The 106,032-nt window shown below is 61.0% G+C and carries 113 protein-coding genes, 1 tRNA gene and 2 pseudogenes; 44 read left to right on the top strand and 72 right to left on the bottom strand.

Annotated features, from left to right (window positions below; genetic code table 11):
• Positions 1 to 1,033: 1,033 nt before the first annotated feature.
• The 5 genes from EOA13_RS18020 to EOA13_RS18000 form a co-directional block, all read right to left on the bottom strand.
• Positions 1,034 to 1,516: a hypothetical protein gene (locus tag EOA13_RS18020; protein WP_164780139.1), complete on the bottom strand. Its 483-nt coding sequence runs from the start codon at positions 1,514 to 1,516 to the stop codon at positions 1,034 to 1,036.
• A 4-nt stretch (positions 1,517 to 1,520) separates the two neighbouring features.
• Positions 1,521 to 1,814 carry an AlpA family transcriptional regulator gene (locus EOA13_RS18015; protein WP_127294580.1) on the bottom strand — a complete coding sequence of 98 codons (294 nt, stop codon included), beginning with the start codon at positions 1,812 to 1,814 and terminating at the stop codon, positions 1,521 to 1,523.
• 1,294 nt (positions 1,815 to 3,108) lie between these two features.
• Complete coding sequence (locus tag EOA13_RS18010) at positions 3,109 to 4,431, bottom strand: integrase (RefSeq protein WP_127294578.1); 1,323 nt, start codon at positions 4,429 to 4,431, stop codon at positions 3,109 to 3,111.
• A gap of 106 nt (positions 4,432 to 4,537) precedes the next feature.
• A tRNA-Ser gene (locus tag EOA13_RS18005) sits at positions 4,538 to 4,627 on the bottom strand.
• Positions 4,628 to 5,108: 481 nt separating this feature from the next.
• On the bottom strand, positions 5,109 to 5,444 hold the full coding sequence (locus EOA13_RS18000; RefSeq protein ID WP_127294576.1) for a hypothetical protein: 336 nt from the start codon (positions 5,442 to 5,444) through the stop codon (positions 5,109 to 5,111).
• A 379-nt stretch (positions 5,445 to 5,823) separates the two neighbouring features.
• Here EOA13_RS18000 and EOA13_RS17995 point away from each other — a divergent pair, with 379 nt between their 5' ends.
• The 7 genes from EOA13_RS17995 to EOA13_RS17965 all read left to right on the top strand — a co-directional run bounded on the left by EOA13_RS17995 (position 5,824) and on the right by EOA13_RS17965 (position 13,447).
• A complete protein-coding gene (locus EOA13_RS17995; protein WP_127294574.1) occupies positions 5,824 to 7,056 on the top strand; it encodes a septal ring lytic transglycosylase RlpA family protein in 1,233 nt (410 codons plus the stop codon).
• A gap of 103 nt (positions 7,057 to 7,159) precedes the next feature.
• Complete coding sequence (locus EOA13_RS17990) at positions 7,160 to 8,323, top strand: D-alanyl-D-alanine carboxypeptidase family protein (RefSeq protein WP_206535291.1); 1,164 nt, start codon at positions 7,160 to 7,162, stop codon at positions 8,321 to 8,323.
• A gap of 140 nt (positions 8,324 to 8,463) precedes the next feature.
• Complete coding sequence (tmk, locus tag EOA13_RS17985; protein WP_164780138.1) at positions 8,464 to 9,138, top strand: dTMP kinase; 675 nt, start codon at positions 8,464 to 8,466, stop codon at positions 9,136 to 9,138.
• On the top strand, positions 9,135 to 10,190 hold the full coding sequence (locus EOA13_RS17980; protein WP_127294569.1) for a DNA polymerase III subunit delta': 1,056 nt from the start codon (positions 9,135 to 9,137) through the stop codon (positions 10,188 to 10,190). Before tmk ends, EOA13_RS17980 begins: the two co-directional genes overlap by 4 nt.
• A 90-nt stretch (positions 10,191 to 10,280) precedes the next feature.
• Positions 10,281 to 11,831 carry a methionine--tRNA ligase gene (gene metG, locus EOA13_RS17975; protein WP_127294567.1) on the top strand — a complete coding sequence of 517 codons (1,551 nt, stop codon included), beginning with the start codon at positions 10,281 to 10,283 and terminating at the stop codon, positions 11,829 to 11,831.
• Complete coding sequence (locus EOA13_RS17970; RefSeq protein WP_127294565.1) at positions 11,831 to 12,625, top strand: TatD family hydrolase; 795 nt, start codon at positions 11,831 to 11,833, stop codon at positions 12,623 to 12,625. Before metG ends, EOA13_RS17970 begins: the two co-directional genes overlap by 1 nt.
• Before the next feature lie 3 nt (positions 12,626 to 12,628).
• The gene (locus EOA13_RS17965) at positions 12,629 to 13,447 is read left to right on the top strand and encodes an MBL fold metallo-hydrolase (RefSeq protein WP_127294563.1); all 819 of its coding nucleotides are present in this window, start codon (positions 12,629 to 12,631) and stop codon (positions 13,445 to 13,447) included.
• 13 nt (positions 13,448 to 13,460) lie between these two features.
• On the opposite strand, the gene EOA13_RS17960 is transcribed toward EOA13_RS17965, so the two are convergent.
• Positions 13,461 to 14,222, bottom strand: coding sequence for a GNAT family N-acetyltransferase (locus EOA13_RS17960; protein ID WP_127294561.1), 762 nt, complete (start codon positions 14,220 to 14,222; stop codon positions 13,461 to 13,463).
• A 195-nt stretch (positions 14,223 to 14,417) separates the two neighbouring features.
• Between EOA13_RS17960 and EOA13_RS17955 the strand changes: the two genes are divergently transcribed.
• Positions 14,418 to 15,113, top strand: a complete 696-nt coding sequence (locus EOA13_RS17955; protein ID WP_127294559.1) for an RNA methyltransferase — start codon at positions 14,418 to 14,420, stop codon at positions 15,111 to 15,113.
• A gap of 69 nt (positions 15,114 to 15,182) precedes the next feature.
• Here EOA13_RS17955 and EOA13_RS17950 read toward each other — a convergent pair whose 3' ends face one another.
• Positions 15,183 to 15,665 carry a RidA family protein gene (locus EOA13_RS17950; protein ID WP_164780136.1) on the bottom strand — a complete coding sequence of 161 codons (483 nt, stop codon included), beginning with the start codon at positions 15,663 to 15,665 and terminating at the stop codon, positions 15,183 to 15,185.
• 189 nt (positions 15,666 to 15,854) lie between these two features.
• Here EOA13_RS17950 and EOA13_RS17945 point away from each other — a divergent pair, with 189 nt between their 5' ends.
• From EOA13_RS17945 to EOA13_RS17935, 3 genes are all read left to right on the top strand, one after another.
• The gene (locus EOA13_RS17945) at positions 15,855 to 16,541 is read left to right on the top strand and encodes a TetR/AcrR family transcriptional regulator C-terminal domain-containing protein (RefSeq protein ID WP_023811958.1); all 687 of its coding nucleotides are present in this window, start codon (positions 15,855 to 15,857) and stop codon (positions 16,539 to 16,541) included.
• Positions 16,542 to 16,848: 307 nt separating this feature from the next.
• Complete coding sequence (locus tag EOA13_RS17940) at positions 16,849 to 17,820, top strand: SDR family oxidoreductase (protein ID WP_127294557.1); 972 nt, start codon at positions 16,849 to 16,851, stop codon at positions 17,818 to 17,820.
• Positions 17,821 to 17,860: 40 nt separating this feature from the next.
• Entirely contained in the window at positions 17,861 to 18,010 is a 150-nt protein-coding gene (locus tag EOA13_RS17935) for a hypothetical protein (RefSeq protein WP_127294555.1), read from the top strand.
• 59 nt (positions 18,011 to 18,069) lie between these two features.
• Here the strand turns inward: EOA13_RS17935 and EOA13_RS17930 are convergent, their stop codons facing one another.
• Entirely contained in the window at positions 18,070 to 18,576 is a 507-nt protein-coding gene (locus EOA13_RS17930; RefSeq protein ID WP_023811961.1) for a ferritin-like domain-containing protein, read from the bottom strand.
• 230 nt (positions 18,577 to 18,806) lie between these two features.
• Between EOA13_RS17930 and EOA13_RS17925 the strand changes: the two genes are divergently transcribed.
• Positions 18,807 to 20,516: an HAD-IIB family hydrolase gene (locus tag EOA13_RS17925; RefSeq protein ID WP_023811962.1), complete on the top strand. Its 1,710-nt coding sequence runs from the start codon at positions 18,807 to 18,809 to the stop codon at positions 20,514 to 20,516.
• A 48-nt stretch (positions 20,517 to 20,564) separates the two neighbouring features.
• Here EOA13_RS17925 and EOA13_RS17920 read toward each other — a convergent pair whose 3' ends face one another.
• The 4 genes from EOA13_RS17920 to EOA13_RS17905 are packed head-to-tail and all read right to left on the bottom strand — an operon-like array spanning position 20,565 to position 24,974.
• A complete protein-coding gene (locus EOA13_RS17920; RefSeq protein WP_127294553.1) occupies positions 20,565 to 21,026 on the bottom strand; it encodes a RidA family protein in 462 nt (153 codons plus the stop codon).
• Between the two features lie 23 nt (positions 21,027 to 21,049).
• Complete coding sequence (locus EOA13_RS17915; RefSeq protein ID WP_127294551.1) at positions 21,050 to 23,329, bottom strand: xanthine dehydrogenase family protein molybdopterin-binding subunit; 2,280 nt, start codon at positions 23,327 to 23,329, stop codon at positions 21,050 to 21,052.
• A gap of 3 nt (positions 23,330 to 23,332) precedes the next feature.
• On the bottom strand, positions 23,333 to 24,355 hold the full coding sequence (locus EOA13_RS17910; protein WP_127294549.1) for a xanthine dehydrogenase family protein subunit M: 1,023 nt from the start codon (positions 24,353 to 24,355) through the stop codon (positions 23,333 to 23,335).
• 1 nt (position 24,356) lies between these two features.
• Complete coding sequence (locus EOA13_RS17905) at positions 24,357 to 24,974, bottom strand: (2Fe-2S)-binding protein (RefSeq protein ID WP_127294547.1); 618 nt, start codon at positions 24,972 to 24,974, stop codon at positions 24,357 to 24,359.
• Between the two features lie 164 nt (positions 24,975 to 25,138).
• Between EOA13_RS17905 and EOA13_RS17900 the strand changes: the two genes are divergently transcribed.
• The 3 genes from EOA13_RS17900 (at position 25,139) to EOA13_RS17890 (ending at position 26,276) form a co-directional block, all read left to right on the top strand.
• Positions 25,139 to 25,309 carry a hypothetical protein gene (locus tag EOA13_RS17900; protein ID WP_127294545.1) on the top strand — a complete coding sequence of 57 codons (171 nt, stop codon included), beginning with the start codon at positions 25,139 to 25,141 and terminating at the stop codon, positions 25,307 to 25,309.
• Positions 25,310 to 25,474: 165 nt separating this feature from the next.
• Entirely contained in the window at positions 25,475 to 25,792 is a 318-nt protein-coding gene (locus EOA13_RS17895; protein ID WP_127294543.1) for a plasmid stabilization protein, read from the top strand.
• Positions 25,793 to 25,832: 40 nt separating this feature from the next.
• The gene (locus EOA13_RS17890; protein ID WP_127294596.1) at positions 25,833 to 26,276 is read left to right on the top strand and encodes a PPC domain-containing DNA-binding protein; all 444 of its coding nucleotides are present in this window, start codon (positions 25,833 to 25,835) and stop codon (positions 26,274 to 26,276) included.
• A 22-nt stretch (positions 26,277 to 26,298) separates the two neighbouring features.
• Here EOA13_RS17890 and EOA13_RS17885 read toward each other — a convergent pair whose 3' ends face one another.
• Positions 26,299 to 27,573, bottom strand: coding sequence for a DUF763 domain-containing protein (locus EOA13_RS17885; RefSeq protein WP_127294541.1), 1,275 nt, complete (start codon positions 27,571 to 27,573; stop codon positions 26,299 to 26,301).
• Positions 27,574 to 27,674: 101 nt separating this feature from the next.
• A complete protein-coding gene (locus EOA13_RS17880) occupies positions 27,675 to 28,283 on the bottom strand; it encodes a cysteine hydrolase (protein ID WP_127294539.1) in 609 nt (202 codons plus the stop codon).
• Between the two features lie 202 nt (positions 28,284 to 28,485).
• On the opposite strand from EOA13_RS17880, the gene EOA13_RS17875 reads away from it, so the two are divergent.
• Positions 28,486 to 28,881, top strand: coding sequence for a GFA family protein (locus EOA13_RS17875; RefSeq protein ID WP_127294594.1), 396 nt, complete (start codon positions 28,486 to 28,488; stop codon positions 28,879 to 28,881).
• 24 nt (positions 28,882 to 28,905) lie between these two features.
• Positions 28,906 to 29,337 carry an HD domain-containing protein gene (locus tag EOA13_RS17870; RefSeq protein ID WP_127294537.1) on the top strand — a complete coding sequence of 144 codons (432 nt, stop codon included), beginning with the start codon at positions 28,906 to 28,908 and terminating at the stop codon, positions 29,335 to 29,337.
• Positions 29,338 to 29,366: 29 nt separating this feature from the next.
• Here the strand turns inward: EOA13_RS17870 and EOA13_RS17865 are convergent, their stop codons facing one another.
• The 4 genes from EOA13_RS17865 to EOA13_RS17850 all read right to left on the bottom strand — a co-directional run bounded on the left by EOA13_RS17865 (position 29,367) and on the right by EOA13_RS17850 (position 31,263).
• A complete protein-coding gene (locus EOA13_RS17865) occupies positions 29,367 to 29,777 on the bottom strand; it encodes a DUF427 domain-containing protein (protein WP_127294535.1) in 411 nt (136 codons plus the stop codon).
• Positions 29,778 to 29,901: 124 nt separating this feature from the next.
• Positions 29,902 to 30,798 (bottom strand): alpha/beta hydrolase, encoded by an 897-nt coding sequence (locus EOA13_RS17860; protein ID WP_127294533.1) that lies wholly within the window; start codon positions 30,796 to 30,798, stop codon positions 29,902 to 29,904.
• The gene (locus EOA13_RS17855) at positions 30,795 to 30,980 is read right to left on the bottom strand and encodes a hypothetical protein (protein WP_127294531.1); all 186 of its coding nucleotides are present in this window, start codon (positions 30,978 to 30,980) and stop codon (positions 30,795 to 30,797) included. Before EOA13_RS17855 ends, EOA13_RS17860 begins: the two co-directional genes overlap by 4 nt.
• 88 nt (positions 30,981 to 31,068) lie before the next feature.
• Positions 31,069 to 31,263 carry a DUF2934 domain-containing protein gene (locus EOA13_RS17850; protein WP_127294529.1) on the bottom strand — a complete coding sequence of 65 codons (195 nt, stop codon included), beginning with the start codon at positions 31,261 to 31,263 and terminating at the stop codon, positions 31,069 to 31,071.
• 320 nt (positions 31,264 to 31,583) lie between these two features.
• On the opposite strand from EOA13_RS17850, the gene EOA13_RS17845 reads away from it, so the two are divergent.
• The gene (locus EOA13_RS17845) at positions 31,584 to 31,841 is read left to right on the top strand and encodes a hypothetical protein (protein ID WP_127294527.1); all 258 of its coding nucleotides are present in this window, start codon (positions 31,584 to 31,586) and stop codon (positions 31,839 to 31,841) included.
• 10 nt (positions 31,842 to 31,851) lie between these two features.
• Here EOA13_RS17845 and EOA13_RS17840 read toward each other — a convergent pair whose 3' ends face one another.
• Both EOA13_RS17840 and EOA13_RS17835 read right to left on the bottom strand, forming a co-directional pair.
• The gene (locus tag EOA13_RS17840; RefSeq protein WP_023811979.1) at positions 31,852 to 32,088 is read right to left on the bottom strand and encodes a hypothetical protein; all 237 of its coding nucleotides are present in this window, start codon (positions 32,086 to 32,088) and stop codon (positions 31,852 to 31,854) included.
• 94 nt (positions 32,089 to 32,182) lie between these two features.
• Complete coding sequence (locus EOA13_RS17835; protein ID WP_245490414.1) at positions 32,183 to 32,596, bottom strand: hypothetical protein; 414 nt, start codon at positions 32,594 to 32,596, stop codon at positions 32,183 to 32,185.
• Positions 32,597 to 32,829: 233 nt separating this feature from the next.
• On the opposite strand from EOA13_RS17835, the gene EOA13_RS17830 reads away from it, so the two are divergent.
• Positions 32,830 to 33,609, top strand: a complete 780-nt coding sequence (locus EOA13_RS17830) for a DUF1236 domain-containing protein (protein ID WP_127294523.1) — start codon at positions 32,830 to 32,832, stop codon at positions 33,607 to 33,609.
• A gap of 127 nt (positions 33,610 to 33,736) precedes the next feature.
• Here the strand turns inward: EOA13_RS17830 and EOA13_RS17825 are convergent, their stop codons facing one another.
• Positions 33,737 to 33,901: a DUF3309 family protein gene (locus EOA13_RS17825; protein WP_127294521.1), complete on the bottom strand. Its 165-nt coding sequence runs from the start codon at positions 33,899 to 33,901 to the stop codon at positions 33,737 to 33,739.
• 144 nt (positions 33,902 to 34,045) lie between these two features.
• Positions 34,046 to 34,663, bottom strand: a complete 618-nt coding sequence (locus EOA13_RS17820) for an NAD(P)H-dependent oxidoreductase (protein ID WP_127294519.1) — start codon at positions 34,661 to 34,663, stop codon at positions 34,046 to 34,048.
• Positions 34,664 to 35,033: 370 nt separating this feature from the next.
• Between EOA13_RS17820 and EOA13_RS17815 the strand changes: the two genes are divergently transcribed.
• Positions 35,034 to 35,825 carry an alpha/beta hydrolase gene (locus EOA13_RS17815; protein ID WP_245490413.1) on the top strand — a complete coding sequence of 264 codons (792 nt, stop codon included), beginning with the start codon at positions 35,034 to 35,036 and terminating at the stop codon, positions 35,823 to 35,825.
• A gap of 28 nt (positions 35,826 to 35,853) precedes the next feature.
• On the opposite strand, the gene EOA13_RS17810 is transcribed toward EOA13_RS17815, so the two are convergent.
• The 4 genes from EOA13_RS17810 to EOA13_RS17795 form a co-directional block, all read right to left on the bottom strand.
• The gene (locus EOA13_RS17810) at positions 35,854 to 37,194 is read right to left on the bottom strand and encodes a sorbosone dehydrogenase family protein (RefSeq protein ID WP_127294515.1); all 1,341 of its coding nucleotides are present in this window, start codon (positions 37,192 to 37,194) and stop codon (positions 35,854 to 35,856) included.
• Positions 37,191 to 37,637, bottom strand: a complete 447-nt coding sequence (locus EOA13_RS17805; protein WP_245490412.1) for a DUF2231 domain-containing protein — start codon at positions 37,635 to 37,637, stop codon at positions 37,191 to 37,193. The genes EOA13_RS17810 and EOA13_RS17805 overlap by 4 nt, the downstream gene beginning before the upstream one ends.
• Before the next feature lie 118 nt (positions 37,638 to 37,755).
• Entirely contained in the window at positions 37,756 to 38,373 is a 618-nt protein-coding gene (locus EOA13_RS17800; protein WP_127294513.1) for an alpha-ketoglutarate-dependent dioxygenase AlkB, read from the bottom strand.
• 388 nt (positions 38,374 to 38,761) lie between these two features.
• On the bottom strand, positions 38,762 to 39,511 hold the full coding sequence (locus tag EOA13_RS17795; protein WP_127294511.1) for a Crp/Fnr family transcriptional regulator: 750 nt from the start codon (positions 39,509 to 39,511) through the stop codon (positions 38,762 to 38,764).
• 571 nt (positions 39,512 to 40,082) lie between these two features.
• On the opposite strand from EOA13_RS17795, the gene EOA13_RS17785 reads away from it, so the two are divergent.
• The 4 genes from EOA13_RS17785 to EOA13_RS17770 all read left to right on the top strand — a co-directional run bounded on the left by EOA13_RS17785 (position 40,083) and on the right by EOA13_RS17770 (position 41,503).
• Positions 40,083 to 40,382 carry a PRC-barrel domain-containing protein gene (locus EOA13_RS17785; RefSeq protein ID WP_013531539.1) on the top strand — a complete coding sequence of 100 codons (300 nt, stop codon included), beginning with the start codon at positions 40,083 to 40,085 and terminating at the stop codon, positions 40,380 to 40,382.
• 80 nt (positions 40,383 to 40,462) lie between these two features.
• Entirely contained in the window at positions 40,463 to 40,897 is a 435-nt protein-coding gene (locus EOA13_RS17780; RefSeq protein WP_127294509.1) for a GFA family protein, read from the top strand.
• Positions 40,898 to 40,977: 80 nt separating this feature from the next.
• The gene (locus tag EOA13_RS17775) at positions 40,978 to 41,178 is read left to right on the top strand and encodes a KTSC domain-containing protein (RefSeq protein WP_023811991.1); all 201 of its coding nucleotides are present in this window, start codon (positions 40,978 to 40,980) and stop codon (positions 41,176 to 41,178) included.
• Positions 41,179 to 41,338: 160 nt separating this feature from the next.
• Positions 41,339 to 41,503, top strand: coding sequence for a hypothetical protein (locus EOA13_RS17770; RefSeq protein WP_023811992.1), 165 nt, complete (start codon positions 41,339 to 41,341; stop codon positions 41,501 to 41,503).
• Between the two features lie 62 nt (positions 41,504 to 41,565).
• Here the strand turns inward: EOA13_RS17770 and EOA13_RS17765 are convergent, their stop codons facing one another.
• From EOA13_RS17765 to EOA13_RS17750, 4 genes are all read right to left on the bottom strand, one after another.
• Positions 41,566 to 41,778 carry a hypothetical protein gene (locus EOA13_RS17765; RefSeq protein WP_164780134.1) on the bottom strand — a complete coding sequence of 71 codons (213 nt, stop codon included), beginning with the start codon at positions 41,776 to 41,778 and terminating at the stop codon, positions 41,566 to 41,568.
• A gap of 91 nt (positions 41,779 to 41,869) precedes the next feature.
• On the bottom strand, positions 41,870 to 42,109 hold the full coding sequence (locus tag EOA13_RS17760) for a hypothetical protein (protein WP_127294505.1): 240 nt from the start codon (positions 42,107 to 42,109) through the stop codon (positions 41,870 to 41,872).
• 206 nt (positions 42,110 to 42,315) lie between these two features.
• Positions 42,316 to 43,494 (bottom strand): acetate/propionate family kinase, encoded by a 1,179-nt coding sequence (locus tag EOA13_RS17755; RefSeq protein ID WP_127294503.1) that lies wholly within the window; start codon positions 43,492 to 43,494, stop codon positions 42,316 to 42,318.
• Positions 43,491 to 45,902, bottom strand: coding sequence for a phosphoketolase family protein (locus EOA13_RS17750; RefSeq protein WP_127294501.1), 2,412 nt, complete (start codon positions 45,900 to 45,902; stop codon positions 43,491 to 43,493). The genes EOA13_RS17755 and EOA13_RS17750 overlap by 4 nt, the downstream gene beginning before the upstream one ends.
• A gap of 261 nt (positions 45,903 to 46,163) precedes the next feature.
• Here EOA13_RS17750 and EOA13_RS17745 point away from each other — a divergent pair, with 261 nt between their 5' ends.
• From EOA13_RS17745 to EOA13_RS17730, 4 genes are all read left to right on the top strand, one after another.
• Entirely contained in the window at positions 46,164 to 48,155 is a 1,992-nt protein-coding gene (locus tag EOA13_RS17745; RefSeq protein WP_127294499.1) for a protein-L-isoaspartate(D-aspartate) O-methyltransferase, read from the top strand.
• Positions 48,156 to 48,257: 102 nt separating this feature from the next.
• On the top strand, positions 48,258 to 48,464 hold the full coding sequence (locus EOA13_RS17740; protein WP_127294497.1) for a hypothetical protein: 207 nt from the start codon (positions 48,258 to 48,260) through the stop codon (positions 48,462 to 48,464).
• Positions 48,465 to 48,510: 46 nt separating this feature from the next.
• Positions 48,511 to 48,981, top strand: a complete 471-nt coding sequence (locus tag EOA13_RS17735) for a YbhB/YbcL family Raf kinase inhibitor-like protein (RefSeq protein ID WP_127294495.1) — start codon at positions 48,511 to 48,513, stop codon at positions 48,979 to 48,981.
• A gap of 83 nt (positions 48,982 to 49,064) precedes the next feature.
• Positions 49,065 to 49,223, top strand: coding sequence for a hypothetical protein (locus EOA13_RS17730; protein WP_127294493.1), 159 nt, complete (start codon positions 49,065 to 49,067; stop codon positions 49,221 to 49,223).
• A gap of 110 nt (positions 49,224 to 49,333) precedes the next feature.
• Here EOA13_RS17730 and EOA13_RS17725 read toward each other — a convergent pair whose 3' ends face one another.
• The gene (locus tag EOA13_RS17725; protein WP_127294491.1) at positions 49,334 to 49,762 is read right to left on the bottom strand and encodes a hypothetical protein; all 429 of its coding nucleotides are present in this window, start codon (positions 49,760 to 49,762) and stop codon (positions 49,334 to 49,336) included.
• A gap of 190 nt (positions 49,763 to 49,952) precedes the next feature.
• On the opposite strand from EOA13_RS17725, the pseudogene EOA13_RS17720 reads away from it, so the two are divergent.
• Positions 49,953 to 51,854 (top strand): annotated as a pseudogene (locus EOA13_RS17720) (DUF4396 domain-containing protein).
• 54 nt (positions 51,855 to 51,908) lie between these two features.
• Here EOA13_RS17720 and EOA13_RS17715 read toward each other — a convergent pair.
• Together EOA13_RS17715 and EOA13_RS17710 are read right to left on the bottom strand one after the other, a co-directional pair.
• Positions 51,909 to 52,067 (bottom strand): hypothetical protein, encoded by a 159-nt coding sequence (locus EOA13_RS17715; protein WP_023812002.1) that lies wholly within the window; start codon positions 52,065 to 52,067, stop codon positions 51,909 to 51,911.
• 150 nt (positions 52,068 to 52,217) lie between these two features.
• On the bottom strand, positions 52,218 to 52,445 hold the full coding sequence (locus tag EOA13_RS17710) for a hypothetical protein (protein ID WP_127294489.1): 228 nt from the start codon (positions 52,443 to 52,445) through the stop codon (positions 52,218 to 52,220).
• Between the two features lie 252 nt (positions 52,446 to 52,697).
• Here EOA13_RS17710 and EOA13_RS17705 point away from each other — a divergent pair, with 252 nt between their 5' ends.
• The 3 genes and pseudogenes from EOA13_RS17705 (at position 52,698) to EOA13_RS17690 (ending at position 54,930) form a co-directional block, all read left to right on the top strand.
• On the top strand, positions 52,698 to 53,093 hold the full coding sequence (locus EOA13_RS17705) for a hypothetical protein (protein ID WP_127294487.1): 396 nt from the start codon (positions 52,698 to 52,700) through the stop codon (positions 53,091 to 53,093).
• A 59-nt stretch (positions 53,094 to 53,152) separates the two neighbouring features.
• Positions 53,153 to 54,342, top strand: a pseudogene (locus tag EOA13_RS17700) (NADH-quinone oxidoreductase subunit D).
• Between the two features lie 402 nt (positions 54,343 to 54,744).
• Positions 54,745 to 54,930, top strand: coding sequence for a hypothetical protein (locus tag EOA13_RS17690; protein ID WP_023812005.1), 186 nt, complete (start codon positions 54,745 to 54,747; stop codon positions 54,928 to 54,930).
• A 39-nt stretch (positions 54,931 to 54,969) separates the two neighbouring features.
• On the opposite strand, the gene EOA13_RS17685 is transcribed toward EOA13_RS17690, so the two are convergent.
• Both EOA13_RS17685 and EOA13_RS17680 read right to left on the bottom strand, forming a co-directional pair.
• Positions 54,970 to 55,719, bottom strand: coding sequence for a metallophosphoesterase (locus EOA13_RS17685; protein WP_127294483.1), 750 nt, complete (start codon positions 55,717 to 55,719; stop codon positions 54,970 to 54,972).
• Positions 55,712 to 56,521, bottom strand: coding sequence for a nucleotidyltransferase family protein (locus EOA13_RS17680; protein WP_023812007.1), 810 nt, complete (start codon positions 56,519 to 56,521; stop codon positions 55,712 to 55,714). The genes EOA13_RS17685 and EOA13_RS17680 overlap by 8 nt, the downstream gene beginning before the upstream one ends.
• Before the next feature lie 362 nt (positions 56,522 to 56,883).
• On the opposite strand from EOA13_RS17680, the gene EOA13_RS17675 reads away from it, so the two are divergent.
• Positions 56,884 to 57,795, top strand: coding sequence for an agmatinase (locus tag EOA13_RS17675; protein ID WP_127294481.1), 912 nt, complete (start codon positions 56,884 to 56,886; stop codon positions 57,793 to 57,795).
• A 2-nt stretch (positions 57,796 to 57,797) separates the two neighbouring features.
• Here EOA13_RS17675 and EOA13_RS17670 read toward each other — a convergent pair whose 3' ends face one another.
• The 9 genes from EOA13_RS17670 to EOA13_RS17630 all read right to left on the bottom strand — a co-directional run bounded on the left by EOA13_RS17670 (position 57,798) and on the right by EOA13_RS17630 (position 65,667).
• Positions 57,798 to 58,454, bottom strand: coding sequence for a DUF1629 domain-containing protein (locus tag EOA13_RS17670; RefSeq protein ID WP_127294479.1), 657 nt, complete (start codon positions 58,452 to 58,454; stop codon positions 57,798 to 57,800).
• A 64-nt stretch (positions 58,455 to 58,518) separates the two neighbouring features.
• A complete protein-coding gene (locus EOA13_RS17665; RefSeq protein WP_127294477.1) occupies positions 58,519 to 59,181 on the bottom strand; it encodes a glutathione S-transferase family protein in 663 nt (220 codons plus the stop codon).
• A gap of 40 nt (positions 59,182 to 59,221) precedes the next feature.
• Positions 59,222 to 60,094, bottom strand: a complete 873-nt coding sequence (locus EOA13_RS17660; protein WP_127294475.1) for an aldose 1-epimerase family protein — start codon at positions 60,092 to 60,094, stop codon at positions 59,222 to 59,224.
• A gap of 175 nt (positions 60,095 to 60,269) precedes the next feature.
• Positions 60,270 to 60,986 carry a Bax inhibitor-1/YccA family protein gene (locus EOA13_RS17655; RefSeq protein WP_023812012.1) on the bottom strand — a complete coding sequence of 239 codons (717 nt, stop codon included), beginning with the start codon at positions 60,984 to 60,986 and terminating at the stop codon, positions 60,270 to 60,272.
• 23 nt (positions 60,987 to 61,009) lie between these two features.
• Positions 61,010 to 61,801, bottom strand: a complete 792-nt coding sequence (locus EOA13_RS17650; RefSeq protein WP_127294473.1) for an anti-sigma factor — start codon at positions 61,799 to 61,801, stop codon at positions 61,010 to 61,012.
• Entirely contained in the window at positions 61,798 to 62,313 is a 516-nt protein-coding gene (locus EOA13_RS17645; RefSeq protein WP_236383399.1) for a sigma-70 family RNA polymerase sigma factor, read from the bottom strand. Before EOA13_RS17645 ends, EOA13_RS17650 begins: the two co-directional genes overlap by 4 nt.
• Before the next feature lie 216 nt (positions 62,314 to 62,529).
• Positions 62,530 to 63,063, bottom strand: coding sequence for a response regulator transcription factor (locus tag EOA13_RS17640; protein ID WP_127294471.1), 534 nt, complete (start codon positions 63,061 to 63,063; stop codon positions 62,530 to 62,532).
• Positions 63,053 to 64,375: an ATP-binding protein gene (locus tag EOA13_RS17635; protein ID WP_127294469.1), complete on the bottom strand. Its 1,323-nt coding sequence runs from the start codon at positions 64,373 to 64,375 to the stop codon at positions 63,053 to 63,055. The genes EOA13_RS17640 and EOA13_RS17635 overlap by 11 nt, the downstream gene beginning before the upstream one ends.
• Complete coding sequence (locus EOA13_RS17630) at positions 64,372 to 65,667, bottom strand: MFS transporter (protein ID WP_164780145.1); 1,296 nt, start codon at positions 65,665 to 65,667, stop codon at positions 64,372 to 64,374. The genes EOA13_RS17635 and EOA13_RS17630 overlap by 4 nt, the downstream gene beginning before the upstream one ends.
• A gap of 184 nt (positions 65,668 to 65,851) precedes the next feature.
• Here EOA13_RS17630 and cyoA point away from each other — a divergent pair, with 184 nt between their 5' ends.
• From cyoA to mazG, 7 genes are all read left to right on the top strand, one after another.
• On the top strand, positions 65,852 to 67,021 hold the full coding sequence (gene cyoA / locus EOA13_RS17625) for a ubiquinol oxidase subunit II (protein ID WP_127294465.1): 1,170 nt from the start codon (positions 65,852 to 65,854) through the stop codon (positions 67,019 to 67,021).
• Positions 67,022 to 67,036: 15 nt separating this feature from the next.
• On the top strand, positions 67,037 to 69,049 hold the full coding sequence (gene cyoB / locus EOA13_RS17620; protein ID WP_127294463.1) for a cytochrome o ubiquinol oxidase subunit I: 2,013 nt from the start codon (positions 67,037 to 67,039) through the stop codon (positions 69,047 to 69,049).
• A 5-nt stretch (positions 69,050 to 69,054) separates the two neighbouring features.
• Complete coding sequence (gene cyoC / locus EOA13_RS17615; protein WP_127294461.1) at positions 69,055 to 69,681, top strand: cytochrome o ubiquinol oxidase subunit III; 627 nt, start codon at positions 69,055 to 69,057, stop codon at positions 69,679 to 69,681.
• Positions 69,678 to 70,058, top strand: a complete 381-nt coding sequence (gene cyoD / locus EOA13_RS17610; RefSeq protein WP_127294459.1) for a cytochrome o ubiquinol oxidase subunit IV — start codon at positions 69,678 to 69,680, stop codon at positions 70,056 to 70,058. The genes cyoC and cyoD overlap by 4 nt, the downstream gene beginning before the upstream one ends.
• Positions 70,059 to 70,154: 96 nt before the next feature.
• Positions 70,155 to 70,856 carry an SURF1 family protein gene (locus EOA13_RS17605; protein ID WP_127294588.1) on the top strand — a complete coding sequence of 234 codons (702 nt, stop codon included), beginning with the start codon at positions 70,155 to 70,157 and terminating at the stop codon, positions 70,854 to 70,856.
• A 141-nt stretch (positions 70,857 to 70,997) separates the two neighbouring features.
• The gene (locus tag EOA13_RS17600; RefSeq protein WP_127294457.1) at positions 70,998 to 72,182 is read left to right on the top strand and encodes an amino acid aminotransferase; all 1,185 of its coding nucleotides are present in this window, start codon (positions 70,998 to 71,000) and stop codon (positions 72,180 to 72,182) included.
• A gap of 137 nt (positions 72,183 to 72,319) precedes the next feature.
• Positions 72,320 to 73,144 (top strand): nucleoside triphosphate pyrophosphohydrolase, encoded by an 825-nt coding sequence (gene mazG / locus EOA13_RS17595; protein WP_127294455.1) that lies wholly within the window; start codon positions 72,320 to 72,322, stop codon positions 73,142 to 73,144.
• Positions 73,145 to 73,150: 6 nt separating this feature from the next.
• Here the strand turns inward: mazG and hflX are convergent, their stop codons facing one another.
• The 8 genes from hflX to dusB form a co-directional block, all read right to left on the bottom strand.
• Complete coding sequence (gene hflX / locus EOA13_RS17590) at positions 73,151 to 74,542, bottom strand: GTPase HflX (protein ID WP_127294453.1); 1,392 nt, start codon at positions 74,540 to 74,542, stop codon at positions 73,151 to 73,153.
• A complete protein-coding gene (hfq, locus tag EOA13_RS17585) occupies positions 74,543 to 74,788 on the bottom strand; it encodes an RNA chaperone Hfq (protein WP_006202172.1) in 246 nt (81 codons plus the stop codon). It lies immediately after the preceding gene.
• Positions 74,789 to 74,933: 145 nt separating this feature from the next.
• Positions 74,934 to 75,797 (bottom strand): D-amino-acid transaminase, encoded by an 864-nt coding sequence (locus EOA13_RS17580; RefSeq protein WP_127294451.1) that lies wholly within the window; start codon positions 75,795 to 75,797, stop codon positions 74,934 to 74,936.
• A 98-nt stretch (positions 75,798 to 75,895) separates the two neighbouring features.
• Positions 75,896 to 77,257: a sigma-54 dependent transcriptional regulator gene (locus EOA13_RS17575; protein ID WP_023812026.1), complete on the bottom strand. Its 1,362-nt coding sequence runs from the start codon at positions 77,255 to 77,257 to the stop codon at positions 75,896 to 75,898.
• Positions 77,247 to 79,532: a PAS domain-containing sensor histidine kinase gene (locus EOA13_RS17570; protein WP_164780132.1), complete on the bottom strand. Its 2,286-nt coding sequence runs from the start codon at positions 79,530 to 79,532 to the stop codon at positions 77,247 to 77,249. Before EOA13_RS17570 ends, EOA13_RS17575 begins: the two co-directional genes overlap by 11 nt.
• 129 nt (positions 79,533 to 79,661) lie before the next feature.
• Positions 79,662 to 81,122, bottom strand: coding sequence for a nitrogen regulation protein NR(I) (gene ntrC, locus EOA13_RS17565; protein ID WP_127294447.1), 1,461 nt, complete (start codon positions 81,120 to 81,122; stop codon positions 79,662 to 79,664).
• Positions 81,119 to 82,261 (bottom strand): nitrogen regulation protein NR(II), encoded by a 1,143-nt coding sequence (locus EOA13_RS17560; RefSeq protein ID WP_023812029.1) that lies wholly within the window; start codon positions 82,259 to 82,261, stop codon positions 81,119 to 81,121. The genes ntrC and EOA13_RS17560 overlap by 4 nt, the downstream gene beginning before the upstream one ends.
• Positions 82,258 to 83,286, bottom strand: a complete 1,029-nt coding sequence (dusB, locus tag EOA13_RS17555) for a tRNA dihydrouridine synthase DusB (RefSeq protein ID WP_127294586.1) — start codon at positions 83,284 to 83,286, stop codon at positions 82,258 to 82,260. Before dusB ends, EOA13_RS17560 begins: the two co-directional genes overlap by 4 nt.
• A gap of 262 nt (positions 83,287 to 83,548) precedes the next feature.
• On the opposite strand from dusB, the gene EOA13_RS17550 reads away from it, so the two are divergent.
• Positions 83,549 to 84,778 carry a bifunctional 2-C-methyl-D-erythritol 4-phosphate cytidylyltransferase/2-C-methyl-D-erythritol 2,4-cyclodiphosphate synthase gene (locus tag EOA13_RS17550; RefSeq protein ID WP_127294445.1) on the top strand — a complete coding sequence of 410 codons (1,230 nt, stop codon included), beginning with the start codon at positions 83,549 to 83,551 and terminating at the stop codon, positions 84,776 to 84,778.
• Positions 84,775 to 85,257, top strand: coding sequence for a CinA family protein (locus tag EOA13_RS17545; protein ID WP_127294443.1), 483 nt, complete (start codon positions 84,775 to 84,777; stop codon positions 85,255 to 85,257). Before EOA13_RS17550 ends, EOA13_RS17545 begins: the two co-directional genes overlap by 4 nt.
• A gap of 45 nt (positions 85,258 to 85,302) precedes the next feature.
• Here the strand turns inward: EOA13_RS17545 and plsY are convergent, their stop codons facing one another.
• The 18 genes from plsY to EOA13_RS39395 form a co-directional block, all read right to left on the bottom strand.
• The gene (gene plsY / locus EOA13_RS17540) at positions 85,303 to 85,977 is read right to left on the bottom strand and encodes a glycerol-3-phosphate 1-O-acyltransferase PlsY (RefSeq protein WP_127294441.1); all 675 of its coding nucleotides are present in this window, start codon (positions 85,975 to 85,977) and stop codon (positions 85,303 to 85,305) included.
• 10 nt (positions 85,978 to 85,987) lie between these two features.
• On the bottom strand, positions 85,988 to 86,443 hold the full coding sequence (locus tag EOA13_RS17535) for a type II toxin-antitoxin system RatA family toxin (protein WP_127294439.1): 456 nt from the start codon (positions 86,441 to 86,443) through the stop codon (positions 85,988 to 85,990).
• 12 nt (positions 86,444 to 86,455) lie between these two features.
• Positions 86,456 to 87,421, bottom strand: coding sequence for a lipoyl synthase (lipA, locus tag EOA13_RS17530; protein WP_127294437.1), 966 nt, complete (start codon positions 87,419 to 87,421; stop codon positions 86,456 to 86,458).
• Between the two features lie 137 nt (positions 87,422 to 87,558).
• Positions 87,559 to 87,816, bottom strand: a complete 258-nt coding sequence (locus tag EOA13_RS17525; RefSeq protein ID WP_023812036.1) for a GlsB/YeaQ/YmgE family stress response membrane protein — start codon at positions 87,814 to 87,816, stop codon at positions 87,559 to 87,561.
• An 89-nt stretch (positions 87,817 to 87,905) separates the two neighbouring features.
• Positions 87,906 to 89,351, bottom strand: a complete 1,446-nt coding sequence (gene lpdA, locus EOA13_RS17520) for a dihydrolipoyl dehydrogenase (RefSeq protein WP_127294435.1) — start codon at positions 89,349 to 89,351, stop codon at positions 87,906 to 87,908.
• 12 nt (positions 89,352 to 89,363) lie between these two features.
• Positions 89,364 to 89,999, bottom strand: a complete 636-nt coding sequence (locus EOA13_RS17515) for an SGNH/GDSL hydrolase family protein (RefSeq protein WP_127294433.1) — start codon at positions 89,997 to 89,999, stop codon at positions 89,364 to 89,366.
• Positions 89,996 to 90,412: a hypothetical protein gene (locus EOA13_RS17510; protein WP_127294431.1), complete on the bottom strand. Its 417-nt coding sequence runs from the start codon at positions 90,410 to 90,412 to the stop codon at positions 89,996 to 89,998. Before EOA13_RS17510 ends, EOA13_RS17515 begins: the two co-directional genes overlap by 4 nt.
• A gap of 13 nt (positions 90,413 to 90,425) precedes the next feature.
• Positions 90,426 to 91,826 (bottom strand): pyruvate dehydrogenase complex dihydrolipoamide acetyltransferase, encoded by a 1,401-nt coding sequence (locus EOA13_RS17505; protein ID WP_127294429.1) that lies wholly within the window; start codon positions 91,824 to 91,826, stop codon positions 90,426 to 90,428.
• A gap of 18 nt (positions 91,827 to 91,844) precedes the next feature.
• Positions 91,845 to 93,245 (bottom strand): pyruvate dehydrogenase complex E1 component subunit beta, encoded by a 1,401-nt coding sequence (locus EOA13_RS17500; protein WP_127294427.1) that lies wholly within the window; start codon positions 93,243 to 93,245, stop codon positions 91,845 to 91,847.
• 15 nt (positions 93,246 to 93,260) lie between these two features.
• Positions 93,261 to 94,298, bottom strand: coding sequence for a pyruvate dehydrogenase (acetyl-transferring) E1 component subunit alpha (pdhA, locus tag EOA13_RS17495; protein ID WP_127294425.1), 1,038 nt, complete (start codon positions 94,296 to 94,298; stop codon positions 93,261 to 93,263).
• Between the two features lie 194 nt (positions 94,299 to 94,492).
• A complete protein-coding gene (locus EOA13_RS17490; protein ID WP_127294423.1) occupies positions 94,493 to 94,816 on the bottom strand; it encodes a septum formation initiator family protein in 324 nt (107 codons plus the stop codon).
• A gap of 275 nt (positions 94,817 to 95,091) precedes the next feature.
• A complete protein-coding gene (eno, locus tag EOA13_RS17485) occupies positions 95,092 to 96,366 on the bottom strand; it encodes a phosphopyruvate hydratase (protein ID WP_127294421.1) in 1,275 nt (424 codons plus the stop codon).
• Positions 96,367 to 96,741: 375 nt separating this feature from the next.
• Positions 96,742 to 97,107, bottom strand: a complete 366-nt coding sequence (locus EOA13_RS17475; protein ID WP_127294419.1) for a PRC-barrel domain-containing protein — start codon at positions 97,105 to 97,107, stop codon at positions 96,742 to 96,744.
• 86 nt (positions 97,108 to 97,193) lie between these two features.
• The gene (locus EOA13_RS17470; RefSeq protein WP_127294417.1) at positions 97,194 to 97,397 is read right to left on the bottom strand and encodes a dodecin family protein; all 204 of its coding nucleotides are present in this window, start codon (positions 97,395 to 97,397) and stop codon (positions 97,194 to 97,196) included.
• A gap of 96 nt (positions 97,398 to 97,493) precedes the next feature.
• A complete protein-coding gene (kdsA, locus tag EOA13_RS17465; protein ID WP_127294415.1) occupies positions 97,494 to 98,354 on the bottom strand; it encodes a 3-deoxy-8-phosphooctulonate synthase in 861 nt (286 codons plus the stop codon).
• A complete protein-coding gene (locus tag EOA13_RS17460) occupies positions 98,351 to 99,241 on the bottom strand; it encodes a VOC family protein (RefSeq protein WP_127294413.1) in 891 nt (296 codons plus the stop codon). The genes kdsA and EOA13_RS17460 overlap by 4 nt, the downstream gene beginning before the upstream one ends.
• Positions 99,242 to 99,354: 113 nt before the next feature.
• Positions 99,355 to 99,645: a Dabb family protein gene (locus tag EOA13_RS17455; RefSeq protein WP_023812050.1), complete on the bottom strand. Its 291-nt coding sequence runs from the start codon at positions 99,643 to 99,645 to the stop codon at positions 99,355 to 99,357.
• 91 nt (positions 99,646 to 99,736) lie between these two features.
• On the bottom strand, positions 99,737 to 99,871 hold the full coding sequence (locus tag EOA13_RS39395; RefSeq protein WP_023812051.1) for a hypothetical protein: 135 nt from the start codon (positions 99,869 to 99,871) through the stop codon (positions 99,737 to 99,739).
• A 331-nt stretch (positions 99,872 to 100,202) separates the two neighbouring features.
• Here EOA13_RS39395 and EOA13_RS17450 point away from each other — a divergent pair, with 331 nt between their 5' ends.
• Entirely contained in the window at positions 100,203 to 101,459 is a 1,257-nt protein-coding gene (locus EOA13_RS17450; protein ID WP_127294584.1) for a cyclopropane-fatty-acyl-phospholipid synthase family protein, read from the top strand.
• 84 nt (positions 101,460 to 101,543) lie between these two features.
• Here EOA13_RS17450 and EOA13_RS17445 read toward each other — a convergent pair whose 3' ends face one another.
• Positions 101,544 to 103,523 (bottom strand): bifunctional 2',3'-cyclic-nucleotide 2'-phosphodiesterase/3'-nucleotidase, encoded by a 1,980-nt coding sequence (locus EOA13_RS17445; protein ID WP_127294411.1) that lies wholly within the window; start codon positions 103,521 to 103,523, stop codon positions 101,544 to 101,546.
• Positions 103,524 to 103,670: 147 nt separating this feature from the next.
• Positions 103,671 to 104,936 (bottom strand): NAD(P)/FAD-dependent oxidoreductase, encoded by a 1,266-nt coding sequence (locus EOA13_RS17440; RefSeq protein ID WP_127294409.1) that lies wholly within the window; start codon positions 104,934 to 104,936, stop codon positions 103,671 to 103,673.
• A 163-nt stretch (positions 104,937 to 105,099) separates the two neighbouring features.
• Here EOA13_RS17440 and EOA13_RS17435 point away from each other — a divergent pair, with 163 nt between their 5' ends.
• Positions 105,100 to 105,753 (top strand): 5-formyltetrahydrofolate cyclo-ligase, encoded by a 654-nt coding sequence (locus EOA13_RS17435; protein ID WP_127294407.1) that lies wholly within the window; start codon positions 105,100 to 105,102, stop codon positions 105,751 to 105,753.
• The last annotated feature ends 279 nt before the right edge of the window (positions 105,754 to 106,032 follow it).

Here is a 106,032-nt window from a genome sequence, read left to right as displayed (position 1 = left end):
CCGTATTGCTCTTCTCGGCGCCGAGCAGTTCGAGCAGGCGGCAACCGATCCCAACTTCATGGAAATTTCCGCAAGACCGCTGGATGACCAATTCATCTCGCTTGACGCCTACGCCGTCGCGCGAGTCGACCTCGATCGGCCGTCTTCGACCTAGCCCGATTCGCTTAGTTGGCCAAAACCCCAACAAAGATGAGGGTGATAGTTCTATGAGGCCCTAAGGCCTCGCTTGGGATCCCTCTCGCTTTGACCCCCAACCCCATCGTTGGTCAATTCAAAGGCATAGCGCGCGAAAGCAGCAGATGATTGAGTTTCGACCTGGTCTGCCGTGCAAAACGTCCGTGAGCCTGGTTTGCTCTGGCTGCGCCGGGCAAGCCTCACGCGCCTCAATGCCCCCTGGCCACTACGTGCGCTTCAGCATGTGCCTGGAAACCCGTTCACCGAAACGATTTTCAGGTCAACAAAAGACAACATAATCGTAACACCCCATGGAGTGGCACCGTTTGCATCTTGATTCATTCAAGCGGATTGTTGACCCATTCAAACCCGTCCCAATATGTCCGTTGAGGAGTCAAGTCATTCGTTGAGCGCCGACGATTGCCAAGCCAATTTGCTAGGAATCAGCCGCAGCTCTCCACCTCTCCCAACGATACCGCTGCGCTTCGGCTATCCTATCCTTTCCTCCTTGGGATGTGGGGCCTGTACTCAGCCCACCATGAAACCGACATCTGAGCTTTCCAGGCACAGCTGCGTTTCTGCATTCCGTCCCCCTCCTAGTTTTAGCTTCGCATGTCTCGGTGTAGTCTTGGGCCAACTGGTTCTGTCCTCTATGTTCGATCCTTCGCTCCAACGCGGAACAGGGTAGCTTCGCCGCTCGCGGCAAACATTTTTCAAAATGGTTTAGGTAAGATTTTTTGTTTCGTTGGATTTCCGTCTTGTATGGTCTCTATCTCTGTCTCTGTGTCGATAGGGTATCGATGGGGTATGGATAAGGTATCGATAGGGTAGGGCAGCGACAGGGTATCGATAGGATGGCTCACTGAGAGCGTTTCAAAGACCCAGCATTTCGGACGATTGCGGTATTATGAATACCCGATTTGAATGGGAGTACCTCTGATTCATCTTTTAGCTTTACTGGGCAAAGCCGCTCAAGCTCGGATAGCGCCGCTCCACGAACTCGCTTGCTTACAATCTTGTCGATTTGCATTATCACGCCAAGCCGATGTTTTTCACCCATCGGCGGGTTATCTTTGAACCAGTCGATAATGAAATATTCTTCAGTCTTTGGATCGTAGATGACAAAACGATCTTCGATAAGGACAGTTCGAGCCAATGACAGCTGTTTTTCATTTAGGCGGCTCTCTGCAATGGCATGAGCATCGGGGAGCTGACAGCAGCCCCCACTGGTCTGGTACGGAGACGTAAGCAGGTAAACGTAAAAATGGTGGCTCTCCAGAGCCAGGTTCCTCATGCGACGCGCGAGCCATATCTGAGGGACTAATTTTGAGAATTTTCGCATCAGCTTAGCCCTTCTTCTTGCTGGAAATCAGTAGATTTTTGGGAGCTCCGGTTTTCTGAGGGTTAGCTCCGCGGAGTTGCTGGGCATGCGTTTGGGCTGCGCTTGCACGGATGGCGTCACGTTGAGCCGTCTTTGCGTTGAGCCATGTCTCGAATTCGCTTTCGATCCATCCGATGGCGCGCTCGCCAATCTGGACAGGCGCTGGAAAGTCCCCCGTCGATACCATCTCGTAGATGGAGCTACGCCCCAGTCCCGATCGGAAAACCAGTTCCTTTAGTCTCACTATGCGTACGGTCATTCCTTTCTCTCCGGCGTTTAATGCGAACAGCCGGAAGCTAGCGGACGATCTCTGTAGAAAAGGTAGCAGGTTAACACTGAATTAATTGGCTCACAGAGCCTATAACCATTTGTTTTTGCAGTACATTATCGATTTTTTTGCGGTAGCCATTTCCGTCGCGATGAACAATCAAGTGAGAATTCGGTCGGCGGTTCTTGGCTGATTGCCTAGGAAATTCGCTGATTCGAATGAGTGATTCGGCGGATGATCTGGACTTACCAAACGTCATTTCTGCCGCAGTTGCAGCAGGCCAAGGGACTGAGACAAGCTAACGCGACGCAGGGCCTTCTAAGCTCGACTGGGCCCTCAAGGCACTGTGAACGGTTCACAGTTCCCGCGTCGGGCCGACGCCATAGAAAGGGCTCGCTGGATGGGCGCTCGAAAGCCGCTATGATTGGAGCTATCAATCCTCCAACGTTTTTGGATTGAGGGGACAGGTCTGTAGAGGAACGTCCAGAATTCCCAGGAGCACTCTGATGCCCGATCGATGCAACGCTGTTACGAGAGCTGATTGAGATGCAATGGTCGATTGCCCCAGGACGATCTCAAGTGTCGGGCACTGAGTCGAATGGGGAGTCATATGCAACCAGAGCATCTTGCCAGGTAGGCAAAGATGCAGGCTTCACGGTGGCAAAAGCACGGGCCGCTTCGATCCCGTCCAGCGTCGTAGAAATCTTAGCCGAGGCTCGGCATCGGTGAGAAACAGCGCCTGCAGGCGGTGGAACGCCTCGTGGTAGGCCGCATTGGGCCGGCCGCTGTCCAGCGCGGTACGATTGCGTCTCTAGGCGTGTAGTAGCCGCCGGCGGTGTCCGTCCGGTCGCTCCAAACTCAGGCGCGTCTGCTCGGTGTCACCGTCGACGGCACCCCAGCCGCATAGGCCGATTTCGCTGCCTTGGGGCGTAGACCCTCGAAGGCTTTTCGCGCGAAGTCGCCCGTCTCTTTCGACTGTTGCCGAAGCAAGTCGAGCTCAGAGGGCGTCAGCATCACGGAAGTCGAGGATGTACTCAGCTTCGGAGCGGATGAGGGCCGAAGGCTGGAGATTGAGTTCTTCCCTAACGACATCGCCATACCTCCTTCGGCCTCTCGGATTTGTTCTCGGCTCACGGCCATTAATCGGAGAGCACCGCATATACAAGCGTGACTGTACCCCTGAGAGCGCATACGTGCCGTTGTTCGAGCATCTGGAGCGCGCCGTCGAGCTCAAGCGCGCCACGATGATAACGCGGCGGTCCTCACCGCAATGATGCGCGGGAGGTCAAAGATGCGCCGGCGGTTTGAACGCGATCTTCTTCAGCCAGAACTGCTTTTGCTCGAGCGTCGGGCCAGAACCGTATTTTGGCCGATGCCATTTGTGGCCCATCAGCATGGCCACGACCTTTTCGGGCGCCTCCACGGACGTCAGCCGATCCTCGTATGTGTGCCGCAGGCTGTAGAGAGAGTGGTCATCAGTCGGCAGGAGATTCGCATTGTCAAGAAACTTGTTGACCAAGGCAGAGAGCGAGTCGGCCTTGTCGAGATAGCGCGGAAACCCTTTGGGGTGGAGCTTCATTACGGCGAGCGCGCAACCCACGAGCGGAATGTCGCGCAGGGAGTGGTCTGTCTTCAACACGCGTCCATCGGGCCTCACCTGCACATGTGGCACCGCGTGATCTAGCAAGATGCGGTGCGGCAGAAGGTTCGCCGCCTCCGAAAAACGCATGCCGGTGTCCGCTATCAGCAGCACAAGGTGACGGGCCTCCTCGTTGAGTTCCGCCAGCGCGCGGTCGGCAAGGATCTTGTCTTGGACGAAAGCCGCTTCGAAAGCCGCTCGTTGGACCGCGACCTGTCCCGATAGCCGCAATTTCTTGAACACCGGCAGCAAATTCAGCTGATGTGCCATGTCGACAGTGGTCAGCATCTTCGACACGTGGCCGATGTCCTTGTTTGCGGTGCCGATGTCGAGACTTTCCACGCGTATGCGTTTCTGCCACCACTCGCGAAATTGTATGGCGTGGCTCCGGGTGAGGGCGGCTATGTTCATGTCGCCCACAACCTCGATAAGGTTGCCAACGGCGCGCTTTTTCGGATTGCGCCACTTTCGGAGCTGGTTCGGGGACATGGCATTGAGGCTTTGGGCCTCGATCTTCTCGAATTCTGCAACCAGCCCCGTGAGGCGGATCGCCGGCCGCTCCTCACCACCCAGGGCGGCCGCCACCTCCCGCTCGTCCTCAATGACGTTCCTGTCGAGGAGCAGTCTAATGCGGTCGACAATATCATCGCGCGCGCCTTCAGCGAGCTCGGCATTCGTCTGATAGACCAGCCTCAGGGCTTTCGCCCGCTGCTGGGCCGCCTCGAAACGCAAGCGAGCTTCGCCAGATTGACCGTCGCGAAGCCCTCCCCAATACGCATCGAGCTCGACGTGGAGGCGCTGCACTACTTCCTTGGCACGAATGCCACGGGGATCGTTTACGATCGGAATGTCGGTGCTGATGCGGACCAGGACGCGGCGATCGAGCTCGGCGAATTCCTTCGGAACACGGCGAACGAGGTACCAGGTGCCGTCGCGCTTATGCGCCTTTGGCGGATCTTTCCGCGCCATTCCATCCCCTGGCGTTACACAGATTGTTACACTAAGGGGCATGTTGCGCGAGCAAGGTCAATAGGAGGTTCAAAATGCTAAAAAGGTGGGTTGCAGGGGCGCCAGTTGGCGGAGGAAGTGGGATTCGAACCCACGGTGAGCTTGCACCCACGCCGGTTTTCAAGACCGGTGCCTTAAACCGCTCGGCCATTCCTCCATGGTGATTCTTCAACCACTTGGGCGGCGCGGGGCCAACTCGTTTGGCCTGTTGGCACCGGATTGGTACCGAAGGCGTTCCCGGCTGGTTCGCGCTTCATTCCTGTAGAGCGGCATTGAGGGCTGCGTCAACCACCGCTGCGTCGCTTCCTGCCGTCCTGGCAGGCTCTGAGCTTGTCGAAATCGAACACCGGGACTATCGCGATCCCAATGATGCATAAAGAAGGAGCCCGCCGATTGGCGATGCACAGGGCGCGCGAACACGAGAAGCCTGACGCCCTGGAGTGCTTCCATGCAGGAGCCCAAGGGTGCGATCCGGCTATCGACCAGAACCATCCTTGCAACCGGGCGGGGCGGGTTAATCCTTACAGGTCAACCTCTTGGGACAGCTGCGGCATTTCCCCAAAAAATTCAGTTCGCCAAGGGAACAGCTGCTCGTGAGGAAGGCCGAAGCTGCAAATCGGCTCCGGCCTGCGTGTTCCTCAGTCTTTGCAGCTTTCGTCCGCCTTTGCCGCTGCGGCCTTATCACCATGCTGCTGCGCCTCAATGTCCTGCTGCGAGGTCGCAAGATTTTTGTCGCCGCCGCCTTCGGCGCCCGCCAATGGCATTGTGGCGCCGTCCTTGGCGGCTGGCTTGCCCGTGCTGTCCGATGCCTTCGGGGTCTCTAAAGGCGCGTGAGTTCCATCTTTCGAAATACCGGCGGTCTGCTCGGCATCCGTCCCGGCGTTGGAAGCCGACTTGTCCGGGCATGCGGCGATCGCAGACCCGGCGGAAAGTGACATTGCGATCGCGATTGTCAATGAAGCCATTTTCATCATGCTCGTCCTTCTGTTCGAGTGCCCTGCGGATGAAACTAGCGGCGCATTTCTTTGTTCCGGACTGTCGGTCCGCTGCCCGACAAAGCCTGTCAACCGGCAGGTATGGGCCGGCAGGAGCGAAGCCAGGCTCTCTGTGGCAGAGGGCATCACATCTCTCGCGTGGAAGCGCGAAAATCGTTACTTTTCAGAGGGCTCTCGCGGTGGAGACGCCACAAACTTGCCCGGTTACGGCCACAATCGGTTAATACCGTGATAAGCAATTCCTGCGCACAAAGGATCGGGGTTCAAAGGCGTCGCTGGTATTGGTCGGGTGAGTGTTTCGGCTTCTTCGACGGTTGGACACGACGTCTAAGTCAAGACTGAAGGGGACATCAGGAAAATGCAGGCTGTGACGCAACCGCGTCTTCGTCGCGCTGCTACAGTCGCGTTGTTCGCCATGTCGGCCGCCGTGCTGGCGGCTTGTGCCTCGCAGCCCGAGCCGAAAGCGATGGTCCACAAGAAGACCCGCTCCAAGGAATATTTCGCCGAATCTGAATATGGCGTGAAGGCAAGCCCGCGTGTGATCTCCCAGAATGGGCGCATCCAACGTGGCGGCGGCAGGGATCAGCTCGGCAAACCCTATCAGGTCCGCGGCAAGTGGTATTACCCCCGGGAAGACAAGCGCTACGCCAAGGTCGGCCTGGCCTCCTGGTACGGCGATGCCTTCCATGGCCGGCTTACCGCCAATGGCGAAGTCTACGACATGACCCACCTGACGGCGGCGCACCCGACCATGCCGCTGCCGAGCTATGCCCGCGTCACCAATCTCAAGACCGGCAGTTCGGTCATCGTTCGCGTCAACGATCGCGGCCCATATCACGAAGGCCGCATCATCGATGTCTCGGAGCGCGCTGCCCAGATGCTTGACTATGCCAACACCGGCACCGCTCAGGTGAAGGTCGAATATGTCGGCCGCGCGCCGCTTGACGGCGATGACGACCAATATCTGATGGCTTCCTACCATCCCGGCAACAGAGTGCCCGACCCGTCGGACGGACTGCCGACCGGCGTCATGGTCGCCATGAACGGGCCGTCGCCAAGCCTGCCTGCGGGCAGCGCCGCCGTTCCGTTTCCGGGCCAGTTGACCGATTCCGGTTCTGTCCAGCCGGTCATGTCGGCGCAGACGCCGGCCTACGGCGATCCGGCGCTGCCCGATTTCGGTCCGATCGTGCCGGAGCGCCCGCAGATCAATCTGCCGCCGCAATCGCCGTTTGCCGTGGCCTCGCTGTCCTATGCCGACGAGCGGGTCGAACGCGCCTCAAATGCCTTCGCCGCGATGGGTGGCGACGGCATGTCGCCGGCCGACGTGCTCCAATCGTGGAAGCGGCAGCCGCCACCGGCCGGTCTGTCCACCGATTATGTCGCGGCTGGTTCGTTCGAGGATGCCGGAGAAGCCAAGCGTATTGCCGCTCAGCTTGCCGCCTTCGGCAAGATCGAGATCCAGCGTTCGGAACTCGACGGCGAGGATTGGTATTCGGTCAATCTCTATCCCGATGGCCACCGCAATCTGGATGACTTGCTGCAAGCAGCATGGGCGCATGGCGCGCCCGATGCACTGGCTGTGCGCAACTGAGCGCAAGCCTGCTCGGATTTCCGCAGCGCGGTTGATCCGCCGTGCAAAAAGCCCGATGCTTTTCGCGGGCTTGCCGGCGGTGCCGGCCAATGGGTCGAACATCATGCAATTTCGCTTGCTCCCGCTCGCCGGGCTTCTGGTTTTTGGCCTGCTGCTGTTTTTCCAGGCTCCGGCCGGTGCGCAGCTGTTCGAGACCAAGGCCGCACAGGCCTTCATGATCGACGCCGAGACCGGGACGGTGCTGTTTTCCAAGGATGCCGACAAGCCGATACCGCCGGCCTCGATGGCCAAGCTGATGACCATGGAAGTGGTTTTCAACGCCATCAAGTCCGGTCGCCTGAAGCTCGACGATACGTTCGTTGTCAGCGAAAACGCCTGGCGCAAGGGTGGCGCGCCTTCGGGAACATCGACGATGTTCGCCAAGCTCAAGTCGTCGATCCGGCTCGAAGACCTGATTCAGGGCGTGACCGTGCAGGCGGCCAATGACGGCTGCATCGTCATCGCCGAAGGCATGTCGGGATCCGAGGACAATTTTGCCGCGCAGATGACCGAACGGGCCCGCCAGATCGGCCTCAAGACGTCGACTTTCGTCAATTCGACCGGCCTGCCGGCGGATGGCCAGCAGACGACCGTGCGCGAACTGGCGCAGCTCGCCCTGCACCTGTGGCGCGATTATCCTGATTTCTATCGCTATTACAGCCAGAAGGATTTCACCTGGAACAAGATCTCACAGAGGAACCGCAATCCGCTGCTGGCGATGGACATCGGCGCCGACGGCCTGGCGGTCGGTGCGAGCGAGGCAGCCGGTTTCGGCATCGTCGGTTCGCTCAGCCACAATGGTACCCGCGTGATCGCGGCGATGAGCGGGCTGGCCTCGGACAAGGAGCGCGCCGAGGAAGCGCGAAAGCTGCTCGACTGGGGTGTCCGCTCGTTCGAGAAGACTGAAATTTTCGCCAAGGACGAGGTGGTTGGAGAAGCCCAGGTTTTCGGCGGAGCGAAATCCGGGGTGACGCTGAAGGCCAAGGGTCCGATCGACATCTTCCTGCCGATCACCAACCGCGACAAGCTGACGGCCAGGATCGTCTACAACGGCCCGGTTGCTGCACCGGTGGAGGAGGGGCAGCCGGTGGGTGCGCTGCGCGTCTGGATCGGCGATACGCTCAGCCAGGAGACACCGCTTTTCGCCGCCGAATCGATCGGCGTCGGCACGCTGCCGCAGCGCGCGCTCGACGCCGTCAAGGAACTGGCGGTCGGCTGGCTGCGCTAATGCATGTCGCTCAAAATGGCCCCGGTTTTGGGGAAACGACATGCATAAAAGCAAAAAATCGACGGCATGGACGTTTCGTCGAACGCGGACTATCTAGAGCGCTATAATCCCATTCATACATGGACAAGAAGGCCTCTCGGTTGGCACGCGGATTTTTCATCACCTTCGAAGGCGGCGAAGGAGCAGGCAAGTCGACGCAGATCGAGCGGCTGGCCAGGAAGATGCGCGCCAAGAAATACGATGTCCTCCTTACCCGTGAACCGGGCGGCTCGCCGGGCGCCGAAGCGGTCAGGCATGTGCTGCTTTCGGGCGCCGCCGAACCGTTCGGGCCGAAGATGGAAGCGCTGCTTTTCGCCGCCGCACGTTCCGACCATGTCGAGCAGGTCATCCGGCCGGCGGTCGAGCGTGGCTCCGTAGTGCTTTGCGACCGCTTCCTGGATTCCTCACGGGTCTATCAGGGTGTCACCGGTGGCATCGATCCGGCGTTCATGGATGCGCTGGAGCAGGTTGCCATCAACGGCATGATGCCGGACATGACGCTGATCTTCGACATCGATCCGGCCGAAGGCCTGAGGCGCGCAACGCTGCGGCGCGGTGCCGACGCAGACGCCGACCGCTTCGAAAAAGAGACGCTGGCGATCCATCAGGCGCGCCGCGAGGCGTTCCTGGCGATCGCCGCGGCCGAGCCGGAACGCTGTATCGTCATCGACGCGGCCGCCGATCCGGATGCGGTCGAGAATGTCGTCACCGCCACCGTGTTCGCGGCGCTGGAGGCAAGAACGCCGTCGCGCAACAGGCAGGCGACGCCGGCATGATCTTCGAACGCATCGCACCCGAACAGCACGACACGCTGGACGGCGTGCCGGAGCCCGCCGAAACGCCCCTTCTGGTCGGGCACGGCCAGGCTGCAGGCGTGCTCACCGCTGCCTATCGGGCGGGCAAGCTGCCTCATGCGCTGATCTTCTCCGGACCGGTCGGCATCGGCAAGGCGACGCTCGCCTTCCATCTTGCGCATCATCTGTTGAAGCACCCCGATTTTGCGCAGGCGCCGGAAAGCCTTGCGGCTCCCGATCCGGCTTCGTCGCTGTTTCGCCAGATCGCCACCGGGGCGCATCCTTCCGTGCTGCATCTGACCCGGCCGCTGAACGACAAGACCAAGAGCTTCAAGACTGTCGTCACCGTCGATGAGATCCGCAAGGTCAGCCGCTTCCTGTCGCTGACCTCGCATGACGGCAGCTACCGGGTCGTCATCGTCGACCCAGCCGACGACATGAACGCCAATGCCGCCAATGCGTTGCTGAAAAACCTTGAAGAGCCGCCGGCACGGACGCTGTTCATCCTGATTGTCCACGCGCCGGGCAGCCTGCTGCCGACGATCCGGTCGCGCTGTCAGGTGGTGCGATTGAACCCGCTCGACGCCGACGACCTGATGACGGTGCTGGAAACGACCGAGCCGGCGCCGCCTGACGATCCGACGGCGCGCGCGGCACTGGTCGAGCGGGCAGGGGGCAGCGCCCGCAACGCCATCCTGCTGACGCAGTATGGCGGGCTGGAGATCGCCTCCACGCTGGACGCTCTGGTCACGGGAAGAAAGAGCGAAGTCGGCGGCGCGTTTCGCCTCGCCGAAGCCGTGGCCGGCCGCGATCAGGCGATCCAGTTCGATATCTTCAACCGCCGGGCGCTGGACCTGTTGTCGGACGCGGCAAGCCAGGCGGCACTGGCGGGCGATCTCGCACGAGCCAAAACGCTGTCGGACACTTGGCATGAGGCGCTGGACGCTATATCTGAGACCGATACTTACAATCTCGACAAGAAGCAGCACGCCTTGATCATGATCGATCGCCTGAATTCTGCAATGCGAATGTGACTGGGTTTCCTGGATCGGGATGGCAAATGCCGCCTCGATACGATATCCACCGCCACGCCTTTCCATTCAGACATTCATGACGGTTCCTTCATGTCACGCGACAAATTCTACATCACCACCCCGATCTTTTATCCGAACGGCAAGCCGCATATCGGCCACGCCTATACGGTCATTGCAACTGACGCCCTGGCACGCTTCCAGCGCCTGGACGGCAAGGACGTCTTCTTCCTGACCGGCACCGACGAACATGGCCTGAAGATGCAGCAAACGGCCGAGAAGGAAGGCATAACGCCGCTGGCGCTGGCCGACCGCAATTCGGCGATTTTCCGCGCGATGACCGAGGCGATGGGCGGCTCGAACGACGACTACATCCGCACGACGGAACCGCGCCACTACGAATCCTGTCAGGCGATCTGGAAGGCGATGGCCGCCAATGGCGACATCTATCTCGACCGCTATAGCGGTTGGTATTCGGTGCGCCAGGAAGCCTATTTCGACGAGAGCGAGACGACGCTCGGCGAGGATGGCGTGCGCCGCGAGCCGCTCGGCTCGCCCGTCGAATGGAACGAGGAAGAAAGCTATTTCTTCCGGCTTTCCGCCTATCAGGACAAATTGCTGGCGCTTTATGAGAGCCAGCCCGACTTTATCGGTCCCACCGAGCGCCGCAACGAGGTGCTCAGCTTCGTCAAGTCCGGGCTGAAGGATCTGTCGATCTCCCGCACCACCTTCAAATGGGGCGTGCCGGTGCCCGGCGACGACAAACATGTGATGTATGTCTGGGTCGACGCGTTGACCAACTACATCACCGCCGCCGGCTATCCCGACACAAAGGCCGAGCAATGGCGCTATTGGCCGGCCACGCACATCATCGGCAAGGACATTGTCCGCTTCCATGCGGTCTATTGGCCGGCATTTCTGATGTCGGCGGGCATTGAGTTGCCGAGCCGCGTTTTCGCGCATGGCTTCCTGTTCAACCGCGGCGAAAAGATGTCGAAATCGGTTGGCAACGTCGTCGATCCGTTCGCGATGGTCGAGCACTACGGCCTCGACCAGGTGCGCTACTTCTTCCTGCGCGAGGTGCCCTTCGGCAACGACGGCAGCTACAGCCATGACGCGATCGTCAACCGCACCAATGCCGATCTCGCCAATGGCCTCGGCAACCTTGCGCAGCGCTCGCTGTCGATGATCGCCAAGAACTGCGGCGGCGTGGTGCCGAAGCGCGGCGAGCTGACGGATGCAGACAGAGCAATCCTGGATCAGGCCGTCGCCGCTCTCGACATCGCGCGCAAGGCGATGGCCGAGCAGGGCATCCATCTGGCGCTGGCGGCGATCTTCGGCGTGGTGGCGGAAGCCGATCGCTACTTCGCCGGCGAGGCACCATGGGCGCTGAAGAAGACCAATCCGGAACGAATGGAAACGGTGCTGTGGACGACCGCCGAAGTCGTGCGCCGGGTGGCGGTGCTGTGTCAGCCCTTCACTCCGGGATCAGCCGCGAAACTGCTCGACCTGTTGGCGGTGCCGGCGGACAGCCGCGATTTCGTGCATGTCCACGCGGACCATGCGCTGGTGCCGGGCACCGCGTTACCCGTGCCGGAAGGGGTTTTTCCACGTTACGTCGAACAGCCGGACGCGAACGTCTGATGCTCGTCGACAGCCACTGCCATCTGGATTTTCCAGATTTCGCCGAGGAGCGGGCTTCTATTGTCGCCCGCGCCAAGGCGGCCGGTATAGGCCACATGGTGACGATCTCGACTCGCGTGAAGAGATTTCAACAAATCCTTGAAATCGCCGATACTTTCGATGAAGTATACTGTTCGGTCGGCACCCATCCGCACAATGCCGCGGAAGAGCTGGACGTAACATCTGCCGATCTCGTGCAGCTGGCTGCCCACCCGAAAGTGGTGGCGATCGGCGAGGCCGGTCTCGACTATTTCTACGACAAGGCGCCACGCGATGCGCAGGCACAAGGCTTTCGCAATCACATCGCCGCCGCACGCGAAACGGGGCTGCCGCTGGTCATCCATTCGCGCGATGCCGATGCAGATATGGCTGACATTCTTGAGGCCGAAACAGGGAAGGGCGCCTTCCCCTTCATCCTGCATTGCTTTTCCTCCGGACGCCGGCTTGCCGAAATTGGCGTCGCGCTCGGCGGCTACGTGTCGTTCTCGGGCATCCTGACCTTCAAGAATTCAGCTGAGTTGCGCGCCATTGCCGCCGATGTCCCGCATGACCGGCTGCTGGTCGAAACCGATGCGCCCTATCTGGCGCCCGTGCCGTTTCGCGGCAAACGCAACGAGCCGGCCTATGTCGCGCACACGGCCAAGGTGCTGGCCGAGACGGTCGGCGTCAGCGAGGCCGAAATCGCTGATCTGACGACGGACAATTTCTTCCGGCTGTTCGGCAAGATGCCGCGGCCTGTAGAGCAAAGTGCCTGAACGATGACTGACCGGCTGCGCCTCACCATTCTCGGCTGCGGCTCGTCCCCAGGTACGCCGCGCATCACCGGCGACTGGGGCAATTGCGACCCCGACAACCCCAAGAACCGGCGCACGCGTACCGCCGCACTCGTCGAGCGGATAGCGGCGAACGGCAGCCGCACGACTGTGGTCATCGACACAGGGCCGGATTTTCGGCAGCAGATGCTGCTGGCCGGCGTTAAACGTGTCGATGCGGTCGTCTATACCCACCCGCATGCCGACCACATCCATGGCATCGACGATCTGCGCGGTTTCGTTCTCGATCAGCGCCAGCTGATCGACGTCCATGCCGACAGGGCGACGATGCTTCGGCTGCGGGAAGCGTTCGGATACTGTTTCGAGACGCCGCAAGGCAGTTCCTATCCGCCGATCGTCAGGCCGCATCTCATCGACCACACCAGGCCGGTGGTCATCGAAGGAGAGGGGGGTACCCTCACCCTCGAGCCGCTGCCGCAGATCCACGGCGACATCGTATCGCTCGGTTTCCGCATCGGCGGGCTCGCCTATTGCCCCGACATCAGCGACTTTCCGGAGCCCACCTCCGAACGGCTTCGCGACCTCGACGTGCTGATCATCGACGCGCTGCAATACCGAACGCATCCAAGTCACCTGTCCCTTGGCGAAGCGCTTGAATGGATCGAGCGGCTGGCGCCAAGACACGCCGTGCTGACGCATATGCATGTACCGCTCGACTACGCCACGGTGATGGCCGAGACACCCGCCAACGTCGAGCCGGCCTATGATGGGATGGCGATTGAAATCCCTTACAAATCAGCGTGATGCGAATAGACTTTCATACAGGCTTTCGGTTCATTGGTGCGAATATCAGCACCGTTCCGATCCGTTCGTAGCCCATCCGGGGATAAAGCAAAGCCCCGGCGTGGGTTGCAGCCAGCACCGAGCACCTCGACCCGCGCGCCCGATCGTCGTGCAACATTTTCGACATCAAAGCCTGGCCAATGCCGCGACGCCGGTGCGAAGGCTCGACATACATGCTCGAACACCACGTGGCTTCCACGGCATCCAAGCTGCGCACGCGCCCAACGATATCGGCGCCATCGACTGCCACATACTGGCGGAACGGGGCGCTGTCGCCGAGCAAATGATCCGGGATCGGCTGCCTGCGGATGATCTTTCCCAACTGCGCCGCCCGTTCGGCTGTCTGCACGCGTTCGATCGAAGCAACCGCCGGCGGGCTGGGAATCCGGCGCAATCGGTGGACGAAAAAGCCTTCGGTCCGAAGCAGCCGGTAGCCGAGAGCTTTGTAGGAGGTTCGTGTCGGCCCGTCCGGATCCTCGTTCGCGATCATAACGGAAATGGCAAAGCCCGGCCGTGCATGCTGCCGCACGATGGCATCGGCCTCTTGAGCGGCAACGTCATGGACGACCCATTCTTCGCCGCGGTAGTCACGAGGATTCTTGCGCTCGGCATCGCGCATCAGCCACAAGCGTCCAATGCGGCTGGCCTCGTAAGGAAAGGTGCGGCTTCTGTCGGCGCTGAAGCCATGCACGAACACTTCGATCGCCGCTTCGATCTCGCTGTTTGCCATCTTCATCTCGACAGCCTAGCGTTGGCCATCCGCTCAAGGCAATACGGCACAATCGGCTCAAGCCTATGAGAATCATCGGTGGTTTACAGTTCTTGGCCCGTGCGTTGGTTCCATAATCTATCTTATGCGACTTTCTGATGTCGCGGCGATGGAGTCGCCACGGGCCTTGGATTCAGATACGCCTCTGGTAAGAACTCTCTCATGGAAACCCTTGAGGCTCAGAAACCCAGAGCATCGGTTCGCAGGCGTGCGGCTGCGGTCAAATCGTTTCGCTGCGAGAACTTGGTAGCCGTTGTCGAAGATCCGAATGATATCAGGAACATCGGAACGGTAATTCGAAACGCAAATGCTCTGGGCGTCGAAAAAGTCTATATCGTTGATCCACGCAAAGCACTTCCCGATGACTGGCAGCAAATGCGGCAGCGGAAATCGCTTTCGGAAACGTCTGTATCAGCCGTCAAATGGACGTTTGTAAAACGGTTCGACAGCACTGCCGCCTGCCTCAACCATCTGGAAAAGCATGGCTTTATGTCCGTCGTCACCTCACCGCACATAAAGGGAAAAACCAGCGTTTTCCTGCATGAGGGTGATTATACCCAGCACACTAAACTTGCTGTCTGGTTTGGCAATGAGAAACGGGGCATCACCCCCCTCGCGGTCGAGCGCAGCGAGATGTGCGTAGCAATCCCAATGTTCGGGATGATCGAGAGCCTGAACCTCGGGACCAGTTCGGGTATCGTTCTCTACGAAATCACGAAACAGCGACGTGAGTATCAGAGCAAATTCCGCCGCGGAAGATGGAAGGGAAAACGCGCTAAGCCACTACCTACTGTAATGAGTCTTGAAATTGACGGCTTTGCTTCGAGCGAAACCGAACAAGCTGACGAGCCAAAATGAATTGGTGGTTCCAACGCGCGGCTGTCGGCGGCGTCCTCGACCTCATGTCAGTTGGGGCGATCAGGCTCCCTATTCCAGTATAACGGTGGCTTCCACCTCGAAAAGCATGGGGTCGATGGCAAGCTTGGGAACGGGAACCAGTGTCTGCGCCGGCAACGCCTCGCCGAACATGTCCTTGACGTTCCTGGTCAACACCTCGAGCTTGGACATGTCGTGGTCGACCACGAAGACCGTGAGCTTCGCCACCTGATCCGGCCTGGCGCCGATGCCCTCAAGCGCAGCATGCAAATTTGCGTAGGCCTGCTTAACCTGGACGGCGAAATCGGGTGACAAGGCTCCTGTGCTGTCTTGGCCGCCCTGCCCGGAAATGTAGGCAATCCGAGCTCCGCGCGGTGCGATCACGGCGGTGCTGTAGCCATTCGGCGACGGGTCGTAGAGCGTCTGTGGATTGATGATGGTCAGCTTGAACTCGTTCGCCGGCGACGCAGTGGGAACTGCAATGGTCATGATGATTAGCCCTCCGATAAGCAGATGCTTGATTGCGCGTGACATGATTTCTCCTGGCTCTGCTGACTGCGAATAACGCACTCGCCGCCGGCATGAACTTTAAACCAGATCGCTCATACGATGAATCGTGCGATGTACGAGTCATCGTATGGTACATCGTACTAGTCAAGCGATCGGCGTCGACATTCCTGACGGTGCCTGCCAAAATCGACGTTCGGCCAGCAAGGAAGACAGATGGCAGCCAAACCCCGCAGTGCCAGCAAACGATCGCAACGGACAAAGCTTCAACCCATCCAGGAGGCGAGCAGCGAGCCGCCGCTGTCTCGAGAGCGTATCGTGGCGATCGCCGTGGAACTGCTGGACGCCCAGGGCATAGACGGATTGACAATGCGTCGGCTGGCCGATCGCCTCGGCTCGGGTGTGATGAGCCTGTATTGGCACGTTGACAACAAGGAGGATGTCTTTGATCTAGCACTCGATTCGGTGCTCGAACATCGCGGATCGCCTGAAACAGGTGAGTCTCCGGACTGGCGCGGAGACGTCGTTCATATGCTCGAAGACTGGCGCGCCAGAATGTTGCGCCATCCTTGGTCGGCATCGCTGTTGCCGCGCCGGGCGCTCGGCCCGAACATTCTCAGCCGCCTGGAAATGTTGAGCAAGACCTTGTCCAGAGCCGGTGTTGCCGACGCGAATCTGAACGCCGCGATATGGTCGCTCTGGAATTATGTGATGGGCGCCACCCTCACCCGGGCAAGCTTCGACCTCTCGGAAGAAGACAGGGCAGCCGCACAGCAGCGTCTTACACACCTCAGCGAACACTACCCGACAATCGAACGCTCTCGTCTGCTGTTGGACAACGATTGGGATGGCGCCTTCCGAAAAGGCCTCGACTTCCTGCTCGATGGGCTGTCGCCAAGATAGAATTCCGGCGGCTACGCCCGGAGTAGACCGGATGGCGCTGCTTTGCCAGTTTGACGCAATAGCTTCCCAATCCACATCATCACGTTTGGCTCGCCGCCAAGGCGGCGCAGGCAGCGGGCAAGCCCCGGTGCTCGATCCCATCACGGCGGTGGCTGGCGCGGCTGCATTGCAGCTGAATTGGTGCAGCTGGCGATGTCGTCGTTACGCGTTGCCAAACGCTGGCCGGAATCCTCTCGGCAAGTCGATCTTTTGCGCAAACCTTTTTGCCTGACATGCGTTGTTTCCTCTCCAAGCCAAGGAGACGATCATGCAGATGAAGTCAGAAATAGCCGGTGAAGCGGCCAAGCAGCGCCATATCCAACGTGGCGTCGATGCCAAAGACAAATCGAAAGGCGGTGGGAAGCAGCAAGGCGCCATGCAGGCTGGCGCCCGTGAATATCCCGAGCCCCCCTTCCCCGAGCAACATCAGCCCAAACCGGGGCACGAATGGGCGCTAGAGCCGGAGCCGCTGTACGATGCGCCGTACTATCTCGGATCGAAAAAACTCGACCAAAAGGTAGCACTCATCACGGGCGGCGATTCCGGCATCGGCCGCTCGGTGGCGGTGTTGTTCGCCCGCGAGGGCGCCGACGTCGCGATCGTCTATCTGGCCGAGGACAAGGATGCTGAAGAGACCAAATCAGCGGTGGAAAAGGAGGGACGACGCTGCATCCTGGTCAAGGCCGATGTCAGCGAACGCAGCCACTGCCACAAGGCGGTCATGGAGACCGTTGAAAAATTCGGTCGCATCGACGTGCTGGTCAACAACGCTGCGTTCCAGATCCATTCCAGCGATTTCGGCGAGCTGACCGAAGAACATTTTGACACGACGCTGAAGACAAATCTTTACGGCTATTTTCATATGGCGCAGGAAGCGGTGCCGCACATGAAGCCCGGTTCGGCGATCATCAACACCGGTTCGGTAACCGGTATCGACGGTTCAAAACAACTGGTCGACTATTCGATGACCAAGGGCGGCATCCACGCCTTCACGCGGGCCCTGTCGGGCAATCTCATCGGCAAGGGCATAAGGGTGAATGCGGTCGCACCGGGTCCGGTGTGGACGCCGCTCAATCCGTCGGACAAGGAAGCCGACGACGTCTCGAAATTCGGCGCGGAAACGCCAATGAAACGACCCGCGCAACCGGAAGAACTCGCGCCGGCCTATGTGTTCCTCGCTTCGCCGCATTGCTCGAGCTACATCACCGGCGAAATCTTGCCGGTCGTCGGAGGGTACTGAAGATGGCCGGAATGAAATCCATGAGCAAGGAGTAGGATGGATGGGCCGTCTGCTTTTCATGGTGGCGCTCGCTTGTGTAGCGTACCGCATCTACACGGAAACTGCAGGATCTGCTCGGCATGTGCCGCAGGATGACGATGAAGCGCTGCGCAAGCAATCAACGGCCTTGGGCGTCGACCCGTCTCGCTGACGGAGTGGAAACCTGCCAGCAATCCGGCCGGCCGAGTACCAGCCGGCCGGATTGCAGCCTTATTCGGCTGCCTGCAGGTTGATCTTGCTTTCCGCCATTTCGGTGAGCTTGCGATCGGTCGCCTGTTCTTCCCTCAGGTTCTTGGCCAGCACATTGGCGCAGTCGGTGCGGCCGAGTTGCTTGGCCCAGGCGATGAGCGTCCCGTAGCGGGTCATCTCATAGTGTTCGACGGCCTGCGCCGAAGCAATCAGCGCCGCGTCGAGAACTTCCTTGTCATCGACGTCACCGCTCACATCGTCGGCCTCCTCGAGAATACCGTCGATTGCCGGACAGTTGACCTCCTTGGCCTTGACGCCATGCAACTCAAACACCTGTTCGACGCGCTCGATATGGCCTCTCGTCTGGTCGAGGTGTTTTTCAAATCCGGCTTTCAATTGCGGGTCGGTTGCCTTGTCGATCATCTTCGGCAGCGCCTTCTCGATCTGCTTTTCGGCGTAATAGATGTCGCGCAGCGTGTGCACGAAGAGATCGTCGAGTGTCTTGATGTCCTTCGAAAAGAAGCCCATGGCCTTACCTTTCATTGCACTTGGTGGATTTCGGCGACGGGTTTGCACGCCGCCAGCAAAGACCGGGACGGTTCCCGGCTTGTCTGGTCAACGTACCGGCACCGAAGGAGTTCCTGATTTCCGAGGGCGAACCATCCCCTTCTCCAGACCTACGATCCGGTCGGCGGGGAGCCTTTGTCTCGATCACACGTTCTAGCCGCAGGGCAACCGGAACGAGAAGGGTCGGCGGAATGTATTTCATTGCATTGGCGGCAGACTATGACGGCACGCTGGCTCATGATGGGATCGTCGCCAAGAAGACGCTCGCCGCGCTTGAGCGGTTCAAGAAAAGCGGCCGCAAGCTGGTTCTCGTCACCGGGCGTGAACTGCCCGATCTCAAGCGCGTCTTTCCCGAGCTTAGTCTCTTCGACAAGGTCGTCGCTGAGAATGGCGCGATGATCTACACGCCGGCCAGCGAGGAAGAGCGGGTGATCGCCCCATCGCCCGAGCCCAAATTCGTCGCCAGATTGAAGCGGCAGGGCGTCAAGCCGCTTTCGGTCGGGCGATCGATCGTCGCGACCTGGGAACCCCATCAGGCGACCGTGCTCGATATCATCAAGAAGATGGGTCTCGAACTGGAAATCATCTTCAACAAGGGCGCGGTGATGATCCTGCCGAGCGGCATCAACAAAGCCACCGGGCTCGCTGCGGCCCTTCAGGACCTTCGACTTTCGCCGCACAACGTCGTCGGCGTCGGCGACGCCGAGAACGACCACGCGTTCCTGCAAGCCTGTGGCTGCAGCGCCGCCGTCGACAATGCAATTCCGGCGGTCAAGGATACAGCCAACCTGGTCATGCGTGGCGCCCGCGGCAAGGGCGTGGAGCAATTGATCGCAAAGCTGATAAAGCGTGATCACGCGATAGTGCCGAAGCGCCATGACGGCATCGTTCTTGGGTCGTCTGGCGGCGATGATGTCTACCTGTCGCCGAGCGACACGATCCTCATTGCCGGGAGTTCCGGCATTGGTAAATCCACCTTGGCCACCGCGCTGACGGAACGCTTCGTCGAAAGTGGTTTTCAGTTCTGCGTCTTCGATCCCGAAGGCGACTATGACGGCCTCGAAGGCGCCGTTCGCCTGGGAGACGGCTCAAGCGCGCCGACAAAGGCGCAGGTGCTGGATCTGATCGCCAAGGCCGACAGCAACATTGTCGTCAATGGATTGGCCCTACGCGTCGACGAGAGGCCGGATTTCTTTGCCGACCTGCTGCCTGGCCTGAGCAGTTTCCGCCGGCGCACCGCCAGACCGCACTGGCTCGTCATCGATGAAGCGCACCATCTTCTGCCCAAGCGGCGCGACGATACGCGGGCGGTCCTGTCATTGGAATTGCCGGGCACAATCTTGATCACCGTTCACCCCGAGGCGATCTCGACAGACGCCTTGCGCCTTGTGACAGCCATCATTGCGCTTGGCCCCAAGGCGAAGGACGTGGTGAAGGTCTTCTGCAAGGAGACTGGCATTGAGCCGCCAAAGGACATCCCCAGCCCCAAGGGCGCGCGCGTGCTGTTCTGGCGGCCGCAGGCGGGCAAGAAAGTCAAGACGGTCAAGGTGGTGGAACCACGTCAGTCACTCAAGCGGCACAGCCGGAAATATGCCGAAGGCCAGCTCGACGAAGCCGGCAGCTTCTATTTCCATGGCCCTGACAATGCGATGAACCTCAGGGCTCACAATCTGATGATCTTCGCTCAGATCGCCGAGGGCATAGACGACAAGACTTGGGAGTTTCACTTGCGCACCGGCGACTATTCCAAATGGTTTCGACATCAGATCAGGGACAAGGACCTGGCGCGCGAAACCGCCGAGGCGGAAGAGGACAAGACCCTGTCGGCGCAGGAGAGCCGCAAGCGGGTGCTTGACGCTGTGCGCCGACGTTACACGGCTCCGGCCACAGCCCCGGAGTGACACTCGAGAGCCAAGGCAACTAAGCTATCGCTGCACGCGAAAACTTTTTCAGTCAGGCAACGCCGCCACCGCGACAATTTCAACGACGATGTCGGCTTGCGCAAGCGCTACAATCCCGATCACCTCGGAGGGCGGTGGGTTGTTATAGCTGCAGTGCTTCGGGCAATGCTCGGCAAAGAACTCGTCCAGTACGTCGAGACGAAAATTGGGTGAACTTAGAACGCCGCCATCGGGAAATGGCCCCTTGATGAAGAAGGTCAGCCGGATGAGATAGTCGAGCGCGCTGCCGAGTTCTTCCAGATCTGATTTGATGTTCGCCAAAATTGCGCGCCACTGTGCCGCCGCATCGCCAGGGAAGTCCCCTCCTCTCTTTCCGGCAGGATCGTAATTTTCGGCGGTTGCCGTATTGCCGCAGAGGTAGACAAATCCCTTTGCTCCGGTGACGACCGTGCCTTTTCCCCACGGCATCAACCTGCCGTTTTTGAATTTCCTATGGGTTACGAGTTCCATGCTCCGTCCAGAGCTCTTGATCGTCAGCCTATCAAATCATCTATTCTGATCGGCAGATCGCGAATGCGCTTGCCGGTGGCATGATAGACGGCACTCGCCACGGCAGCAGCCGTTCCGACATTGCCGAGTTCGCCCAAGCCCTTGACGCCGGCAGGATTGACCTGGTGGTCGATTTCGGGGACCAGGATAACGTCGACCTGTTTGATGTCGGCGTTGACCGGCACGAGATAGTCCTGCAGGTCGCGATTCACGTAGCGCGCGTGTCGCTGATCGATTTCGGTGGCCTCGTGCAACGCTTGGCCAATGCCCCAGATCATGCCACCCATCAGCTGGCTGCGCGCGGTGCGCGTGTTCATGATGCGCCCGGCAGCGAAGGCTCCGACCATGCGCGGCACCCGGATTTCGCGTGTATAGCTGTTGATGCGCACTTCGACGAACTCGGCGCCAAACGCATATTTGACCGAATCTTCGTCGTTCTCTCCACCATGAAACTCCGATTGTCCGGCATAGAGTTTCCTCAGGGCTTCAGGCGAAGAACCCTTCGGCGCAAACTCGGCATATTCTTCGATGGCGCCGACTTGCATGGCCTTGAAGACATCGGCCAGCTTGGCGGACTTGCCGGTCTCGGTGACGACCTCTTCGTCCTTCAAATCCAGCTTCGCATTGGCCGAACCTGCCAGCGGAGCCCCCTTGCCCGCAGCGGCGGCAAACAGTTTTTCGCGTATCGCGTCGCAGGCTTTCATGACCGCGGAGCAGACGCTGGCGGTCGAGATCGATCCGCCCGACACGGGAGCCGGCGGCAAGGCACTGTCGCCCATCTCCACGCTGATCTTGTCCATGCCGACCCCCAGCCTTTCGGCCGCCATTTGGCCGGCGATGGTGCGAACGCCGGTGCCGATTTCATGGGAGCCGCACTGGACCCGAACCTCGCCATCGGCGGTGAGACGAACCCGGGCCGCGCAAGGTGCGGCGGCAGTCGGATAGATTGCCGTCGCACAGCCCATTCCGACCAGCCAATCGCCGTCGCGCATCGAGCCGACCCTGGGATCGCGCTTCGACCAGCCAAAGGCCTCGGACGCCTGGTCGTAGCACTTGATGAGTGAGCGGCTGGAAAATGGCTTGCCTCCGATCGGCTCCTTCTCCGGTTCATTGATGCGACGAAACTCGACAGGATCCATGCCGAGGGCCACGGCCATTTCGTCCATGGCGTTTTCCAGCGCGTAGACATAAGGCGTCTCCGGCGGCGATCGCATGTAGCCAGGCGTGTTGCGGTCGGCATGAACCAGCGAAACATGCGTCAGAACGGAGCCGTAATCGTACATGCGCGCGGTGGCGGACGTGCCGCCGACGACATAAGGGTCAGGGCGTGACGTCACCTCCCAGGCCTCATGTCCGAACGCCGTGATGCGGCCGTCCTTGCCGGCGCCCATGCGGATCCGATGCCGCGTTTCGGCGCGATAGGTCTGCGTACCGAAGGCTTGCATGCGATTGACGACGCAGCGAACCGGCCGGCCGATGCGCCGCGCCGCGACGGCAACGATAGCAGTGCGTGCCGTCATCGGCCCCTTGGAGCCGAAGGCGCCGCCGATATAGGGACTGACGATCCGCACATTGGCCGGATCGAGCTTCAGTTGGCGTGCCAGTTCCACCTTCCAGCCCGTAACGTTTTGACTGGGTTCGTGTATCGTCAACTGGTCGCCCTGCCATATGGCGGTGGTCGAAAACAGCTCGATCGGATTATGATGCTGGGTCGGCGTCGAATATTTTTCGTCGATCTTCACCGTCGCATCCGCCCAAGCGGCGTCGAAGTCACCGGCCTTCGCATCCTCCTTGAACATCGGGCTTTTGCCGGCAGCCGGTTCCATCTTCACGCCCTTGGAATCAAAGCTGGCGCTGGGCCGTTCGTCCTCATAGTCGGCGCGGACCAACATCGCTGCCTCCTCCGCCGCCTCGAAGGTTTCAGCGACCACCAGAGCGATGATCTGACCATCGTGAAAAACCGTCTTGTCGTGCAAGGGCCCAATCGAACTTGCACCGGTGTTGCCGAATTTCGGCATGTCGGTCCTGTCCAGATCGCCATAGGTGACGATGTCCAGCACACCGGGTACGGCCTTGGCGTCTTTCGTGTGAAGTTCGGAAACCTTGCCCCGGGCAATGCTGCTGGTGGCAAGGGCACCGTAGGCGACGTTGGCCGTAACGATGTCGGCGGGATAGCCGGCCTGTCCGGTAACTTTTAGCCGGGCGTCAATGCGAACAACGGGATCGCCCTGGTTTTCCCTTGGAGCGGGTGCAGCTTGGTTCATGGCTCAGCCCTTCATATCCCGGGTTTCGAGCAGCGCCCGCACCAGCGTGCGCTTGCCGAGCGGTATCTTGAATGCGTTATGCTCGCGGGGTCTGGCATCGGCGAAAGCAGCCTCGGCGGCCTCCTGCGCCGTGGCTTCGTCAAGCACTTTGCCCTGTAGCGCGTCCTCTGCTTCGCGCGCACGCCACGGCACCGTCGCCACTCCGCCAAGCGCAATGCGCGCACTCCTTACCGTCTCGCCATCCATGTCGAGCGCGACAGCCGCGGACGCCAGCGCAAACGCGTAGGATTCGCGATCGCGTATCTTCAGATAGCGCGACCGGCTGCTCCACTGTGCGAGCGGCACTTCGATGGCGGTAATGAGCTCGTCGGCGGCCAGATCCGTCTCGATGTCGGGCGTTTCGCCCGGCCGTTTATGCAGCTTGGCAAAAGCAAGCGTGCGCCTTCCCCGCGGGCCTTCGACATCGACGGTGGCGTCCAGCGCAACCAGCGCCTGCGCGAAATCGCCGTGATACGTGGCAATGCAGGCATCGCTCGTACCCAGCACGGCATGCTGGCGATTGGACCCTTCCATCGCAGCGCAGCCGGAGCCCGGTTCGCGCTTGTTGCACGGCCAAGATATCTCTCGAAAATACTCGCAGCGCGTACGTTGCAGCACATTGCCGCCCAGGCTCGCCATGTTGCGAAGCTGACCGCTGGCGGCGAATTTCAGGCTGTCGGCAAGGACCGGGCAACGGCGCCTGACATCTTTGTTGTCGGCTGCTTCACCCATACGGACCAGCGCACCAAACCGAATCTTATCATCGTCTATCCTGATCTGCCGCAAGGCCGGCTCGGCAAGAGTGTTGAGGTCGAGCAGTCGCTCCGGCCGCGCGACACCGAGCTTCATGTAGTCGGCCAGATTGGTGCCACCGGCGATGAACTGCGTGTCGGCGCCGGTTGGCGGAACATGCACGGCATCGGGACGGGACGCCATGGCGATTGCCGTGGAGACGCTGGTTGGTCTTTCATATACGAAGGGGCGCATCCTAAGCCCTCCTGATCTCGTCGCGTGCCTGAACGATCGCCGCAACGATGTTGGGATAGGCCGCGCAGCGACATAGATTGCCGCTCATATATTCGCGAATATCATCTTCCGACCCAGCATGGCCTTCGTTGATGCAACCGATGGCGGACATGATCTGACCCGGTGTGCAATAGCCGCATTGAAAGGCATCGTGGTCGACGAAGGCCTGCTGGACCGGATGCAGTTCCCCGTCCGCCGAAGCCAGGCCTTCCACCGTTGTGATCTCCCGGCCCTGGTTCATGACGGCAAAGCTCAAGCAGGACAGTACCCGCTTTCCGTCGATCAGCACCGTGCAGGCACCACACTGACCGTGATCGCAACCTTTCTTGGTGCCGGTCAGGCCGACATGGTCGCGCAGCGCGTCAAGCAGGCTGGTTCGATTGTCGAGCGCGAGGTTGTAGGTCTGCTTGTTGATACGCATCGAAACCGCCGACAAATCGCGCGGTTCGGTCGGTTTTGCGGACGCGGGCTGGGCAGCTCTCGTTGGCGAATTCACAAGCGGCATCACCGCCGCCGCCGAAACAGAGGCCGTCATGAACATGCGTCTGCTCAAGCCGCTGGAAATTTTGGCATCGGACATGGCTGGCTCCGGGCTGGCTGGGTCTTAAGCGGCCCAAACCACTCGCGGAGGGCAAAGTTCCCTCCTCACGAGCCTGTGATCCTTTTTCCGCTGGCCGGATCGATGCAATCGGAACCTCCCCGGTCAAGCGATGGTTGTGTGCCAAGAGCCGGAAGGAGGCGATCATGAGCGATGGTCGGCATAGCAAGGACGGCGACAATGGACCTGTATTCTCTGCGGAGCAGGCGAGACAAGGCGAGATCATCCTGCGAACGCGCACCCGTCGGGTCATCTTCATAGCAGGCTTGGTCGGTGTCGTGATCCTGGCCCTCGTAGTGAGGTTGGCAATCGGCTGAACCAATTCCCCTTGCCTGCTGCTGCGCTCTCCCCGGCCCGAAAAGCGTTAGCTTGCGCCGCGCGACGGTGTTTGGCCATGCCGCGCGATGGCATTGGCTACGCGAACTTCTGTTGGAACCAGCGCGTCAAATCGGCGTTCAGCCCTTATTCAATAGGAGCAGGCCATGCCACGAGGCGACAAATCGAAATACACTGACAAGCAGGAGCGTAAAGCCGACCACATTGCCGAAGGCTACGAGAAGCGCGGGGTTTCGGACAAGGAAGCAGAGCGGCGTGCATGGGCTACCGTCAACAAGGACGATGGCGGTGGCAAGAAGGAAGGCGGTTCCGGCCGCGGCAAACAAACGGGCCATCCCGCGGCGCACAAAGGCGGCAAAAGCGGCGGCAAGGCATCGGCATCACGGTCTGCCGCAAGCCGATCCGAATCGGCAAAGAAAGCTGCAGCGACCCGCAAGCGCAATGCGGAACACCGCGCCCATTGATCTTGGCGACGGCCTTGGGCCGAACAATGGAAGCACAGGGATGAAATCTCAGCTCGTCAATGAGATCGGCGGACAACGGACATTCGTCGTGGTGCTCGACCCAGGCGAAGAAGCGTTCGCGGCACTGACCGCCTTCGCGGTCGACCAGGAGATCGGCAGTGCGTCCTTGACCGCCATAGGGGCTTTCGAAAAAGCCACCGTGGGCTGGTTTGATCCGACCGCGAAGACCTACCGCAAAATCCCTATCGACGAACAGTGCGAGGTTCTGAGCGCGATCGGCGATGTTGCACTGGGTGATGATGACAAGCCCAGCCTGCATGTCCATGCGGTGCTTGGATTGAGCGACGGCACCACCCGAGGTGGACATCTGCTTGACGGCATCGTTCGACCAACGCTCGAAATCACCCTGGTGGAAGCGCCCGGTCATCTGCGCCGCAGCAAGCGTCCGGACCTCGGTGTCGCGCTGATCGATCTGGCCGACTGATCTACAGCCCTCTGTCTCGTTCTCACGCTTTCTTGCTCCGTTCAGCAGGTGCTGTGTCCGGCGCAGCTTCCCACCCGAACACGCTGCGCCCGCCAAGCAGATGCGATTGGTCGAATTCTCCCGCGACAATTTCCTTCAGGCTGGGGCCGGTCACGTATCGCTCGACTTGCCGCGACTGATCGTCGAGCCGCCTCAAGGCGCCGATTTCTTCATCGCGACCGAGCTTTGCCTTCTGCACGGCCGACTTCAGAACCCCGATCGTCTCGTCATAGACCTTCAGCGGTACCGGAAATGGATGCCTGTCCTTGCCGCCATGCGCCAGCGAGAAGCGGCCGGGATCGGAAAAACGGCAAGGAGCGCCATGTACCACCTCGGCAACGAGGGCCAGCGCGCGCACTGTGCGTGCGCCGACGCCGGGGACCAGAAGGAGCTCGGCGAAATCGGTGGGACCGCGGTCCGCGGCGGCTGCGATATTGCCGTGTAGGCGATGCATGACGACATCGCTTTCGCGAACGTCATGGTGGGCCGGCATGACCAAATGCGGCAGCAGCGGTTGTTCCGGCTCCTGCCGGCGCGTCGGCTCCGCGCCACGCTCCAATGCCGCCAGCTCGCCCAGGATGCGATCCGGTCCGAGATCCTGCAAAAGGTCAAGTTGCCCTTGGCGGGACGCCTCGGCACGCCGGTCGGTCAGGTTGACGATCTCACCTTGATGGGCGCCCTCGATGGCGGCATGCGGCTGGTCGACAAAACTCTTCAGGCCTTCGGAAAGCCAATGGTAGCGGCGCGCCACCTTGCTGTCACCGTTCATGCCTTGCTGCACCACGACCCAGCGACCGTCATCGGTGACGATGAAACCATGCAGGTAAAGATCGAAACCGTCCTGGACGGCGGCGCTGTCGACCTTGGCGACAAGCCGGCTGACGGTGGCCAGGCCGGCTCCGTCGAAGCCAACGCGTTGGCCGATGGCTTCCAGCTCATGCGGGGTTTTGCGCGAATGCGCGCCGCGACCACCGCAGACATGAATGCCGAGCTCGCCGGAAAGCGGCGTGAGGCCACGCTTCAAAGCGCCCACGACGCTGGTCGTGATTCCTGACGAGTGCCAATCCATGCCCATGACAGCACCAAAGGACTGGAACCAGAATGGATGCGCCAGCCGCCGCAGCAGCTCGTCTCGACCATAGTGATGAATGATCGCCTCGCACATCACAGCGCCAAGACGCGTCATGCGGTCGCCGAGCCATTTTGGCACGCGCCCGCCATGGAGTGGAAGATCAGCACTTCCCGATCGTTGCGTCACGTCCTGCTACCTGTTCTGGTGTCGGTCATTCTCTTAACAGATAGGTAGCCCAACCGCGCAAGGAAGCATGGACACTCCCACCCGGGCCGGGTTAGCGGACGTCAAGTCCAGTTCGAGAGAACCGTTTCCATCTCAACCGTCTCGACCTGCTGCGCGAAACGTTGGTGGTAAACGGTCAGCAGTGCGTCATGGGTTGCGTCGGAAGAACTGCACAGCGCGTCCGTGACGAGAACCACGCGATAGCCGAAATCGATGGCCCCGAGCACCGTGGCCAGAACGCAAACATCCGTTTCGCCGCCGGTGATGACCAGCGTATCGATGCCGCGCTCCACCAGGAGCGCTCTGAGACGCCCTTCGAACCAGGGCGAGTAGATGTGCTTGTCGACGATCGCCGCTGGCGGGCAGTAGCCGGCTAAAGACGGCAACAGTTCGGTCATTTCGGGCCCGATCGTCTCGATCGTCAGGGAAGCCCAGCGCTCATAATAGCGCTTCCATGTGCCGACGCCCTGCCCCGGCTTCCCGGCGGGCAGGAAGCGTGTAAAGACCGTCTGTGGCGCGCGTCTTTCGACCAGCCTCTCGATCTGCGGGAGAACCCGGGTGATCCAGGGTGTTGCCCATTCGGACGGCTCTGCAAACAGCCGCTGCATATCCACGCAGATATGCATGCATCGATCGCCGAGAGGACCGTATGCCAGCCCCGGCATCGACATCAGCGCTTCTCCAACCGGCGATGCATTTTCCCTGGTTCCTCCCGTTGTCGGCAAAGACACGCAACGCCGCGCGCAAGCACTGGTTCCTGAGATAGCCACAGGAACCGACGTAAATGGCTGGCGTTTCCGCTGAGATGAATGGAGGTGCTCGCATGAGACCGCGCGAGAGGCGTTGGAGCGGCAAGTCAGCCGGGGCGCCAAAATGGAACTGAGCGGAGGATGTCTCTGCGGCACGATCCGCTTCCGCGTTGGAAGCGAACCGAGAGTGCATTACTGCCATTGTGATATGTGCCGGCGAGCGACCGGCAGTGCGTTCGCGGTTCTGGCCTGGGTGCCTTGCCAAAGCGTGACCTGGACCAATGCGACGCCGACCTATCGCAGGTCTTCGCCGATTGCCTGCAGGGGGTTCTGCTCCGCCTGCGGATCGCCCCTCAGCCTTGCCTATGACGCATCGCCCGGAGAGATCGCGCTGCATATCGGAACGTTCGACGATCCGGCTCGCCTGGAACCGCGCTACAACTATGGATCGAGGCAGCGACTGGGCTGGGTTTGCTGCGGAATAGACCTGCCGCACCACGATACCGAGGAGCGATGGTGAAACCATGTCTGAAGGACAAGCCAGATGAGCATGTTTTACCGGGCGGCCAAGATTGCCGAAGAGGTCCACGCAGCACAGCGCGACAAGACCGGGCGACCGTATATCGAGCACTGCCGCCGTATCGTTGACGCGGTCGAAACCAAGGACCAGAAGGTCGTCGCCTATCTCCATGACGTCCTGGAAAAGGGCGAAGGCTGGGACCGGACCAGGTTGGAAGAGGCCGGTTTTGGCCCGACGATCGCTTCGGCCGTCGACGCCATGTCGCGCAGGTCCGGTGAGGATTACTTCGCGTTTGTGCGACGAGCGGCATCGAATCCATTGGCGCTGCCGGTGAAGCGCGCGGACCTGGCGGACAATATCTGGCAGGCACGACAGGTCGGGGCATCGACTGTCAAATATGAGGAGGCACTATGCATCCTTGATGACGAGTTTCCGCGCCGTCAGCACCAGCCTTGATTCAGATCGCCCCGCCGCGAACGGGCAATCTACTCCGGGACGTGGGGCGTGTGCCGTCTGTCCTCCGTGGGCTCGGCATCGATGCGCGCCTTTTCCGGATCGAATGCACCATGACGTGCAATGGGCCGCGCCGCGGTTTCAGGCGTCTCGTATGCCCACATGAAATCGTCAGCCGAGCTGCCCACCGCATGGACGCGCCAGTAGCTCGCGGTGCCTTTCAAAGGGGAGCGGCTGGTGGTGTTCGTCTTTTCGAAAAGGTCGAAATAGATGTCTTCGAAAGGGATGTAGAACACGGGCTCATGTCCTTCTTCCTGAAGCACTTTCGCCCGTTCCGTGGCAGCGACTATGGCGTCGGAAAATCGTACCGTCACCGTGCCGGCAAACGGTTCTATGGCCAGTTGGCCAGCATGGTGTGTCGAGATTGCGCCTGAAGCTTGCATTCAAATTCTCCCTGGCTGCCGATTGATTGCGAGACCGCATTTCGGTTCGTCATGCATGGAGACGAAATGCACGGCGATGCGTCAGGTTCCGGTCTGTACTATGAGGTCGAATGACGACCCCACTTCAGCGCTTGCCATGGCTATCGAGAAACGCAGCCAACAATCGCGAAACCTGATCAGAAGCCTCACGCGTCGGGAAGTGTCCGATGCCATCCAGCACCACCCGCCTGTAGAACGCGGTGAAATGCTCTTCGAGCCCCTCTGAGGACTGGGCAAACACAACGCGGTCGTCGCCACCATGAAGCGTCAGGATTGGCACTGTGATGATCTTGACCGCTGCTTGCCGGCGGGCGAGTTCGGCATAGCGTGGATCGGGCTCGGCCTCTTCCCATCTGACCCGATAGGAATGCAACGTCACATCCGCCCAGTCAGGATTTTCGAACGAACTCGCGACACCATCGAAAATAGCGTCGTCGAACCAGCCTGATGGACCCCAGCTATCCCACTGGTATCTAGCGAATTTCTTGCCATTGTTTCGTACGAACTCAGCGCCCCGGGCCGTCGCCATGAACCATTGATACCAAAATGCTTTCGCTTGTCCGGGCGCCGGCGTTGCTGGTTTGCCTGGTTGCCAGCCGAGCGACAGCGCAGCACAGCACTTGATGCGGTCCGGGAAAACCGACGCGAGCAGATAGGATATCCGGGCGCCCCAATCGTGTCCGACAACCGCAAAGCGGCTGAGGCCAAGCGCATCGGCAAAATCCAGCACATCCTGCGCCATCGCGGCAATCTCGCCCGAGCGCATGGTTTCTTCTGACAGGAACGATGTCGGCCCAAAGCCTCGCAGCCAAGGCGAAAACGTCCGAAAGCCAGCTTCATGAAGGGCCGGCGAAATGCGAGCGTATGTCGTCGCGTCGTCGGGCCAGCCATGCAGCAGGATAACCGGGGCGCCGTCTCGCGGTCCACCATCGAGATAGGCGACGCGCAGCAGAGGTGTGTCGCAATGTGAGACCGAGTTCATTTGCCCTGAGGCACAGTGGCTGGCTGATCACCACCAGTCGTGGACTCTGGTCTGGCGGCCGGGTCAACCTGTGGGTTCTTGTTGATGGTGCCGGTGTTGGCTTTCATCGGCTCGATATTGTTGTCGCAGGCGCCGAGCGCAAGGACGGCCGCCAGGACCAGGGGTAAAAAGAACCTCTTCATCGAAACCTCCTCTGGTTGCTGTCCGGCAAACGAGGTTCCACCAATTTGGTTGCCTGATCGTACTCTCAAGACGCCATGGATTTGACGATCAACGCTTCGAGCTATTGGAATCGGCTGCAACTGTCGGATCAGGCAAAACCGGGCCACGTTCAGACTCCGAACCCTCAGCCTCGATCTCCTGCACGGCCTGGTCCCAGTGCTGCTGCTCGCGGCCAGCCGGCCGGCCCTCTTGCTCCCAGATTTCATGGGCTCGCCGTTTGATCTTTTCTTCCTTGCTGTCCATGGCTAGATCCTCCAATTCGTCAGTCTCAATTCCGGGCCATATTTTTTGTTCCTCCCCATATTTTTTGTTCCTCCTCTGTCGGGAACAGCGCTGCCGGAGTCGCGATTTCGGGGAAGGCGCTTGTGGATTGCGTGGGATGAGCCGCTTGGTAATTTTCGTACCGATATTTTTTCGTGACACACCGATGCCCGCAGCTTTATGAATCTGGCTATCGGCCAGCGCCGAGCACGTCCCTCTCCGATCCCATTGCCCGGCGCTCAACGCCTGATCGCCCGTCGCACCGACATGACGGGCTGTTGCTTCGAGAGGAGGTGACGCCCATGCGGGAATTGCCGAAAGACATCGACGCCGATGTGGTCATCGAAATCAGCAAGCTGCTGGACGACAGCCCGCTTTTCGTCCCGGTGCGGGTTCATGAACTTGCGGCCAAGGTGAGGCAGAGGGTGAAGACCGGCCTGCCGGATTTTTCGATCGAAGAACTGATCGTGGAGATGGCCTCCGTACGTCAACTGGCCATGGCCTTTGATCTGCCTGGATCGGAGAACGTCGTGCAAATCCCGGTGCGGTATTGCCGCTAGCACTGCGGCATCACACGCTCCATCCGGAGGTCAGAACAAGCGATGCCTCAAACATCTGCGCACCGATCTCATCGCGTACTTTGACGGTTACCTTGACGAAATCGCAGTCGGGCATTTCGTCTTGGGCAACATCCTGCAAAATACGAATTGCTTCCGCTCTGGCTTGTTCCCGGGATTCGAACAGCTGCCCGTCATCGTCGGGTACCGCGCCGTCACCGTTTTGAAGATCGAAATAGTACCGCTTCATTTTCGGGCCACGCTGGAAACATCGGGCGGGTCAATGATTCGCTTCATTGGGGTTCCTGCCCGCTCGGCGGCCGTGCTGGTGAAGACGTGGTCGTTCAACGCACCGCTGCCCGAAGCGCCGATAGGAAAAGCACAAGTAACGCCAAGGCATTGAGGCCGGCGGCGATGGCATGTGAATACTCCCATTGGCGCCGCAGCAGCTCCCAGTTTTCAGGCAGGACAGTCCAGTTCCGGGTCGCCTGATTGATTGGGTAGGTCAGCGTCCAGAAGGCAAATTGCGTGGCGCCGATGCTGAGAAAGGCGACGACAACCAAGCCGAAAGATGCACTCGCTCGGTAGAGCAGAATCGCCAGGGCGGCCGTAGAGAGCAATGCTCCCAGCACCACGATTCCGAACAGGCTCCATCCATCATAGGCGCGCTGCGCAGCCAGATAGTTTGGCCCGTCGAGCTTCATCTTGTTGAACATCGCGAAGAAATGCGCAGCGGCCGGAACGAAAGCCAGTGCCACGAAAATGAAGCTGACCACCCTCAGACTATAAATTGCCATATCCGGCCTCCTCTCAGGAGAGAGCTAGGGCAATCGGCAAGGTTGAAAAGGTCATTTTAACGACGGCTTCCGCCCGATCATATGGTCCCGAGTGAGGTCGTTTTTTTAGACCTCACTCAACTATCTCGGAACATTTTTTTTGGGTTCTGGTTCTACGCACTGAAGGGACGAACCTTACCAAGGGAGATTTCCCCATGAAACATGTTCTCATTACCAGCATGCTGGCGATCGGGCTCGGCTGTGGAACGGCAATGGCTCAGACACAACAGCCCGAAAGCCAATCCGGCGCAGACGCCAATTGCGCTTCCGGGCAGGCCGACTGCCAGGGCGGTTCCAAGATGGGCGAGCAGGCCCAGGGCAAAGCCAAGCTGAAGACCGACGAGCAGGCTCAGGGCAAGGCCGGCACCTCCACCGACCAACAGGCGCAGGGCAAGGCCAAACTGAAGACCGACGAGCAGGCGCAGGGCAAGGTTGGCACCTCCACCGACCAACAGGCGCAGGACAAGACCAAGCTGAAGACCGATGAGCAGGCGCAGGGCAAGGCCGGCACCACCGACCAGCAGGCTCAGGACAAGACCAAGATGCAGACCGACGAGCAGGCTCAGGGCAAGGCCGGCACCACCGACCAGCAGGCTCAGGACAAGACCAAGATGCAGACCGACGAGCAGGCTCAGGGCAAGGCCTCGACACAGGATACGACGTCGACCGGTTCAATCAACAACGTGACGGTGGAGCAGAAAACCCAGGTCACTCAGATCATCCGGGAGACGAAGGTCGAGCCTGTGTCCAATGTCGATTTTGACATCACCGTCGGCGTCGAAGTCCCACGGCAGAAGGTCAGGCTGCATCGTTTGCCGGCTCGTATCGTCAAGATCGTTCCCGCTTACGAAAGTTACGAGTATTTCGTGCTTGCGGACGGCCGGATCGTCATCGTTGATCCGGATACGTTCAAGATCGTCCTGATTTTGACCTAACATCTCCAACGAGTGGTCCGCCCTCTAGAGGGCGGACCGTCATTGCTGGACTGCTATGGATTCAAAGCAACCCAGAAGGACCGCAAGCGGCAGGTGATACATTCTGCCACCCGCATCGCGGACTCGGCTAGATACGCCCGAGCACGACTAAGATAATGACTACAAGCAGCAGCAGACCGAGGCCGCCGCCGCCATAGTAACCGGTGCCGTAGAAAGGCCCGCCGCCAAGACCACTAAAACCGCCAAGCAATGCAATGACCAGAATAATGATAAGAATCGTGCCGAGACCCATGACTTGCTCTCCTGTTTGCGGCTTCGCGCCGTATAGACGGAGCGGCGGTCGCCGGCTGATGAGAATATGAACTCGCTACAAGCCTTCCTGTTCCCGACTGAGACCTCATCGACGCTGCCAAGGTAGTGTTTAGGCGAACAAAGGTCACCCCGAGACGCCCGAGTAATCCCGCTCTTTCAGCAATCCAGCGAGATGGGCGGCGTTTGAAGCTGCCATTTCGATCGCACCCGAGACTTTTTCCGGAGTTGCCGGCAGGTCGACGTAGTTGACCTCCTGCATGGCCTCGCCAACCCAGTAGACCCCGCCATTGGCCGGGATGGTGAAGCCAACATCGTTCAGTGCCTGAAAGCATTCCGCGTGGCAGTGATGCGCACCGTCCTCATTGCCGACGATGGCTACCAAGGCCACCTTTCCTGCTGCCGGCATGCGCCCTCTGTCATCGGTCTCCTCGAGAAACGCATCCATCCGCTCCAGGACGCGCTTGGCCACACTCGAGGGCTGGCCAAGCCAGATCGGGAGCCCGAGCACGAAAATGTCGGCCGCCAGTATTTTCTTTCTGAGTTTCGGCCAATCGTCGCCCTCGCCCATGTCGGAGAGCACGCCGGGCTTGATATCGTGGCTGAGCGCACGCACGATCTCGCCCTTCACCTCGTATTGCATCAGCGCCGCCAGGACATCGGCGAGCAACCGATCGGTGGAGGATTTTTCCCTGTCGTTCGAAGCTTTGAGCGAGCAATTGAGTGCGAAGGCCGTAAGCGGCATCTGGATCTCCCTGCATTGTCCTAATTGCAAATCGCCGCGACGACTTCGCGACAGCCCATTCGCCCGTTGCGGGACCGCCCGGCATTTTAACGTCAGGATTAAATGCTTGTTCCGCCAAGCGGACCAACAGGCCGGTGGCGAGAGTGGCCCCCTCCTCCCGCCGGGTGACGGTCCAGCCGGCTGAGCGAGCAGGCTGGGTTCTTTGAGCACTGGCCACTGCTGGAGAACGGGCGGCGGTGAGCAGCGATGCCGGCGGAACCCGGTCGAGCAACCTATTCGTTCGCTCATCGTTTTCTCCTGAGTTCCCGAGAATGGATAGACGATGCTCGTCCGGACCCTCGAAGCAGGCAATATACGGCTGGCGGTATCCATGGCCGGCGATCCGGGCCGACCGGCCTTGATCCTTCTGCACGGTTGGCCCCATTCCCGGAAAATCTATGATGGTGTGATCGATGAACTCGGCGCACGATACTTTACGCTGGCTTTCGATCTTCCGGAGATCGGTGAATCGCGTGGCACGCCGCCGTCGGCGGAAAAGAAGGTTCTTGCCGATATCGTGATTTCAGCCGCCGAGGCGCTTGGGGCCAAATCCATCGTCGTTGCAGGCTTTGATGTGGGCGGCATGATTGCCTTCGCCGCTGCTCGCCATCATGGCGATCGCATCGTTGGCGCGGTGCCGATGAATACGGTTATCCCCGGCCTTCATCCCTGGACGAAGATAGTGGCAAACCCGGACATCTGGCATTTTGCGTTCCATGCGGTGCCCGAACTGCCGGAGTTGCTGGTGACACGCCACCAGCGCGCCTACTTCGATTTCTTCTTCGATCTGCTCGCCGGCCGTCCCTATGCGTTGACCAATGAAATGCGGGAGACTTTTGCGGAGGCCTATTCGAGGCCGGAGGCACTTAAGGCCGGCTTTGATTGGTATCGCGCGTTCAAGGAGGACGCCAAGGTCAATGCAGTACCGGCGCGCATCGAAGTTCCGATCCTCTATATCCGCGGCGACGCGGATTTCGGATCGATCGACGACTATCTCGAAGGTTTGAGGCTGTCTGGAGCAAAGGACCTGCAAGGTCGCGTGATCGCCAACTGCGGCGAATTCCTGCCCATCGAGGCACCGGCAGAATTCGTCAAGGAGCTGCTGGAATTTGCACCGAGATAGGTGAAGCGATCCGCGTTTATGCAGGTGCCTACCGGCTCGCGGAAGTTACGCGCCAGACCGTGTTTCCGACATCGTCGGCGATCAGCAACGCGCCCGATTTGTCGACGGCAACGCCGACGGGCCGCCCGTGTGCCTTGTTGTCCTTGTCGAGGAAACCGGTGACGACATCCTGCGGCTTGCCATCTGGATGACCGTCCTTGAACGGCACGAACACAACCTTGTAACCGTTGAAGGTCTTGCGGTTCCAGCTACCATGCTCGCCAACAAACGCGCCATTGCGATACGGGTCCGGCAGGTTGGTTCCAGTGTAGAACGCTAAGCCCAGCGGTGCGACATGGGAACTCAAGGCATAGTCGGGAGGGATCGCCTTGGCGACCAGGTCCGGCCGCTGCGGCATCACGCGCGGGTCGACATGCTGACCATAGTAGCTGTACGGCCAACCATAGAACGCGCCGTCCTTGACCGAGGTCATATAGTCGGGAACCAGGTTAGGCCCGAGCTCGTCGCGCTCGTTGATCACAGCCCACAGCGCGCCGCTCTGTGGTTCCCAGCTCAGCCCGTTGGGATTGCGCAGGCCGCTCGCGAAAATACGATATCGGCCAGTGTCCCTGTCGACTTCCCATATCGCGGCCCGGTCCTTTTCTGCCTGGATGCCGTTCTCGGTGATGTTGCTGTTGGATCCGATGCCGACATAAAGCAGAGACCCGTCGGGGCTGGCCACGAGAGACTTTGTCCAGTGGTGATCGATGGGCCCGCCGGGCAACGGCGTCAGCACTGTGCCCGGGGCGGTGATCTTGGTGTCGCCCGACATGTAGGGGTAACGCACGATGGCGTCGGTGTTGGCGACGTAGAGATCGTTGCCGACCAGGGCCACGCCAAAGGGCGAATTGAGATGATCGAGGAAGACCTCCTGGACATCGGGCACACCATCGCCGTTGGTATCGCGCAGCAGGGTGATACGGTTGCTTCCTTCGGTGCCGCCGCCTGACGTCGCCATGGACTCGATCCAGCCCATGACCAGGTCTTTCGGCCGCTTGATCGCCGCACCGGGCGGCGCCACGGACTCGACCACCAGAACGTCACCATTCGGCAATGTGTAAAGCGAGCGCGGATGCTTCAGGCCCTTGGCGAAGGCCTGGATTTGCAAACCCTTGGCGACCGTCGGCCTTTCCTCCTGTTTCCAACCGATGACGGACGCGACATGCATCGGCGGCACCAGATACTGGATCGGTTCAGGCAGCGTCGGGTTCGCTCCGACCTGATCGGTGGGATCCGGTTCGTTACCGCTGCATGCGGGCAGCGCCAAAATCGATCCGCACAGCAGACCGAGGCTCGCGATACGCCGGACATGTCTTGCGGAGACATTCATTCGACCACCTCCACTTGAGTGCGGCCGGAACTCCATCCCAGCAGCCCCAGCAAGAGAATAACGATCACGGCGACGGCGGACAGGATGAGCCCCGTCGGCACGACCGAGGTCCAGGCATCCCGGCTGTGCACCAGTGCGTTGAAGAGCGATACGACGAGCACGACGAGGCTGCCGAGGAGATATGGCCATACACGCCCGGCTTCACCGGAAAGCCGGCCGGTAAACAAATCGACCAGTGCTGCAAGAACCGCCAGCACGCCCACAACCAGGCCGGCAAGCAGCAGCCAGGCGGAAAAATCGGCCCACATCATTTCAGCGCTTCGCCAATAGGCAACGTCGGTCAGCAATGTGCCGACGAAACATGCATTTGCGACTGCCATCGGCGTTTTATGGAACGGACGCCTGGCGGCCACCAACACGGATCGGGCACGGGCCATGCGCATTCTCCACCTTTGAAGCTGTACCTGTCCTCCAAACCAACTTGTGGTTGGGAGGTTCCCGGAACCGTTTGCGTTCAAGAACTCGTGATGGCGCTGGCGATGCCTCAGAACGGCTCGGCGCTCATGCGGAGTTGGCGCGCAATGTCCGCAAGGTGATCGAGTATCGATGCAGGTCAACTGGCGGAATGCTATGCTCCCATTCCGTGCGCGATGGTCCGGTCATGAGATACGCCGACCTTGGTTCGACGACGATGGTGCGGCGATCCCACTTGGTGCCATTCTTCCGCCGGAGCCGAAAACTGCAAGGCGCCAGCAACGAAACACCCGCAACGTCTTCGAAATGAGGCTTGTCTCGATGCCAGCCAATGCCGGCGCCAGGCCGGTATTCATTGATCAACACTTGCGCGAAGGCGTCGGCGGGCTTGCCTGCCAACGCCGCGATCTTGTCGCGCAGGGCCAACAGGAAGTCAGGGATCGGCGGCGCCTCGACGACCTGACGCCTGTCATAGTCGTAACGCAGGCCAAAGCCTACGACGCGCCGGTTTGCCAGATGGCCATGGAAATCGAACGCCTCGAAGGGCAGGTCTTCGAGATGCCGGGCGAGTTCCGTTTCTTCTTGCGCCGCGATCAGTTCGGGCTGGTAGAGGAAACCTTCCGGCAGGTCGTCGGCAGCACCAAAGAGATCGTGCTGGAGCCCGGATGAGCCGGAGCCGAGTGTTTTCGATTTGGGTGTCGCCATCCCAGCTAGATGGTGAAGGCCAGCCCGCCTGGCAATATCGGAACCTGGCCAGCAAATCTGCACCCCACCCCGCGGACATCACCGCATCTGACAACGCCTGCCAATCCGGAGTTTACCGGGGTGACTGTATTCAACTCAGGATTCGCGAGCATGCCTTGAATGCGACCGAGGGAGGTTGCGTGCATGTACGTACGGTTCTTACCAAACCGTGAGCCTTCGTTGCCAGTTGCTTGTCAGCAACTAGATTGGCAACGCGGCATCCCCAAAACATGCCGCGGTGGCCGGCGCGGGCTTAGGCAACGGTGTCTCACCGGCATCATCGCGTCGGCCACTCGAAAATGTCTTCCTGGCGGTTTAGTGGTGGAGAAGCCTCTGTTGGCCCCGGCGCTCAAGCGAGAGGCCGCTGCTGCCTCGCAGGATGCTTCGAGCCCAGATCTCCGATCAGCCGGCGGTACTGGGTTTCGGGTGGACCGTAAGAATCTCGCGCCAACTTCACGAGACCGTCTCGATCGCGGATCGTGATCTCTCCGCGGCGCGCTCGGATATAACCATAACTCTCGATCATCTGAAGGCCAACGGTAACCCCCGGACGCCTGACACCAAGCATGATGGACAGAAATTCATGGGTTATCATAAGTCTGTCTCCGACAGTGCGGTCGCTGCACATCAAAAGCCATCTCGCCAGCCGGACTTCCAGGCTCTGCCGTGCGTTGATCGATGCCGTGTAGCTTGTCTGAACGTGGAAATATTGGACATAGCGCAACAGGAACGACCGCAACGTAGGGCTGTTCTCCAGGGCTTCGACGAATGGGGCAGCCTCTACCCGGAGGGCCTCGCATGTCGACTGGACGTAGCAATCAAAGTTGGCCTGGTCGTCCCCCATGATCAGGGCCGAACCGGTCATTCCTTCGAACCCGATGATTCCGACTTCCGCTTCGGTCGCCGCCGAAGTCCTGGCCACCACCGATGCCAGTCCGCTTTCCAGAAAATAGACGGCTTCGATCTTCTGCCCCGCAGTCTCCAGTGGCGCGCGCAACTCCAGAAAAACGCTCGCCAGATGTGGCCTCAGCCGCGCGAAATCGTCCGCGCTCATGCGGCGAAGCAATTCGCTCTTGGCTTGCAGGATCTGGTAATCCACGAGACTCTTTTCCCTTGGGCAAGAGCACTGGGATCTCTTAGCCGGCCGCGCCCGTCTAACGAGCGGGCGGTAACGAACCATAGACCTCGTCTCGCGCAGCACTAGACGGGCCGGCGTGTTGGTATGAAACCGACAGTTACTGCTGAAGACTCGAAGGCCTTGCTGGCTGACCATCTTTCGCCAGCAAACGAGCCTCCCGCAGGATAGAGGCGCGATCGAACCCGAGGAGCGATATGATTTCACGTATCTGCTGTTCAGTGGCGCCTGTATCCCGCGCCAGCGCGGTTATCGCGTCTAGTGGCAGACCGGGATGCTCGGGCTCCTCGCCATGCAAACGCCATGCCTCGTGATGGGCAAGAGCGATGGTCACTCCCAAGCGTCAACGCCCAACTGTGCTGCTGACGATTTCACTTTGTACGCTTCCGTACGGAGCTTTGCGAGTCAATTCGGGCCGAGGCTGATTTTGAGGGTTCTTGCGTCCTTGCGTCGTCCGCCCCTCGCCCCCGAAATTGTTCGGAACGATTGCTCGGCTGAGAGGTTCAAATATTCCACCCCACAGGAGTCTCGAACGATGGATCACACCAATCACGTACGCCTCACAAGCACCGAACTGACGCCCGACATTCTCGAAGACGCCACGATTTACGACGCGGACGACAACAAGGTCGGCAGCGTTTCGCATGTCCACGGCTCTGGAGCCGCCAGTCAGGTCGTCATCGATGTCGGCGGCTTCCTCGGCATAGGCGCCAAGCCAGTGGCCGTTCCCGCGAGCCAGTTGGAATTCATGCGCGATGAAGACGGCGACGTTCACGCGGTGACGAACTGGACCAAGGATCAGCTCAAGAGCATGCCCGAGCATCACGATGCATGATTTCAACGACTTCACCTTGAATGGGAGCGGCCGTTCGGCCGCTCTCTGAACGTCCCTTGGGCGCGACAGGAGGACAGACGATGCGGCGCGAGACCGGAGCCTGCTTCTGCGGACGGATCGCGGCAGCCATGGATGGAGAGCCTTTCTGGATATGCTACGATCACGACGACGATTGCCGCCGGGCCATCGGAAGTCCGCTGACGATCTGGGTCGGTTACCGACCGAAGCAATTTCAGCTTCTTAGGGGAACTCCGAAGGCCTTTTCCAAAACGCCAGGCGTCACTCGCACGTTCTGCCCAGACTGTGGAAGCTCGATAGGCTATAGCGACGAAGGCCTGCCGGACGAGTTCTATGTGACGATCGGCTTCCTCGACAAACCTGAAGGTTTTCGGCCGCAAGCCCATGCCTATTGGGACCTGAGGCTACCGGGCATCGAGTTTGATGACAGCCTGCCACGCATCGACCGATATTCGAGGAAGCGCGACCCGACGTTCGGCAACCCGCGCGACCGGTAGTCGCGGTGCGAGGCGCGAGGACATCGGCGGAACCTGACTATTGCTAGCGGGTTATTCGGGCAGACTCGTCGGGTGCCACTATGCCATCGACCGTGATCCAAAACACACAATACGATCCCGCTACCAAGATCCTCTCGGTCTGGTTTGTGCCGAGCGGCAGACGTTACGATTATGAGGGTGTTGCGCCGGCAACTTATGCCGCTTTCACCAAAGCCTCCTCAAAAGGCCGCTTCTTCAATGAATTCATCCGAGATCGCCATCGGTACCGCCGCGTGGCGTGACAAGTTCGGACATGAGCAGGCGATGCACGGAACCTGACCGGCATCGTCTCGTTGACGTCTCGTCGAAGCAAACCAGGCAACGACAGTTCATCTGGATATGGTCGGGCGTTGGCACCGGCAAAGATCGATCGGAACAGGGCTTCAAGGGAGTTCAAGAGCCATGACGGCCAAGAAGCAGAAGACCGAAAGCAAGGACAAGAAGGCGCTGCGCTTGGCAGAGACCACTGACGTCTCACCCAAGCAGGCCAAGGAGCTCATGCGAAAGCATGGCAAGGACAGCCCCAAGGTCGAGAAAGAAGCCAGAAACTTCAAGGCGGAAGGATAGGATCCGCATTGACGCCCGACCTGTATGACCCTGCAAGCGATCGGCCGCCAGGCAATTCGGTATTAAGGGGGTGCTCCGGCCTTTTCGGCCGCGAGCGCAAAGGGGAAGCGCAGCACCAGGTTGCGGCTCTCGTCAAAAATCTCGAAGGCCAATCCGGTACGCAGCGGCTTGCCATGCAGCAGCTCTTCGGCGAGGATTTCCTTCGCCGACGCCATCGCGTTTTCCTCGGCGCTCGCGAGATCAGGAAATTCCTGGCCCTCCGGATCCTCCTGCAAGCTTCCGCTCTCATCTCGAAGGTCGAAAAAGTATCTGGACATGCCGACTGAACTCCTGCTCATCGCGATGGTGGCCTCGGAAGCGCCAGCCTCAGATTTCAGTGCCTGATATACCCGGATTGTCGAAGAGCACGGCGAGGCCATGCTCTATGGCGCAGGCCGCAATCAGATCGTCGAAGGCCTTTCCCGAAAGCGGGCAACTTGGCATCACCTCTCGGATTGCGGTTCCGGCCTTGGCTGTAGAGATCACATCGTGGCGCCTCTTGCGTGTCTCGACATATTGCTCGACCAGGATTTTCAGGCGCCTCACCGCAACGTCGTCCGTAAACATGGGATTCCTCAGCCAATGCCTGAAGTAAGGCTGTCGGCCTGATCATCGTGCCGACGGTCTCGGGGTTAGCCGGGATTGCTCGCACAATATTTCCATGGGCAGTTGGTTCCCCCGACCGCTCGCTTGGTAATTTTCGTACAGGGAATACCCTTGCCCGCGCTTTCGTCGGACCGAACCGACAGCCGATTTTCCGAAATGGCGAGCCTTCAGGCTTGCATCACCTTGCGGCTGTGACGCGCAACGACACCTTCTTCATCGGTCGCAATCACGCGCACCTCCACCGTGCTCTCGGGCCGACTGATGATTTCGGCGTGGGTGTCGTTGGCGTGTTCTTCAAGCACCACGCCAAGCCAGGTCAATTTTTCGCATATGGCGTTGCGGATAGACGCGGACCGTTCGCCGATGCCGGCGGTGAACACGAGGCATTCAAGACCACCCATCGTGTTTGCAAGCGCCGCGGCCTCTCTCGCGGCGCGAAAGGCGAAAAGCGCCATCGCCTCATGAGCGCGAGGATCATTGCTCGCTTCCAGCGTCCTCATGTCGCCCGAAATACCGGATACGCCGAGCAGTCCCGACTTCTCGTAAAGGATTGTCTGCAGTTCCTCAGCCGCGATGCCTCTTTCCAGCAGGAAGTACAACAGCACGCCGGGATCGATGGCGCCGCACCGCGTGCCCATGACGAGGCCATCCAGCGCCGAAAACCCCATCGTCGTATCGATGCTCTTGCCCTGCTGCAAAGCGCAAAGGCTGGCACCATTGCCGAGATGGGCGACGATGGTGCGTTTCGCCGCAAGAGTTGGCGATATCCCGCTGAGCCGCCCGGCGATGTATTCATAGGAGAGACCGTGAAACCCGTAGCGGCGCAAGCCTTGCCCTTCATAGTGGCGCGGAAGGGCGAAGCGCCGCGCGAGCGGATCGATCGTCTGGTGGAAAGCGGTGTCGAAACAGCCAACCTGTGGCAAGTCCGGTTGCAAGGCAGCTATCGCGCGGACCGGCGCGAGACTGCGAGGCTGATGCAGCGGAGCAAGCGGCGTCAACCTGTCGATGGCGTCGATGATGTCTGGGGTCAGACGGACAGGTTCGATGAATTCGCTTCCGCCATGCACGACGCGATGGCCGGCGCAGAGCAGGTTTCTTTCGCCAAGTTCGCCCTGCACCCAATTCAGCATCTCGCCTATGGCCGCATCACGCGGCTTGTCGGCGGCGAGCTGCCGCTCGCACTGCACCGTTCCGTCGGCCGCTTTTGCGCGGAGTGTGGGTGTGTCGCCCAAGTCCAACGTGCCGCGTGAAACGAGCTGCAGATCCTGCGACGAGGCAATATCGTAAAGCGCGAACTTTATGCTGGACGAACCGGCATTCAGCGCCAGGATCGACCGGCGGGTCATCGGCGCGCCTTTGCCGCGCTTTTGCCGGGCCAGCTCCATTCCTGGATTTCGGGCATGTCTTCGCCGTGCTCGCGGACATAGGCCCTGTGCTTCACCAGCCGGTCGCGGAGTTCGCCCGCCAGCCCTTCGGCCCTTTCGGCCAGTCCCGGCACGCGTTCGATGGCGGCGAGCGCGAGGTGGTAGCGATCGAGTTCATTGAGCACCACCATGTCGAACGGCGTCGTCGTGGTGCCCTCCTCGCGGAAGCCATGCACATGCATGTTGTCATGGTTGGCGCGACGGTAGGTCAGGCGATGAATGAGATAGGGATAGCCGTGATAGGCGAAGATAACAGGCCGTGTTTTCGTGAACAACGCGTCGAAGTCTCCATCGGCGAGCCCGTGCGGATGCTCGGTGTTCGACTGTAGCGTCATCAGGTCGACAACATTGACGACGCGGATTTTCAGGTCGGGGAGCGCAGAGCGCAGAATGTCGGTCGCGGCCAACGTTTCCAGGGTCGGCACGTCGCCGGCGCAGGCCATGACCACGTCGGGCTCCTCGCCCTGAGCAACCGTACCGGCCCATTCCCAGATGCCCGCCCCCGCCTTGCAATGCGCTTCGGCTTCTTCAATGGACAGCCATTGCGGTGCCGGCTGCTTGCCGGCGGTAATGACATTGATGCGATTATAGGTTCTCAGGCAATGATCGGTGATCCACAGCAGGGTGTTGGCGTCCGGCGGAAAATAGAGCCTTACCGTATCGGCCTTCTTGTTGGCGACCAGATCGGCAAAGCCCGGATCCTGATGGCTGAAACCATTGTGGTCCTGCCGCCAGACATGGGAGGTCAAAAGGTAATTGAGCGAGGCGATCGGCTTGCGCCAGGCAAGCTCGCCGGAGGTCTTCAGCCATTTGGCATGCTGGTTGACCATCGAATCGACAATGTGGATGAAGGCTTCATAGCAGGAGAACAGGCCGTGCCGGCCGGTGAGCAGATAGCCTTCGAGCCACCCTTGGCAGAGATGCTCACTGAGCACTTCCATGACACGTCCGTCACGGGAAAGATGGACGTCGTAGGGTTCGATGCGTTGCATCCAGATCCGATCGGTAACTTCGAACACCTCATCGAGGCGGTTGGATGACGTCTCGTCCGGCCCCATCAGGCGAAAATTCCGCGCCTCGGCATTGAGGCGGAACACCTCGCGAAGATAGCTTCCGCAAATCCGCGTCGCTTCAGCGATGACGCCACCTGGACGCGGCACTTCCAGCGCCAGGCTTTTCCAGTCTGGAAGCACAAGATCGCGCTTCAGCAGTCCGCCATTTGCGTACGGGCTTGCGCCCATGCGCTTTGTCCCTGTTGGGGCAAGTGCCGCGAGCTCTGGCAACAGGTGTCCGCTTTCATCGAACAGCTCTTCCGGTTTGTAGCTTCGCATCCAGTTTTCGAGGATCGTGCGGTGGTCCTCATTTCCGCGTGCGTTCGACACCGGCACTTGATGCGAGCGCCAGAAACCCTCGACCTTCTCGCCATCGACCTCCTTGGGACCTGTCCACCCCTTGGGGCTGCGCAGCACGATCATCGGCCATTGCGGGCGTTGACCATGCCATCCCGGAGCCCGTGCCTGCTCCTGAATGGACCGGATGCGATCGAGCACCGTGTCGAGCGTCGCGGCCATCGACTGGTGCATGGCAAGCGGCTCGTGGCCCTCGACGAAGAACGGTTCGTAGCCATAGCCGGCGAAAAGGTCTCGCAATTCCTGATCGTCCATACGGCCGAGGATCGTTGGATTGGCGATCTTGTAGCCGTTGAGATGCAGGATCGGCAGGACGGCGCCGTCCGACATCGGGTTCAGGAACTTGTTGGAATGCCATGCCGCCGCGAGCGGACCGGTCTCGGCTTCGCCGTCACCAACGACGCAGGCAACCACCAGGTCCGGATTGTCGAAGGCCGCACCGAAGGCATGGACCAAGGCATATCCCAGTTCACCGCCCTCATGGATTGAGCCGGGCGTCTCGGGCGCGGCATGGCTTGGCACGCCGCCGGGGAAGGAAAACTGCCGGAACAGTTTCCTGAGGCCGTCTTCGCCCTGCCCGATATCGGGATAGATCTCGCTATAGGTGCCCTCGAGCCAGGTGTTGGCAACCATTGCGGGACCGCCATGGCCCGGGCCGCAGATAAACAGAACATCGAGGTCGCTTTCGCGGATAACGCGGTTCAGATGCAGGTAGAGAAAATTCAGCCCCGGCGTCGTGCCCCAATGGCCAAGAAGCCGCGGCTTGACGTGTTCGGCCTTCAACGGTTCGCGCAACAGCGGATTGTCGAGCAGGTAGATCTGGCCGACCGAGATATAATTCGCGGCGCGCCAGTAACGGTCCATGAGGTCGATCCGTTCGTGGCCGATAGCCTGCGGCGTCGCGGCTGCCTTGTCGTTCATCGACATCTCCAGCTTCGGTTCGCTGGTGATAACTGGGGCATCTTTGCGCTTGAGCAACCCCCGACTGCCGCCGTCCGGGGCGGCGTCGCGACCCGCGCAGCCAAGAGACCGGACGCTATCCCGGCGGCACACGGCTCTGTCCGCAGATAGTCGGGAACCTTGAAGTCTTCTGGCGGTTAGAAACTGGAATCGCGAAGGCAGGCTTAAGGCAGGTACCGCGAAGGATCGCCTCGAAGCGTTGCACCAAAGGGGAGCTAAAAGATGCTCGATCTTCCTCGTGCCCGTGATCGAATGGTCAAAATCCATGTCGGCCGGCGCGGCATCCATGACCGTGAGATTCTGCAGGCTATGCGCGAAGTTCCACGCGAGGCCTTCGTCGAACCCGGCTTCGAGGAATTTGCTTATGAAGACACGCCGCTGCCGATCGCCGACGGCCAGACCATATCGCAACCCTACATTGTCGCGTTCATGATCGAGATGGCGGATGTCAAACCGGGTGACCATGTGCTCGAAATTGGCACCGGCTCGGGGTACGCGGCCGCGGTGATGAGCCGGATCGTCGAACAGGTCTACACGATAGAGCGTCATCCCGGTTTGGCCGAAACCGCGAAGCGGCGGTTTGAAAAACTCGGCTACCAAAACATCGAGGTTCGGACAGGCGATGGCACCAAGGGCTGGCCGCAGGCGGCGCCGTTCGATGCCATCGTGGTGACAGCCAGCGGTCCCGGCGCACCGCTCGCCCTTCAGGAGCAACTCGATGTCGGCGGCAGGCTCGTCATTCCGGTCGGCGACGACCCGGATTTGCAACGTCTGCTCAAAGTCACCCGGACAGGCGCCGCAACCTATAGCGAGGAGGATTTCGGTGGTGTGCGCTTCGTCCCTCTGATCGGCGAGCAGGGTTGGTCGGAAAACGGCACGGTCACCGACGTCGGTCGTCCGCTTCGACATCCCCATCCGATCAGCCTGCCTGATATGATCGCGGCCGCGGCCGAACCCCTGCCCGATTTCGACGATCCGGCCTTCGGCGCATTGTTCGATCGGTTCGCCGACCGGCGCATTGTTCTGCTTGGCGAGGCAAGCCATGGCACGTCCGAATTCTACAGGGCGCGCGCGGCAATCACCCGCAGGCTCATCGAACGCCACGGCTTCACCATCGTCGCGGTCGAAGCGGACTGGCCCGACGCGGCGGCGATCGACCGCTACGTTCGCCATCGTCGGCCGCGAACCGGCACTGGTGCGCCATTCCAGCGATTTCCGACGTGGATGTGGCGCAACACCGATGTCGCGGCCTTCACCGACTGGATGCGCCGTCACAACGAGAAGCTAGAGCCTTCGGAGCAAGCAGGGTTCTACGGCCTCGACATCTACAATATGAGCGGTTCCATCGGCGCGGTCCTCGACTATCTCGACCGGGTCGATCCCCAGGCAGCCAAGATCGCGCGCGAACGCTATGGCTGCCTGACGCCCTGGCAACACGAACCGTCCACCTACGGCCGCGCGGTGCTCACCGCCGGCTATCAAAAATGCGAAAAAGCGGTGCTGGAACAATGCCGGGACTTGCTCGCCAAACAGCTCGAATATGCAAAAAGGGACGGCACCGACTTTCTCGACGCCAGTCAGAATGCCCGGCTGATCGCGTCCGCCGAACACTATTACCGGATCATGTACTATGGCGGTGCGGAGTCCTGGAACCTGCGCGACACGCACATGTTCGAAACGTTGGAACATTTGCTGCATGCCGGCGGCCCCAACGCCAAGGCCGTGGTGTGGGCGCACAATTCCCATATCGGCGATGCCCGCTTTACCGAGATGGGGGTCGTCAGGGACGAACTGAACATCGGCCAACTCTGCCGGCAGCGTTTCGGGGATGAGGCAGCGCTGATCGGTATGGGCACGCATTCCGGCACTGTAGCGGCCGCCAGCAACTGGGATGGCAAAATGGAGGTGAAGCAAATTCGCGCGTCGCACGCCGACAGTTACGAACGGCTTTGCCACGATTCCCTTGTGTCGCGGTTCCTGCTCGACCTCGGGCGCGACACAACGCTGCGTGAGCGGTTGCTGGAACGAAGGCTGGAGCGATTTATCGGCGTGATCTACCGGCCGGAAACCGAGCTGGGCAGCCACTATGCGGACGCTTCCCTGCCCCGGCAGTTCGACGCGTTCCTATGGTTCGACAAAACCGCGGCAGTGACGCCGCTTGGCTCGGAGCATGCAAGAACCGGCGTTCCCGACACTTATCCATTCGGGCTTTAGCCGGCGCGCGGCGAACCAATGAAGAAGCCGAGGCGTGGAACCCGGAACGAATTATCCGGTCTGCGATTTCAAAACTGCAATCCCCGTCGAAGGAGTTTTCTCATGACCGGAACCAAACATCCGAAATGGAAAAAACCGAGCGATGCCGACTTGGCGAACAATCCTGGTATCGGGACTTCCATGGGAACGATCAAGGAAGGCGAAGAGTTCGAGCTTGAAGGCGAGAACACGGTCGAAGGTGACGTCGAAAACGACACGACCGCCGCTGGCGGGATCGATCCAAGACAAAAGATGCGGACCAACAAATAGCTGCCCTGCGCGTCGCTGGGATCAACTTCGCCGGAAGGAGTGAACCATGCCACTTGCCCTTAGCAGTGCCGCCTTTGCCGAAGGCGGACAAATTCCCGAAAGATACACACGAGACGGCAAAAACGTATCGCCGCCGCTGAAATGGTCTGGAGTGCCAGATGAAGCAAAGAGCCTCGTTCTCGTCGTTCAGGATCCTGACGCGCCGAGCGGAACGTTTGGTCATTGGGCGGTGTTCAACATCTCCCCGGACACAAGGGAACTTCCCGAGGCCGAAAGCGGCAAGCCGGGTCCGGGCGCACTCAGGCAAGCAACGAATGATTTTGGCAACGCCTACTACGACGGCCCTGAACCACCCGTCGGACATGGCGTTCACCACTACCATTTCCGGTTGGCCGCGCTCGACACGCCGAGCCTCGCCATTCCGGCCAGCGTGGGCATCGAGCGCATCTGGCGGGAGGCGCAGAAACATTCGCTCGAGCAGGCTGAACTCATCGGAACCTACGAACGCAATCCGTAAGTTGATGACCGAGGTGGCATTGCCCTGCTGCTGCGCGGAACGGTTCTCCTCCTCGCCGGTTGTCTGGGAAAGGAGATGCCGCCATGTTTGGAGATATCATGTGGTTGATCGTCGTTGCCGGCGGCCCATTGCTGCTGATCGTGCTGATGGCCTATGCCGTTATCGCACGCCGTCGGCGTGGACCCGCCGAACGAAGGGAGAGCGACCGAGCGACCGACCGGCTATACCAGGACAAGCGTTGATCCGCATCGGCGAGACCTCCGATTGGCAAGACATCCAATCGGCAAGACATCCAATCGGCAAGACAGGGGATCGTATGCCGCACCGAAGCGACGACGATCCCCAACTACGGTCAGCGCATTATCCTTTGCCGCAACCACGCAAAGAACCTGCCGCTGATGGCTGAGCGGACCCGCGTCGCAGCCCAGCGCGCTTTCATGGTTGAGCCGACGTGGCAATCGCAGACGATGTCGTGCAATTGCCAGTCGTTCAACTCGAAAAAGCGCTTTGCCTCACCATAAGTGTCGTCTTTCAAACCCGATGCGCGCAGCACTGGATCTTCGAAGGCAACCGAAATTGCCGTACCCTCGCCCCGCATCATCGCACGTGCTTCAGGGTGCAGATGTTCAGTGCCTGCAAACGCCCCAAGGCATCGCTCGGGATTACGCTCCAGCAGTTCAGCCCAGCGCTCTACGCGCTGATTTCGTGTCATTACGGAATAGGCAGCCGACGATTCAATCTTGGCGACGGCATGCAGTTGGTCGAGTGTTTGATGTTTCATGGCCAGCTCCTGTTGAGGCAGCGAAGCGCCCACGCCTTCAAGGGAATTACCGCGCGTTAATGCTTCGACAAGAGCGCCAGGCTGGAGAATTCGACACAACCGGATTGGGCCGGCGGGATCATAAACACGCGGCTGCGTTCATCGACGGGGCTGCTTGTGACAAGCCACTGATCCGCGACGGGATGCATCCATGTTCATCCAGCCAATCGACTATTTCCTTGCCGTCTGGTTCGCTCTTGCCGCCGCCTCGACGCTGTATGTCGGCTTCGATCAATACCGCAACAATCCCGAACCGGTGGTGATGAAATGGGGCTTCATCCTGGTGACCCTCTATATGGGTCCATTGGGGCTGCTGCTTTATGTGCTTGCAGACAAGGAGCCACGGCCGGGCGAGCATGAAGACTTTACCAGGCCGCTGTGGAAACAGGGGGTCGGTTCGACCATCCACTGCGTTGCCGGCGATGCGACCGGCATCATTCTCGCCGCAGTCATCACGGCAACGCTTGGCCTGCCGATGTGGCTCGACCTCATCGTCGAATATCTGGCGGGCTTTGCCTTCGGCCTGTTCATCTTCCAATCGCTGTTCATGAAATCGATGATGGGCGGCACCTACTGGGAGAACGTGCGCAAGAGCTTCCTGCCCGAGTTCATCTCGATGAATTTCATGATGGCCGGCATGGCACCCGTCATGAGCTTTCTGATGATGGGGCGCGACATGCGCGCCATGGAGCCGACCGAGCTTTTGTTCTGGGGCGTGATGTCGATCGGCGTCATCGCCGGCTTCACGCTCGCTTATCCGGCCAATGTCTGGCTGGTCGCGCGCGGGCTGAAGCACGGGATTGATGACGCAGCGCCCGCAGGCGAACGAAACGAGCAGTGGAGAGCCGACCGCCCACCAACAGCACGCTATGCATCACCCCAACGCCGGCGACGGTCGACGAAGCCGCAACACCTCCCATAAGTCCAAACGCAGCGGCCACCAGATGGAGACGGACGCTACCACGTCGCAGATTGCGGCCCTCGGTATGGTGTCGGTGTTGGCGCTGGCGATCGGCATGGCCGCGCCGGCCAACTGGCTGAACCTGACGCTTTCGGCGCGTGACGTCGGCGGCGCGATCATGCCGCAAGGCATGATCATGGGTCGCGACACGCCGGCGGAGGCCATGCGTGACATGGCTGCAACCGATCCGCGTCGCGTCACCTCGTCCTATGCTCTTGCCGCCAAGGGCGACCAGGAACTGCCATTCCGCTTGGAGAACGGCCTCAAGGTGTTCGAGCTCAGACCATCGGTGGTCCGCTGGCAGATCCTGCCCAACGTCGCGGTCGACGCCTATGCCTACAATGGCCAGATTCCCGGCCCGCGCATCCACATTCGCCAGGGCGATAAGGTTCGCATCGGCGTCACCAACGACTGCCCGAAGAAACCACGGTGCATTGGCACGGCATGATTCTGCCGAACCAGATGGATGGGCCTGCCGAGATCACCCAGCCGCCGATCGAGCCTGGACAATCCTATTCCTATGCATTCACCGCGACCCAGCACGGGACCTATTTCTATCATCCGCATGCCAAGCCGGACCGCACCCAGGCGCTGGGGCTTTATGGGGCGCTGATCATCGATCCCGCCAATCCTGCCGACGAGGTTCCGGCTGACCACGACTATGTCATCGAACTTCAGGAATGGCTGGTGCGTGATGGGCTGACCTACCCCTCAATGCCAATGGAAGGCGGCATGCCGAACTTCTTCACCATCAACGGCAAGGCCTATCCCGCAACCGACACCATTCCTATGAAGGTGGGCGAGACGCTGAAGGTGCGTTTCATCGGCACCAACAACGGCTTCGTCCATCCAATGCATATCCATGGCGGGCCCTTCGAGGTCGTCGCCCGAGACGGTGAGACGCTTTCTCCCTCGGCACGCTTCCTGGCCGATACCATCAATGTCGGACCGGGACAGCGCTATGACGTCGTGTGGAAGGCGCTGCGTCCCGGCAAGTGGCTCATTCACTGCCACATCCCGCATCACACGACGAACAACACTGTCGAGGAGAAGGGCGGCGGCGGGTTGATGGTCGTCATCGACGTCGGCTAGATCTGCCAACCCCTGTGGATTTACCGATGGTATCCGGGCGCGCGTTGTTGCGCGCTACTTCTTGATAATGGTTCCGTTGCGCAAGTCGAATGCCTCGGTACCGCGAGCCTGGCGGTAGAAATCGTCCTGCAATTCGCCCCACTCGCCGAGAAAGGCGCCGCAATTGCTGCAATGAATTGGCGTTGATTCCTCGGCGTTGTCGGGAATGTCCATTTGGATAGTCCCACAAGCCTTGCAATCGAGTTTGTCGTCCAACCGTCGTCCCATTTCCCAATGATTGCGCATTTTCGGCCATGAGCCAATTGTCGATTTCGTACCAAATCGCTTCAACCACCGGTGAGTCCTCCAGCCATGGCTCATCGGTCAATCGCGAGAGTCAAAAAGGACGGCCAGCCCCAGTTCCCGTGCCAGCTCGATGATCGTCTCCATCAACTCATCATCTGTATCCTGCAAATAAGGCGCGTCCCTGCGAGCGGCCGCTATCGCCGCTTTGACCGAAACAATGTCGCCGTATCGCGCACTTCGAAGCTCCTCTGCCAGAAACGCCTTGGCGGTACCGACAGGTCTTATTGCCCATCTGGCGATGCTCATGCGGCTCCCTCCCATGGTCACCTCTGCTTGATTTTGATCCTGTCCAAGGTGCAGATCAATCGATGGTACGATTCCGTACGGAACCGCCCAACCGGTTGGGGAGACAGCCGTGTGACGGACGCCCTGGCCAAGGTTTTCGGCGTCTCTCTGGGGTGAGTTGGGACGAAATCGCCCGGCGGGACCAGCCCTGCGGAACCATCGCTCAGCATGGGGGTTTCTTCGAAATCTCCTCGAAGGATGCAAGGAGCGACCATGCGCATGTTGACGATAGTTGTCGCACTTTCCGGGGCGGTCATCATTCAGCCCGTCTACGCCCAAACTGTCGGACCGCAGCCTCCCCAGGTGATGCCACCGCAGGGCGAAGTGCAACCGGAGCAGGCGCTGCCAGATCCAGGCTCTGCTGATTTGAATTTCACCGGCGTTGCCATTATCGCCGTCGAGGATTTGCCTGACGAAATCAAGGCGCAGGCGGATGCCGTGATCAATCAGACCAGCGCCGAAGATTTGCTTCGCCTGCAAAACTCAGTCGATGCTTCGCCTCAGGCGACATCGGCTTTGAGGGCGAATGGGCTCAATTCCTCGCAGGTTGTCGCTGCAAACATAGATGGCGATGGCACCCTGACCCTGATCATCCAGACGACGACTTGAGGCGCCGAACCGTTCGCACCACGCCTTGAATCGACGAAACGCAGTCGCGGAGAGCAGCAATGGTCGAAGCCGCCGTTCGCAACTTCACCATCAATTTCGGGCCCCAGCATCCCTCGGCCCACGGTGTTCTTCGGTTGGTGCTGGAACTGGACGGCGAGATCGTCGAGCGTGCCGATCCGCATATTGGCTTGCTCCATCGCGGCACCGAAAAACTCATAGAGCACAAGAACTATTTGCAAGCGCTGCCCTATTTCGACCGGCTCGATTATGTCGCGCCGATGAACCAGGAGCATGCCTTCTGCCTCGCTGCCGAAAAACTGCTCGAAATCACCGTTCCAAAGCGTGGACAACTCGTCCGTGTTCTTTTTTGCGAAATCGGTCGGCTTCTGTCGCATCTCCTCAATGTCACGACGCAGGCCATGGATATCGGTGCGCTGACGCCGCCGCTTTGGGGATTTGCGGAGCGGGAAAAGCTGATGGTTTTTTACGAGCGCGCCTCCGGCGCCCGCATGCATGCGAATTATTTCAGAATCGGCGGCGTGCACCAGGATATGCCTCCGAAGCTTCTCGACGACATCTGGGCTTTCTGCGACCCGTTCCTCAAAGTCTGTGACAACCTCGACGAATTGCTCACCGGCAGCCGTATCTTCAAGCAGCGCAATGTCGATGTGGGCGTGATCGGGTTGGATGATGCCTGGGCCTGGGGATTTTCCGGCGTGATGGTGCGCGGATCGGGCGCGGCATGGGATTTGCGCAAGGCACAGCCATACGAATGTTATCCGGACATGGATTTCGACATTCCCGTCGGAAAGAACGGAGACTGCTATGACCGCTACCTGGTCCGCATGGAGGAGATGCGCCAGTCGGTGCGGATTATGAGGCAATGCCTGGAAAACTGCGGTCACCCGAAGGCCAGGGGCCAGTCGCGCTTCCAAACCAGAAGATCACGCCGCCGCGGCGCGCCACGATGAAACGCTCGATGGAGGCGACCATCCAGCATTTCAAACTTTATACCGAGGGGCATCGCGTGCCGGCCGGAGAAGTCTACGCCGCGGTTGAAGCGCCAAAGGGAGAATTCGGTGTTTATCTGGTTTCCGACGGGGGCAATGTCCCTTACCGGTGCAAGATACGCGCGCCATCCTTCGCCCATCTGCAGGCGATGGATTTCCTGTCTCGAGGGCACATGATCGCCGACGTTGCCGCGATCATCGGATCGCTCGACATCGTGTTTGGCGAGATCGATCGTTAGCCGTCCGGAGGTGTGCTTTGCCCCGTGATAAAGAAGCTCCCCTTCGTCTATGCGTGGACGGAAGGCTCTTCATTCTCGTCGGGATTGGGCAGCGGGGTCTCGTCCGGGAGCCTTTCCGGTTCGGGTTCCTCGATCGGCTCGGGCTTCCATGTTGGAGGCGGCACGGGCACATCGCGATTTGGGTCTGGCTGTCTTGGCTGTGGCATCTAACTATCTCCGTTCAGTCGGAACAACTCGTGCGCCGTGGCATGGTTCCTGGCAGAATCCAGCCATAGAGATCGTTACGCCCTCAGGGCACGCGCATGTTGGTCCGCCCAGGTGCCGGCCCAAAAGTTTGCAGATCGTTCGGAACCGGTCGGATTTTCGAGCCGTTGTCGTCGACAGGGATCAAGGAGAAGCGCGATGAAGGACAAGCAAGGAAATATCGACCATACATTGCCGCAGGTCGCCATCGACGATCAGCAGGTGCGACAACTGGCGGCCACGACGGATTTGCCCTCCAGGCAGGCTCGCGAACTGGTTCGCCGTCACGGCAACGATCCCCGCAAGCTGGAAGAGTTGGCGAAGTCGATCAACGCCACCAATTGAATCCAGGCCAATGGACATCCACGGCCCGTGCCGCTGGCGTCAGATTTCGAGCAAGGCGTAGGGGCGGCCGCTTGGCTTGGCCACATGCATGGCGACGTTGTAAACCTTGGCTCCGCCAGGCGTTTGACCTTCGTAAGAACCGCGATGTGCATGACCGTGCACGACAGCACTAACTTGGAATCGATCGATCGTCTCGGCCAGGCGTGAAGAGCCCAGAAACGGAAATATCTCCGGCGGTTCTCCCGCGACTGTGTCGGCAATCGGCGCGTAGTGGAGGATCACCAGCGTGCGCTTCGCCCGCACCTGGCGCATCGCATTTTCAAGTCGCATTGCCTCGTTCACGCTTTCAGCGACCATCGTCTTGATCGCCGGTTCACCGAATGAGCCGAGCATGCGTGATCCGAAACCGCCTATGAATCCCTTCACGCCGACAAAACCCACCTCCTCGATTTCGACTGCCTGGCCATCGAGGAGGTGAACATGCGCCTGGCGCAGGATCTTCGTGACGTCTTCCACCGCTCCAGACTCGTAGTCATGATTGCCGAGCACCGCCACGACCGGGATCGAGCAGTTGCGCAGATCCTCGGCCAGCATCTCCGCTTCACGAGGCTTGCCGAGATTGGTCAGATCTCCTGTGAGAACGAGAATGTCCGCTTCGCTAGATATTTCGCCGAAGAGGTCTCGATAAGAGGTTTGCGCATCTTCCCGCACATGGAGATCCCCGACCGCGGCAACTTTGAGCGCGCGTGCGCCGTCCTTGGGCGCGCTGCTCTCGACGGGATCAGCCATCACGGAATTCTCCCACACCACCGACGCCGGCGAAGCCCCATTCCTTGACGTCGATTTCGTAATCGGTTTGCGAAAGCAGCCGCCCACGGCAGATCTTCATCCTTGGAGACGGCAACTGCCGTTGCTTGGCGAGGCGGTCGAGCAATTCATCGAGCAGCCACGCCGGGATATGATCGCGCTCGCTCGGATAGATCCATCTGAAATTGATAAGCTGCATCAACAGAACCTCCCAGTGAACCTCCAGATAAGAAAGCAGCCGGTGCCAATCGATCTGATCGCCCGCCTTGAGAATCGTATGAGCGATATCGGCGCCATCATGTCGCCCTCTGTCCTGGATAAAGCATTTGGACCAGATGAGTTCGGTCGGGCCGATGATCCGCACCCTGCTGCCCAACAGCTCTGTTTGGCGGGCGTGTTCCAGCCATAGGTCGCCAACAGGCACCGTGCCGTTGGCCGAACCGAATATGACGTCGAAGAAATGCGTGCCCTTGAACACCTTGCCGAGCCACCGGTCGTCCTCGATTTCGACGGCATATCCAAGCTGCTTGAAATGGGCGAGGATCCGCGCGTAGTCGCCTGCCTTGCAGAAGATATCGAGGTCCTTGGTCTGGCGGGTGACACCCGTATAAGCGCTTACCGCGTAAGTCCCGGCGACCAGAAAGGGTATGTCGGTGGCGGTAAGCTCGCGGATTGCTTCCGTGTAAAATACCTCCGCCTCGGCATTTTTGAGCGTCGGCGCCGCTTTTGCATCGATCTTGGGAAGCGAGACCAGAACGTTTTCAGGCAATGGACCATTGGTCATGAAACGATGACTCCGAATCCGGCAACCGGTAGTCGCCCGCTCTGGTAACAACGTGAACCTCGCCTGGTTCCGCTACCAGGCGACCAGCCAAGGTTCATTCTCGTCACGCACTGGAAATTTCGGGATCGCGCCTGCCGATCCAAACCGCCAACGTCCTCGCCGGCAGCGCAATGTCGCCTCGAGATCGGCCCATGCCACCGCCAATGTCCCATTGGCCCAAATTCGAACAGCAGGTGGGTGATCGATCTCGATTGTTTTAGAGTTTATTGGCTTACCCAATCGGCACACAAAGCTGAAGCCGAGGCGCTTGACTTAAACGCACCCGATCGGCGTGCGCCAAGCTATCATCAGGATCATCAGGCATGACCCCCTCGCCTCCCTTTCTCGGTTTTCCCGATCGCCTGACAGATGGCCACATGCCCCGCGCGGTGATCTTCGGAGCCGGTCACGGCAGCACTTATCCCGGCAAGGACAGCCGCGGCCACGCCTTGGCGGCGGATGCCATCCGCGCTGCGAGCCAGGACGACGTCGCGTTCGTCGGGCACTGGGATTTCGATCTCGGCGGCCCGCTGTTCGACGGCAAGCCGGCCTCTTGCATCGACGCCGGCGATATCTTGACCACCATGCATGACAACGCCGGAAACCGGGGCAGGATCAAGGCAAAAACGTGCGAGATCCTGGCATTGCCGGCCGTGCCGATCCTGATCGGTGGCGACTGTTCCATGACCATTCCCTTCCTCGCCGGCTTTGCGGAGCACGGGCCGGTCTGGGTCCTGCAGATCGACGCCCATATCGACTGGCGCGACGAGGTGTATGGCGAGCGCCACGGCTATTCGAGCCCGATGCGCAGGGCGAGCGAGATGCCGCATGTCGCAGGCATGGTGCAAGTCGGCCTGCGCAGCGTCGGCAGCGCACGCATCACCGAGATCGAAGCGGCACGGCGCTATGGCAGCCGCTTCGTGACCGCCCGCGAGGTTCACGCTCAGGGCGTCGAAGCCGCGCTCCGGCATATTCCGGAAGGCGCGCGGGTTGTCGTCACCCTCGACTGCGACAGCCTCGATCCAAGCATCATGCCGGGCGTGGCGGCGCGTACACCCGGCGGCCTCACTTACTTGCAGGTGATCGACCTGATCGCCGGCCTCGGCAGACGGGCCCGGATCGCAGGGTTCGACCTTGTCGAGTTCTATCCTCCGGCCGATATCGACGGCCTGTCAGCGCTGACCGCCGCGCGCCTTCTCGTCAATGTGGTCGGCACCGTCGTCCGGCAGGTTTGATATCAAAACCCCGCTTTTCGCCGCAGACCGGCCCAAAAGCGCGTGAGCGAGCTTGCGGTTGAAATGCCCTTTTCCACACCTGGGTACTCGATCCTGCCTTGTCCGACCGGCTCGTCGCTCCAGACCAAGTTGAAAGCAATGCCCTTGAGCCCAAGCTCCCCGATCCGGCGTACGATCGTCTCCTGCAGATAGATATCGGATATTCGCACCCCATCGGCACGCTCGGGCAGCTTGAATATCTCGGCACCGCCGATTGCGTCCGCTCGAAGGACGAGGCTTTCGATCACCATTATGCCGCCATCGTCAAAGCGAACGATCTTTGAACGTTCCTCGTCCAGCGCATCGATCACGGTGGTGACATTGAAGAGCGATATTGGCTCGTCAGCACGAAGCGGCAGGAATTGACCGTACGGTTCGAGGGTTGGCCGAAGCAACTTCAACGCTCTCGCCCGCAGGATCAGCACATGCTCGCCAAGCCATGGAAAATCTGAATACTGCCGGAGCGTACCGTCGTCGTGGTCGCGCAGGATCTCCATCCCGGGCGGATGCCATTGTGTCTGCTTCCGGCCGCAGAGCGTCGAAAACAGCTGGTAGTCGTCCGCCTGTCGAGGAAGGACCCATTCCTGTCCTTCGACCACACTCAGGACATAGATATTCATCCGATCCCCCGCACATCATTGCCTTGGTAGACTCGGCCTGCTGCGCGGCTCTTCGCGCGCATTCTCACCGCTGGTCCGCGACAGCCGTTTGCGGCACCGGCGGCAATTCGGGTGCATCCATCCCCTTGAAAGGGTCACGCCAGGCGTCGATGTCTTCAAGCCGCCGGTACCAGCGGCTGACAGAGGAATATTCGTCGAGCGGCAATCTGGCGGCATCGTTGAACGGCAGGAAGGTCGCCATTCGAAAATCGGTATAGGAGATCGAATTCCCGACCAGCCACTGCCGCTCGGCAAGCACGGCGTCGAGTATTGCCGCGGCCGTATGGAATTGGTTCAGGCCCTCCTCCACCCGCTTCTGATCGATCGGGCCGATGCCGTACCGCTGTTTGGTCCCACGTTCGAAATGCACCGTGTCGCACGCGAGTGCGAAGTGCTCCTTGCCCCAGCTCAGCCAGCGGATCATCTCGGGTTCGTCATCGCCGGTGCGCCAGAAATCCGAATGCGCGTCGCGCGAGAGCCTGCAGGCTATGGCGTCTGCCTCCCAGAGGCTCTTTCCCTCATCATCCACAAGGATGGGCAGTGAGAGATTGGGATTTAACGGCCGATATTTCTCCGCCTGCCCCGGAGCGAAGGGCGAGGCGAATTCAAATTCGACTTTCGCGTCGAGATGGAGTGCCGCCGCGACCGCCAATCGAGGATTGGGATTGCGGCTGAAATACAGCTTCATAGGGCACTCCCGGCGTGGCTGGATCTGCCGATCAGGAACGTCATAGCAGCCGTATCTGATAGCTCATCACGCGCTTTGCCCCCGGCGCGACCAGCATCAGGCCTGGTTTGTCGACAAAATCACCATCGAAATCCACCGGGCTTGCAAGGCCGTGCCAAGGTTCGATGCAAAGGAATGGCGCGCCGCCCGGCTTTGACCAGACGCCCAACTCCCGAACCCCTTGCCAGGACATCTCCAGAGCCGGGCCACGCTCAGCGGCATAACGCACGCTGGAGCTGGCGATCTGGTCCATGATCACCGCGTCCTCGTCGAACAACCGCTCAGAGAGCGGGAGTATGTTGCCTTCGACAGGCGTCGGCTGTGGCGTTTTCAGCAGCAGTCCGTCCTTAAGGCGGCGGATCGGCGCCGGCTCATCATCGGCAAAGATCAGCCGGTAATCCGTCTTGGCCAAATCCGGCTGCAAGGGCCAATTGAATGCCGGGTGCGCCCCGATCGATGCCGGCAGGAGCTCATCACCGGTGTTGGTGATGTCGAAAGTCACATCAAGCTGCTGGCGGACCAGCGTATAGGTCACTTCAAGCCGAAAGGCGAATGGATAGCGCGCCCAGGTGTCGGCGTCGTCAGTGAGCACCAGCGTGCAGGATCGCGCCCCCTTCTGCGTCCAGGCAAACGGCTTGTCGCGCCCAAACCCGTGCTGCGTCATTGGATAGGTCCGGCCGCGATGGCGCAGATGATCGCCCGCCAGCCGCCCCACGATCGGGAACAGCACCGGCGAGTGCCGCCGCCATTCTGGCCCCGCCTGCCACAGGAATTCAAATCCGTGCGCGTCTTGCAGCGAAATCAGTTCGGCACCTTGCGCGACGATGGTCGCCGAGATGCCGTCGCCATGAAGCGTTTGGCTGTCCTGTGCCACATTTCCTCGCGGGTCGTTGTTGAAGGCCGGCGCGGTGGGCAGACTAGCAAAAGCTCTTGGGGACTCAAGGTGTAGCCTGGTTCTGCAGGAACGAATTGTGGCCGGAGGATCTCCCTCCGGCCACCTCTCCGCATCAAGAGCAATAACCCTCGCTCTTGCCCACAGCGGATAGTCGTTATTCGCGTTCGCCGGTAAAATTCAGCAGCAGCTGGAAGATGTTGATGAAGTTCAGATAGAGCGAGAAGGCGCCGAAGACGGCAAGCTTCTGGCGCGATTCCGCGTCGAAATTCTCGGCATACTGTTCTTTGATCGTCTGCGTATCCCAGGCGGTCAGGCCGATGAACACGGCGATGCCGATCACCGAGATGGCGAACTGCAGCGCGGTCGAGCCGAGGAAGATGTTGACGATGCTGGCGATCACCACGCCGATCAGGCCCATGATCAGGAACGACGAGAACTGGGTCAGGTCGCGCTTTGTCGTGTAGCCGTAGAGACTGGTGGCGCCGAACATGGTGGCGGCGATGAAGAAGGTGCGCGCGATGCTGGTTCCGGTGAAGACCAGGAACACGGAGGCGAGCGACAGGCCCATGACCGCGCAGAAGGCCCAGAACATCGCCTGGGCACTCGCCGCGGACATGGTCTGCATCTTGAATGAGAACAGCATGACGAAGGCGAGCGGCGCCAGCATCACCACCCATTTCAGCGGGCTGGAGAAGATCGGCACGTAGAGCGCCGGCGTCGATGAGATCATGAAGGCGACGAGGCCGGTGACCACAAGGCCGACGCCCATGTAGTTGTAGACGCGCAGCATATGCTGGCGCAGGCCCTCGTCGAAGATGGCTCCGGTTTGGGCGCCGGCGCCGACGCGATATCCCAGATTGGGGGTGTTCATTTGCGTTCTCCTTTGTGGATCGATCAGTAAAGCGTCTTGGCAAGCGTCTCGGCGGCGCGGTCGAGGTCGTGGACCTCGCTTCGTCCGACCACCGCATAGGCGACATCGCCGATCTGGAAATAGGCCGACGAAATGTCGCCCGAGGGCGCTATCGTCGGCTTGACGACGTCGAAGGTTCCGGGCCGGATCGCAAACAGCGACACCAGCCCCATGTCTTTCGTCTCGACCGCCATCTCGACGCTCGGCCCAAAGCGCGACGGATAGATCTGCACGTCGCGCACCCTCCAATCCGTCGGCAGCGACGGCATGACGATGGCAGTGGCGGCGCGGATTTCGCCGGCGTTGTAATTGGGCGCTTCCGGCTGCGACGGCATGCTCTCGCGCACCAGCGTCGTCCTGTGGGCCTGCACCGCCTCGTCGACATAGGCGGGCGGCTGCGGCGAGGCGACGACCTTGGTCACCGACATCGGCCCGATGATGCCGTTTGCCAGCCAGCCGGCGGCGACGAAGCCGGCGACCGCCGCCGCGCGCTGCAACACGCCGAAGAGCCGGCCGCGGGCAAGCCCCCTCTCCAGCCGCCGCGCGGCATCGGCGGTCGCGGGGCGCGCCATGCCCTTGGAGCCGGCCAAACCTGCGGAACCGGCGAGCGCCACGCGCAGTTCATCGCGGGTCCTGAGATCCGACATCACGCGCGCCGCCGCCTCCGGGCGAGCGGACAAGAATGCTTCGACCTCGATGCGGCGGGTGACGTCGACCTGATCGTCGACATAGGCGTCGAGGTCGATATCGGTCACGGGATCGACAGTTGCGGTCATGACGGGCCTCCAACGATCCTGAGATGGTTTTTTGCCTTCGCCGGCTCCTCCATCTCGCGCAGTGCGGCGCGCGCCCTGCCGATGCGTGACATCAGCGTGCCGAGCGGCACGCCGCTGGCATCGGCGGCCTGTTGATAGGAGAGGCCTTCGATGGCGACGAGGTGCAGCGCTGAACGCTGTTCTTCCGGCAGGCTGAAAAAAGCCTCGCGCACCTGCGCCAGGCGCACCGAATGTTCCTGTGGTGCCGGCGTGCTGCCGTCAGCCAAGTATCCAGCCTGTTCGACGCGCGACGCTTCGGACTTGCGGGACCGCATCTTGTCGATGAAGGTGTTGTGGACGATCGACAGCAGCCACGCGCGCAGGTTTCCGCCGGAGCGGAACGTGCTGCGCCGCTCATAGGCACGCACCAGCGCGTCATGGACAAGATCCTCGGCGTCGGTGCTGTCCCGCGTCAGCGAGCGCGCATAGCGGCGCAGCGAACCGAGTTGTCCTATGATGTCAAAGCGTGGCATCGACGGTTTCATGTCCTGTTTACGGAGCATGTGGGGATTTTAATCCCTGCCCTGCCAATTTTTTCCCTTTGAGGACATCGTTCGCCTCCACCCTCGCCTCGCAGCATCGCTCCCGGCATCGTTGTGCGGGTGATTTCCATCGGCGCATCGACGGCAGCGGTTGGGTCGGCATGGCGGCAACGGGCCAATGTGCGACTGGAATGCAGTAGATCGTGCCTACTTCACACGCCTCTTCTCCAGCTTCCTCGCCAGCGTCCGGCGGTGCATGCCCAGCCGTCGTGCTGTCTCGGAAATGTTGAAATCGGCCTCCACCAGCATTTCGTGGATGCGCTCCCATTCGAGGTTCTTTATCGAGGTTGGTCGCTCGGCGAGCGGCACCGAAGCATTGCCCTCGACCTGGCCGAAAGCCGCTTCAATGTCGTCGGTGTTGGCGGGTTTGGCAAGATACTGGCAGGCGCCGAGCTTGATCGCCTCGACAGCGGTGGCGATGCTTGCAAAGCCGGTCAACACGACGATCCGCATTTCAGGATCGTGCTCGTGCAGCGCCCTGACGCATTCCAGGCCCGAGCCGCTGGCAAGCTTGAGATCGACCACGGCATATTGGAAGGCAACGGTGCCGATCAGCGCATGCACGTCGTCGACGCTCCGGCAGCTATGCGTTTCGTAGTCACGCCGTTCGAAAGACCGGCGCAGTGCGTTGGCAAAGGCGATGTCGTCCTCGACGATCAACAGCGTGCGTTTAGTCGGCATTGTGCCCTCGCGGAGACAGAGCAGCCAGCGGCAGATGCAACGTAACCGAAGCTCCCCCCTCGGTTCTATTTCTTACGGTGACGGTACCCCCCAGCTTGCGGATGACATTGACGACCAGAAACAGGCCGAGCCCGCTACCTGGCCGGTTTTTGGTCGACGTATAGGGCTTGCCGAATTCAGCAAGCATGGCTTCTTCAAATCCCGGTCCCGCGTCGACAACTTCGACGATAAGATCGTCCGCGTGGCGGCTGACGATCAACCCGACCCAGAGAGGCGACGCTTCAAGTGCGTTGTCCAGTACATTGAACATCACCTGTTTGAGCGCGGGATCGGAAACGATCTCCTGGTTGGCGCCGAAACGCTTGGTGTATTCGAAGCCTTGCGGCAGCCGTGTCGATTTCCATTCGGCCACCAGCTCCGCCAGGAAGGCGTCGACGGAGGTGCGAACCGTCCCTTCGCCGCGCAATTCGCCTGACGACATCAGGATTCCCGAAACGATCTTCTTGCAACGGTCCAACTGGCCCTGCATCTCCCGGATTTCCTGCGCCAGATCCGGATCGGCCTCGAGAGCCGGCATGCGCTGCCAGTCGTTGAGGATGACGGAAAGCGTGGCCAGTGGCGTGCCGAGCTCATGCGCGGCGCCGGAGGCGAGCAGGCCCATCCTGACGATGTGAGCCTCCTCCGCCGACTGCTGGCGCAAATCCGCAAGATGGGCGTCGCGGGTGCGGATGTTGTTCTGGACCCTGGTGATGAACAGCACCAGAAGCGTTGCCGCCAGGACGAAACAGATGAACATGCCCTGGATGTGCAAGCTGAACAGCCCGGCACCGTGTGCGGCGGGCAGGCTGATCTCACGGTAGAAAGTGGTCAGCGCGATGAAGCACGTGCTTGCAATGAGGACAAGGGCCCAGACCGACCATGTCTCCAGCAGCACCGCGCCCAGGATGACCTGGAGCAGGTAAAGCGAAATGAAGGGGTTGGACGCGCCGCCACTCAGGTAAAGCTGGACCGTCAACGCGGTGACGTCGAGCAGCAGCCCAAGAAACAGCTCGGTGTTGGTGATCGCGTCCTGGCTGCTGTGCCGGCGCAGGCTGGCGACATTGAGAGCGATCAGCAGCAGGATCACCACCGCCATCGGGACCAGTGGCAATCCGATGCCGAGCACGTAGCGGACGAACAGGATCGTCACGATCTGACCACCGACCGCGATCCAGCGCAGTTGAATCAGAAGCAGAAAATTCTGTTTGTTGGTCTTGTCGTGCAGAGTCATTGGGCCGGGAGGTCCCCAGCCCTGGCCAAGCAGGTCACTCAAGCGGGCGTCCGATCCAGGCGCTGGTTAAGCCTCAGCGCAAGCAGCGTGCATAGCGCTCCCGACAACAGATAGGCGCCTGATGAGATCAGCCCGAAATGGGCGGACAGGAACAGGGCGACTATGGGGGCGAAGCCCGCCCCGAACAGCCAGGCGAGGTCCGAGGTAAGCGCAGCACCTGTATAGCGGTAGGTCTTTGAAAAGTTCGAGGCGAGTGCTCCTGAAGACTGGCCGAACGACAGGCCGAGCAGGACGAAGCCCAACACCATGAAGACGGACTCTCCGACGAAGCCGCCATCGAGCAGCTGTGGCGCGAAACCGCTGAAAACGGCGATGGCCACCGCCGACCCTCCGAGCAAGGGCCAACGCCCAACCCGGTCGGCGACGAAGCCCGAGATCGCGATTGCCGCCAGGCCGAAGAAGGCTCCGATCGTCTCGATGACCAGGAACCGCGCCGGTCCCTCGCGGGTGAACAGGAAAATCCAGGACAGAGGAAACACCGTCACCATGTGGAACAGGGCGAAGCTCGCCAGCGGCGCGAAGGCGCCGAGCACGACAGTGCGCCCTTCGGCGCGCAACGTCTCGCGGACGGAAGTCGGCTCCAGTTCCTGGCCTTCGAACAGTTTGGTGTATTCCGGCGTCACCACGATGCGCAGCCGTGCGAACAGGGCGACGACATTGATAGCGAAGGCGACGAAGAACGGGTAGCGCCAACCCCAGCTGAAGAAGTCTTCGGCCGACAGGTTGCCGACGAAATATGCAAACAGGGCGCTGGCAACGATGAGCCCGAGTGGTGCGCCCAGCTGCGGGATCATCGCATACCAGCCGCGGCGCTTTTCGGGCGCATTCAACGCCAGCAGCGAGGCAAGTCCATCCCATGTCCCGCCCAGCGCCAGTCCCTGACCGATCCGGAACATGGCCAGCAGCCAGGCCGAAGCCGGGCCGATCTGGTCGTAACCGGGCACGAAGGCGATCGACACGGTCGAGGTCCCCAGCAGGAACAGCGCGATGGTGAGCTTGGCGCTGCGGCCGTAGGCGCGGTCGAGCGCGGTGAAGATCGCCGTCCCGATCGGCCGCGCGATGAAGGCAAGCGCGAAGATGGCGAAGGAGTAGAGCGTGCCGGTCAACGGGTCGGCATAAGGAAATACGAGCTTCGGAAAAACGATGACGGAAGCGATCGCGTAGACGAAGAAGTCGAAGAATTCCGACGTCCTGCCGATGATGACGCCAACGGCAATTTCGCCGGGCTTCACCTCATGATGCCGCGCGTTGATCCGTCTTGCGTCGGCTTCCATCTTCGAAGTTGGGCTCACAGCATTCTCCGTCGCCCCGCCGCGGTCTCATACGATCGCTTGCCATGTGCGCGGGCCAGATGCTTTGATGACGCCTGCCGCGTCATTGCGGCATTGGACAAATTGTCCAATGCCTTCATTGCCGCGGTGCGGCTAGCACTGGGGGGAACAACCGACAGGTCATACATTGAGCCGTCTCCGTACCCTTTTCCTGCTGCCCCTGCTGGCATCGCTCGGCTCCTGCAGCATGGTCGTCATGAACCCTGCCGGCGACGTCGCCGCGCAGCAGCGCGACCTGCTGATGGTGTCCACGGCACTGATGCTGATCGTCATCATACCGGTGATGGCTCTCACCATATTCTTTGCCTGGCGATACCGCCAGTCCAACCGCGAGGCGCGCTACGAGCCGGATTGGGACCACTCGACCCATCTCGAACTCGTCATTTGGGCTGTGCCGCTTCTGATCATCATCTGCCTGGGCGCAGTGACGTGGATGGGGACGCATCTGCTCGACCCCTATCGGCCGATCGGACGTGTATCGGCCGGCAAGCCGCTGCCGCCGGACGTGCGCCCGCTTGAGGTCGAAGTCGTCGCGCTCGACTGGAAATGGCTGTTCATCTATCCGCAGTACGGCGTCGCCATGGTCAACGAACTGGCTGCGCCGGTCGACCGGCCGATCAGCTTTCGCATCACCTCCGCATCGGTGATGAACTCCTTCTACATTCCAGCACTGGCCGGCCAGATCTATGCAATGCCGGGTATGGAAACCAGGCTGCACGCCGTCATAAACAAGTCCGGCGACTATGAAGGGTTCTCCGCCAACTACAGCGGCGCCGGCTTCTCGGGAATGCGCTTCGCGTTCCACGGCCTAGACGATGCCGGTTTCCAGGCATGGATCGCGAAGGCAAAGGACGGCGGCGGCAAGCTCGACCGAAACGGCTATCTGGAGCTCGAACAGCCCAGTGAGAACCAACCCGTGCGCCACTATGCGGCGGTGGATGCCGATCTCTACAAGGCGATCCTCAACATGTGCGTCGAGCCCGGCAAGATGTGCATGAGCGAGATGTCGCAGATCGATGCCAAGGGCGGGCTGGGAATGGCCGGCATCCGCAACACCCTGCCGCTGCTGTATGACAAGTTCGCCCGGCGCGGCACGATATTCGGCCCTGCCCCATCCTATGTCGCCAGCATATGCACGACCGAAGAAGCACTGGCGGCTTCGAAGGCCGATCAATCCGTCACGCCGATGACCTCGACGCCGATAGTCGGCGTTGGTCTGCAACGGCCACCGCCCCTGTCGATCCGACTGCCGTCACCTTCCGCAACCGGCACGCTTCGGTCGCCCTTCAACTCCTGAGGCGCCACGCAAGACATGTTCGACAATCCTGCTTTTCTCAAGGCGATCTTCGGCCGGCTCACGCTCGAGTCGCTGCCGCTGCACGAACCCATCGTGGTCGCGACCTTCATAGTCGTCGCGCTGGGCGGCGTGGCACTCGTCGGCGCACTGACCTATTTCAAGCTCTGGGGCTATCTGTGGCGCGAATGGTTCACCAGCGTCGACCACAAGCGCATCGGTGTGATGTACATGGTGCTCGGCATCGTCATGCTGCTGCGCGGCTTCAGCGACGCCATCATGATGCGGCTCCAGCAGGCGATGGCCTTCCGCGGTTCGGAAGGCTACCTCAATTCGCATCACTACGACCAGATCTTCACCGCGCACGGCGTGATCATGATCTTCTTCGTGGCGATGCCGCTGGTGACGGGCCTGATGAATTTCGTCGTCCCGCTGCAGATCGGCGCGCGCGACGTGTCGTTTCCGTTCCTCAACAATTTCAGCTTCTGGATGACAGTCGGCGGCGCGGTCATCGTCATGATGTCGCTGTTCGTCGGCGAATTTGCCCGCACCGGCTGGCTTGCCTATCCGCCGCTGTCGGGTATCGGCTACAGTCCCGATGTCGGTGTCGATTATTATATCTGGGCCCTGCAAGTGGCGGGCGTCGGCACGCTGCTGTCGGGCGTGAACCTGGTCTGCACCATCGTCAAGATGCGCGCGCCAGGCATGACCATGATGAGAATGCCGATCTTCACCTGGACCGCGCTTTGCACCAATGTGCTCATCGTCGCCGCCTTCCCGGTGCTGACGGCGGTGCTGGCCCTGCTGGCACTCGACCGCTATGTCGGCACCAACTTCTTCACGAACGACTTCGGCGGCAATCCGATGATGTACGTGAACCTGATCTGGATCTGGGGCCACCCCGAGGTCTACATCCTGATCCTGCCGGCCTTCGGCATATTCTCCGAAGTGACCTCGGCCTTCTGCGGCAAGCGGCTCTTCGGCTACACATCGATGGTCTACGCAACCATCGTCATCACCATCCTGTCCTATCTGGTCTGGCTGCATCACTTCTTCACCATGGGATCGGGAGCGAGCGTCAACTCGTTCTTCGGCATCACAACGATGATCATTTCGATCCCGACAGGCGCCAAGATATTCAACTGGCTGTTCACCATGTACCGCGGCCGCATCCGCTTCGAACTGCCGATGATGTGGACAGTCGCCTTCATGCTGACCTTCGTGGTCGGCGGCATGACCGGCGTGCTGCTCGCGGTTCCGCCGGCCGACTTCGTGCTCCACAACAGCCTGTTCCTGGTCGCGCATTTCCACAACGTCATTATCGGCGGCGTGCTGTTCGGCCTGTTTGCCGGCATCAGCTACTGGTTCCCCAAGGCATTCGGCTTCCGGCTCGATCCGTTCTGGGGAAAGATGTCCTTCTGGTTCTGGGTGGTAGGCTTCTGGTTCGCCTTCATGCCGCTCTACATACTTGGCCTGATGGGCGTAACGCGCCGGCTGCGCACCTTTGAGGATCCCTCGCTGCAGATCTGGTTCATCATCGCCGCCTTCGGCGCCTTCCTGATCCTGCTTGGCATCCTGTCCTTCCTCATCCAGATTTTCGTCAGCGTGCGCCGGCGCGAGCAGCTTCGCGACGATACCGGCGATCCGTGGGACGGGCGTACGCTCGAATGGGCAACCTCGTCGCCGCCCCCGGCGTACAATTTCGCCTTCACCCCGGTCGTCCATGATCTCGACACCTGGGCGGACATGAAGAAGCGCGGCTACCAGCGCCCTCTGACGGGCTTCCGTGACATCCACATGCCGCGCAACACCGGAGCCGGCGTCATCCTGGCCGGGTTGAGCGTGGTGCTTGCCGTGGCGCTCATCTGGTACATCTGGTGGCTGGCGATCGTCAGCTTCGTCGCCCTGATCGGCTACGCCATAGCGCATACCTTCAACTACGACCGGGACTTCCACATTCCGTCCAGTGACGTCACCTGCGTCGAGGACGAGCGGACACGCCTGCTCGCAGCCACCAGCCAGGCGGGATAAGCACCATGGCACACGCCGACACGGTGATCGACGACACGGTCTTCCACCTGGAAGACGACCACGGCCATGCCGAGAGCGGCAGCAGCACCATGCTCGGCTTCTGGATCTACCTGATGAGCGACTGCCTCATCTTCGCTATGCTGTTCGCGGTCTACGGCGTGCTCGGTGGCAATTATGCGGCCGGACCCGCCCCAAAGGATCTGTTCGATCTTCCGCTGGTCGCGCTCAACACCACCATGCTGCTGCTGTCCTCCATCACCTACGGCTTCGCGATGCTGGAGATGGCGAAGGGACAGGTGAGGCCGATGCAGGTGTGGCTGGTGATCACTGGCCTGTTCGGCCTCGCCTTTCTCGGCATCGAACTCTACGAATTCGCCCATTTCATCCACGAGGGGGCGACGCCGCAGCGCAGCGGCTTCCTGTCGTCGTTCTTCACGCTGGTCGGAACGCACGGCCTGCACGTCACCTTCGGCCTGATCTGGCTGGTGGTACTGATGGTGCAGGTCTCCAGGCATGGGCTGATCGTCGCGAACCAGCGGCGCCTGATGTGCCTGAGCATGTTCTGGCACTTCCTCGACGTCATCTGGATCGGCGTCTTCACCTTCGTTTATCTGATGGGAATGTTGCGATGAGCGCCGGGCACCAAACAGACACCAGCGACCAGAGCCACGCGCATCACGGCGTCGATCACGGCTCGGCGCGCGGCTATCTGACAGGCTTCGGCCTGTCCGTCGTGCTGACCGCCATTCCCTTCTGGCTGGTCATGACCAACGCGCTCGGCAATCAGATGGCGTCGGCAATTGCCATCATGGCCTTCGCCGTCGTGCAAATCATCGTCCACATGGTGTTCTTTCTGCATATGAACACCAGGTCGGAGAGCGGCTGGACCATGATGGCCCTGATCTTCACCCTCATCCTAGTGGTGATCGCGCTGACGGGCTCACTCTGGGTCATGTACCATCTGAACGTCAACATGATGCCCGGCCATGACATGAGTCAGATACCCTGAGAGAGGGACCTGGCTTTGGACGAACAGGCACGGACGATACCGCATTCGAATACGGGCGACGGCCAAAGGGTTACGCGTTCGCGATGGACGCTGTTGGTGCTTTGCCTTTGCGGGGCCATCGGCATCACCGGCTTTTCGGCGCTTGGTGTCTGGCAGCTGGAGCGCCGCGTCTGGAAACTCGACCTCATCGAGCGTGTCGACCAGCGTCTCAAGGCAGTACCTGTGGCCGCCCCGGCGCCTTCGGCCTGGCCAGCGATCAACGCCAGGGATGACGAGTATCGTCGCCTCGTCGTTCCAGGCCGGTTTCTCGGTGATCGCGAGTCCCTGGTCCAGGCCGTCACCGATCTCGGCGGTGGCTTCTGGGTAATGGCGCCGTTCCGAGCGGATGATGGCTTCACGATTCTGGTGAACAGGGGCTTCGTGCCGACGGACAAGCGCGATCCGGCAACCCGCCTCGAAGGCAAGCCCTCGGGCGATCACACCGGAATTCACGGCCTGTTGCGCATCAGCGAACCGAAAGGCGGCTTCCTGCGTACCAACGATCCGGCCGCCAACCGCTGGTATTCGCGCGATGTGCAGGCGATCGCCACGACGCAAGGCCTCGGGCGTGTCGCTCCTTATTTCATCGATGCCGATGCCACGCCCAATCCGGGAGGGTGGCCGGTCGGCGGCCTGACGGTCGTTTCGTTCCACAACAACCATCTGGCCTATGCCCTGACATGGTTCGGGCTGGCCTTGATGGTGCTGGGCGCGATCGCCTATCTGTTGCGGCAGGCTGGGAAATACGGTGGGGCCTGACCACTGGCCCCGGCAAAGCCGAAAGGAGCATGCAGGGCAGGCTTCCCGGTACCCCCCGCCTCGGGCTGGATCACCCAGCTAAAACCGCTGGCGAAACGCGACCGATTTGCGTATCACTCCGCCGCCATTGGAGCCCTATCGATGTTTGAGACCCTGCAGCCCGCCCCTGCCGACAAGATCCTGGCCCTGATCGGCCTTTATCGTGCCGATCCGCGTCCAGACAAGGTCGATCTCGGTGTCGGCGTCTACAAGGATCGCGACGGCAAGACGCCGGTCATGCGCGCCGTGCGCGAAGCCGAAAAGCGGCTATTGGAGGGTCAGGACACCAAGACCTATCTCGGCCTTGCCGGCGATACCGGCTTCAACACGGTGATGGCCAAGCTCGCTTTCGGTCCAGGCGCCGACATGACGCGCATCCGCGCCGCACAAGCGCCCGGCGGCTCCGGCGCACTGCGGCTGGTGGCGGAACTGCTGAAGCGGACGCGCTCGGATGCAACCATCTGGCTATCGGACCCGACCTGGCCGAACCACATGCCGGTGATGCGCGCCGCCGGCCTGCAGATCCGCGAATACCCCTATTTCGATGCGGCCTCGGGCGCCGTGCGTTTCGAAGACATGCTGGCAGCGTTGCGAACGGCAAAGAGCGGCGACGTCGTGCTGCTGCATGGCTGCTGCCACAACCCGACCGGCGCCAATCTGGATGCGGCACAATGGGCAGTTGTTACCGATCTGGTCGTCGAGCGCGAGCTGCTGCCGTTTGTCGACATCGCCTATCAGGGCTTTGGCGATGGCCTTGAAGCCGACGCCCTCGGCTTGCGCCTGCTGGCGGCAAAAGTTCCGGAGATGGTCGTCGCGTCGAGCTGCTCGAAGAATTTTGCCGTCTACCGCGACCGCGTCGGCGCGGCGATGATCCTGGCCAGGGACGGCGCACAGGCGGATGTGGCGATGAGCCAGATGCTGTCGGCGGCGCGCGCCATGTATTCGATGCCGCCGGACCATGGTGCGGCGGCCGTGCGCATCGTGCTCGAAGACGCCACCTTGCGCGCCGACTGGGAAGCCGAGCTCGAAGAGATGCGCCTGCGCATGCTCAGGCTACGCGTGCAGTTCGCCGAAGCGCTGCGCCGGCAGTCCAATTCGGACCGCTTCGACTTCGTCGCCAGCCATCGCGGCATGTTCTCCCGCCTTGGCCTCACGGAAGCACAGGTCGAGCGGTTGCGTGCCGAGCACGGCATTTACATGGTCGGCGACAGCCGCATCAATGTCGCCGGCCTGCCCGAGGATGGCATGGACGAACTCGCCAAGGCGATCGTTTCGGTTCTCGACTGAAGCGGCTCATCTGTGGACAAGGCTTCTGCGCCGACTGACAGCGTTGGCCGCGCGGCTGGTCGCAGGATAGCATCCGATAGACTGTTTTGACGCAATTCCGGACAGAAAACCGTTTCACACTTCCTGGAATAGCTTGGATGACACCATCGAAAGACATTTCGCGCCTGATCGAGATCATGGCGGCGCTGCGGGCGCCGAAGACCGGCTGTCCCTGGGACATCGAACAGGATTTCTCGACCATCGCGCCCTACACGATCGAGGAAGCCTATGAGGTGGCGGACGCCATCGCGCGCGGCGACCTTGACGATCTGCGCGACGAGCTCGGCGATCTTCTGCTGCAGGTCGTCTATCACGCACAGATGGCCGAGGAGGCCGGCGAGTTTGCCTTCCCCGACGTGGTGCAAGCCATCACGACGAAGATGATCCGTCGCCACCCGCATGTCTTCGGCGACGAAAAGGCCCGCAACGCCGGCATGGCCAAGGGCATGTGGGAAAAGATCAAGGCGCAGGAGAAGGCGGAGAAGCGAAGCGCCCGTCTCGCCCGCGGTCTCGATCCCGAAGACAATGGCAAGGGGTTTCTGGACAGCGTGCCGGTCGCCCTGCCCGCGCTGACGCGGGCACTGAAACTTCAGGAGAAGGCCGCCCGCGTCGGCTTCGACTGGAGCGAGGCGGCGCCCATCCTCGACAAGATCGAGGAAGAGATCGGCGAATTGCGCGAGGCACTGGCCAAGGGCGACACGGCCTCGATCAAGGACGAGTTCGGCGACATGCTGTTTGCCGTCGTCAATCTCGGACGGCACCTCAAGCTCGATTCGGAAGCAGCGCTGAGCGGCACCAACGAAAAATTCCGCTCGCGTTTCCATTATGTCGAGCAGGCTTTGGAGAAAGCCGGCAACACGCTGGACAAGGCCGATCTGGCCGAGATGGAAGCGCTATGGCAGGAAGCAAAGACCGCGAAGTAAGTTACATTAGCCGTTGTTTTTACGACGCAATCTGCTTTCGATCTCTTCGCGGGCGCTTTGCGTGGCCTTGAGCGAGATGGTGGCGCTGCCGTCATCATTGTCGCTTCGCGAAACGACGTCACCATTGCGATAAAGCCAGTCGACAAGGCCGAACTGTGCCGGCTCGATCGTCACCGTCAGGTCTTCGAGTTCGCCCGCCATCCGCGTTTCGATGATCGCCTTCAGTGCATCGATGCCCTCGCCGGTCACCGCCGACACCGCGATCGGCGGTGCCTTGCTGGCGTCGGCGCCATCGGCTAGCAAACGGGTCCTGTTGCCTTCGTCCAGCCGGTCGATCTTGTTCCACACTTCGATCACACGCTTGGCGTCGCCGGCATCGACACCGAGATCAGCGAGGATGCGCTCGACATCCTCGGCCTGAGCGGCCGTATCGGGGTCAGAAATGTCGCGCAGGTGAAGCACGAGATCGGCCTCGACCACCTCTTCCAGGGTGGCGCGGAAAGCCGCGATCAGATGCGTCGGCAGATCCGAGATGAAACCCACAGTGTCAGATAGGATGATCGGCGTGCCGTGCGGCAGGCGTACGCGCCGAAGCGTCGGGTCGAGCGTGGCGAACAGCATGTCCTGCGCCAGCACATCCGCCCCGGTCAGCCGGTTGAACAGCGTCGACTTGCCGGCGTTGGTGTAGCCGACAATCGCCACCACCGGGAACGGCACCTTCCTGCGCTTGGCGCGGTGCAGATCGCGCGTGCGCCGCACCGTTTCCAGCTCCTGCTTCAGCTTGATGATCTTTTCCTGCAACTGCCGCCGGTCGGATTCGATCTGCGTTTCGCCGGGGCCCCCGAGAAAGCCGGCGCCGCCGCGCTGGCGCTCCAGATGGGTCCAACTGCGCACGAGGCGGCCCTTCTGGTAGTTGAGATGGGCGAGCTCGACCTGCAGCGTGCCTTCCTTGGTGCGCGCGCGCTCGCCGAAGATCTCGAGAATCAGCCCGGTGCGGTCCAGCACCTTGGCGTTCAGCTCTTTTTCGAGATTGCGCTGCTGCACCGGGGTCAGCGGATGGTCGACGACGACCACTTCCGCATGTCCCTCTTTGACGATTTCCGCGAACTCCGCAACCTTGCCGCTGCCGAGCAGCGTCGCCGGGCGCGGATCGTTGACGGTCACCACCGCAGTGTGGATCAGATCCAGGTTGATGGCGCGAGCAAGGCCGACGGCCTCGTCGTGGCGAGCATCAGCCGAACGCATCAACCGAGGACGGTTGGTCTCGTCGTCGTTGCGCTGGTGGCGGGTAAGGACGGGCACAATGACAACAGCCCGGGTCGGGCCCTTGGCTTCCGACCCGGGATGATGTGTTGGTTTTCCGCGAACGGTGGCGTCCGCGTCTTTCTCACGTGCCAATCAGGCGCCCTGGCTTTCCTCGCCATCGAACATCTGAACCGGCTGGCTCGGCATGATCGTGGAAATGGCGTGCTTGTAGACGAGCTGGGAGTGACCGTCGCGGCGCAGCAGGACACAGAAATTGTCGAACGAAGTGACCACGCCGGTCAGCTTCACGCCGTTGATGAGGAAGATGGTGAGCGGGTTCTTGCTCTTGCGAACTGAATTCAGGAACAGGTCCTGAAGGTTTTGCGATCGTTCCGCCATTGTTCTTGTCTTTCGCCGATCCCCTTCGGTTTGCAAGCCAATGCGCCAAATTAACGGGCGCATGTCAAGCTCGCAAACACCGTCTTGTCGTCAGTAACGACAAGCAGAACGAGATATATTGATGTTCATTCCACCTGTGCGGTTATCAGGCTGGACTTTTTTCCGCAATGTCAAAAAAGGCCTGCCGCAACGAAAGTGTTATTGAGCCGGGGTGCCCATTGGCGACCGTATCGCCGTCGATGGCCACCACCGGCATGGCGATTGTCGTTGCGGAGCTGATGAACGCCTCGCGTGCCGCCTTGGCCTCGGCGACGGAAAAGCCGCGCTCCTCGATCTTCAGGCCGAGCTTGGCCGCCACTTCGAACATGGTCGTGCGGGTGATGCCGCGCAAGATGCCGTGCTCGGCCGGCCTGGTAACCAGGACGCCGTCCCGGGTGACGATCCAGGCATTGGACGAGCCGCCTTCTTTTACGTTGCCTTCACCGTCGACGAACCAGGCTTCCTGGGCGCCAGCTTCTTTAGCCTTCTGCTTGGCCAATACATTGGGCAGCAGCCCGACGGTCTTGATGTCGACCCGGTCCCAGCGGTTCTCCGGCACGGTGATGACCGCGATGCCGGTCTCGGCTCGCTTCGCTCCAGCGGCAGGGTCGGCCTTCCTGGCGGTGACCACCAGCGAAGGCTTGGTGTCGGCGGAAGGGAAGACGAAGTCGCGGCTGGCCACGCCGCGCGTCACCTGCACATAGACCAGGCCATTGGCGACATGATTGCGGTTGACCACCTCGCGCAGAATGAGTGGCAGCACGCGGGAGGTGACCGGCCAGGCGATCGACAATTCGGTCAGCGAGCGGTTCAGCCGGGACAGATGGCGCGGCATGTCGACGATGAAACCACGCGCCACCTCGCAGACCTCATAGACACCGTCGGCGAACTGATAGCCGCGATCCTCGATATGCACGGCGGCGTCGGCGTGCGTGACATAGCGCCCGTTGACATAGGCAATGCGCGGCATGGGCAACCTCTAGGATTCTCGGGGCTTTCTTATGCGATTCCACCGCCGCCGTAACCGGCAAATGCTTGGCCCGGGCGCGGCGGCTGGATATGTCGCGCTCAGACGCCCAGCGACTTCAGCTTGCGGTGCAGCGCGGAGCGCTCCATGCCGATGAACTCGGCGGTTTTCGAGATGTTGCCGCCGAACCGATTGATCTGGGCGATCAGATAGTCCTTCTCGAACTGTTCGCGCGCCTCGCGCAGCGGCAGCGCCATGATGTGCTGGTCGGATTGATTCGGCGTTCGCGGCATGACATCGCCGATCTCGGCCGGCAAAAGGTCCGCGGTGATCGGCGCATCGACGTCGTCGCCGCGCGCAAGGATCATCAGGCGCTCGACATTGTTGCGCAGCTGGCGAACGTTGCCCGGCCAGTTGTGCGCCTGCAGCACGGCCAGCGCGTCGTCGCCGATGCGGCGCGGCTTGATGCCGGCCTGGCGGGCGATCTGCTTCATGAAATTGTCGACGAGGTAGGGAATATCCTCGCGCCGCTCGGCCAATCCCGGCACGATGACCGGAACAACCGCCAGACGATGGTAAAGATCCTCGCGAAAACGCCCGTCGGCAATCATCGCTTCGAGGTTCTGCGAGGTCGAGGAGATGATGCGGACATCGACCTTGACCCGCTTGGTTCCCCCTACCCGCTCGAACTGCTGCTCGACCAGCACGCGCAGGATCTTGTTCTGCGTCTCGCGCGGCATGTCGGCGACCTCGTCGATGTAGAGGATACCGCGATGGGCCTCCTCCAGCGCGCCGACCTTGCGCTCGACGCCATTCGATTCGGTGCCGAACAGCTCGATCTCCATGCGCTCGGGCGTGATGTTGGCGGCGCTCAGCGTCACGAAAGGTGCGCTCTTGCGCGCCGACAGCGTGTGGATGGCGCGCGCGGCCAGTTCCTTGCCCGAGCCCGACGGTCCGATGATCATCACGCGGCTGTTGGTCGGCGCGACGCGTTCGATGGTCTGACGCAACTGGCTCATCGCCGACGACATGCCGATCAGATCGAAGGTTTCGCCGCTGCGCAGCTTGAGGTCGGAAACCTCGCGCCGCAATTTCGAGGTCTCGAGCGCACGTTCGGCAATAAGGATCAGCCTGTCGGCCTTGAACGGTTTTTCGATGAAGTCATAGGCGCCGCGACGGATGGCGGAGACCGCCGTTTCGATGTTGCCGTGGCCGGAAATCATCACCACCGGCAAGGTCGGATGCATGGTCTTGATCTCGTCGAGCAGCGCCAGCCCGTCCAGGCGCGAGCCCTGCAGCCAGATATCGAGGAAAATCAGCCGCGGCGCGCGATCAGCTATAGCAGCGAGCGCGCTGTCAGCATCGAATGCCGTGCGGGTTTCGTGACCTTCGTCGCTCAGTATGCCCGCGACGAGCTCACGGATGTCTTCCTCGTCATCGACGATGAGAATATCAGACGCCATTACCGACCTTTTCAGTTTCTCTTTCGTTTTCCGCCCTGCTTTCGCCGCGCGGAGCCGTTGCGGCCGCAGGCGGCAGGATGATGCTGATCATCGCGCCGCGCCCATCGTGGAAGTCCGCTGGAGCATCGTGTAGTTCCAGCCTGCCGCCATGGTCCTCCACGATCTTCTTGACGATAGCGAGGCCCAGTCCGGTGCCCTTCTCGCGTGTGGTCATGTAGGGCTCGAGCAGCCGTTGGCGATTCTCGCGCGGCAGGCCTTTGCCATTGTCGATGACGTCGATTCGAATCGCACCATTCTGGCGCCCGGCTTGAATCCGGATTATGCCGTGCGAACCGTCCTTCTGTTCCAATCCATCGATGGCCTCGGCGGCGTTCTTGATCACATTGCCGAAAGCCTGCGCCATCAAGCGGCTGTCGAAAGTGCCCTTGAGCGGCTCCGTGCCGAAGATCCGCTCGAAAGTGATGTCGGCGCGGCTGACCTCGACCAGGAACGAGGCCTCACGCAGCGATTCGCGCAGATCTATCGCCTTCATCTCGGGCTTCGGCATGCGCGCGAACGCCGAGAATTCGTCGACCATACGGCCGATATCCTCAACCTGACGGATGATGGTGTCGGTGCATTGGTCGAAAACCTCGCGGTCCTCGGTAATCACCTTGCCGTAACGGCGCTTGATACGTTCGGCCGAGAGCTGGATCGGCGTCAGCGGGTTCTTGATCTCGTGGGCGATACGCCGCGCCACGTCCGCCCAGGCCGACGAGCGCTGCGCCTGAACCAGGTCGGTGATGTCGTCGACCGTCACCACATAGGATTTTTCCTCCGAGCCGTCGTCGCCGGCCTCGATCGTGATCTGCACGTTGAAGGTCCGCTCGGCACCGGCGCGGTAGAAGGTCACCTGCTCACGATAGACGGGTTTGCCGGACTTGCGGCCGATCTCGAAGACGCGGCCGACATGCGGCAGCACGGCGGAAAGATTCTGCCCAAGGGCTGCGCTGGCCGAAATCGCCAGCATCGCCTCGGCCGAGCGGTTGACGATGGTGACGATGCCGTAGGGATCGACGCCGATGACGCCGGCGGTGACGCCGGCAAGCACAGCTTCCGAGAAGCGGCGCCGTTCGTCGATCAGGTCCTTGGCGGACAGGATCTCATTGCGCTGCGATTTCAGTTCGAGAAGCATCTTGTTGAACGTATCGCCGAGCGACGCGACATCGCCATCCGAAGGCCTGACGGGAACCGCGACGTCGAGATTGCCGGTCGCGACCTCGTCGGCGGCGCCGATGAGCTGGCGAATGGGCCGCACCAGACGGTCGGCGACCGCGATGCCGGTCCAGATCGCGGACAGGATGATGATGAGCGTCAACGACAGATAGGGCAGCGCGAACGCCACCTGAGAGGTACGGCGGTTATCTTCCAGCCCCCGATATTCGTCGGTGTTGGACCTGACGATCTGCCTTGCCTTGATCACTTCGGGATCGACGAGCCGAATGGTGTAGAGGTAGAGTCCTTCGATCTCCCGCAGCTTGACGATGGCGCCCATGATGTTGCGCGTTTTCGGTTCGATCAGCACCGGCTTGCCGTCGGTAGCGCTGGCCACCGCGCCTTCCGGCGGCTCGGGCATGGCGAAATCCGTATCGGTCTTGGCGCTCATGACGAAAGAGCCGTCCGGCTTGATCAGCGCCGCATGGGCCAGCGAACGGCCCACGGCTTCCTTGTTCATCAGGTCGAGAAAGCCGGTACGATCAAGGCCGTAGAGCGTGCGCGACGCATCGAGATCATAGGCCATGGACAGCGTCGTGCCCTGGAGGTTGCGGGCATTTTCCTGGACATAGGCGTCGGCGATCGACAGCGATGAATTGACGATCGTCTTGGTGCGGATCTCGAACCAGCGGTCGAGGCCGATGTCGAGCGTGATCGACGCGATGATGGCCACCATGATGGCGGGAATGGCGGCAACCAGGGCGAACATGGCGACAATGCGCACATGCAGCCGCGAAGCGGCCTTGCCATGCCGGCGCGCCATCAGGATGCGGTGCACCTCACGCCCGACCAGCGCGATAAGAAACAGGACGAAAGCCGCGTTGAGGGCAATCAGCGCCAGCGTCGTCGACTCGTTCGGTGTGATCGGCGTGGCGCCAACGAGGATGGTGAACGAGATCGCCGCCATCATCAGCGCGCCGACGACCGCGATCACGCCTGGCAGCGCAAGCAGCCGGCGCCCGTCGCGAGCGCCGGGTTCGCTGAAAAGCGGTTGGTTTGTTGTCGGTGCCTGCGGAGCCATGTCGCCGTCTAGAGCCATGATTGCGTCGGATGTATGCAACGCATTGTGGCGATTATGCAACAAGTGTGACCGAGACGGAAATCTTTCGCGAGCCGATCCCCTGAAAAGAGCGCGGGATCAGATCAAGGCTCAGCCCTGCCGCGATGATTTGTAGACGTTGACGCCGAGCTCGCGAATCTTCTTGCGCAGCGTGTTGCGGTTCAAGCCCAGCAGTTCCGCGGCCTTGATCTGGTTGCCGCGCGTTGCCGTCATCGACGCCAGGACAAGCGGAAACTCGACCTCGGACAGGATGCGCTGATAGAGCCCGGCAGGAGGCAAGTCACCGGCAAACGACGCGAAATAGCGCTGCAGGAAATGCTCGACCGCCTGGCCAATCGACAGGTCGTCGGGAATGAGGTTGCCGCCTCCCGGCACTACGGGCCGCTCGCCGGTCTTCAGCTCGGCCTCGATGATCTCGGCGGAAATCTCGTCCTGCGAATAGAGCGCGGCGAGCCTCCGAACGAGGTTTTCCAGTTCGCGAACATTGCCTGGCCAAGGATAGCGCTTCATCAGTTCGATGCCGCCGGACGAGATGCGCTTGGTCTGCAGGCCTTCCATCTCGCCGAGCTTGAAGAAGTAGCGGACGAGGTCCGGCACATCCTCGGAGCGCTCACGCAGCGCCGGCAGCCGGAGCGGCACGACGTTGAGGCGATAGAACAGATCCTCGCGAAAAAGCCCCTGGTTGATCAGCGTGCGCAGATCCTTGTTGGTGGCGGCGACGATGCGCACGTCGGTCTTGATCGGCGTGCGTCCGCCAACCGTCGTATATTCACCCTGTTGGAGCACGCGCAGCAGACGCGTCTGCGCCTCCATCGGCATGTCGCCGATTTCGTCGAGGAACAGCGTGCCGCCTTCAGCCTGTTCGAAGCGCCCTGTCGAGCGGTTCTGCGCGCCGGTGAAGGCGCCCTTCTCGTGGCCGAACAGTTCCGATTCGATCAGGTCGCGAGGGATCGCCGCCATGTTGATGGCCACGAAGGGGCCGCCGCGGCGGCGGCCATATTCATGCAGCGCGCGCGCCACCAGCTCCTTGCCGGTGCCGGATTCGCCCGAGATCATCACCGTCAGGTCGGTCTGCATCATGCGCGCCAGCATGCGGTAGATGTCCTGCATGGCGGCCGAACGGCCGACCAGCGGCATTGCATCGGGCTGCTCTTCCGGCCGCGCATCGATCTTCGGCCGCCGCGGCTCGGAAAGCGCCCGGTTGACGATGTTGAGCAGTTCGGTCAGGTCGAACGGCTTGGGCAGATATTCGTAAGCGCCGGTTTCGGATGCGCGGATCGCCGTCATGAAGGTGTTCTGCGCACTCATGACGATAACCGGCAGCTCCGGCCTCGCCTTCTTAATGCGCGGCAGCATGTCGAAGGCGTTTTCGTCCGGCATGACCACATCGGTGATGACCAGATCGCCCTCGCCCGCCGCCACCCAGCGCCAAAGCGTCGAAGCGTTGGATGTGACGCGCACCTCATGACCGGCGCGCGAAAGCGCCTGGTTGAGGACAGTGCGGATCGCCGCGTCGTCGTCGGCGACGAGAATATTGCCGCGAACGGTCATTTGCGGTCTCCTTCACCGTCATCATCGGCGCCGTTTGGCGCTTCTTTCCAGGCCGGCATCAGGATGCGGAATGTGGTGCCGCGCGGCGTCGATTCGCATTCGATGATGCCGCCATGCTCGCCGACGATTTTGGCGACCAGCGCCAGCCCCAGCCCCGAGCCGTTCGGCTTGGTGGTGATGAACGGGTCGAACAGGATCGGCAAGATGTCTTCGGAGACGCCGGAGCCGTTGTCGCGCACGCAGAATTCCAGCGGCAGCGACACGCGGTCCTGGGTGCCCGGAACGGAAACACGGATGCCTGGCCGGAAGGCGGTCGACAGCACAATCTCGCCCTGCGGGTCGCTGCCGATCGCCTCGGCGGCGTTCTTGACCAGGTTGAGAAACACCTGGATCAACTGGTCGCGGTTGGCAAACACCGGAGGCAACGAAGGATCATAATCCTCCAATATCTTGATTCTCTTGGCAAAACCGTTCTTGGCAATCGCCTTCACATGGTCGAGAACGACATGGATGTTGACGGGGTAGCGGTCGATCGGCCGCTCGTCGGAAAACACCTCCATGCGATCGACCAGCGACACGATGCGGTCGGTCTCGTCGGTGATCAGCCGCGTCAGCGCGCGGTCTTCGTCGGAAGCCGACAGTTCGAGCAACTGGGCAGCGCCGCGGATGCCTGAGAGCGGGTTCTTGATCTCATGGGCAAGCATCGCCGCCAGACCGGTGACCGAACGTGCCGCGCCCCGATGCGTCATCTGCCGGTCGATCTTGTCGGCCATCGACCGTTCCTGGAACATAACCACCACCGAGCCCGGAAATTCCGGTACCGGCGCGACATAGAGATCGACGACCTTCTCGATGCCGAGCCGCGGCGACGACACGTCGACGCGGTACTCGTTGACCGGAGCCCGGCGCTCGCGCACCTGGTCGACCAGTGTCAGCAGCGGGCTGCCGAAGGGAATGAGTTTTGACAGCGTGTTGCGGGCGAGCATGGTCGCGCTCGAACGAAAGAAGTCTTCCGCGTCGGCGTTGGCGAAGGTGATGAACCCCTCCTCGCTGATCATGATCACCGGGCGACGGATGGTGTTGAGCACGATCTGGGCGGCATCCGCCATTTCGGCGCCCTGGCCGGCGGCGGCGTTCATGCGGCGCTCCGCAGGTTCAAGGGTTGCGGATCGCGCGAAAACGCATCGCGCAGCAAGGCAATGACGCGCGCGGGCTCGAATGCGGTCAGTATGGCCTTTCGGCTGTCGTCGGCGACGCCGCCGGCATGCCGATCAAGATACCAGCCAAGATGCTTGCGCGCCTGGCGCAGGCCGCTTTCGGCACCGTAGAGCGCCAGCATGTCCTCATAGTGGGCCACGATGTAGTCGGCGAGCGCCGTCGAGTCCCGTGGCATGTTTGGCGTCGCCTCGCCGGTCGCCGCGGCCGCAATGCCGCCTGCGATCCAGGGCGCGCCATAATGGGCACGGCCGATCATCACGGCGTCGGCACCCGATTGATCGAGAATGTCGGCCGCTTCCGCCGGCGAAGAGACGTCACCATTGGCGACGACCGGGATGGACACGGCTTCCTTGACGCGGGCGATGGCGCGCCAGTCGGCCTTGCCCTGGTAGAACTGGCAGCGCGTGCGGCCATGCACGGTCACCATGCTGACACCGGCCTGCTCGGCGCGGCGCGCGAGCATCGGCGCGTTGAGCGCGCCCTCGTCCCAGCCAAGCCGCATCTTGACCGTCACCGGCACCTCGACCGCGCCGACAACGGCGTCGATCAGCGACAGTGCGTGGTCGAGATCCAGCATCAATGCCGAGCCGGCATAGCCGCCGGTAACCTTCTTGGCCGGGCACCCCATGTTGATGTCAATAATGTCGGCCCCCTCACCGGCGGCGATTCTGGCACCTTCGGCCATGTGCATCGCTTCACGGCCTGCTAGCTGAACCATATGGACGGGCAGGCCGGAGTGGCGTATGCGCAGGTTGAAACCGGCCCTGCCCTTGGCGAGCTCTCCGCTGGCAACCATTTCGGACACGACCAGGCCCGCTCCATGCGCGTGGGCGCGCTGCCGGAACGGCTCGTCCGTAATCCCCGACATCGGTGCAAGGAACACGCGATTGCGGAGTCTCACACCGCCGACATCAAGCGGCCCTGCCAATTTGGTCAAGTCAGGCAATTTGGTCAAGTTAACCATGCACAAAAACCAAGCATCTTCATTCGTTGCACATTCTCTAGCCAGAACCGCCGCAATGTGCAACGCGGAATGACGTCACATTAAGGCGCAATTGGGAAAATGCTGGTCTTCGGGATTGGCAGCGACCAAAGCGCCGCGCGTCCCTCAGGACGCGCAAAGGACGCTTTGGAATTTCATACTTAGCGCACGATCTTTCCGAAAACCGATTACACTTTTCGGGATCGTGCGCTAGGACCAAACGGGCATGACTGACGCAAGTGAAAATCACGTTTCGGATGCGGATGGCAGGGTCGCGGTGGTGATCGTTGCGGCCGGCCGTGGTGCGCGCGCCGGACAGGCCAACGGACCGAAGCAATATCAACACATTGGCGGCTTTGCCGTCATTGCACACACGCTGGACATTTTTCTGGCCCACCCGCGGACCAGCGAGATCGTCGTCGCCATTCATGCCGATGACCACGAGCTGTTCCGGCAGGCGGCGGGCGCCAATGTCGAGCGCGTCACCGCCATCATGGGCGGGGCGACGAGGCAGGAATCCGTCCGGCTCGGCCTGCTTGCCCTTAGAGGCCACGCGCCGGCGCAGGTTCTGATCCACGACGCCGTCCGCCCGTTTGTCGATGCGGACCTGATAGATCGCACCATCGCCGCCATCGGCGAGCGCGAGGGCGCGTTGCCCGCTTTGCCCGTCGCCGACACGCTGAAGCGCGAATCGGCCTCCGGCGTGGTTGGCGAAACCGTTTCGCGCAGCGGTCTTCACGCGGCGCAAACGCCACAGGGCTTTCCGTTCTGGCCCATTCTTGCCGCGCACGAGAAAGCCCATCATCTGGGAAGAATGGATTTTACCGACGATGCCGCGATCGCCGAATGGGCGAATATTCCGGTCAAGATCGTTCCGGGCTCGCCCGACAATGTCAAACTCACCTGGGCACGGGATATTGCGATGGCGGACCAGCGGCTTTCCGGCGAACGCGTGCGCTTTCCCGATATCCGTACCGGCAATGGCTACGACGTCCACGCCTTCGAACCGGGAGACCATGTCACTTTGTGTGGCGTCGCCATAGCGCACGACAAGAAGCTGTCCGGTCATTCCGACGCCGATGTCGGTCTGCACGCCTTGACCGATGCGCTGCTGGCGACTTGCGGCGCAGGCGACATCGGCACGCATTTCCCGCCGTCCGACCCGCAGTGGAAAGGCGCTGCGTCGCGCATATTCGTCGAGCATGCGGCAAGGCTGGTGCGCGCGCGCGGCGGCCGCATCGCCAATGCCGACATCACGCTGATCTGCGAAGCGCCGCGCGTCGGACCGCATCGCGAGGCCATGACCGCAGCCCTTTCTCAGATGCTGGCGATTACGCCGGATCGCATCTCGATCAAGGCCACAACCAATGAGAAGCTCGGCTTTGTCGGGCGCGAGGAAGGCATTGCGGCGATCGCCACCGCCAGCGTGGTGTTTCCCGGCGAGGTGCCGGAATGACCCACAACGAGCTGGCAAATGCCCTGCTGCAAGCCTGCCAGAGACGCGGCATCATGCTGGCAACGGCGGAAAGCTGCACCGGCGGCATGATCATCGCCGCGTTGACCGACATCGCCGGCTCGTCCGCCGTGATCGATCGTGGCTTCATCACCTATTCCAACGAAGCCAAGATGGACATGCTCGGTGTTTCCGCCGCCACGCTCGAGGCGCATGGCGCGGTTTCGCGCGAGACTGCGATTGAAATGGCGGCAGGCGCGCTTGCCCGTTCGCGCGCCGGGCTGACCCTGGCGGTCACCGGGATCGCTGGGCCTGGCGGCGGTTCGGCGGGAAAACCGGTCGGCCTGGTCTGGTTCGGGGTTGCGCTGGACGGCCGACCGATTGTCGCCGAGCACCAGCTCTTTGCAGACAAAGGCCGCGATTTCATTCGTCGCGAAACGGTCCGGCAAGCGCTGGAACTGGGCCTGCAAGCACTCGGATAGGGTTATAAAACGTTGGGCGGGCGGGCCCGAAAGCTGGATTTGCGGTTACGTTTTCGATTCCGGGCTGCTTTGCCCTAAGCGTGGCTCCGTCCCAGCCAGCAGCCTCCGAATGTTGGCACGATGGCGCGCAATCACGTAGATGCTGCCCGCAATCACCAACAACCGATAGGCCAACGGTTGCTCCAGGCCACAGATGAGGGCGATCGCGGTCAACGCCGCTACCATCGAACTCAGGGAAACTATCCGAGACGTAGCCAGCACAGCACCAAAAGCCGCCGCAGCCCCCACACCTACCGGCCAAGACAGAGCCAGCAACACGCCAAGCCCCGTCGCAGCGGATTTGCCACCTGTAAAATTCAGCCAGATCGAACGGCCATGTCCCAACAACACGGCAATTCCGGCCAGGCAAACAGCCCAAGGCACCCAGGTTTGCAGGTCAAGCGGGGTCGATGGCGTAACCAACGGCAACGTGATGAACCAGGGATAGAACCAGCGGGCAAAGACGATCGCCGCCGCGCCTTTCAGCACATCCAGCAACAACACCACCAACGCAGGCCATTTTCCCAAGACCCGCAAGACGTTCGTTGCCCCGGTGGATTTGGAGCCATGCTCCCGGATATCGATGCCCTTGAGCAGCTTCCCCGCCAGATAACCCGTGGGCATGGAACCGAAGAGATAGGCGATCGCCAGTCCAACGGTGCTCGCTATCCAGAAAAGCATGCGCAGGGCCTCAAGACGGTTTTGCACCGTAGATGACGTCTGCGCGCTTCTCGAACGCCTCGGCAAACATGCGGAAGGCGCGATCGAACATGGTTCCCATGACCGCGCCCAGAATACGGCTCTTGAACTCGTAGTCGATGAAGAAGCGGACGGCGCAACCGGCGCCGTCGGGTTCGAAACGCCAGACATTGCTCAAATATTTGAACGGCCCGTCGATGTATTTCACGTCGATGGCGTTCTCGGCGGGCTTCAGCAGCACCTGCGTCGTGAAGGTTTCGCGGATGGCCTTGTAGCCGATGCTCATGTCGGCAAGCAGAACAGTGCGCCCGTCACGCTCCTTGCGCGAGCGAACCGTCAGCGCTTCGCAAAGCGGCAGGAATTGCGGATAGGATTCAACATCGGCGACCAAAGCGAACATCTGCTCGGGTGTATGGGATACGCGTCGGGTGGCTTCGAATTTTGGCATGGAACCAGCTGATTAAGCTGATTTCTTGAGAATCGCTTCCCGTGCCGCGCGCAGCTTGGCGAAATCGTCGCCGGCGTGATGCGATGAACGCGTCAGCGGACTAGACGCCACCAGCAGGAAACCCTTGGTCCGGCCGATCGTCTCAAAGGATTTGAACTCCTCCGGCGTGACGAAGCGGATCACCGGATGGTGCTTCTTCGACGGCTGCAGGTACTGGCCGATGGTCATGAAATCGACATTGGCGGACCGCAGATCGTCCATCAGCTGCAGGATTTCATTCCGTTCCTCGCCCAGCCCCACCATGATGCCGGACTTGGTGAAGATTGACGGATCAAGCTCCTTGACCCGCTGCAACAGCCGGATCGAATGGAAATAGCGGGCGCCCGGACGAACCGTCAGATAGTTCGACGGTACGGTTTCGAGATTGTGGTTGAAGACGTCGGGCTTGGCGGCCACGACGATCTCCAGCGCGCCGTCCTTGCGCAGGAAGTCGGGCGTCAGGATTTCGATCGTCGTCGAAGGCGTCGCGGCCCTGATGGCGCGGATGACCTCGGCGAAATGCTGCGCACCGCCATCGGCGAGATCGTCGCGGTCGACCGAGGTGATGACGACATGGGTCAGGCCCATCTGCTTGACCGCATGCGCGACGCGGGCCGGTTCATCGGGGTCAAGTGCTGTCGGAATGCCGGTGGCGACGTTGCAGAAGGCGCAGGCGCGGGTGCAGATCTCGCCCATGATCATGAAGGTGGCGTGCTTCTTTTCCCAGCATTCGCCGATATTGGGGCAGCCGGCCTCTTCGCAGACCGTCACCAGCTTGTGCGATTTGACGATCTCGCGCGTTTCGGCATAGCCCTTCGACATCGGCGCCTTGACGCGGATCCAGTCGGGCTTGCGCAGCACGTCCTGGTCAGGCTTGTGCGCCTTTTCCGGATGCCGCAAGCGCGGGGCGTTGGCGATCGTATCGAGGACAGTGACCATCGGGAAACCTGGTTCATTCGCGACGCCAGTCAGGCGTTCGCTGTCATAACGTCATCTAAGACTTTTCAACGCAAAGAAAAAGGCCGCCACGGCGCATGCCGCAACAGCCTTTTTCGCATAGCAACTCTTCAGTGATGCTAACGGCGCACAAGACGCCCGGCCCAGATCAGCAGGCAGGCACCAATAAAGCCGGTGATCAGATAGGCAATCCAGCCGACGCCGAACGGGCCAAAATTGAGAGCCTGCAGAATGGCGTTCAGCACGACCGCGCCAACGATGCCCATAACGATGTTCATGAAGATGCCGGTGTTGCTCTTCATGAACATTTCGGCGAACCAGCCTGCCAGGCCGCCGATGATGATGGCTGCTATCCAGCCGACGCCATTCAGGTGCATATGCCTTCTCCTTGTGGGATACGTGAAAACGCATCCGCAAACGAAGTACCTTGCCGCCGGGTTCCATCTGTAGCAGCGCTTTCAATCTATCACGCGTTGAGCGCGCGGCCATAGGCGTCGAGCACGCTTTCCTTCATCATCTCCGACAGCGTCGGGTGCGGGAAGATGGTGTGCATCAGCTCTTCCTCGGTCGTCTCCAGGTTCATCGCCACGACAAAACCCTGGATCAGTTCGGTCACTTCGGCACCGACCATGTGGGCGCCGAGCAATTGACCGGTCTTCTTGTCGAAGATGGTCTTGATGAAACCCTGATCCTCACCGAGCGCAATCGCCTTGCCATTGGCGGCGAACTGGAAGCGCCCGACCCGGATGTCCTTGCCCTCGGCCTTGGCCTTGGCTTCCGTCAGGCCAACCGAGGCGACCTGCGGATTGCAATAGGTGCAGCCCGGAATCTTCAGCTTGTCGGTGGCATGCACGCCAGGAAAATCAGCGATCTTCTCGATGCACACGACTCCCTCATGTTCGGCCTTGTGGGCGAGCATAGGCGGGCCGGCGACATCGCCGATGGCGTAGATGCCCGGCACGTTGGTCTTGCCGTAACCATCGATGACGACGCAGCCACGCTCCGTCTTCACGCCAAGCGCCTCGAGTCCGAGGCCCTCGATGTTGCCCTGCACGCCGACGGCCGAGATCATCCGATCGGCGGTGATCTTCTCGACCTTGCCGTCCTTCATCTCGACATGCGCGGTGACCGAGTTGGCACCCTTCTCGATCTTGGTCACCTTGGCTTCGAGGATGATCTTCATGCCTTGCTTCTCGAACTGCTTCTGAGCGAATTTCGAGACTTCGGCATCCTCGACCGGCATCACCGCAGGCAGCAGCTCGACCACCGTCACTTCGGCGCCCATGGTGCGGTAGAAGGAGGCGAATTCGATGCCGATGGCGCCCGACCCCATGACCAGCAGCGACTTCGGCATCTCCTTCGGCACCATGGCTTCAAAATAAGTCCAGATCAGCTTGCCGTCCGGCTCGATACCGGGCAGTGCGCGTGGCCGGGCGCCGGTCGCCAGGATGATGTGCTTGGCGGTATAGGTGCCCTCGCCCTTGACGCCTTTCGGCACCGGCGGCTGCGGCTCCATCGGCTTCTTGGCCGTCTTCGACACGACGATCTCGCCCGGCTTCGAAAGCTTGGCTTCGCCCCAGATGACGTCGACCTTGTTCTTCTTCATGAGGAAGGCAACGCCGCCATTGAGCCGCAGCGACACCTTGCGCGAGCGATCGACGACGGCTGACGCATCGACGCTGACCTTGCCGTCGAGCTTCAGCCCGTAATCCTTTAGGTGGTCCGAATAGTGCATGATCTCGGCCGAGCGCAGCAGCGCCTTGGTCGGGATGCAGCCCCAGTTGAGGCAGATACCGCCGAGATGCTCGCGCTCGACGATCGCCGTCTTGAAGCCGAGTTGCGCGGAACGCACCGCGGTGACATAGCCGCCAGGGCCGGAGCCGATGATGATGACGTCGTAGTTCTCAGCCACGGTTTTTCTCCTTCACAATTCCAGCATGACGCGCACGACGGGTGCCAGCGCCTTGCCGATGTTTCGCGTGTTTTCGGCATCGAGATGGACGCCGTCGAGCGGGGTGGTTTGCGCCACGCTGCCGGCGTCGAAGAAGCCGCAGCCAACCTCATCGGCAAGGGCGGCGTAGAGCGGCGCCAGCCGGGTGGAGGCGTCGTCGCCGCCGGCAAACATCTCCTTGAATTCGGCATTGTCTGTACGGCTGACCACAGGCGGCGAAACGATCAGGATCTGTGGCGCCGGCCAGTCGAACGGATAGTCGTGACCGCGCACGATGTCGATCAGCCGCTGGATGCCCTGCTTGGCCGCGACGGGATTGCCGTGGATCCACGGCTTCATGTCGTTGGCGCCAAGCATGATGACAATCAGGTCGATCGGCGCATGGGTCGTCAGGACGGTTGGTAGCAGTTTTGCACCGTTGCGGTCCGCACCGGCCAGATGATCGTCGAAGGCCGTGGTGCGGCCGTTGAGGCCATCGGCAATCACTTGCACGCCGGCGCCTAACGCTGCCTGCAGCACGCTCGGCCAGCGGTCTTCCAGCGCGTGGCGGCCACCTTCGGCATTGTAGCCCCAGGTCAGCGAGTCGCCGTAACAAAGAACCGTCTTCATGCGCCCACCTGTGCGTTAATCGAGCCGCGCCTCAACCGCCAGCGCACGAACAGCCAGTGAACCAGCACAGTGGCCAGGTTCGGCAAAACCAGGCCGGCGACGATCGGCAGGTCACCTCCCCACTGGCGCTTATCGACCGGCTGAGAGAACGTCCAACCGATCAGGCCGAGCCCGATCAGCACGAACAGGACAATTGCGCAGAGGCCCAGCCAGTTGATGATCGACGGTGCGTTCGAAAAAAGCTGCGCGATGAAAAACACGATCGTCGCGACAATGGTGACAAGCACCGACGTCATGAACACCAGAATGTATTCTTCCTGCGCATGGGTTGCGACCGCCAGCTGTTGAGCAATCAGGCCGCCTGCCAATCCTGACAGGAAAAACGCCATAAGGGAGGTGAAGAAGATCCGCACCGCCCTCTCCGTCCTAGACCAGCATGCCCATCGGATTCTCGATCAGGCGCTTGAAGGCGACCAGCAGTTCGGCACCCAGCGCGCCGTCGACGGCGCGATGGTCGGTCGACAGCGTCACCGACATCACGGTGGCGATTTTGATCTCGCCGTTCTTGACCACCGCCCTCTCCTCGCCGGCACCAACGGCCAGGATGGTCGCATGCGGCGGGTTGATGACGGCGGCAAAGTCCTTGATGCCGAACATGCCGAGGTTGGACACCGCCGTGGTGCCGCCCTGATACTCTTCCGGCTTCAGCTTGCGGCTGCGCGCCCGGCTGGCCAGATCCTTCATCTCGTTGGAGATGGTGGACAGCGTCTTCTCATCCGCCTTGCGGATGATCGGCGTGATCAGGCCACCCGGGATCGACACGGCGACGCCGACATCGGCATGCTTGTGCTTGACCATGGCGCTTTCGGTCCATGAGGCATTGGCATCCGGCACTGCCTTCAGCGCCATAGCCATCGCCTTGATGACCATGTCGTTGACCGACAGCTTGTAAGCCGGAGCGTCGCCCTTATCGGTCTTCTTCACCGGGGCAGCCGCATTGATCTGCGTGCGCAGCGCCAGCAGCGCATCGAGTTCGCAGTCGAGCGTCAGGTAGAAATGCGGGATGGTGGTCTTGGCCTCGACCAGGCGGCGCGCAATGGTCTTGCGCATATTGTCATGCGGGACGAGGTCGTAGGAGCCTGCCTCGAACAGTTTCAGCACCTGATCGTCCGACATCGCCTTTACCGGCGCGGCAGCAGCAGCCGGAGCCTTGGCGGCAGACGCCGCCTGGGCACCTCCACCGGCAATCGCCGCGTCGACATCCGCCTTCACCACCCGGCCATGCGGGCCGGTGCCGGACACGGCAGAGACATCGACGCCGGCCTCCTTCGCAATGCGGCGTGCGAGCGGCGAGGCGAAGGTGCGGCCTTCCGGCGACTGGCCGATCTCCCCCCTTGTGGGGGAGATGCCCAGCAGAGCAGAGGGGGGCGTGACAGAATGCGACGCCGGCGGGACAGCGCCCCCCTCTGTCGACTTCGTCGACATCTTCCCCACGGGTGGGGAGATTGGCGCCTTGTCCTGCTTGGCCTCCGCTTTCGCCGTCACAGCACCACCATCGCTTTTCGCGGCAGCACCGACATCCTCGCCCTCTCCGGCGAGCACGGCGATCAGCGCATTGACCTTGACGCCTTCGGTGCCGGCGGGAACGACGAGCTTGGCAACCGTGCCCTCATCGACAGCCTCGACTTCCATCGTCGCCTTGTCGGTCTCGATCTCGGCAATGACATCGCCCGGCGAAACCTTGTCGCCTTCCTTGACGAGCCACTTGGACAGATTGCCCTCTTCCATCGTGGGCGACAGGGCCGGCATGGTGATGTTGATTGGCATTTTGTCCTCCCGCCCGGTTCAGCGATACGTGACGGCTTTGACCGCCTCGATGACTTCGCCGACATTCGGCAACGCCAGCTTCTCGAGGTTGGCCGCATAAGGCATCGGCACGTCCTTGCCGGCAATGGTGATCACAGGCGCGTCCAGAAAGTCGAAGGCGCGCTGCGACACCTGGTTGGCGATATGGTCGCCGACCGAGTTCTGCGGATAACCTTCCTCCACCACCACCAGGCGGTTGGTCTTCTTGACCGAGGCGATGATGGTGTCGAGATCGAGCGGCCGGATCGTGCGCAAGTCGATGATCTCGGCATCGATGCCAAGGCCACGCAGTTCCGCTTCAGCCTTGACCGCATAGGTCATGCCGATGCCGAAGGAGACGATGGTGACGTCCTTGCCTGATTTATGGATGCGCGCCTTGCCGATCGGCAGCACGAAATCGTCGAGCTTCGGTACGTCGAAGGACTGACCGTAAAGGATCTCGTTCTCGAGGAAGATGATCGGGTTCGGATCGCGGATCGCTGCCTTCAGCAAGCCTTTGGCGTCGGCGGCGGTGTAGGGCATCACCACTTTCAGGCCCGGAATGTGGCTGTACCAGGCGGCATAGCACTGCGAGTGCTGGGCAGCGACGCGTGCGGCGGCACCGTTCGGTCCACGGAACACGATCGGCGCACCCATCTGGCCGCCGGACATATAGAGCGTCTTGGCGGCCGAGTTGATGATCTGGTCGATCGCCTGCATGGCGAAGTTGAAGGTCATGAACTCGACGATCGGCTTCAGGCCGGCCATCGCCGCACCCACGCCAACGCCGGCAAAGCCATGCTCGGTGATCGGCGTGTCGACGACGCGCCGCGGCCCGAATTCCTGCAGCAGGCCTTGCGTGATCTTGTAGGCGCCCTGGTATTCGGCAACCTCCTCGCCCATGACGAAGACATCGCCGTCGCGGCGCATTTCCTCGGCCATCGCATCGCGCAGCGCTTCGCGCACCGTGGTCGAGACCATTTCCGTGCCGGCCGGAATGTCCGGATCGGCGGCGATTTCCGTCTTCGGAGCAGCAGCCACGGGCGCAGCCGGCTTTGCGGCCTCCGCCTTATCCTCTGCGGCCGCCGGAGCCTCTGCCTTTGCAGGCGCTTCCGCCTTGGCGGGCGCCGCGGCCTTGCCGATATCCCCGGCACTTTCGCCGTCCTGTAGGAGCACAGCGATCGGTGTGTTGACCTTGACGCCTTCGGTACCGGCGGCGATCAGGATCTTGCCCAGCGTGCCTTCGTCAACAGCTTCGACTTCCATCGTCGCCTTGTCGGTCTCGATCTCGGCGATAACGTCGCCGGCGACGACCTTGTCGCCCTCGTTCTTCAACCACTTGGAAAGATTGCCCTCTTCCATGGTCGGCGAGAGAGCGGGCATGAGAATTTCGATCGGCATGTCCTTGCCCTCCCGTTACAATACGATATCGGTCCAGAGCTCGGACGGATCCGGCTCCGCGTCGTTCTGGGCAAATTCGGCGGCGTCGGCGACGATGTCGCGGACCTCCTTGTCGATGGTCTTGAGCTCGTCCTCGGTCGCCCACTTCTTTTGCATCAGCCGTGCCTTGACCTGCTCGATCGGGTCATGGTCCGAGCGCATCTTCTGCACTTCTTCCTTGGAGCGGTATTTTGCCGGATCGGACATCGAGTGACCGCGGTAGCGGTAGGTCTGCATTTCGAGAATGATCGGCCCGTTGCCGGCGCGGCACCATTCGGTCGCCTGGTCGCCGGCAGCCTTGACAGCGCGCACGTCCATGCCGTCGACCTGGATGCCTGGGATCTTGAACGAAGCGCCACGATGCGAAAAGTTGGTTTCCGCCGAAGAGCGCGACACCGAGGTGCCCATCGCATAGCGGTTATTCTCGATGATGTAGATCACCGGCAGCTTCCACAGCGAGGCCATGTTGAAGCTTTCATAGACCTGGCCCTGGTTGGCCGCGCCGTCGCCGAAATAGGTCAGCGAGACATTGTTGTTGTCGCGGTAGCGGTTGGCAAAGGCGAGACCAGTACCAAGAGACACCTGCGCACCGACGATGCCGTGGCCGCCGTAAAAGTGCTTTTCCTTGGAGAACATGTGCATGGAGCCGCCCTTGCCCCGGGACAGGCCGCCCCGACGCCCGGTCAACTCGGCCATGACGCCGCGCGGCGACAGTTCCATCGCCAGCATGTGGCCGTGGTCGCGATATGCGGTGATCATCTGGTCACCGTCGATCAGCGCCATCTTCATGCCGGTGACGACCGCTTCCTGGCCGATATAGAGGTGGCAGAATCCGCCGATGAAACCCATGCCGTAAAGCTGGCCGGCCTTTTCCTCGAAGCGGCGGATGAGCAGCATGTGCCGGTAGGCGGCAAGCTCTTCGTCCTTGGTGAATTCGACAGGCTTGGGAGCGGAAAGCCCCGATTTGCCGTCGGATTTGGATTTGGCAGGCGCTTTTCTGGCGGCGGTGGCCATGCATCACTCCCTGTTGGCGTCTCTTTGTGGACATTAGAGCAGAATGAAATCTGCTCTGGGGAGATCAGCTCCTCCCCACCGATTTTAGGGAGGCTAACACGCGTCAAAGCGTTGCGCCATGCCGAATTTGCATAGCTGGCATGCGCCTAAGCAATTAAAATCGTTGAAAATATTGGCGATTAACTGGAAATCAGTTATTTCACCAAGGTCGGTAACATAATGGTGATTTCATCGGCTTGGGACAGATTGAGCGCCTTGCGTGCCTGCTCATCGAGCATGTCCTTCTCGAGCGTGCCTTCATGCATCAGCCGAACGCGGCGCTCGAGTTCCATGCGGCGCGCCTTGATCGCATCGAGCTGGCCTTGCAGCGCAACCGTCTGGGCTTCCAGCTGATATTTCGAATAGATGCCGAATTCGCCGTGATAGGCATGAAAGCCGAAATAGGCCAGGAACACCACGCAAAGCGAGGGAATGATCAGCCGGCCGGTGTTTCTCTGCTTGTGCTGACGCGTCCACATCGCCCGATTCCTCTAGAGCGTGATGCCGAAAAGTGTGAAGCGGTTTTCGGACGACATCATGCTCTATCTCTTTGATTTAGAGTCGGATTCAGATTTCAGGTCGAACGGACCTGAAATCATCCGGCTCTTGGCCGCGAACTCAGGCGGCTCACGATCTTTTTCGCCCGATTGTGCTTAACGGACGGTTACGGGTGACCGGTTTGGCGGCGCCGAAACGAAAAAGGGCGGGAATGCTCCCGCCCTTTTGTCCGGTATCGATGAGCCGGCGTTCCGGATCAGCCCTTGACCACCGACTTACCGGCATAGCTTGCCTGCTTGCCGAGTTCTTCCTCGATGCGGATCAGCTGATTGTACTTGGCCATGCGGTCCGAGCGCGACAGCGAGCCGGTCTTGATCTGTCCGCAATTGGTGGCGACGGCGAGATCGGCAATGATCGAATCCTCGGTTTCGCCCGAGCGGTGCGACATGACGGCGGTGTAGCCGGCCTTGTGCGCGGTCTCGACGGCGTCGAGCGTTTCCGTCAGCGAGCCGATCTGGTTGACCTTGACCAGGATCGAATTGGCAACGCCCATGCGGATGCCGTCGCGCAGCCTTGCAGTGTTGGTAACGAACAAATCGTCGCCGACCAGCTGCGTCTTCTTGCCGATCAGGTCGGTCAGGTACTTCCAGCCTTCCCAGTCGTCCTCGGCCAAGCCGTCCTCGATCGAGATGATCGGATAGTCGGCGGCAAGCTTGGCCAGGTATTTGGCCTGGGCCTTGGGATCGCGTGTCTTCTTCTCGCCCTCATAAACGTAGTTGCCGTCCTTGAAGAACTCGGTCGCGGCGCAATCGAGGCCGAGCGCGATCTCGTCGCCCGGCTTGAAGCCGGCCTGCTCGATCGATTCCATGATGAAATCGAGCGCCACCGGGGCGCTTTTCAGGTTCGGGGCAAAGCCGCCCTCGTCGCCGACATTGGTGTTGTGGCCGGCATCCTTCAGCTTCTTGCGCAGCGTATGGAAGATTTCCGAACCCCAGCGTACACCTTCGCGCAGCGTCGGCGCGCCGATCGGCAGGATCATGAATTCCTGGAAGTCGATCGGGTTGTCGGCATGCGCGCCACCATTGATGATGTTCATCATCGGTACCGGCAGGAGATGCACCTTGGTACCACCGACATAACGGTACAGCGGCAGGCCGGCGGCATCAGCGGCCGCCTTGGCCACCGCCAGCGACACACCGAGAATGGCGTTGGCGCCAAGCCGGCTCTTGTTGGGCGTGCCGTCAAGCTCGATCATGGTCTGGTCGATATGGATCTGGTTTTCGGCTTCCATGCCGCCGATCGCCTCGAACAGTTCGCCGTTCACCGCTTCGACGGCCCTGAGCACACCCTTGCCGAGATAGCGGGCACCGCCGTCGCGCAGTTCGACGGCCTCGTGGGCGCCGGTCGAAGCACCCGATGGCACCGCCGCGCGGCCCATCGAGCCATCTTCGAGAATGACATCGACCTCGACGGTCGGATTTCCACGGCTGTCCAGGATTTCACGCCCGACAATGTCGATGATGGCGGTCATTTGCGATGTCCTCGATTGATCTGAAGAATGCCGCACGTCTTAGCCAAAGTGCTGCAAAAGGCAATCGGCCGGCTGGCAATTATTGCCGCGGCATCAGCCTCCGAACGATTCACGAAGCGCAAATCGCTGTCATCATAAGTCATGTACGGCAGGCCAGCTTGTGGCTATGGTGCGGGGGCGCGGGGCGAAACAGGAGGAGTTTCGCCATGTCCCAGTTGAGTGGTATCGTGAGTCTGTTCCTGATCGCGGCGGCATTCCTGACGTCGTGCGACAATCAGCAGTCGCCGCCCAAGGCGATGGCCCCCTTACACGTCAGCGAATAAGCCAGAATCCAAAGCGGCCCCGCCTCTCGGCGGGGCCGCTTTGTCGTTGCTGTTAATGCCAGTAAGGCGTGACTTTGTAATAATTGTAGGATTCGTCGCGCGCCGCCTCGCCATCCGCCCCGGTCAATTCGTTGATCGAATAGGCAGGTGCCGCCCTGAGTTGTTCCTTGGAAAAGGGCACGACATACCCGCCTTTGTCCTCATCGTAGTCGAGGCTTGCCCACGGAATGGCGTGATATTTCTCGCCGATACCGAGGAAGCCGCCAAAACCGATGACCGCGAACATGATGCCGTTCGTCATCTTGTCAAGCATCACATCCTCGATGCTGCCGATGCTCGTGCCTTCGGTATTGTAGACCGATGTGCCGATGACCCGCGAAGCGGCGATGGCTTGGGTGTGACCTGTCTGGGTTGCCATGATTGTGCTCCTCATTGTGGTTTCGAACCATACTTGGACAATGAGGGGCGCGGGCGAAGGTTCCCGACTTTTTCGGCGTCGACCGTTCACTCCGCGAGGATGAAGGTAACCTTCATATTGACGCGATAAGCAACAATCTTGCCGTCTTGGACGACGATCTTCTGGTCCTGGATCCAGGCGCCCTCGACGTTCTTCAGGGTTTTGGATGCGCGCGCAATTCCCTGTTCGATGGCGTCCTGAAAGCTCTTGTTCGACGAGGATGTGATTTCGGTGACGCGGGCGACGGACATGGCTTCCTCCTGCCAAAACGCTCATTTGCCAGCCAAGCGTATAGCCGGCTCGTGCCTTCCACAAGCGCCGGCAGTCGGCGGAGTATGCGTCCGCCCTTAGAGGCCCTTGGCGATGCGGTCGAATGCCATCAGCCGCTCGAGCAGGGCCGGCATGTCCTTCAACGGGAGCATGTTCGGGCCGTCGGAAGAGGTCGAATTGTCGGGATCCTGATGGGTCTCGATGAACACGCCGGCAACGCCGACAGCGACTGCCGCGCGGGCCAGCGTCTCGACAAAGCGGCGCTCGCCGCCCGAGGAACCGCCCTGCCCGCCCGGTTGCTGCACCGAATGCGTAGCATCGAAGATCACCGGCGCGCCGATTTCGGCCATGACAGGCAGAGCGCGCATGTCGGACACCAGCGTGTTGTAGCCGAAGGACGCGCCGCGCTCGGTGGTCAGCACATTGGCATTGCCGGATCCGGTGATCTTGGCGACGACGTTCTTCATGTCCCAGGGGGCGAGGAACTGCCCCTTCTTCACATTGATCACCTTGCCGGTTTTCGCGGCGGCGACCAGCATGTCCGTCTGGCGCGATAGGAAAGCCGGAATCTGCAGGACATCGACATGCGGCGCGACGATCGCGCACTGCTCCTCGGTATGGACATCGGTCAGCACGGGGAGCGAAAATTCCTTGCGCAACTCGTCGAAGACGGGAAGGGCTGCGTCCATACCGGCACCGCGCGTCGCCGACAGCGAGGTGCGGTTGGCCTTGTCGTAGCTGGTCTTGTAGACGAGGCCTATGCCGAGCTTGCCGGTCAACTCCTTCAGCGCGCCGGCCATGTCGAAGGCATGCTGGCGCGATTCAAACTGGCAAGGGCCGGCGATCAGCGAAAGCGCCGCCTTGTTGTCGAAGACGACATTGCCGACGGTTACAGACGAATTGGGCGCCATCGAATTGGACGCTTGCGGCTTGCTCATGGGATCTCCCGGAAGATGAAAGCCGCGCCCTGTCCGGGTGCGGACCGCACGACGATATCATTGCCCGCTATATCGTGTTGGACGGAATAGGCTGCAAGCAGCCTCGATGTCACATCGGCGTTCCGAACCGAAAAGACCACCGCTGCGAAGCGTAGGTCTGTCGGCGCACCGGCCGGCAGGCCAAAGCGCGCGGTGAAAGCCGCCCGGTCAAGCACGCTCAAATCTGCATTCGGCAAGGGAAACATGCCGCCCTGCCTGTCGGCGGCCGCATCATCCACCGCCACGGAAATCAGCCCATGCTGCTTTCCAGGCGCATCGCTGACCGCCAAGATCTCGACAATTCCGGTCGCGCCGTTGGCGTGGGCATGCAAAGCCGTGCGGTCGACATCAGGCGCGTTGACGCGCTCGCAGGCAAACAGGAAGGCGTCCGTGGCTTCGGCTCCGGCCGCGAAGGCGAGCTTGAACGATGCGATGTCGCTTTTGCCGGCCGGGTCGGTGAAGGCGCGCGAAAAACCCAGCATGTCTCCCGCCGAGATGCCGGCATCGACATAGCGTGCATGGTCGGCATCGGCATTGCCCGTGCCTAGAACAATGGCGGAAAACCCCTCGTCGCTGTTGCTGTCGCGATAGGCGCGATCACGCGTGACGAAGACATTGCCGTCTGCGATAGCCTTTGTCGCCACCTGTTCGTCGCCGACCGCGAGCGGTTCGAGATACGTGCCGTCGGCCAGGAAAACACAGCAGTTTTCCGTTCCGAAGGGATGGATGCCGGTCGGGGCCACGACGAAGCCAAGCGCGGTGAGCCGGGCTCGCGCAACCTCAAGGCTCTGCGTCGGCAGCACCAGGTGATCGAGCGGATGAGTGCCTGCGGCTGCGGTTTGGGTCATGCAGGCGCGATGTGCATCATTCCGCAAATCGGTTCAAGACTTGATCGCAATCCCGGCCAGTTCGCCCACGTCAGTTCACCGGACTTCGAAAAAGGCACCACCTGGACAAGGCATCAGCTTCCGGCAACGACATCGGCGGAATAGCGCAGTTCGCGCATCGGTTTGACCTTGCTGGTGGTCTGCGCATAGAGCGGGTGCGCCTTGTAGGCGGCCAGCGCGGCGTCGTCGGCGAACTCCGCATAGACGACCACGTCGACCTCATCGGACAGTGGATCGACCTTGGTGTTCAAGGTGACCTCGAAAAGGCTGGAATGAGGAATGTCGCCGAGCGCCAGCAAGCCGGTGCGCACAGCCTCGACATCCTCTTTTCGCCGCGCGCTGAAGAAAACGATATGCCGGATCAACCCCGCCTCCTCGATCAAAGTGCTGGGGTCTTTTGTGACGGCAGGACGTTGGCGTCAATCGACAAGGATGTCGCGGCTGCAGCCGCCGGAGCTAAACCTTGCCGGTAGCATATCGCACAATGCGGCTAAGTTCTCTCACCGTGGTGTCGAGATACCGGCCCTGATTGTACATGCCATCCCAGATCAGGAAAAACGCGATGGCGGCAATGACGATTACATAACGCATGGCTAAATCTATCGCACAAGGAATTCTGCGGCCATAGGCGTTTTTTGACGCGCTGCGCCTTGGCTGTCCAAAGGCACAGATGCCCGCCGGCGCGAGCAATCTGCTTGGCACAGCCCCGGTTGCAGCCTGCCCCTTGAAGTTTCCCCGCATGACGTGGAAGATTGTCGCACGGATTCACCGGGAAGCGCTGAAGCTCTGGTAGGGGGCGCGCACTTCATTCGAGCCCGCTCGCCGACGAACCGGTCGCGGCGGCGTTCGAAGCTGGCGAATGATCCAAGAGAACCGTGGCCCGGCAATTTGCGCCGACACCGCGGAAATCCAGGGGCATGAGATGGCGCAAAAGGAACATTTTGGCGTAGCATTGAGCGACGCGGTCAGGCTCGATGAATTCAATTTCGCGGAGATCGTGAAAGGTCTTCCAGCGAAAGCGCGCATGGTGCTATCGGCGGCGATGAACCTGCCGCGCGGTTCGCTCAAGGTCAGGCTGCCGGACGGCCGCGCCGTCCTCGTCGGCGGCAAGGGACCTGGCCCAGATGCCGAACTGGTGTTGAAGAATTGGCGCTTGCCGGGCCGCGCCTTTTCCGGCGGCACAATCGGCGTTGCCGAATCCTATATGGACGGCGATTGGGAAAGCCCTGATGTGACCAGCTTCCTGGAGCTGTTCGTGGTCAATTCGGTCATCGGCGAGCGTATCGCGGGCGGCACCAGTTGGCTGATCAACACCGTCCAGCGCATCCGCCACTGGTTCAACCAGAACACGCGCACCGGTTCGAAACGCAATATCTCGGCGCATTACGACCTTGGCAACGCCTTCTACAAGGAATGGCTCGATCCGAGCATGACCTATTCTTCGGCGCTCTACACGACCGGTGCCAACGACCTGGAAGGCGCCCAGGCCGCCAAATATCGCGCTCTGGCGAAGGATACAGGGATCGGTCCGAAGGACCATGTGCTGGAAATCGGCTGCGGCTGGGGTGGCTTCGCCGAATTCGCGGCGCGCGAGATCGGCTGCCGCGTGACCGGGCTGACGATCAGCCGCGAGCAGCACGATTTTGCCACGGTTCGCATCGCCAAGGCTGGCCTTGCCGACAAGGTCGACATCAAGCTGCAGGATTATCGCGACGAAACCGGCACCTATGACCGCATCGCCTCGATCGAGATGTTCGAGGCGGTCGGGGAAAAATACTGGCCGGTGTTTTTCGGCAAGATGAAGGCCTGTCTGAGGCCTGGCGGCACTGCCGGCCTGCAGATCATCACCATCAACGAAGCCGCCTACGACACCTATCGCGCAAGGCCGGATTTCATCCAGCGCTATGTCTTCCCGGGCGGCATGCTGCCGACACCGTCGATCCTGAAGGCACTGGGCAAGGATCATGGCCTCGCCCACCTGCGCGAGCGCGTCTTTCCCGACGACTACGCGCGCACGTTGGCAGAATGGCGCCACCGGTTCCGGGCGTCATGGGAGAAGATCGTTCCGCTCGGCTTCGACGACCGCTTCAAGAAGCTCTGGGAGTTCTACCTGCACTATTGCGAAGCCGGCTTCCGCGCCAGCTACATCGACGTGCGCCAGGTGGTCTACAAGGCGTAAATCGACACGCTCTTCGATTTTCATGCCGCTGACCAAGCGATGTCGAGCACGATCTCGACATGGCCGCGCGGTCGCCGTCACCCTTCAAAGCAGGATGCGGTATTTCGCAAATCCTGCCTCGCCCTCACCCGCCGGTTCGATCTTCAGCGATTTCACCTGCGCAATGAAATCCTTGGCCTTGGGGCCGGTTTCGAACACGGCGCTGGCTCCAGGCAGCGGTGCGAACGACCAGTTGTCGTCCGCCGACGGGTTGATCGTGCCCTCGCTGACGATGTAGCGAACGATGACGTCGCGATTGGTGTCCGGCGCTTCATAGATGATCTTCGAGGCATTGATGTCGGGGAAATTGCCGCCGCCACCAGCCCGGTAATTGTTGGTCGCGATGACGAATTTCTGTTTGGGATCAATTGGTTTTCCATCGAAACTCAGGTCCACAATGCGATTGGCGCCAGCGTTGGTCAGCCCGCCCTTGGCATCGTATTTCGACGGCTGCGACAGGTCGATCTTGTAGGTGACGCCGTCGATGACGTCGAAATTGTAGGACGGAAAATCGGTGTTGATGAGGGCCTGGTCGGCCTTATCAGGCTCGATCCGGTTGAAGATGCCGGCCGACATTTCCAGCCATTCCTTGACCTGCGCACCGGTGATTTCCACCGCCCGCACCGTGTTGGGATAGAGATAGAGGTCGGCAACGTTCTTGATGGCGATGTCGCCTGCCGGTACGTCGGTATAGTAGTCGGCGCCGTTGCGCCCGCCGGCCTTGAAGGGAGCGGCCGCCGACAGCAGCGGCACATCCTTCCATTGCGTGTTCTTGAGAATGTCTTTGAGGTACCAGGTCTGCGCCTGGCTGACGACCTGCACCGACGGGTCGTCGGCGACCAGCGCGAAATAGGAATAGAGCGGCGCGGAGGTCTTGCCGACAGGACGGCGCACATAGGCCAGCGTCGCCTGGTGGTCCTGTTCGAGGGCCGCGATGATGCGCTTGTCGTCCGGGACAGTCGGTTTGTTCTTGTTGTCGACGCGTTCGAAGATCGGCCGCGCCTCGGAAGTGGCTGAAACGACCTTCCATTTCGACCCGTCGCGTTCCAGCATCAGGTCGATCAGCCCCATATGCGAGCCCCAGAAGCCACCCATGACGGCGGGTTTGCCCTGCAGCGTGCCTTTTTGCGTGTCGACACCATCGAGCGACTGGAAATCCTTCTTGCCGGGAAACACCAGATGCTGGTGACCGGTGAACACCGCGTCGATGCCGTCGACACCGGCGACGAAGAACGAGGCGTTTTCCATCATCTCGCCCTGCTTCACGTCGATGCCGGAATGCGAGAGCGCAATGACGATGTCGGCGCCCTCCTCCTTCATCTGCGGCACCCAGGCCTTGGCCGCCTCGACGATGTCGCGCGTCTTGACGCTGCCTTCGAGGTTCTTGAGATCCCAGACCATGATCTGCGGCGGCACGAAGCCGATGATGCCGATCCTGATCGGCTGCTCGGCGCCCGAACCGTCCTTGATCTTCTTGTCGAGGATGACATAGGGCTTGAGGTAGAGCTTGTCGTCGCGCGGGTTCGCGGCAAGCTCAGTGCCGCGGATCAAATTGGCGCAGACGAAGGGAAAATTGGCGCCGGCCAGCACCTTGTCCAGGAACGACAGGCCGTAGTTGAATTCGTGGTTGCCGAGCGTCGAGCACTCGTAGCCGAGCAGGTTCATGCCTTTCATGATCGGATGCAGGTCGCCGTCCTTCAGTCCCTTCTCATAGGCGATGTAGTCGCCCATCGGATTGCCCTGCAGCAGGTCGCCATTGTCGATCAGCATCGAATTGCTGGCTTCCTTGCGCACTGCGTCGATGAGAGACGCCGTGCGCGACAGGCCCAGCGTCTCGTTCGCTTTGTCGGCGTAGTAGTCGTAAGGCAGCACGTTCACATGGATGTCGGTGGTCTCCATGATCCGGAGATGCGCCTGGTTACCTTGAGCCCTGGCTGAGAACGGATGCAGCATGATCAGCGCCCCAGTGGCGGCCGCGCCCGCAAGGAGATCGCGGCGGGATACGGGATGAAGCAGTTGCGACATGTTTTCTCCTCGACAACCTGACAAGCCCTGCCCCGAAGCGAACTTCGCTCTGAAACCTGCTTAAGTCCATTCAACAAGTCGCGCGCATGAAGCCGCCACTCGACCAGCAACAGATGACGTGCGGATGAACGATCCGGGGTGAGGAAATCAGCCCTTGTCGTCCTCGCCTTGGGTGATCAGCCGCGCGCTACGTTGCCCCGTCGCGTAGATCCATAGCCAGCTCAGCGAAACCGCAAGCCGGTTGCGAAAGCCGATCAGGAAATAGATGTGGGCCACTCCCCACAGCCACCATGCCGCCCAGCCAGTCAGCTTGAGCCAGCCGAAATCGATCACCGCGGCGCGTTTGCCGATCGTCGCCAGATCGCCGGCATGCCTGTAGTGGAAAGGACGCGCGGTCGTGTCGCCGCCGAGCCTGGCCTTGATGGTGGCCGCAACATGTCGGCCCTCCTGCTTGGCGGAAGGCGCGACGCCGGGAACCGGCCGCCCGTCCGGCCGCAGCACATGAGCGGCGTCGCCGATGACAAATATCTCCGGGCTGCCGGGCACGCTGAGGTCAGGCTCGACCAGCACCCTGCCCGCGCGGTCCGCCTTCGCTCCCAGCCATTCAGCGGCTGGCGAAGCGGCAACGCCGGCTGCCCACAGGATCGTTCGGGCGGCCAGTTGCTTATCGCCAAACACAACACCTTCGGCGTCGCAGCGCGTGACGGCCCGGCCGAGCTCGACCGTCACGCCGAGCCGCTCGAGCGCTTTGCTGGCATAGTCGGAAAGTTTCGGTGCGAAATTGGCCAGAATGCGGTCGCCGGCCTCGATCAGCACCACGCGCGTCTGCCGCGTGTCGATGTTGCGGAATTCGCCGCGCAGCGTGTCATGGGCCAACTCGACGATGGTGCCGGCAAGCTCGACGCCGGTCGGTCCGCCGCCGACGATCGCAATGGTCAGCAACGCCTGGCGTTTGGCGGGATCGGTCTCCCGCTCGGCCTGCTCGAAGGCCAGAAGAATGCGCCTGCGAATCGTGGTGGCGTCCTCCAGCGTCTTCAGGCCAGGCGCGAAAGGCTCCCATTCGTCATGGCCGAAATAGGCGTGGCGGGCACCGGTGGCGAGCACCAGCGTGTCGTAGGCGACCGCGCTGCCGTCATCGAGCAGCACGCGCTTGCCGGCGCGGTCGACACCGGTGACATTGGCGAGCAGCGTCGTCACATCCTTGCGCTTGCGCAGGAGGTGGCGGATCGGCCAGGCAATTTCGGAGGTGGCCAGCGCCGTCGTCGCCACCTGGTAGAGCAGCGGCTGGAAAAGGTGATGGTTGCGCTTGTCGATCATGGTGATACGGACCGGCGCGCCAGCAAGTGCACGGGTGAACTCGAGGCCGCCGAAACCCGCGCCGACAACGACGACATGATGCCTGGCTTCGTTCATTTCGTTCACCCCGATAGCAAGATTGCCTGTCCTGGATGTAGCTATTTTTGTGCAATGCAACAACAGATGGACAGTACCCGAGACTCGTCGTTGCATGTCGTGAATGCACATGTTGTATCGTATCGCGAGGTATAGCGTCATCCAACACGCGATGAGGTGAGGCATGGCCAACGATCGTGACGACGATGCTCCGGCGCAATATTCTTCGCCGCCCTGTTTCATGCACGAACTCGATCCGCAATTCCGTGCGCCTTCGAGCGACTGGACCGATGTGAGACGCTGGCGCAAAGCCGAGCGCGAACGCCTGATCGCCGCGCGCCTTGCTGTTTCGGCCGACGCGCGAGCGGTGATGTCGCAACGCATCGCCGAAGGTCTCGACGCGATCATCGGCGAGATCGCCGGGCGCATGGTCAGTCTCTATTGGCCGTTTCGTGGCGAGCCGGATTTGCGGCCTTGGATGGCGTCCACAAACGAACGCGGCGGCCGCACCGCCCTGCCCATCGTCATCGAGAAGGGGCAGCCGCTGATCTTCCGCGTCTACAAAGCGGGCGACCGGCTGGAGAAAGGTGTCTGGAACATCCCGATCCCGGCCGAGGGCGATCCGGTGCTGCCGGACATCGTCATCTCGCCGATCGTCGGCATCGATCCCCAGAATTACCGCCTGGGTTATGGCGGCGGTTTCTTCGACCGTACGCTGGCAGCGATGCCGTTCAAGCCGCTGGTCATCGGCGTCGGCTACGAATTGCAGCGCATCGCGACCATCTATCCGCAGCCGCACGATATCCCGATGGATCGGGTGGTAACGGAGGTCAGCTAGCCCAGGCCCCACAGGGTGGTTAGCGGCCTGTCAGCAGCCAGGTTGTCATGGTTCGTCTCGATGGATCGCAGAGGCATTCGGGATTGACCCAAGGCACCCACCTTCGTCATCCACGGGCGAAGCAGGAGCGAAGCTCCGTCGCGGAGACCCTAGGATCCTGTGTGTTGTTCCCATGCTATGTCTGAAGTGGGAAGGAGACCGAGGGGATCCTGGTCGTCCTTTCGAGGACAGGCCGTGGCATGGCTCGGTCCCTTCCCACCGGTGAACCATCAACCTGAA

This window comes from Mesorhizobium sp. M7A.F.Ca.US.011.01.1.1 (genome assembly GCF_003998295.1).
Lineage (GTDB): Bacteria > Pseudomonadota > Alphaproteobacteria > Rhizobiales > Rhizobiaceae > Mesorhizobium.
The sequence above is the reverse complement of the archived record's forward strand: the minus strand, read 5'-3'. Positions and strand labels throughout refer to the sequence as shown.

Bases quoted from the DNA above. Each gene is read 5' to 3' on its own strand.
- EOA13_RS18020 (WP_164780139.1), bottom strand. From the start codon at position 1,516: ATGCGAAAATTCTCAAAATTAGTCCCTCAGATATGGCTCGCGCGTCGC.
- EOA13_RS18015 (WP_127294580.1), bottom strand. From the start codon at position 1,814: ATGACCGTACGCATAGTGAGACTAAAGGAACTGGTTTTCCGATCGGGA.
- EOA13_RS18010 (WP_127294578.1), bottom strand. From the start codon at position 4,431: ATGGCGCGGAAAGATCCGCCAAAGGCGCATAAGCGCGACGGCACCTGG.
- EOA13_RS18000 (WP_127294576.1), bottom strand. From the start codon at position 5,444: ATGATGAAAATGGCTTCATTGACAATCGCGATCGCAATGTCACTTTCC.
- EOA13_RS17995 (WP_127294574.1), top strand. From the start codon at position 5,824: ATGCAGGCTGTGACGCAACCGCGTCTTCGTCGCGCTGCTACAGTCGCG.
- EOA13_RS17990 (WP_206535291.1), top strand. From the start codon at position 7,160: ATGCAATTTCGCTTGCTCCCGCTCGCCGGGCTTCTGGTTTTTGGCCTG.
- EOA13_RS17980 (WP_127294569.1), top strand. From the start codon at position 9,135: ATGATCTTCGAACGCATCGCACCCGAACAGCACGACACGCTGGACGGC.
- metG (WP_127294567.1), top strand. From the start codon at position 10,281: ATGTCACGCGACAAATTCTACATCACCACCCCGATCTTTTATCCGAAC.
- EOA13_RS17970 (WP_127294565.1), top strand. From the start codon at position 11,831: ATGCTCGTCGACAGCCACTGCCATCTGGATTTTCCAGATTTCGCCGAG.
- EOA13_RS17965 (WP_127294563.1), top strand. From the start codon at position 12,629: ATGACTGACCGGCTGCGCCTCACCATTCTCGGCTGCGGCTCGTCCCCA.
- EOA13_RS17960 (WP_127294561.1), bottom strand. From the start codon at position 14,222: ATGAAGATGGCAAACAGCGAGATCGAAGCGGCGATCGAAGTGTTCGTG.
- EOA13_RS17955 (WP_127294559.1), top strand. From the start codon at position 14,418: ATGGAAACCCTTGAGGCTCAGAAACCCAGAGCATCGGTTCGCAGGCGT.
- EOA13_RS17950 (WP_164780136.1), bottom strand. From the start codon at position 15,665: ATGTCACGCGCAATCAAGCATCTGCTTATCGGAGGGCTAATCATCATG.
- EOA13_RS17945 (WP_023811958.1), top strand. From the start codon at position 15,855: ATGGCAGCCAAACCCCGCAGTGCCAGCAAACGATCGCAACGGACAAAG.
- EOA13_RS17940 (WP_127294557.1), top strand. From the start codon at position 16,849: ATGCAGATGAAGTCAGAAATAGCCGGTGAAGCGGCCAAGCAGCGCCAT.
- EOA13_RS17935 (WP_127294555.1), top strand. From the start codon at position 17,861: ATGGGCCGTCTGCTTTTCATGGTGGCGCTCGCTTGTGTAGCGTACCGC.
- EOA13_RS17930 (WP_023811961.1), bottom strand. From the start codon at position 18,576: ATGGGCTTCTTTTCGAAGGACATCAAGACACTCGACGATCTCTTCGTG.
- EOA13_RS17925 (WP_023811962.1), top strand. From the start codon at position 18,807: ATGTATTTCATTGCATTGGCGGCAGACTATGACGGCACGCTGGCTCAT.
- EOA13_RS17920 (WP_127294553.1), bottom strand. From the start codon at position 21,026: ATGGAACTCGTAACCCATAGGAAATTCAAAAACGGCAGGTTGATGCCG.
- EOA13_RS17915 (WP_127294551.1), bottom strand. From the start codon at position 23,329: ATGAACCAAGCTGCACCCGCTCCAAGGGAAAACCAGGGCGATCCCGTT.
- EOA13_RS17910 (WP_127294549.1), bottom strand. From the start codon at position 24,355: ATGCGCCCCTTCGTATATGAAAGACCAACCAGCGTCTCCACGGCAATC.
- EOA13_RS17905 (WP_127294547.1), bottom strand. From the start codon at position 24,974: ATGTCCGATGCCAAAATTTCCAGCGGCTTGAGCAGACGCATGTTCATG.
- EOA13_RS17900 (WP_127294545.1), top strand. From the start codon at position 25,139: ATGAGCGATGGTCGGCATAGCAAGGACGGCGACAATGGACCTGTATTC.
- EOA13_RS17895 (WP_127294543.1), top strand. From the start codon at position 25,475: ATGCCACGAGGCGACAAATCGAAATACACTGACAAGCAGGAGCGTAAA.
- EOA13_RS17890 (WP_127294596.1), top strand. From the start codon at position 25,833: ATGAAATCTCAGCTCGTCAATGAGATCGGCGGACAACGGACATTCGTC.
- EOA13_RS17880 (WP_127294539.1), bottom strand. From the start codon at position 28,283: ATGTCGATGCCGGGGCTGGCATACGGTCCTCTCGGCGATCGATGCATG.
- EOA13_RS17875 (WP_127294594.1), top strand. From the start codon at position 28,486: ATGGAACTGAGCGGAGGATGTCTCTGCGGCACGATCCGCTTCCGCGTT.
- EOA13_RS17870 (WP_127294537.1), top strand. From the start codon at position 28,906: ATGAGCATGTTTTACCGGGCGGCCAAGATTGCCGAAGAGGTCCACGCA.
- EOA13_RS17865 (WP_127294535.1), bottom strand. From the start codon at position 29,777: ATGCAAGCTTCAGGCGCAATCTCGACACACCATGCTGGCCAACTGGCC.
- EOA13_RS17860 (WP_127294533.1), bottom strand. From the start codon at position 30,798: ATGAACTCGGTCTCACATTGCGACACACCTCTGCTGCGCGTCGCCTAT.
- EOA13_RS17855 (WP_127294531.1), bottom strand. From the start codon at position 30,980: ATGAAGAGGTTCTTTTTACCCCTGGTCCTGGCGGCCGTCCTTGCGCTC.
- EOA13_RS17850 (WP_127294529.1), bottom strand. From the start codon at position 31,263: ATGGACAGCAAGGAAGAAAAGATCAAACGGCGAGCCCATGAAATCTGG.
- EOA13_RS17845 (WP_127294527.1), top strand. From the start codon at position 31,584: ATGCGGGAATTGCCGAAAGACATCGACGCCGATGTGGTCATCGAAATC.
- EOA13_RS17840 (WP_023811979.1), bottom strand. From the start codon at position 32,088: ATGAAGCGGTACTATTTCGATCTTCAAAACGGTGACGGCGCGGTACCC.
- EOA13_RS17830 (WP_127294523.1), top strand. From the start codon at position 32,830: ATGAAACATGTTCTCATTACCAGCATGCTGGCGATCGGGCTCGGCTGT.
- EOA13_RS17825 (WP_127294521.1), bottom strand. From the start codon at position 33,901: ATGGGTCTCGGCACGATTCTTATCATTATTCTGGTCATTGCATTGCTT.
- EOA13_RS17820 (WP_127294519.1), bottom strand. From the start codon at position 34,663: ATGCCGCTTACGGCCTTCGCACTCAATTGCTCGCTCAAAGCTTCGAAC.
- EOA13_RS17815 (WP_245490413.1), top strand. From the start codon at position 35,034: ATGGCCGGCGATCCGGGCCGACCGGCCTTGATCCTTCTGCACGGTTGG.
- EOA13_RS17810 (WP_127294515.1), bottom strand. From the start codon at position 37,194: ATGAATGTCTCCGCAAGACATGTCCGGCGTATCGCGAGCCTCGGTCTG.
- EOA13_RS17805 (WP_245490412.1), bottom strand. From the start codon at position 37,637: ATGCGCATGGCCCGTGCCCGATCCGTGTTGGTGGCCGCCAGGCGTCCG.
- EOA13_RS17800 (WP_127294513.1), bottom strand. From the start codon at position 38,373: ATGGCGACACCCAAATCGAAAACACTCGGCTCCGGCTCATCCGGGCTC.
- EOA13_RS17785 (WP_013531539.1), top strand. From the start codon at position 40,083: ATGGATCACACCAATCACGTACGCCTCACAAGCACCGAACTGACGCCC.
- EOA13_RS17780 (WP_127294509.1), top strand. From the start codon at position 40,463: ATGCGGCGCGAGACCGGAGCCTGCTTCTGCGGACGGATCGCGGCAGCC.
- EOA13_RS17775 (WP_023811991.1), top strand. From the start codon at position 40,978: ATGCCATCGACCGTGATCCAAAACACACAATACGATCCCGCTACCAAG.
- EOA13_RS17770 (WP_023811992.1), top strand. From the start codon at position 41,339: ATGACGGCCAAGAAGCAGAAGACCGAAAGCAAGGACAAGAAGGCGCTG.
- EOA13_RS17760 (WP_127294505.1), bottom strand. From the start codon at position 42,109: ATGTTTACGGACGACGTTGCGGTGAGGCGCCTGAAAATCCTGGTCGAG.
- EOA13_RS17755 (WP_127294503.1), bottom strand. From the start codon at position 43,494: ATGACCCGCCGGTCGATCCTGGCGCTGAATGCCGGTTCGTCCAGCATA.
- EOA13_RS17750 (WP_127294501.1), bottom strand. From the start codon at position 45,902: ATGAACGACAAGGCAGCCGCGACGCCGCAGGCTATCGGCCACGAACGG.
- EOA13_RS17745 (WP_127294499.1), top strand. From the start codon at position 46,164: ATGCTCGATCTTCCTCGTGCCCGTGATCGAATGGTCAAAATCCATGTC.
- EOA13_RS17740 (WP_127294497.1), top strand. From the start codon at position 48,258: ATGACCGGAACCAAACATCCGAAATGGAAAAAACCGAGCGATGCCGAC.
- EOA13_RS17735 (WP_127294495.1), top strand. From the start codon at position 48,511: ATGCCACTTGCCCTTAGCAGTGCCGCCTTTGCCGAAGGCGGACAAATT.
- EOA13_RS17730 (WP_127294493.1), top strand. From the start codon at position 49,065: ATGTTTGGAGATATCATGTGGTTGATCGTCGTTGCCGGCGGCCCATTG.
- EOA13_RS17725 (WP_127294491.1), bottom strand. From the start codon at position 49,762: ATGAAACATCAAACACTCGACCAACTGCATGCCGTCGCCAAGATTGAA.
- EOA13_RS17715 (WP_023812002.1), bottom strand. From the start codon at position 52,067: ATGGACATTCCCGACAACGCCGAGGAATCAACGCCAATTCATTGCAGC.
- EOA13_RS17710 (WP_127294489.1), bottom strand. From the start codon at position 52,445: ATGAGCATCGCCAGATGGGCAATAAGACCTGTCGGTACCGCCAAGGCG.
- EOA13_RS17705 (WP_127294487.1), top strand. From the start codon at position 52,698: ATGCGCATGTTGACGATAGTTGTCGCACTTTCCGGGGCGGTCATCATT.
- EOA13_RS17690 (WP_023812005.1), top strand. From the start codon at position 54,745: ATGAAGGACAAGCAAGGAAATATCGACCATACATTGCCGCAGGTCGCC.
- EOA13_RS17685 (WP_127294483.1), bottom strand. From the start codon at position 55,719: ATGGCTGATCCCGTCGAGAGCAGCGCGCCCAAGGACGGCGCACGCGCG.
- EOA13_RS17680 (WP_023812007.1), bottom strand. From the start codon at position 56,521: ATGACCAATGGTCCATTGCCTGAAAACGTTCTGGTCTCGCTTCCCAAG.
- EOA13_RS17675 (WP_127294481.1), top strand. From the start codon at position 56,884: ATGACCCCCTCGCCTCCCTTTCTCGGTTTTCCCGATCGCCTGACAGAT.
- EOA13_RS17670 (WP_127294479.1), bottom strand. From the start codon at position 58,454: ATGAATATCTATGTCCTGAGTGTGGTCGAAGGACAGGAATGGGTCCTT.
- EOA13_RS17665 (WP_127294477.1), bottom strand. From the start codon at position 59,181: ATGAAGCTGTATTTCAGCCGCAATCCCAATCCTCGATTGGCGGTCGCG.
- EOA13_RS17655 (WP_023812012.1), bottom strand. From the start codon at position 60,986: ATGAACACCCCCAATCTGGGATATCGCGTCGGCGCCGGCGCCCAAACC.
- EOA13_RS17650 (WP_127294473.1), bottom strand. From the start codon at position 61,801: ATGACCGCAACTGTCGATCCCGTGACCGATATCGACCTCGACGCCTAT.
- EOA13_RS17645 (WP_236383399.1), bottom strand. From the start codon at position 62,313: ATGCCACGCTTTGACATCATAGGACAACTCGGTTCGCTGCGCCGCTAT.
- EOA13_RS17640 (WP_127294471.1), bottom strand. From the start codon at position 63,063: ATGCCGACTAAACGCACGCTGTTGATCGTCGAGGACGACATCGCCTTT.
- EOA13_RS17630 (WP_164780145.1), bottom strand. From the start codon at position 65,667: ATGGAAGCCGACGCAAGACGGATCAACGCGCGGCATCATGAGGTGAAG.
- cyoB (WP_127294463.1), top strand. From the start codon at position 67,037: ATGTTCGACAATCCTGCTTTTCTCAAGGCGATCTTCGGCCGGCTCACG.
- cyoC (WP_127294461.1), top strand. From the start codon at position 69,055: ATGGCACACGCCGACACGGTGATCGACGACACGGTCTTCCACCTGGAA.
- cyoD (WP_127294459.1), top strand. From the start codon at position 69,678: ATGAGCGCCGGGCACCAAACAGACACCAGCGACCAGAGCCACGCGCAT.
- EOA13_RS17600 (WP_127294457.1), top strand. From the start codon at position 70,998: ATGTTTGAGACCCTGCAGCCCGCCCCTGCCGACAAGATCCTGGCCCTG.
- mazG (WP_127294455.1), top strand. From the start codon at position 72,320: ATGACACCATCGAAAGACATTTCGCGCCTGATCGAGATCATGGCGGCG.
- hfq (WP_006202172.1), bottom strand. From the start codon at position 74,788: ATGGCGGAACGATCGCAAAACCTTCAGGACCTGTTCCTGAATTCAGTT.
- EOA13_RS17580 (WP_127294451.1), bottom strand. From the start codon at position 75,797: ATGCCGCGCATTGCCTATGTCAACGGGCGCTATGTCACGCACGCCGAC.
- EOA13_RS17575 (WP_023812026.1), bottom strand. From the start codon at position 77,257: ATGGCGTCTGATATTCTCATCGTCGATGACGAGGAAGACATCCGTGAG.
- EOA13_RS17570 (WP_164780132.1), bottom strand. From the start codon at position 79,532: ATGGCTCCGCAGGCACCGACAACAAACCAACCGCTTTTCAGCGAACCC.
- ntrC (WP_127294447.1), bottom strand. From the start codon at position 81,122: ATGACCGTTCGCGGCAATATTCTCGTCGCCGACGACGACGCGGCGATC.
- EOA13_RS17560 (WP_023812029.1), bottom strand. From the start codon at position 82,261: ATGAACGCCGCCGCCGGCCAGGGCGCCGAAATGGCGGATGCCGCCCAG.
- EOA13_RS17550 (WP_127294445.1), top strand. From the start codon at position 83,549: ATGACTGACGCAAGTGAAAATCACGTTTCGGATGCGGATGGCAGGGTC.
- EOA13_RS17545 (WP_127294443.1), top strand. From the start codon at position 84,775: ATGACCCACAACGAGCTGGCAAATGCCCTGCTGCAAGCCTGCCAGAGA.
- plsY (WP_127294441.1), bottom strand. From the start codon at position 85,977: ATGCTTTTCTGGATAGCGAGCACCGTTGGACTGGCGATCGCCTATCTC.
- EOA13_RS17535 (WP_127294439.1), bottom strand. From the start codon at position 86,443: ATGCCAAAATTCGAAGCCACCCGACGCGTATCCCATACACCCGAGCAG.
- lipA (WP_127294437.1), bottom strand. From the start codon at position 87,421: ATGGTCACTGTCCTCGATACGATCGCCAACGCCCCGCGCTTGCGGCAT.
- EOA13_RS17525 (WP_023812036.1), bottom strand. From the start codon at position 87,816: ATGCACCTGAATGGCGTCGGCTGGATAGCAGCCATCATCATCGGCGGC.
- EOA13_RS17515 (WP_127294433.1), bottom strand. From the start codon at position 89,999: ATGAAGACGGTTCTTTGTTACGGCGACTCGCTGACCTGGGGCTACAAT.
- EOA13_RS17505 (WP_127294429.1), bottom strand. From the start codon at position 91,826: ATGCCAATCAACATCACCATGCCGGCCCTGTCGCCCACGATGGAAGAG.
- EOA13_RS17500 (WP_127294427.1), bottom strand. From the start codon at position 93,245: ATGCCGATCGAAATTCTCATGCCCGCTCTCTCGCCGACCATGGAAGAG.
- pdhA (WP_127294425.1), bottom strand. From the start codon at position 94,298: ATGGCCACCGCCGCCAGAAAAGCGCCTGCCAAATCCAAATCCGACGGC.
- EOA13_RS17490 (WP_127294423.1), bottom strand. From the start codon at position 94,816: ATGTGGACGCGTCAGCACAAGCAGAGAAACACCGGCCGGCTGATCATT.
- eno (WP_127294421.1), bottom strand. From the start codon at position 96,366: ATGACCGCCATCATCGACATTGTCGGGCGTGAAATCCTGGACAGCCGT.
- EOA13_RS17475 (WP_127294419.1), bottom strand. From the start codon at position 97,107: ATGGCAACCCAGACAGGTCACACCCAAGCCATCGCCGCTTCGCGGGTC.
- EOA13_RS17470 (WP_127294417.1), bottom strand. From the start codon at position 97,397: ATGTCCGTCGCCCGCGTCACCGAAATCACATCCTCGTCGAACAAGAGC.
- kdsA (WP_127294415.1), bottom strand. From the start codon at position 98,354: ATGAGCAAGCCGCAAGCGTCCAATTCGATGGCGCCCAATTCGTCTGTA.
- EOA13_RS17460 (WP_127294413.1), bottom strand. From the start codon at position 99,241: ATGACCCAAACCGCAGCCGCAGGCACTCATCCGCTCGATCACCTGGTG.
- EOA13_RS39395 (WP_023812051.1), bottom strand. From the start codon at position 99,871: ATGCGTTATGTAATCGTCATTGCCGCCATCGCGTTTTTCCTGATCTGG.
- EOA13_RS17450 (WP_127294584.1), top strand. From the start codon at position 100,203: ATGGCGCAAAAGGAACATTTTGGCGTAGCATTGAGCGACGCGGTCAGG.
- EOA13_RS17445 (WP_127294411.1), bottom strand. From the start codon at position 103,523: ATGTCGCAACTGCTTCATCCCGTATCCCGCCGCGATCTCCTTGCGGGC.
- EOA13_RS17440 (WP_127294409.1), bottom strand. From the start codon at position 104,936: ATGAACGAAGCCAGGCATCATGTCGTCGTTGTCGGCGCGGGTTTCGGC.
- EOA13_RS17435 (WP_127294407.1), top strand. From the start codon at position 105,100: ATGGCCAACGATCGTGACGACGATGCTCCGGCGCAATATTCTTCGCCG.